This window comes from Saccharopolyspora thermophila (genome assembly GCF_014646075.1).
In the GTDB taxonomy this organism is placed as follows: domain Bacteria; phylum Actinomycetota; class Actinomycetes; order Mycobacteriales; family Pseudonocardiaceae; genus Saccharopolyspora; species Saccharopolyspora thermophila.
In genome coordinates this window covers 1-111,552 of the sequence record NZ_BMMT01000010.1, presented here as the reverse complement: position 1 = coordinate 111,552, position 111,552 = coordinate 1, and the positions used below count along the sequence as shown (strand labels likewise).

Below are 111,552 nucleotides of genomic sequence, written 5' to 3'. Positions count from 1 at the left end.
CGGTGATCGCCTCGTCGGTGGCGCGCCACCATTCGGCCGGGTCCTGTTCGGCCCATCCCTGCCGGAGGTTGATCATCGGGTAGTCGCGGCTCTGCTTGGCGATCACCTCGCCGGAGCCGTTGACGGCGATCACCTTGCAGGTGGAGGTGCCGAGGTCAATGCCGATCAGCATGGTGCTACGTCCTTTCGCGCCTCATTGCGCGCCGTGGCGAAGCCTGATGTGCTTGAGCTGCAGGTAGGATTCGAGACCTTCGTGGCCGTGTTCGGAGCCGAAACCGCTTTCCCGCCGGCCGCCGTAGGGGGCGTTGATGATTCCGGCGTCGACGTTGTTGACCGCGACGTTGCCGAAGTCGAGTTCGCGGGCGAGCGTGAACGTTTCGTGGGTGTCGTTGGTGTAGGCGTAGGCCGCCAGCCCGCCGGGTGCGGCGTTGGCCCGGGCGATGGCGTCGTCCAGATCGGTGAACTTCGCGACCCCGACGAGCGGACCGAAGGTCTCCTCGTGCATCACGAGCGCCTCGTCCGGCGCGTCGGCGACAACCGTCGGCCGCAGGAACAGCCCGGGAGCGAGCTCGTCGACGGGACCGCCGCCGGCGACGACGGACGCTCCGCGCTTGCGGGCGTCGGCGATGTGGTCGAGGGTGCGACGGTAGGTCTCGTCCATGGTCAGCGATCCGACGTCGGCGGAGGGAACTGCGATCCCGTCGGCGACGGTGAGCGCGTCGGCAGCCTTCGCCAAACCGGCGACGAACTCGTCGTAGACCGAGTCCTGCACGTAGATGCGATTGATCGCGATGCAGATCTGCCCGGCATTGCGGAACGAACGACGTGTCGCGCCCTGGACCGCCGCGGCGATATCCGAACGCGCGGTGACGATCATCGGGCAGCTGCCACCCAGTTCCAGCGACAGACCGGTGATCCCGTTGACCGAGCGGAAGATCGCCTGCCCGATGCGCATGGAGCCGGTGAATGCGACCTTCCTGATCGCCGGGTGCTCGACCAGAGCCTGCCCGGTGCTGCCGTCACCGTAGACGAAGTTGACCACACCGGCCGGGAAAACGGTGGCGATGCACTCGGAGAGGATCTGCGCGCATCCCGGCGTGTACTCGGACGGCTTGATGACGATGGTGCACCCGGCTGCTGTCGCACCGGCCAGCTTCCACCCGATCAGCTCGATGGGGTAGTTCCACGGCACGATGCCGGCGACCGGGCCGATGGGTTCCTTCTCCACGATGCTGGTGAACCCGGCGACGTCGTTGGGGATGGTGCGTCCGAACACCCGCTGCGCCTCTTCGGCGTAGTAGTGCAGCGCGGTGATGAACTTGCGCACCTCGCCCCGCGCCTCCTCCAGCGGTTTGCCCTGCTCGCGGGTGATGGCCGCGGCCATGTCGTCGATGCGGGGCGTACATGCCGCGGCGAGTTCGTGCAGGCACCGGGCGCGGTCGACCGGAAGGGTCCTGCGCCAGGTGCGGAAGGCGGCGACAGCCGATGCCACCGCCGCGTCGACGTCCGCCGTGGACGAGCGGGGGGCGATCGCGGCCAGCTCGGTGGTCGCGGGGTTGCGCCGCTCGATCGTGCCGTCGGAGGCGTCGTGCCAGGTTCCGCTGTGGAAGTTTTGGCAGGTGATCACGTGATTCTGAGACATCCGGTTCTGCTTTCGTGGTGCTGGCGCGAGAGCCGGCGTTGAACGCGGTGGAATGGGGGCGGGACGGCGTGCTTGGGGTCAGGGCGAAGCACGCGGCGTGCCCGCCGTGCGGGCCTGCTCACAGCGGCTTACGTGCCGCTGTTGACTTCATATGATGATCGGACGATAGTTCTCGCATGGCCTCGTCGCAACCCCCCAACGCAGCTGGATCGAGCACCGAGTTCCGCGCAGCGGCGCCGGACCGGCCACCGCGCCTGCCCGAGGTGGTAGCCGAGCGCCTGCAGCAGGACCTGCTGGCGCAGGACCTGCGTCCGGGGGACCGGCTGCCCACCGAATCCCAGCTCGTGGAGCGCTACGGGGTGAGCCGGACGGTGATCAGGGAGGCCGGCCGCATCCTCGAACAGCGCGGGCTGGTCGACATCCGGCCTGGTCGCGGGATGACGGTCGCCGCGCCGGACGGTTCGGCGATCGTCCAGCACTACTCGTTGATGCTGGGCATGAACGCGATGACGTTCCAGCAGTTGATGGAGACCCGGCTGATCATCGAGGTCGAGGTGGCCGCCCTGGCGGCATTGCGCCGCACGGATGAGGACCTGGCCGACATGCGCGCGTCACTGGAGCGCGCGCAGGCCCGCGCGGACGATTACCAGGTGTGCCTGGAGGAGGACATGCGGTTCCACGAGATCGTCACGCGTGCCAGCGGGAACCCGTTCTTCTCCTGGTTCATGGATCCCGTGAACACCTGCCTGCGTGAGTCCTACCAGGACTCCAGCGCCTATCTGGCGAGCTTGCCGCAGACCTTCGCCGAGCACCGGGCGATCCTCGATGCGATCGCTGCCGGTGATCCCGACGCGGCGCGGCGCAGCGCGCGGGAGCACCTGAACCGGGTGGTGTCGCAGCAGGACGCCCTGGTGTCGGGGCGAAAGCCGCGTTGACGACTCAGCTCGCCCGGCTGGCCCCGGTGTCGCCGGCGAGTAGCCGGTCGCTGTGCCGCATGATGCGCCGCAGGTGGTTCTCGGTGGCGAAGCGGGCGCGCGAGGGGTCCCCGGCGCTGATCGCCTCGGCGATCTCGATGTGCTCCTGCACGGTGTTGCACGCTTCGAAGGAGTAGCCGGGGCTCTTGCGGTAGGCGTCCCGCAGAAACCCGTTGATGGGGCGGATCATCAAGGAGAAGAACGGGTTGCCGCTGGCCTCGGCGATGATCTCGTGAAAGGCCAGGTCCGCGTCGAGGAACTCGCTGCGGTCGTCGACGGCCGCTGCCAGGCGCTGGTTGGCCTCGCGCATCGCAGTCAGGTGTTGCTCGGTCCGCCGTGCCGCAGCGAACACCGACATCTCCACCTCGAGCACCAGTCGGATCTCCTGGAGCTGGTCGAACGAGCCCTGGCTGAGGCGCAGCAGCAACGCGTACTGGTCGGCGATGAGCCGACCGTCGAACTCGGCGACGGTCATCCCACGGCCGGGCTTGACGGTGACCAGGCCACGCTGGACCAGAAGTCGAGCGGTCTCGCGCACCACGGTTCGGCTCACGTCGAACCGCTCGGCGAGTTCGGCTTCGGTGGGCAGCCGATCGCCCGGGGTGAGCTCGAGGATTTCTTCCTGCAGGGTGTCCGCGAGGACCTCCGGGAGGCGCTTGCGCGAGCCGATTCGGTCGGTCATGGCGAGATTGTATGACAAACACGTCCAAGCAGGTCGCAACGGCTGGTGTTCAGACCGTGAACTCCTGGGGTGCAGCCGGGTGAACAACTCTGGTGTAGGGCAGAACTCCGCTGCACTATGTGACGCAGGTTACAACAGGTTGACCGTAGATTTGTATGACGATAGGACATTGGATAGGTAACTCGCTGAAGTTCGTGCAGCGCTCTTCGTGCCCTCCAACTGCTGCTCCCTCATCCGTCGTGGCAGCGCTGCATCCATAGGAAGGCAAGCCCGTGAATCTCACCGCCCATGCCGACCTGGTCCCGCCCCAGGACGCCGGCCGTGCCACGCTGCTCGCCCGTGTCTTCGACCCGGACTGCGAAGGTCCGTGCGTGGTCGCCGTGCGGGGCCAGGCGGTGGTCGACCTGACCAACGTCGAACCGACGGTGTCCGGTCTGCTGGAACGGCCTGACGCCGTGGAGATCGTGCGCACCCATCCGGGCGGGCGCGTCTGGCAGTTGTCCGACCTGCTGCGGGCAACGCTCGCCCAGGACCGCAGCAATGCCCACTTCCTCGCTCCCGTTGACCTCCAAGTGGTCAAAGCAGCCGGGGTCACGTTCGTGCGCAGCATGCTCGAACGCGTCATCGAGGAGCGTGCCGACGGCGACCTGCACCGGGCAGAAGCGATCCGCAACAAGCTCGGCGACCTGGTCACGGGCCGGATCTCCCATGTGCGGCCCGGGACTGCCGAGGCCGAGCGGGTCAAGGAGGTGCTCGTCCAGGAAGGACTCTGGTCGCAGTATCTTGAGGTCGGCATCGGGCCCGACCCGGAGATCTTCACCAAGGCACCGGTGCTGTCCGCGGTCGGCACCGGCGCCGAGATCGGCGTGCTGGCCCGATCCACGTGGAACAATCCGGAACCCGAGCTGGTGCTCGCGGTGACCTCCCGCGGCGTTCCGGTGGCCGCAACGCTCGGCAACGACGTGAACCTCCGCGACTTCGAGGGGCGTAGTGCGCTGCTGCTGACCGAGGCGAAGGACAACAACGCCTCCTGTGCGATCGGGCCGTTCCTCCGCCTGTTCGACTCGGACTTCAGCCTCGACGACGCACGGAACCTGGAGGTCTCGCTGCAGATCACCGGTGCCGACGGATACCGCCTCGAAGGCGTCAACCCGGTCGGGGAGATCAGTCGCGATCTGCTGGACCTGGTGAACCACGCCTACGGCCGCCACCACCAGTACCCGGACGGGTTCGTGCTGTTCACCGGCACCATGTTCGCCCCGACCGAGGACCGGGATGAGCCCGGTCAGGGATTCACCCACAAGCAGGGGGACGTGGTGCGCATTTCGTCCCCGGCACTCGGATCGCTGATCAACGTGGTCAACTCCGCCGAGGACGCCCCGGACTGGGAGTTCGGGATCCGTGCGCTGATGGACAACCTCGCCGCACGCGGGCTTCTGGGCCGACGCGGTGCTGACGAGGCGGCGGAGGTGAGGCAATGACCCGCGTTGTCGTGACGGACCACGTGTTCGGTGGCGTCGAGCACGAAGCCGCCGTCGCACGACGCTTCAACGCGGAGTTCGCTGAGCTGCAGTGCAGGTCCGAAGAGGACACCGTGGCTGCGGTGACCGGTGCCAATGTCGTGTTCGTCAACTTCGCGCCCATCACCGCGCGAGTGCTTCGCGCGATGGCGCCGGGGGCAACGGTGATCCGCTACGGCATCGGGTACGACAACGTCGACGTGGTGGCGGCCCGGCAGCTGGGCATCTCGGTGGCCAACGTCCCCGACTACGGCACCGACACCGTCGCCGATCACAGCGTGGCGAGCCTGCTCGCCCTGTTACGCAAGCTGACGGCCTACGATCGGCGCGTGCGCGAAGACGGCTGGTGCGCACCGCGCGATCTCGGTTCCCTGCCGGGATTTTCCAGCACGACGGTGGGCCTGGTCGGCCTCGGCCGTATCGGTCTTGCGGTGTGCGAACGGCTGCGGCCCTTCGGTTTCCACGTGCTCGCGCACGACCCCTACGCCTCCCCCGTACTCGCGGCGGAGCACGGTGTCAGGCTGACCGGACTGGCGGAGTTGCTGGCTGAATCGCACGCGATCTCGCTGCACGCTCCGCTGACCCCCGGCACCAAGCATCTGCTCGACGAGCGTGCCTTCAGCCGGATCAGGCGCGGTGCCGTCGTCGTGAACACCTCGCGCGGCGGGCTCATCGACCACGACGCACTGGTGAACGCGATCGAATCGGGCCAGGTGTCCGCGGCGGCGTTGGACGTTTTCGACGGCGAACCGCTGGCCTCCGACTCGCGGCTGCGCGCCCTGCCGCAGGTGCTGCTCACCCCGCACACCGCGTTCTTCTCCGAAAGCTCCCTGGCGGCGCTGCAACGCCTGGCCGCGGAGGAAGCCGCCAGAGCCCTGGCGAAACAACCGCTGCGTTGCCCGATCAGCTGAACGGCACGAGAACAGGAAGCGCCATTGACCCAGGCATTCAACCCGCGCACCGGTGAACCCGTGGGACGCGAAGTCCCGGACAGTTCCGCCACCGAGGTGTCCGCGGCCATCGCCCGAGCACAGGACTGCGCGCAGTGGCTGGCGGATCTGCCGCACAACCGCCGCGCCGAGCTGTTACACGCATTGGCCACGGCGCTGCGCGACAATGAAACCTCACTCGTGGAACTCGCCGACGCCGAGACCGCGCTGGGGGACAGGCGTCTCACCGGTGAAATCGCCCGCTCCGCCGCGCAACTGGACATGTTCGCTGACGTGCTCGATGACGGTGCGTTCTGCGAGGCGGTCATCGACCACGCCGATCCCCAGGCGGTTCCACCGCACACCGACCTGCGTCGCATGCTCGTGCCGCTTGGGCCGGTCGCGGTGTTCGCGGCCAGCAACTTCCCGTTCGCCTTCTCCGTCGCCGGGGGTGACACCGCGAGCGCGCTGGCCGCCGGCTGCCCGGTCGTGGTCAAGGCGCATCCGAGCCACCCGAACCTTTCCGTGCGCACCGCAGAGCTGCTCTCCGCCACGCTGGAGAAGGTGGGGGCGCCCAGCGGCGTGCTCGAGATCGTGCACGGACATGAGGCGGGCACGCTCCTGGTCACGGACCCGAGGATCACCGCCGTCGGGTTCACCGGCTCGACCCGCGGCGGGCGAGCGTTGTTCGACCTGGCCTGTTCCCGCCCGGACCCGATTCCGTTCTACGGCGAGCTGGGCAGCATCAACCCGGTCGTGGTGACCGAAGCCGCGCTGTCGCGGCGTGCTGGTGAGATCGCCACCGGGCTGGTCGGCTCCTTCACCCTCGGGGCGGGGCAGTTCTGCACGAAACCCGGCGCGGTGTTCGTCCCGGCAGGCCAGGGCTTCGCCGACCGGGTCGTCGAGGCGGTCGGCGACACCGAGCCCGCGCCCCTGCTCAACGCCAAGATCCGCGACGGCTATCTCGCCGGGGTCACAGCGCTGGGGAGTGCCCCCGGAGTCAGGACGGTGCTTGCGCCCCGGACCGGTACCGGATACTCGGTGTACCCTGCGGTGTTCACGGTCGACGCGACGACGTTCGTGGAGCGGATCGACCTTCTCGCGGAGGAGTGCTTCGGGCCGAGCACCGTGATCGTCGAGTACTCCAGTGCCGAGGAGCTCGCCGGTGCGCTCGCCGCGCTGCCGGGCAGCCTGACCGCCAGTCTCCACGCGGAGCCCGTCGACCCACCAGCTGCCGAGCTGCTCGCAACCCTGCGGAAGAAGGTCGGCCGCGTGATCTTCAACGGCTGGCCGACCGGAGTCGCGGTCACGTGGTCCCAGCACCACGGCGGCCCATGGCCGTCGACCACGGTGCCGCTGCACACCTCGGTCGGGGCAACGGCCATCCGGCGCTTCATGCGGCCGGTGACCTTCCAGGACGTCCCCGACGGTCTACTGCCCGAAGCGCTCCGCGAGGACAACCCGCTGGGCATCCCGCGACGTGTCGATGGCGTCCTCCGCTGAGGCCACCCACAGCGATGCCCACCTGCCAGAGCAGGTGGGCATCGCTGTGGAGTTCTCCCGGTGGCGCAACCGGGCATCCGGTATCCCGGTTCACCCGACCAGGGTCTTCTTCAGCGCGGCCAGGCCGTCGGTGTAGATGCCGTGGAACAGGGCGATCACCTCGTCATCGCTTGTTCCAACCGGCGTGAAGGTGCCGGACCACTCCACGCGGCTCTGCGTGTCCGACACCTCGTGCACGGTGATGGTGGCGCGGTAGCCGGTGACAGGGAACGGAGCCTGGAGGATGGAGTAGGTGTAGGTGCGCGCGTCGTTGTCGAACGCTTCGAGACGCTCGACGATGACCTCGCCCTGCTCGTTGGTCAGGCTGCGGACGCGTCCGCCCTCGCTGAGCTCGCTGGTGGGGATGTAGGGCAGCCAGTCGGGCAACGAGCCGAAGCCCCCGATGAGCTGCCAGACGCGGTCTGCGGACACCGGGATGTCGATGGACGTGGTCGTCGATGCCATGGTTTTCCTCCTCGACAGGTGTAGGGATCAGGCGTGGGGAACCGGGGCGTCCGGCGCGGTCAGCCCTTCGGCGCGTAGAGCCGACCAGACGGCCGCCGGGACGGACTCGGTGAGCGCGGCGACGGCCGGGTGGGCTGGCAGGACGGTTCTGATGGACATGTGCAGATCCTTGCTTTTCGAGATTCGACGGAGAGTTTCTTCGTGCGCTGTCTGCGCGTTTCCGTCGGTTGACAGGTTCGGGAGTGTCGTCCTACATGGACTCGCTCCACGGGTCAGGCGCTTCGGTTGGTGAGCACCGGCTCGGGAGTGGAGGGGAAGTGCGGCAGCACTTCGTGTGCCAGTTCGTGGATCACCTCGTCGACCGGGCGATCCCCGGGGCGGAGGTTGAAGGAGACGTGCGCGACGCCGAGCTCCCCCATCGCGCGCAGCTGCTCGATGAGGGCCCGCCGGCCGGCCCGGATGCCCAGGCGGAGCGGGGTGGCGGGGGTGTCGGGTTCCGCGACGAGATCGAGCTGCATCGGAGTGAGATACGGCTTCGGGCTCGACGCGGTGAGTCGCTGCCATTCGCTGATCTTGATGCGCAGCGCGTCCAGCTGGCGCGGATAGTTCAGCGAGGCGTCCGCGTTCTCGGCGATCCACTCCATCGACTGCTGCGCGTGACCGGCGATGGCGATCGGAATGGTCGAACCGGTCGGCTTGGGCAGCACGTCGAGCTTGCGGTCGGCGGTCAACCCGTGCTCGGGGAGCTCGATTCCCTCGCCTGAGGAATGCCGTGCCCAGGCCGCGCGGAGGATCGTCACGCCCTCGCGGAAAGCGGCGCCGCGCGCGTGGAAGTCCAGGCCGAACAAGGGATATTCGACCGGACGGTCACCACTGGCCAGGCCGAGCACGAAACGTCCTCCGGACAACACGTCCACCGTGGCGGCGGCCTTGGCGACCAGCCAGGGTTGGCGCAGGGGCAGCACGACCGCACCGGTGCCGAGCACGGCGCGTTGGGTGATCGCCGCCAGGTGGCCAAGGTGCGTGAAGGTCTCGAAGACCGAACCCGCGTCGCCGAACTGAACCGGGTCGTAGAACGGAACGTCTCGGACCCACAGGGCGGCGAAGCCGAGGTCGTCCGCGAGCCTGGCCAGGCGGGCGTGTGCGGTGAGGTCGGGGACCCCGAAGGGGCGGCCGGCCGCCCGGTCGGCGCGCAGTCGGGTCTCGCCCCAGTCGTTGTCCAGCGGGAGCTCAAGACCGAGCGTCGGCAGACCGGTCGGGCTGACGAGGCGGTCCAGCGCGGTGCGTTCAAAAGGCATTGTGGTGGCGACCTTTCGAGGGCATGGCGAGGAGAGGTCGCACGGGTCGAGCGACCTCCACCCGTGCGACCTGCGGTCAGTTGAGGGTGTCGGGGTGGGGGCCGGTGCGCAGACCGCGGTCGAGCCCGGCGATCGCGTTCATCTCGTCGTCGGAGAGGGTGAAGTCGAAGACGTCGATGTTCTCGCGGATGCGGGACGGGGTGACCGACTTTGGGATCACGATGTTGCCCAGCTGCAGGTGCCAGCGGATGACCACCTGGGCGGGCGACTTGCCGTGCCGTTCGGCGATCTCGGTCACCGCCTGGTCGCGCAGCACCGCGCCCTGGGCCAGCGGGCTCCATGCCTCGGTTGCGATTCCGTGCTCGGCGTGCAGGGCGCGCAGCTCACGCTGCTGTAGACCGGGGTGCAGCTCGATCTGGTTGACCACCGGGACGAGCGAGCTGTTGTCAAGCAGGCGGCGCAGGTGCGCGGGCTGGAAGTTCGACACACCAGCGGCGCGGACCCGCCCGTCCTTCACCAGCTGCTCGATGGCCTTCCAGGTATCCAGGTACCGGTCGCGCGCCGGGGTGGGCCAGTGGATCAGGTACATGTCCACGTGGTCCAGCCCGAGCAGGTCCAGGCTGCGGTCGAATGCCTTGAGGGTCGTGTCGTAGCCCTGGTCCTCGTTCCACAGCTTCGTGGTGATGAACAGCTCGTCGCGGGCGATGCCCGACTCGGCGATGGCGCGGCCGACTCCGGCCTCGTTGCCGTAGATCGCGGCGGTGTCGATGGAGCGGTAACCGGCCTGCAGGGCAGCCGAGACCGCGGCGGTGGTCTCCGCGTCCGGCACCTGGAAGACACCGAAGCCGAGCTGCGGGATGGTGACGCCGTTGTTGAGTGTGATGGTGGGAACCATGATTCTCCTTGTGATCGTTGCGGATGGGGATTCCGGAGCGGGAGCTGGTCTCAGCGGGCAGGCTCCGGCTCGGCGTGCCTGGGTGCGGCGCCGGTGGCGGTGGCCCGGCTGCGGCGGTCGAGGTAGGCCGCGAGGAAGGACAGCAGCAGGGCGGTGCCGGCGAGGATGGCGCCGACCCAGTTGGGCGAGGTGTAGCCGAACCCGGCGTCGATGACGACACCGCCGAGCCAGGCGGCGAGAGCGTTACCGAGGTTGAAGGCGCCGATGTTGGCGGCGGAGGCCAGGGTCGGGGCGGCTGATGCCTGGTCGAGGATCCACTTCTGCAGCGGCGGCACGGTGGCGAAGCCCAGGGCGCCAATGGCGGTCAGGGTGATCGCGGAGAGGACCTGGCTGTGGGCGGTGACGGTGAACAGCAGCAGGACGGCTGCGAGGGCGGCGAGCGTGGTGAACAGCATGGGCATCAGGGCCTTGTCGGCGTACTTGCCGCCGAGCAGGTTGCCCAGGAACATCCCGATGCCGAACAGCACCAGCAGCCAGGTCACGCCGCTTTCGGGGAAGCCCGCAACGTCGGTCATCATCGGTGCGATGTAGGTGATCGCGGCGAACACGCCGCCGTAGCCCAGGACCGTCATCGCCATCGCGAGCCAGACCTGCACGTTGCGGAACGCGGTGAACTCGGTGCGGATCCTCGCGGCTTCGGGCCTGCCCTGCTCTGGGACGAGCATGGCGACACCGAGAAACCCGATCACGCCGAGCAGGGCGACGATGGTGAAGGTGACCCGCCAGCCGAAGGCCTGTCCGATGTAGGTGCCGCCGGGGACGCCGATGATGTTGGCGACGGTCAGGCCCATGAACATCAGCGAGATGGCCGAGGCTTTCTTCTCGGGGGTGACCAGGCTGGCGGCGACCACGGAGCCGATGCCGAAGAACGCGCCGTGGGCGAACGAGGTGATGATCCGCCCGATGAGCATGATGCTGAAGGTGGGGGCGGCGGCGGAGAGCGCGTTGCCCGCGATGAACACGCCCATCAGGAACAGCAGCATCTTCTTGCGGGACACCTTGGTGCCCAGGACGGTGAGGATCGGGGCGCCGATGAGAACGCCGAGTGCGTAGCCGGACACCAGCCACCCCGCGGTGGGGATGCTGACGCCGTACTCGCCGGCGACCTGGGGGAGCACGCCCATGATCACGAACTCGGTGGTGCCGATCCCGAGGGCGCCGATGGCAAGCGCCAGGAGCGCGAGGGGCATGTGCGAGCCTTCCTGTCTGACTGCGTCTGAGTCTTACAGGCGTCGACAATAGTTGCACACGCTAGTTAATTCAAATTTCGCGTAGTGTGACGTACGGGATAGTTGCACACGCCTCATATGTGTGCGTGCTTGTAGTATCGTCGTGGTAAGTCAACCGGCAGGGGGTGCCCGTGGGAATCACCGACGATGCCGTCGAGGTGCGCGCCCGCGGATGGCGCACGCTCGCCGCGTTGCATGGGATGCTCGACACCGCGCTGGAGAAGGCGCTCCAGGCCGACCATGACCTGTCGGTCGTTGAGTACATGGTTCTCGACGCGCTCAGCCGCCAGGACGGCTGGCACATGCGCATGCAGCAGCTCGCCCGTGCCACGGCGCTCAGCGGCAGTGCGACGACGCGACTGGTCAACCGGCTGGAGGATCGCGAGCTGCTGACCCGTGTTCTCTGCAAAGGGGACCGGCGAGGGATCTACACCGAGCTCACCGAGGCAGGCCGAGCTCTCCTGGAGCGAGCGCGTCCGACGTACGACGCGACGTTGGAAGCGGCACTCACCGCCGCGGGACGGACTCCGGAACTCGCGCCGCTGGTCGAGGCGCTGCACGGGCTGTCGCAGGCCCCACCGCTGCAACGCTGAGGTGCCGCCGGCCGGCGGGCGGGGCAGGACCCGCCGGCCGGCACGTGTCATGCGGATGTGGACTTCGCGCCCTGCACGATGTTGAGCGCTTCGATCAGGTGCCCGCGGAACCGCTCGTAGTTCTCGCTCATCGGGAAGTGCCCGATCTCCGGCATCTCGATGAAGGTACCGTTCTTGATCTGGGCGGCCGTTCGCGCGCTGTCGGCGGGCGTGGTGAGGTAGTCGTACTCACCGGTGAGCATCACGACAGGACACTGGTCGCCGTCGATCTCGCCGAGCTTGCCCCGCAGGTCGTGGTCGACCGAGTAGAAGTACAGGTCGCCCTTGAACGACTCGGATCCCTGCGAGTAGTAGAACCAGGTCTTCCAGCGGTCGGCCTCAGGTGACTGCGGTGCCATCAGGTCCCACACGCCGCTGGCGCAGACCTGCGCGGCGTTGGCGTGCGGGTGCTGCCACCAGTCGAGATAGAAGCCGGGGGAGTAGTCGGCGCCTTCGACCGAGAGCACACCGGCGAAGCGGTCCGGGCGCCGCAGCGCCAGCTGCAGCGCGATGTTGCCGCCGAACGACGAACCCATGAAGATCGGGTCCTCGAGTTCGAGGGCGTCGCACAGGGCGACGATGAAGTTGGCGTAGTGGTCGGCGGTGAGCCTGTACTCCTCCTTCCACCACTCGACGTTCTCCGGCGGGTCGGACTTGCCGTGGCGGGGCAGGTCGTAGGCGATCACGCGGTACTTGGCGGTGATCTCCTCGTCCTCCAGCAGGCCGCGCCACTGGTGGTTGTGGCAGCCCGCGGTGTGCTGGCAGACCAGCGGCTGCCCGGTGCCGTTCTCGAGGTAGAACACCTTGTACTTCAGGCCGTCCACCTCGATGGTGACGTAGTGGCCGGTCACAGGCGAAATGTTGCTCATGCCGATGTCCTTCCTCAGACGGGGGAGCCGATGGTGCGCAGCAGCTCGATCTGCCGGGTGATGCAGCGCAGGTTCTGCATGAGGACGAGGACATCGCCCTCCAGTTTCATGTCGCGCCGGAAGGTCGCCGACCAGATGCCGTGGCACATCGGCGGCGGCACCGGCTCGCCGAAGCCACGCCACGTCTCGACGCCCGCACGGATCGCGAACTGGTACGGCACCTCCAGCGGACCGGGATCGACAGCGACGTCCACGACGCGTCCGGACTCGACCTTCACCACGAACTGGTGCTCGGTGGCGTCGAGCAGGTACGAGCAGGTGAAGTACTTGCCGTGGGCCTGGATCTCCGGGTCGTTGTTGCTGGCGGAGGCGAACGCCTCGGCCCACGACGCCGCTGTCGATGGGGAGCGGGTAACCGCAGCCATCGTCGGCTCCTCTCTGAGCGGGAACAGATGCGACCGTCGTCACTGCGACGGCTACCGTTGATACGACTACGCAACGTGGCTGGGAGTCCAATACCTGTTGCCCACCGTTCGATAGCCCAGAAGAATTGGTCGCCTGCTCGGGCGGCACCTATCATCCCGGCGTGGCGGAACTTCCGGAGCTACGCGTGCTACGCTATTTTGTCGCCGTTGCCGAGGAGCTGCACTTCGGGCGGGCGGCCGCACGACTGCACATCAGTCAGCCGTCGCTGAGCGTGCAGATCCGAAAGTTGGAGCACATGCTCGGCGCCCGTCTGTTGGAGCGCACGAGTCGCAGCGTCGAGCTGACCCCGGCCGGCCTGGTGCTGCTCGCCGAGGCCCGCCGCCTGCTGGTCAGCGCCGAACGCCTCACGTTGGCCACCCGCGAGGCGGCCAACGGTCACCGGGGCTCGCTGATCGTCGGCTTCCAGAGCAACGCCGCCGCCGAGCTCACCCCGAAGATCCTCGCGGCGTTCCAGACCCGTTACCCGCACGTGCAGGTCGAAATGCGCTCGCACGACTTCAGCGACCCGTACGTGGGGCTGGCCAACGGCAGCGTCGACGTCGCCTTCGTCCGCCCACCCGTGCTCATGCAGAGCTGGCTTTCGGTGGAAACGCTCTTCGTCGAGCCGCGGGTGCTCGTCGCGTCGAGCGAGTCGCCGCTCGCCGAGTGCGAGAAGCTGACCGTTGAGGACGTGGTGCACGAGCCGTTCGTCGGCCGCCGGGCTCCCGAGTACTGGCGGGACTTCTGGCTCGCGTCGGAGTGCCGCGGCCCGTACCCGGTGCGTCTGGGCGCCGAGGTCACCAGCGTCGACGAGTGCTTCGAGGCCATCCTGTCCGGCCGTGGTGTCGCCTTCACGCAGGCGTCGACCCAGCGGTTCTACGGACGCCCTGGCCTGTCGTTCGTCCCGGTCGAAGACCTGCCGCCGTCCCCGCTGGCCATCGCGTGGCGCAACGACATGGACGCCCAACCCGTCCACGACTTCGTCGAGACCGCCCGCCTGCTGGCCAGTCTGGACATCGTCCCCTCGGCATCCCCGGCAGGCGTCGACCAGCTCCTCCGGGATACTCGGTCGCCGACGGGTAGTCACGCGTCCTAGCGGGGCGGTCTGGGGCAGCAGGTGCGCACCGGCTTCAGCTGTCGTTGAGCCCGCTCTGCGGTGGTGCATCTGCCGAGTATTGCGGACCTCACTATAGCCGCGTTTGCAAGTATCACGCGAATGCAACTATTGTTGACGCCCGTGAGGCGCTCGCGCAGTGCTGCTCTGCAGCTCCAAGGATGCTCGTTATGCCGCTCGCGCTGCTGGCCCTGGCCATCAGGGCATCTGGAATCGGCAGCACGGAATTCATGAGCATGCGGCTGCCACCCCAGGTCGGCGCGAGTCTCGGCGTGCCGATGGCCTCGACGGCCAACATCGGCGCCTCCAACCTGGGCAACGCCCTGGCCACGTGACGCGGTGGCCTGATGATCGCCGCCGGCCTCGGCTACCCCGCGCCCAACGCCGTCACAGCGCCGCTCCCGCCGCCGAGGGAGCTGTCCGCTCCGGAACCCCGTACGTGTCCCCTCCAGTACAAGGAGATTTCCCATGAATACCACCGCGGTGGCCCCGCTGACCGCTGCTGACGCGGAAGCCCTCATCCTCGCCGCGCGCCGCGCTGCGGACCAGGCGGGCGTCCCGGTCAGCATCAGCGTCCTCGACGCCGGCGGACACCTGCTGGCGTTCCGCCGTGATGAGCGCGCTCTGCTCATCTCCGGTGAAACCAGCACCGCCAAGGCGTACACCGCTCTGCAGCTGAACGCGCCGACGGCCGACCTGGCCGATCTGGTCAAGCCGGAGGGCCCCTTCCACTCCCTGCCCACCGCGTTGCACAAGCCGCTGCTGTTCATCGCCGGCGGTGTGCCGATCCACCGCGACGGACAGCTCATCGGCGCCCTCGGCATCGGTGGTGGCGCTCCCGAGCAGGACCACTCCTTCGCCCAGACCGCCCTCCAAGCTCTCTGATCGACCTCGTACCCGGGGCTGGGGTGGGTCGGCACCCACCGGCCACTCCCGCTCCGTTCTCCTGTCAGGCAGCAAAAAAAGAAAGGATCTCCGATGAAGGCGATCGTCCTCGACGAGTACGGCGGGCCGGACGCGCTCCGGCTGACCGACCTCCCGGAACCGAAGGTGGCGCCGGGCGAGGTGCTGATCCGGGTGAAGGCCGCCGGTGTCAACCCGGTGGACTGGAAGCTCGGGGAGGGAAACCTCGACGGCTTCATGGAAACCCACTTTCCGCTGATCCCGGGCTGGGACGTGGCCGGGGTGGTCGAGCGGGTGGGCTTCGACGTCACGGAGTACGCGCCCGGCGATGAGGTGTTCGGCTACATCCGCAAGGATGCCGTCCAGCTCGGTGGCTACGCCGAACTGGTCTCCGCGCACGTGCGCATGCTGGCCCGCAAGCCTGCCGCGCTGTCCTGGGAGCAGGCCGCGGGCGTTCCCCTCGCCGGGCTGACGGCCTACCAGGCGATCAAGCGGGTCGGCGTCGGCTCCGGCGACACCGTCCTGGTGCACGCCGCGGCGGGTGGCGTCGGCTCGTTCGGCGTCCAGATCGCCGTGGCACGTGGTGCCCGCGTGATCGGCACGGCGAGCGAGCGCAACCACGACTTCGTGCGGCAGCTGGGCGCGGAGCCGGTGACCTACGGCGCCGGGCTCGCCGACCGGGTGGCCGAGCTGGCCCCCGGAGGCATCGACGCAGCGCTGGACTTCGTCGGCGGAGACGCGGTGGAGGTGTCGCTGCGCGTCCTCGACAAGCCGGAACGGCTCGCCTCCATCGCCAACCCGGAGGCCGGGGCCAAGGGCGCCCACTACGTGTGGGTCCGCCCCAACTCGGCAGACCTCGCCGACCTCGCCGACCTGGCCGACCGCGGTGAGCTGACCGTGCACGTGGACAAGGTGCTCCCGCTCGAGGAAGCAGCCGAGGCATGGCGTCTGAGCCGCGGCGGGCACACCCGCGGCAAGCTCGTGCTCTCCGTGAGTTGAGGCACCGAAAGTGGTTTCTGCCACCGGAACCACGTGATCAGGCCGGTCGGACACGAGTCGTGTCAGCGCGGGCCGGTGGACGAGGTGGAACTCGCCCACCGGCCCGCGGCCTGGTCAGGGCAGGATCGAGTCGACGAAGCCGCCGCTTGTTTACACGGACTACTCCGCGCCGGTTGTGGCCGAGGCCAGCGGTGAGGCGAGGTAGCCGACCATGGTGGCGATCTCCACGGATTAACCCGTATTGACCGCCTCGGATGGGCCTGCGCGTCACGTATGGGCCCGGCCTGGCGTCGTTACTCTCTTCCTTGAACCCCGACGGCTCCTACCCCATACCGGAAGGCTGGTAACCAACGACGGATCTCGGGCTGCATGGCCAGCAGGTCACCACGCAGACCTTCGACTACACCGTGTCCTTCCAGACCAGCGGCGGGTACGAACTGCGCATCGAGAACGACTACACCCTCCACACGCCGCACGGCTCCTGGAACTTCTCCCCAGAACCGTCCAATGCGGACTCCCAGGAACTGGCAGCGTTGGCGGATCAACGCATCGAACACGCGGCTGTCTCCAGCGACGGCACGCTGACGGTGACGTTTGCCACCGGCAGCGAACTACACGTGCAGGCGAGCCCGTCCTATGAAGCCTGGACGGTCGCCGGACCTCGCGGAATGAAGGTGGTCTGCATGCCTGGCGGCGAACTCGCCACCTGGAAGGCCACCGACACCTGACTCGTCGAATCCCGATGAAACGGGGATTCAGTGGATCGTGCCGGTCTCGACTGCTGCGCTGCATCAGCCAGGCTTCCTCACAGCTCAGCAGGCAACTACGGGGTCTCCACGTTGAGATAGTCGACTGCCTTGTGCAGGTTGGCCAGGATAGTGTGAAAACTGCCCCTTCCGTTGTTAAGGGGCCGCATCCGGTCGTGTACGGTCGGCGGGCCATCAATACCGACCTGCACGCTGGATACACGCTGAGCTGCGAGTTCTCGGCAAGTTGCCTCATCCAGCAGAAACCCGTTGGTAATGATACTGGCGTCATAGCGCACTTCTGCCTCATCGCAGCGGAGGATGAAGGCGTCCGAAAGCTGGAGAAGTGATCCCTTTCCCACAAGAGGCTCTCCGCCGAACCATGTGACATCGAACGACTCGATATGCGGAAGCTGTGCGTCGAGAACCTTGAGGACGTGCGCCGCTACCTCGCGTCGAGTACTGAAGGATGCTTCTCCTCGAAGCAGTAGGGGCACGAAAAGTTGCATCCCAGGCTGGTCGCCACAGTCAGCGCGAAATGCCGGTTGGTGTTTCGGCGATGATCTCCTCCGTATTGGGAGAGGTCCTTGATCTGCCGGTCGCAATCCTCGGATTAATGAAGCCAGCTAGCGGACATGTCGTCCTCTATGATGTGCCAGCGAGACGAATCCAGTACAGAGAGCGAGTGGGACGTCTCAGAGCTGTCGCCGAGAAGTCTTCTGTTGCATGCGCCTCCCTCGAAGTGTGTGGCAATGCCTTCTGGTCTCCGGTCCGGACGCTAGCAGTGTTCCCGCGATCCGCGCGACAACGACAGGACGACCTCGCCGCATCGGTGGAACGGTGACGCGAACAAGGCATCGGTGACCGACGGTCAGCAAAGTCGCGCAGTTGAATCACTGTCGATGATTCACTGCACTAGCTTGACGCCCTGAGAACGTACTGGCAGCTCAACCCAGAGCCCTCTTCTCGCGAAGGACAGTCGTGACGCTGATCGACATCTTCAACGACCGCTACGAGCCCATCGGCACCGAGGACAAGAAGGAGGCCCACCGTCGAGGATCCTGGCATCGGACGTTCTCCGCGCTCGCCGTCCACCCGAGGAACCGGCTGGTCTTCCTGCAGAAGAAGGCCCCGGTCCGGTACTCCTTCGACAGGCCCGACAACGCCGACATCACCGTCGGCGGCCACTACCACGCCGGCGAATCGATCCCCGACGGCGTGCGCGAGGTCCACGAGGAAATCGGCCTGGAGACCTCCTACGCCGAGCTGCACTCCCTCGGCCTACGACAGACCGCGATCACCCTCGCCCCCGACTACATCGAACGCGAGTTCCAGCACTGGCACCTCCTGCCCCTCCAGGGCGACTTGGAGGACATCCCTTTCGCCGACGCGGAGGTCACCGGGCTCGTCGGTATCGACCTCGACGACGCGATCCGACTCGCCGAGGGCACCACCACGACGATCCCCGCCCGGTATGCCACTCGCACCGATTCGAACGTGTCGTATGCCGAAGGCAGGCTGACTCGCGACGAGCTCGTGCCGAACTACCTCGGCCTCGATCAGCTTTATCTGCGGCTGTTCGTCGCGGCTGACCGGTTCGGCGCTGGTCAGCGGCGCCACTTGTTCTGGTAACCCCTCTGGAGGAACCTGCGATGCGCATCGCGATCATGGTCGGCACGCGGCCGGAAGGTATCGAACTCACCACCACCGAACACGTTGATCTCGAACTGGTGGCGCAGGTCGGCCATCGAGGACTCCTCGAAGATGCCCTCGATGCCGTAGCCGGCGTTGGCCACGAGCATCTCGATCGGTTTCAACGCGGCTTCGGCGGTGCCCACAGTCGGCTCGATCCGGTCCTCGTCGGTCAGGTCGAGGATGAAGGCCCAGGCGGGTTCGGCGTCCAGGGACGGCTGCGTGCTGTGCGGCGGACTCGTGTCTCGGTGATGGGGTTGTCCGTACGAGGACCACCCACGCGAAGTCCGCGCGCACTCCGCCCGTTCGGCTCCTGCGTTCGCGGTCTGGCCGAAGAACACCCCTGGCGAACGTCTACCCGACGGCTTGGTCATCGACAAGCGGCACAGCCGCATCACGGTCTCCTGGCCCACGGCGGCGTCCGCCGAAGGCCAGAATTTTCCCGCGGGTCATCCCTCACGCTGCGCCTGATCGGCATCGACGACTTCCCGGTCACCGCCAAGCGGCAGGCTGCCCGAGACCTGACCGCCGCCGCTGCCGTCGGCGCCCTGCGCGTCGACGTCGCCCAGCGCTTCCCCCTGGAGCAGATCGCCGACTCCCACGAACGAGTCGTTGGCCGGGGGAGAGGACGCGTGCTGATACCATTCCGCGCTGAGTGAATTCTCCTGCTCCACAACAGAAGAGAGATGACCTCCATGAACGACACGCGCACAGCCGCCGAGGTTTTCGCAGACCACGGCAAGGCGTTCGCAGCCGAGGACCTCGACGCGCTGGTGGCGAACTTCGCCGACAATGCGGTGATCATCACTCCCGCCGGTGTGAAGCGCGGCAAGGAAGGCGCCCGCGAGAACTTCGTCTAGCTGTTCACCGACCTGCCGCAGGCGCAGTGGGACATGAAGATTACCGAACTCGCCGGTGACATCGTCTTCCTGGAGTGGGAAGCGACGTCGTCGAAGAACAAAGCCACGCACGGCGTCGACACCTTCGTCATCCGCGACGGGCTCATCCAGGCCCAGACCGTGCGCTACGACCTGACTCCCAAGCCCTGAGCTTCGGCAGCGATGCGGTTCGCAGTGCCGGGCCTGCGTCAGTGCGTCAGTACCTGGGCTGTCGTCCCCGTCAGCGGTGGTGTGCCCACAAGATCAACAAGATTCCCAAACCCACCAACAAGATCATCAAAAAGACCATCGGTGGATCGAGGCCTGCCCGCTTCCCTGATCGCCGACCAGACACGACTCGGCGTCATCGGCATGTCGATGTGCCGCACACCTGGGTGAGCGAGCGTGGCGACGACCGCGTTCTGCACTGCGGGAGTGGAACCGATCGTCCCCACTTCGCCAATTCCCTTGACCCCGAGCGAATTCACGTGGGCTCTCCCGTTTCTCCCGTGAATGTCATGTTCGTCCGGGGAGGTCCTCGCCGGGGGCCCGACGGGGTGGGCCTCGTCGGAGAACCCGCGGGTGGTCATGGTGCGGAGGTGGGCTTAGACGCCTGGGAGATCAAAGACGGGCTTTGAGCCCCCAGGCGTCGGCGAGCAGTTCGTAGGACCGGACGCGGTCGGCGTGGTCGTGGGTGACCGAGGTGATCACCAGTTCGTCAGCGCCGGTCACGTCGCGCAGTGTCGCCAACCCTCGCGCCACCTGCTGCGGGGTGCCGACGAACTGCGTGTCGACCCGGTCGGCGACCAGCTCGCGGGCCTGCTCGGTCCACGGGAACTCCGCCGCCTCGGCCGGGCTGGGGTACGGAATCGCGCCCGCGCCGCTGCGGATGCTGTGCACCCACGGCCCGTACGGCGCGGCGAGTTCCCGGGCCCGTTCCTCGGTGTCAGCTACCACCACGTCCGCCGACACCACCACGTGCGGCCGTGGCAGGCGCGCGGAGGGGGTGAACGCGCCGCGGTAGGCGGCCACGGTCTCCAGCACCGTGGACGGGCTGACGTGGTAGTTCGCCGCGAACGGCAGGCCCAGCGCCCCGGCGGTCGCCGCGCTCTGCCCGGCGCTGGACCCCAGCACCCACACGTCCAGGTCGGCGCCCTCCGCGGGGTTGGCGCGCAGCGGTTCGCCGTCGGCGGACTTGTACCCGCCCGCCAGGTACTGCAGGATCCGCTCCACCTGCCCGCGGTAGTCCAGTTCCTCAGCCGGGCTGCCCAGCAGCCGCTGCTGCTCCCGAATGCGGGACAGGAACCGCTCCGATCTGGCCAGGGCCCTGGGTTTTGGGATCAGCAGCCCGTCGACCACGCGGCCCGCCGGGGCCGGACCGCCGGACGGGTCGGCGTATTGGCGCACCAGGTCCCCGGTGCGGTCCGGCCCGGAGCGGCCGAGCCCCAGGTCCACCCGGCCGGGATGCAGCTGCGCGATGGTGCCGAACTGCTCGGCGACCACCAGCGGTGAGTGCTGGCCGAGCAGCACCGCGGCCGAACCGACACGGATCCGGCTGGTCGCCCCGGCGATCAGAGCGATCAGCACCGCCGGGGCCGCCGACGCCACCCCGGGCGTGAGGTGGTGCTCGGCCACCCAATAACGGTGGTAGCCGAGGCGTTCGGTGCGCTGCGCCAGGTCGATTGTGTTGCGCAGCGCGTCGGATGCGGTGCCGCCGGACACGATGGGGGAGAGGTCCAGGACCGACAGCGGAGTGGGTTGCTCGCTCATGACACCGCCTTCGTCGTGCGGGCACCGCGCAGCGGCGGCAGCCCGAGGTTCTCGCGCAACGTGGTTCCGGGGTAGTCAGTGCGGTAGACACCGCGCTCCTGCAGCAGCGGGACGACGGTGTCGGCGAACTCGTCGAGGCCGCCGGGGGTGAGGTGCGGGACGAGGATGAACCCGTCGCTGGCGTCGGCCTGCACGAACTCGTCCATGGCCGCCGCGACGGTGGCGGGGCTGCCGACGAACGACGGTCGCGCGGTGACCTCCATGATCAGTTCCCGGGTGGTGAGGCCGCGGGACTCGGCGAGCTCGCGCCACTGCCGCGCGACGGCGACCCGGTCCTTCAGGCTGCGGGTGCTGGCTCGGCCCTGGGTGATGGTGTTCGGCCCGGGCTCGGGGTCGAAGTCCGGCAGCGGCCCGTCCGGGTCGTGGCCGGACAGGTCCCGGTTCCACACCTGCTCCAGGAACGCGATCGCGGTCGGCCCGCTGACCTGCTGGCGGCGGATGTGGTCGGCGCGCTCGTGGGCCTCGGCGTCGGTGTCGCCGAGCACCACGGTGGTCGCCGGGAACACCAGCAGCTCGTCCCGGGAACGGCCGTGCCTGACGAGGCGGCGCTTGACGTCGGCGTAGAACTCCCGGCCCGCCTGCAGGGTGCCGTGCCTGGTGAAGATCGCGTCTGCTGCTGCGGCGGCGAACTCGCGGCCGGCGTCGGAGTCACCGGCCTGGAAGATCACCGGCCTGCCCTGCGGGCTGCGTGGCACGGTGAACCGGCCCGCGATGTCGAAGTGTGCGTCGCGGTGGGCGAACTCCCCGGCCCGCGGGTCGGTCAGGAACACCCCCGATTCCCGGTCCGCGACGATCTCGTCACCCCGCCAGGAGTCGAACAGCTCCCAGGCGGTGCGCAGGAACTGCTCGGCCCGCTCGTAGCGCTGCTCCTCCGGCAGGAAACCGCCGCGCCGGAAGTTCTCGCCGGTGAAGGCGTCCCAGGAGGTCACCACGTTCCAGGCGGCCCGCCCGCCGGAGAGGTGGTCGAGGCTGGCGAACTGGCGGGCCACCTCGTAGGGCTCGTTGAACGTCGAGTTGATCGTGCCCGCCAGGCCGAGGTGCTCGGTGACCCCCGCCAGCGCGGCGAGCACGGTGAAGGTGTCCGGGCGGCCCACCACGTCGAGGTCGTGGATCTTCCCGGCGTGCTCGCGCAGCCGCAGACCCTCGGCGAGGAACAGGAAATCGAACTTGGCGCGCTCGGCGGTGCGCGCCAGGTGCACGAACGAGGAGAACTCGATCTGGCTGCCCGAGCGCGGATCACTCCACACCGTGGTGTTGTTGACTCCGGGGAAGTGCGCGGCCAGGTGGATCTGCTTGGTCACCGGACACCTCCGACGGCGTAGCGGTTGGCGGGGCGCGGCAGGCCGAGCAGCCCCCGCAGGGTGGTGGCTTCGTAACCGGTGCGCAGCGCGCCGCGCCGGTGCAGCTCCGGCACCAGTCGGCGGGTGATGGCGGTCAGGTCGCGCGGGAGGGCGGCCGGTCGCAACCGGAACCCGGTCAGCCCGGCCGCGGCCCAGTCCAGCAGCAGGTCGGCGAGCTGCGCCGGGGTGCCGGTGAACACGCGGGCGTCGCTGGAGTGTTCGGCACCGTCAAGCTCGTCCAGCCGCGCCTTGCGATCCGCTGCGGCCGTGTCGTCCAGAAATACCACCAGGTCGGCGAAGATGTGCAGGAACTCCTCGCCGCGCCCGGCGTCGAGCTGCTCGGCGCGCAGGCGCTCGACGATCAGGCGGGCCTGCTCCACGTCATGCGGGGTGGTGAACACGACGTCGGCGGCGCGGGCGGCGAACCGATGCTCCACCGCGTCGGTGGCCAGCGCCGCCACCAGCGGCTGGCCCTGCGGCGGCCGCGGCGTGATGGACGGTCCCTTGACGCTGAACCATTTCCCGGTGAAGTCGATGTAGTGCAGCTTGTCGCGGTCGATGAACCGGCCGGTGGCCACATCGCGGATTTCCGCGTCGTCCTCCCAGGAATCCCACAACCGGCGCACGACCTCCACGTAATCGGCGGCCTCGGCGAACAGCTCCGTCGGGTCCGCCGGGACGTCGCGGCGGCCGAAGTGCGCGGCGACGTCGTGCCGCGACGCCACCTGTGGCTGCCACCCGGCGCGTCCGCTGCTGACGTAGTCGAGGCTGGCCACCGCCTTGGAGATGTGGAACGGCTCGGTGTGGGTGACCACGGCGGTGGGCACCAGCCCGATGCGCTCGGTGTGGGGAGCGACGCGGGCGGCCAGGACGCCCGCGTCGAGACGCCCGCGCACCTGGTCGGTGCGTTGGTCGGGGCCGTCGGGGCGGCTGGACTGCGGGCCGAGGGAGTCTTCGAAGGTGACGAAGTCCAGCAGCCCGCGTTCGGCCTCCTGGACCAGGTCGACCCAGTAGGCCGCGGTGAACAGCTCGCCGGGGCGAGCCAACGGGTCCCGCCAGGCTGCGGGGTGCCACCCTGCGCCGTCCAGCGCCACCGCGAGGTGCAGCTTCGATCGTGGTGCCATCTTGCAGGTTCCTTCCTGCGGGCGGGGGAACGCACCGTGGACACGACTGTCCACAGTGGTGAATCAAGGGGGGTTTGCCCGGTCGATGCGGCGCCGTCGGCGCGGCGTCCGGGCAGGGGAGGAATCAGCGGCGGGGACAGGCGGCGGCGACGACCCGGAGGAGGTCAACGTGGTCCCTGGTGACCAACCGCACCTGCTGCGCCATGAGATCAACGCTAGGAGCGCACCGCCGACAACGTCAACGAGTCCGCGCACCTGCCCACGATGTGGGCGCACCCCCGCCGAGCGGGAACACGACCGGAACTTGGGTGTGTGGCGTCGTCCCGTGAGTGCACTGACTGCGGGTTCAGCGCAGGCAAGCGCTACATCAGGCCGTCGACGGGATGAAGAGGCCCATGCCCAGGTATCGCTGGGCCTTACCGCAGAACCGGTAGGGGCAATCGCGTCGATCTTTGGAGCGCTGGTCAACGACCACACAAATCGCTAGCCCTGTCACCGGCTCCTAGAGCCGGTCCTCATCGAGGCAGCCCCGTCTTGGGGTGTCGGCGTCGTCGGCGGCCTGTCACCGGCTGTTCGAGCCGTGATCCGGTCAGGGACTCGATCTGAGTTTGGTGATGTCGCGAACCCTGCCGGCTCGTGACCCGGGTGAATCTTCCAGGTTTGCCGGATTGGGGTGTATGGCTGGGGTGGGGGGACGGGCACCGCCAGGGGGCGTCCGTGTGTGGGATCAGCGCAGGGTGATGGGGGCTTGGCTGGGGTCGGCGGGGAGGATCTGGCCGATCACGGGCGCGCCTGGGATCTCTCCGGCGACCAGGAGTCCGCCTGAGGTTTGGGCGTCCGCGAGTAGCAGCAGGTCCTCCTCCGCCGCCGGGCCCACGTCCAGGTGTGGGCGTACCCAGTCGAGGTTGCGGCGGGTGCCGCCGCTGACGAACCCGGCGCGTACCGCCTCTCGGGCTCCCTCCAGGTACGGTACGGCGGCGATCTCCACCTCGGCGGCCACCCCGGAGGCGCGGACCAGCTTGAACAGGTGTCCCAGCAGGCCGAAACCGGTGACGTCGGTCGCGCACACGGAACAGGCGCGCAGCGCGGCGAGCGCGGCGTCGCGGTTGAGCGTCGTCATCGCCGCCACCGCCTGCTCGAAGCGCTCCCCGGTGCTCTTGTGGCGGGTGTTGAGTACCCCGATGCCCAACGGCTTGGTCAACGACAGCGGCGTCCCCGGCCGCGCGGTGTCGTTGCGCAGCAGCCGGTCGGGGTCCACCAGCCCTGTAACGGCCAGGCCGTACTTGGGTTCGGGGTCGTCGACGCTGTGCCCGCCGCCGATGTGGCAGCCCGCCGCCGCGGCGGCCTCGCACCCGCCGCGCAGCACCTCGCCGGCCAGTTCGAACGGCAGCACGTCCCGCGGCCACCCCAACAGGTTCACCGCCAGGACCGGGGTGCCGCCCATCGCGTACACATCGGACAGCGCGTTGGTGGCGGCGATACGACCCCAGTCGTAGGGGTCGTCCACGACGGGAGTGAAGAAGTCGGTGGTGCCGATGATGCCGGTCCCGCCGTCGACGCGCACCACGGCTGCGTCGTCGCCGGTGTCGAGCCCGACCAGCAGCTCGGCGTGGGGCCGGTTCACCGCCGGGGCCAGCGTGCCGAGCACCGACTCCAGCTCACCGGGCGGGATCTTGCAGGCGCACCCGCTGCCGTGCGCGTACTGGGTGAGGCGGATCGTGCTGCTCATGGCCTCCCTCCCCGGTGCGGGGTCTGGCGGAGACGGACGGGAATCGAACCCGCCGCGCCGAGGTTCTCGGCGCCATCGGCTTTGAAGGCCGAGGGGGCCACCAGGCACCCGGACGTCTCCACCACGCACTGTAGTGGCGGCCCCGCCCGGGCACCCGCTGACGCGCCCGGTCCGTCCGCTGTGGACCGCGCAGCGGCCCGGGCGGGCGGTCGTAGGATGGCGGCGTGCCGTTCGCGACTTGTACCGACCAGGCCAAGATCTACTACGAGGTGCGGGGTGCCGGTGAACCGCTGGTGCTGCTCAGCGGCCAGGCCAACACCCACCACTGGTGGGACCGGGTGCACGCCGACTTCGCCGCCGTCCACCAGACGATCGTGCTCGACTACCTGGGCACCGGCCAGAGCGACAAGCCGGCCGACGCCGAGTACAGTGTCCGCCGCTTCGCCGGGGACGTGATCAGCATCCTCGACGAGCTGGGCATCGCCCGCGCCCACGTCTACGGCACCTCGATGGGCGGCAAGGTCGCGCAGTGGCTGGCCGTGGACCACCCGGACCGCGTCGGCGCGCTCGTGCTCGGTTGCACCTCCGTCGGCGGGGCGCACGGGCTGCAGGCTTCCCCCGAGATCACCCGGGCGCTCGCGCAGGCCGATCCGGAACGCGCCCGGCAGGTCCTGGTCGACCTGATGTACAGCCCGGAGTGGGTGCGCGCCAACCCCGGGCCGTACGGCACGCTCGGTGATCCGTCGATGCCCGTGCACGCCCGCCGCGGGCACCTTCGCGCCAGCAACGGTCACGACAGCTGGGCGGTGCTGGACCGCGTCACCGCGCCGACGCTGGTGCTGCACGGCACCGACGACGTGTTCAGCCCGGCGGACAACGCCGCGATCCTGGCGGGGCAGATCCCGGACGCCGAACTGCACTACCTCGACGGTGCTCGGCACGCGTACTTCGAGGAGCAGCGGGAGGAGGCGTCGGCGGTGGTGCTGCGCTTCCTGGCCGACCACCCCCTCCGCTAGCGCGGTCAGCCGCTGGCTGCGGTCGCGTTGGGGGCCTCCGGGATCGGCGGGGTGGCGACGATCCCGCCGGCGCCCAGCCGGACCTCGTGGACGCCGGGTGCGCCGGTCGGGCAGCAGCCCGGATCGCCCGGCTGGTAGCGCGGGAACGACAGCCGCACCACCTGCCCGTCCTGCCCGGTGATCTCGATGAGACCGGCGGCGACGGTGCCCGCCAGCCGGTTGCCGTCGAAGAAGAACACCTGCTGGCAGCGGCCGTTGGCGGTACCGGTGCAGATCGAGTGGATGGCCCGCAGCGGTCCGGCCAGCTCCGCCTCCGGCGGGGTGGGGGTGAAGCCCTCGCGTTCGACGAGGGCCAGGGCGGCGGCCAGGTCGAAGGGCTCCGGTGCCGGCGTCGTCGGCGCGGGCGCGGAGGCGGACGGGGGTGGGACGGGGACGACCGGTTCGGCGGACCCGCAGGCGGTCAGCAGCAGCGCCGCTGCCAGCGGCCCGGCGATCAGGTTGGACCGCAGAGACTTCCAGTAGTGGTGCACGCGGCTTCGACGGCCCGCGCGGCACGCCGGTTCCCGCGACCGCTCACCGCGGGCACGTTTCCGGCAGCCCGAACGAGGGGAACGCGCTGACGTCGAAGAACGCCACGGTGTGGCCGACCGCCGCCCCTTTTAGGTCCAGCACCTGCAGTTGGAACGGGCGGAACACGTCGTCGGCCCCGCGCATGTAGACCCCGAAGGCGACCTGCCCGTTGGCCCGCGCGGGCAGCAGGCGCATGTCGCCGGGCCCGGCCGGGCAGCGCAGGTCCACCAGTCGCCCGATCTCCTCGGCACCGCGCACCCAGTTGGTGAACGGCGGCATCTCCCACACCGCCTCGGCGGTGAACAACTGCACGATCGACGCGATGTCCTTGGCCTCGAACGCCGCCACGTAGCGGTCCAGCAGCTCGCGCTGCTCGCCGGTCAGCGGCTGGTAGCTGTCCTCCGCGGACGGGGAGACGCGGGCCAGCTGCGCGCGGGCCCGCTGCAGGACGCTGTTGACCGCGGCGGTGCTGGTGCCGAGCGTCTCGGCGACCTCGGCCGCTTTCCACTTCAACACGTCGCGGAGGATCAGCACGGCCCGCTGCCGCGGGGGCAGGTGCTGCAGCGCGGCCACGAACGCCAGCCGGGTGGTCTCGCGGGCCTCGACGATGGCAGCCGGATCGGCGCGGTCGTCGACGATCATCGTGTCCGGGATCGGCTCCAGCCACGGCACCTCGGACCGCTCCACCAGATCGTCGCCGACCGCGCTGCTCGGCCCGCCCAGCCCGGTTGGTAGCGGGCGCCGCCGCCGGTTCTCCAGTGCGGTCAGGCACGCGGTGGTGGCGATCTTGTGCAGCCAGGTCCGCAGCGACGACCGGCCCTCGAACCGGTCGTAGGCGCGCCAGGCCCGCAGGTAGGTCTCCTGCACCAGGTCTTCGGCGTCGTGCATCGAGCCGAGCATCCGGTAGCAGTGCGCCAGCAGCTCGCGGCGGAACGAGTCCGCCAGCCGGGGGAAGTCGTCGTCGACAGCGGTGGCGGACATGGTCGGGCCCCTCCTGCGGTGACAGGCCGGTCGCACCGGCGGATGGGCAGGACCGTAACCCACCGCACCGACAGGGGAGGCCGTCAGCAGCGACCCGCCCGCCAGTAACCCATGAACGCCACCGACTGCTTCGGAATGCCGTAGTCGCGGACCAGCAGCTGCCGCAGCTTCTTGATGACCCCGGCCTCGCCAGCCAGCCACCCGTAGAGACGGCTGGACGCGGTGTCGTCCTCGGGCACCTCCCACAGCGTGCCGCTGTCCACGTCGATGTCGTCGAGTTCGGCGGAACCGGGGCGGGACGGGGGCTGGTGCAGCTCGGCCAGCGCCGTGGCCAGGCCCTGTTCCAGCAGCGCGCCGTGCGGGGTGTCCGCGTGGCGCGCGAACCAGCGCACCTCCACGCCCTCCGGTGCCGCCCAGTCCTGCCGGTCGTGTTCCTCGGGGACCTCCAGGCAGACGATGCCGCGCGAGTCGGCGGGCAGCGCCTCGACGATCGCGGCGACCGCGGGCACCGCCGTCTCGTCCCCGGCCAGCACGAGCCGCTCGGCCGAGGGCGGCGGAGCCCACTCGCACCCCCACATGCGGCCGGTGCCCGGGCGGTCGGGGCCGAGCAGCCCCACCCGGTCGCCCGGCGCGGCCGCGGCCGCCCAGCTGGAGGCGGGGCCGCCGTGCCCGCCGGGGCCGCCGTGCAGCACGAAGTCGACGTCGAGTTCGGCGGCCTGCGGCCGGAAGGCCCGCACGGTGTAGGTGCGCAGGTGCGGGCGGATCTCCTCGGGCATGGCCAGCCACCGCTGGTACCAGTCGTCGCCGGTGGGGAAGTCGGCGAGCGTGCGGCCGGGGCACGGCAGCACGACCTTGATCCGTTGGTCGTGGCCGCCGGCGCCGAAGCCGCGCAGGCACTCGGCGGTGAAGGTGATCCGCACGAAGCTGGGGCCCAGGCGGCGCACCCGCAGCACCTCGACGGGGAACAGCTGGTAGTTCGGCTTCGCCGCGACCCGCTGCGTGGTGTGCGTGGCTGGCATCCAGACCTCCGAACCCTCCTGCTAGGTTAGCCTTGCCTTACAACATAGGGGAGGTTCGTGTGCGTCACAAGATCCGTGCCGCCGCTGCGCTGCTCGCCGCCGCGTCGCTGACGGCCTGCACCGCGCCCGGCGGGGGCGAGCAGCAGAACGGCGCCGGCTGGTCCTACACCGACGACCGCGGGATCACCGTCACCGCGCCCAAGCGCCCCGAGCGGATCGTCGCGCAGGTCTCGGCGGCCGCCGCGCTCAAGGACTTCGGTGTCAACCCGGTCGGCACCTTCGGCCCGCTGGTGCGCGACGACGGCTCCACCGAGCCGGAGGCGGGCAGCATCGACCCGCGGCAGGTGACCGACGTCACGGGCCTCGACTACGGCGAGATCAACCTGGAGCGCCTCACCGGGCTCGCCCCCGACCTGCTGGTCAGTGGCAAGTACGCGGAGTTCCCCGGCCTGTGGCACCTCACCGAGGAGAACGAGCGGCGGGTCAGGGAGATCGTGCCGACCGTCGGCGTGCAGCAGTCCGGGATCTCACTGCCGGAGGCCATCGCCAAGTACCAGGAACTGGCCCGGGCCCTCGGCGGCGACGTCGACTCGCCGCGGGTGAAGGCAGACAAGGACGCCTTCGACGCGGCCGCCCGCAGGCTGCGCGACATCGGCGCGCGCATGCGGGCCGAGGGCAGATCCATCCTCGCCGTGGGCGGCACCAAGGAGGAGTACTTCGTGGTCGTCCCCGAGCGCAACCCCGACCTCGACTACTACGTCAAGCAACTGGGCCTGCCGATCACGACGCCGAACAACCCCGACACCGCCGGCGGCGGCTACTTTGAGCGGCTGTCGTGGGAGCACGCCAACGCCTACCCCGGTGACATCCTGCTGTACGACACCCGGCCGGCCTCGATGCGGCCCGAGCAGATGAAGCAGAACCCGGTGTTCGCCGCTCACCCGGCCGCCGCCGCGAACCGCTTCGTGGAGTGGGACGCGGTCGCGCCGATGAGCTACGCCAGCTACGCCAGGATCATGACCAAGCTGGCCGACCAGCTCGAGGCCCAGCTGGCCCGCTGACCCTGCCGCGGAGCCCGGTGCGCACCGGGCTCCGCCGCGTCAGTGCCCGCGGAATGCCTGCACCAGCCACCATGAGCCTTCCGCCGAGGTCACCTTGGCGTCGATCAGCAGGGGAGCGCTGCGCGGCCCGGCCAGCCAGTCCCGCACCGCTTCCAGGTCCGCCTCGCCGCGCACCGTGATGCCGGTACAGCCGAACCCGCGCGCCGCGGCCGCCAGGTCGGTGTCCGGGAACCTTACGGTGCCCAGCGGGTGCCCGTCCGGGCCGAAGTGGTGCACCTCGGCGCCGTAGGCGTGGTCGTCGTAGACCACGATCACCAGGGGCAGGCCCAGCCGCACCGCGGTCTCCAGCTCGGAGATACCCATCAGCGCGCCGCCGTCGCCGAGCGCGGCGACCGGCAGCCGGTCCGGGCGGGCCAGCGCCGCCCCGATGGCCGTGGCCAGGCCCAGGCCGATCGACTGGAACGCCTGGGTGAAACAGAAGCCGTGGTGGTCGGGCACCCGCAGGAACGTGCTCGGGTAGCCCATGAAGTTCCCGGAGTCCACCGCCACCACGCGCTCGGTCGGCAGCATCCGGTCCAGCGCGGCGGTCAGCGTCCGCGGGTCGATCGTGTCCGAAGTGGACTCGTCCTGGTAGGGGATCTGGAGCCAGCTGCCCCCGCGCGCGATGCGTTCCCGGATCGACGCATCGCGGTACCCGGACAAGCGCTGCCCGGCGAGCTCCGCGCGCACCGCCTCGGCGGTGAGCGCCACGTCGCCGAGCACGCCAAGGTGCACCGGGCGGTGCGCGCCGATCGCGTCGCTGTCCAGGTCCACCTGCACCACGGTGCAGCCGGGGCCGACCAGCGCGCCGTGCCGTGTGGTCCACGTGTTCAGCGTCGCGCCCCAGCCGACGATCAGGTCCGCCCCGGAGATCAGCTCGGCGGCCAGCGGTGTCGCGAAACCGCCCGAGACGTCCAGCGACCACGGGTCATCGTGGAACAGGCCCCGCGCCACCGCCGAGGTTGCCAGCAGGGCCCCGCAGGTCTCCGCCAGCTCACGCAGCTCCGCGGCGGCGTGCCGCGCACCGCGCCCGGCGATGAACACCGGGCGTTCGGCGCGGCGGAGTTCGTCGGCCAGGGCGCGCACCCCGGCGGCCGACGGCGCCACCGGGTGCAGCGCCGGCAGCACCGGTGCGGGCAGGCCGCCGGGCAGCTCGGCGGCCTGCACGTCCAGCGGCAGGTTCAGCACGACGGTCCGCCGGTCCTCGCTGGCCAGCCGGAACGCCCGTACCACGTCGTCCACCGCGGTCGCCGCGCTGCGCACCCGCTCCGAGCGGGCGCCGACGGCAAGGGCCAGCGCGTCCTGGTCGATGCGGAAGTTCGACCGGATCGCCGTCGCCCCGGTCTCCGCGGCCAGCACGACCAGCGGCGTGCGGCTCTTGGCTGCTTCGGTGATGCCGGTCAGCGCGTTGGTCAGCCCGCAGCCCTGGTGCACCGACAGGACCCCGATGCGGCCGCTGGTGCGGGCATAGGCGTCGGCCATCGTGGCCGCCCCGCCCTCGTGGCGCGCGGCCACGAACCGGGCTCCGGCGGCCACCAGCGCGTTGGTGACGTGGAAGTTGCCGCTGCCGACCACCCCGAAGACGTGGTCGGCGCCCAGCGCGGCCAGCGTACGGCCGACGGCCTCGGCGACGTTCATGGCGCGCTCCTCGCTTCGGTGTCGTCAGTCCTGCTCGACCAGGGCGAGCACCCGGGTCGGGCTGCCCGAGCCGCCGACGATCGGCAGCGGCGCGGCGATCAGCACCGCCCCGGTGGTCGGCAGCAGCGCGAGGTTCTGCAACTGGGTCAGGCCGTACTTCCCGGCGCCCAGCAGCAGCGAGTGGCACGGGAACGGGGGCTCGAACGTCGGCGCCAGGCCGGCGTCGGTGCCGACCGTCTCCACCCCGATGCCCAGCAGCAGCGTCTCCTCGGCCAGCCACCGCGCGCACTCCGGGGAGATGCCGGGGGTGTGCGAGCCGGTCTCGTCGGCGTTGAGGAACGCCTCCTCGTCGCCGCTGCGGGCGTCCCATCCGGTGCGCAGCAGCAGCCAGCCGCCGTCGGGCAGCGGCCCATGGTTGCGCTCCCACTGGCGGACGTGGTCGACCTCCAACAGGAAGTCGGGGTTCTCGGCGGCCTGCGCGGAAAAGTCCAGCACCACCGCGGGCCCGACGAGCTGCTCGGGCGGCACCGAGGCGACGTCGAGGCCGTCGCGGCCGGTGATCCAGTGCACCGGGGCGTCGAAGTGGGTGCCGGTGTGCTCGCCGGTGTGGATGTTGTTCCAGTACCAGGCGGGTCCGCGTTCGTCGAAGCGGCTGATCTCCTCCAGGGAGAAGCCGATGGTGTTGGCGAACGGTTCCGGCAGCCGCAGCACGGGCACGTCCGGGGTCAGGCGCGCGGTGAGGTCGACGACGCGCACGCGCCCGGTGGACAGGGCCCGCAGGAGCTCGGGGAGCACAGCCACTTCCAGCCTCCCGGTGGTGGACGGTGGTCTGCGTGATCGTACCCCTGGTCCGCGGGCCCGCGTGCGTTTCCGGCTCCGCCGTGCCGGATTCGGCGCACCGCAGCTGCCACTGTGGACCAGGCGGTTCCTGCCGGCGTGGCGACCGTTGACTCAACGGTCCGGCCGCGGCATACAGCCCAGGTAGTTGGTCGTGGCCTGCTACGGCCGGTACGTGCGACGCCAGGGGCTGGCTGGCTTCATGCCGCAGACGACACGAACCCGGTGGTGCGCAAGCGGAAAACTCCAGCGCTACCGGCCGGGCGAGCGCGAGCCCAGCGCGGACTCGACGCGTGCCGCCGCCGTGACGACCAGCGCGCCGAAGCGCGCTCCCGGGCTCGGTTCCAGCCGCTGGATCGGCGCCGACAGGCACACCGCGGCGACGACGTCGCCGTGCAGGCGCACCGGTGCGCTCACCGAACCGACACCGGGTGCGCGCCCCTGCACCGACTCCACCCAGTCGTGACCATCCGGGTTGCGCGCGCCCAGCAGCACCTGCGCCGACGAACCGTGCGGCAACGGCAGCAGGCACCCCACCGGCTGGCTCGCCCGCAACTCCTGCGTGCATTCGACGCTCACCACGCACAACCGGTGGTCGGCGCGGCGAACCCACAACTGCACCGACTCGCCGGATTCCGCGCACAACTCCTCCAGCACCGGGCGCGCCGCCTCGGCCAGCGACGACGTGGCGAAGCGGGGGCCCAGGTGGAATGCCCCGTTCGCGTCGCGCCGCAGCAGGCCGTGCGCGAGCAGCGCGCCGGCCAACCGGTGCGTGGTTGACACCGAAAGACCCAACGTCCGCGCCAGCTCGCTGGTGCCCATCGGCGTGCTTTCCACGCAGTCCAGGATGGCCACCGACCGGTCCAGCACCCCGACACCCGTGGTGAACGACTCGGCCATGGCTAGCGCCGGACCCCGGCTGGAACCGCGCGCTGCGCGCCGCTCCGCGCGAACCGCGCCTTCTTTGCGGTCGGCACCATCACGGACTCGATCTGCGGCCTGTCGCGCAACGACACCTCGGTGATGCACACCAGATCAGACCACCCCCTTGGTCCGCAGCTCCTCGCCCGTGCGCGGGCGCGCCGCCCTGATGACGTCCGCACCGAACTCGGCCGGCACCCGACCCGCGGTCGCCGGCGGCGATGAAGGTGCCGAGCTTCACGACCCGCACCCCCGCCAGGGGGCCGTGCCCGGTGGGGCGTCATCCGATCTTCTCCACACTCTCGCAGGTCGATGCGACGTCCGTCTCCGCAGTCCCGCGTTTGCCACTATTCGGGAAACAGTTGCCTGTATTCGGCAGGGCAGCAACGTATCCGGGTGAACAAGCGGGAACAAGACTTGACGATCACCCTTCGCAGGGTAGAATTCGCCGGTCCGTCTTCGCCGTCGCGGCAGAGCACAACTCGACCCGCGGCCCGTTTCCGCTCGCCCGCAGTGGTGTCGGCGCCCGCCGACCCGACGAATCGGACCGGAGATGTCGGACGTCGTTGTCTTCGCCAACACCGCGATCACCATCGTCGGTGTCGTGGTGCTCATCCTCAGAGCCAAGATCACCCCGGCCATCGCGCTCGTGCTCGGCGCGATCTACCTGGGCCTCGTCTCCGGGCTCGGCCCGGAGCGGACCGTCAGGTCCATCACCACCGGCTTCGGCGACCTGATGACCGAGGTCGGCCTGCTCATCGCCTTCGGCGTGCTGCTGGGTTCGCTGATGGCCTCGCTCGGTGCCATCGAGAAGCTCGTCGACGTGCTGGTGCGCACCTTCGGGCCGCGGGCGCTGCCCTACACCTTCGGGTCCACTGTGGGCACCGTCCTGCAGTCCATCTTCGCCGACGTGCTGCTGGTGATCACCGCGCCGCTGGCCAGCCGCCTGTCCCGGCAGATCGGCCCGCACGGCGCGGCGCGGATGTGCGCGGCGATGGCGCTGGGCATCGAGGTCGGCCTGGTGTTCGTGGTGCCCGGGGTCGGGGCGGTCGCGCTGGCCGGGGTGCTGGACCTGCCGTTCGGCAGGATGTTCTTGTTCGGCGCCGTCACCGCCGTGTTCACCATCGTCACCACGCTGGCGCTGTTCACCGCGCTGGCCAGGCGGGGGTTCTGGAAGCCGGCACTGGACGAGACGGAGGAGGTGCCCGTCGCCGACGCCGCGCCCGAGTCCGACCGCCCGCTGCCGCCGCTGGGCCTGTCCCTCGCGCCGCTGGCGCTGGCGCTGCTGCTGATCGCCGCCGGCGCGATCGCGGAGATGTTCGGCGTGACCTCGCCGGTGGTCGCCTTCCTCGGCGACCCGGTGATCGCCCTGCTCATCGGCCTGGTCGGCGCGCTGGTCATCGCGCGCTGGACGCTGCCCGTCGAGCAGATCTCCGGGGCGCTCAAACGCGGATTCCACGAGAGCGGGCAGATCCTGATCCTGACCGGGGTCGGCGGTTCGCTGGCGCAGACGGTCACCGACGTCGGTCTCGGCGAGCTGCTCAAGGGCTACTTCTCCACCAGCACGGTGGTGCCGCTGCTGCTGGTGTGGGTGGTGGCGGCCGTGCTGCACATCGCGATCGGCTCGGTGACGCTGGCGTCGATCACGGCGGCGGGGGTGCTCGGCCCGGTGATGCCGACGCTGGGCATCGACCCGATCTTCGTCGCCCTGGCAGCGGGTGCGGGCTCGCTGTTCGTCATCCACGCCACCAGTAACACGTTCTGGCTCCTGCAGACGCTGCTGCCGCAGACGACGAGAGGCGCCCTGAAGTCGGTGACGTTCACGGTCTCGTGCGCCTCGGTCATCGCGATGGTCCCCATCCAGCTCATGGCCCTGGTGTTCTGAAAACCCCGGTCGGGTGCAGGGCGCCTGGTGCCCGAGCAGGCGAAGGTGCCCTGCGCCTGGTCGACGACCGCGGTGGGAAACCGGCCACTGTGGTCACCTGCGGTGCAGGGCGGTGCGCAGTTCTTCGGTGAGCGCCGTCGGGTTGTCGGCGCTCATCAGATGGCCGCACGCCGGGATCTCGCGGTACGCGGCGTTCGGGAGGGCTTCGAGCAGGATGTCCGCCGCCTTGCGGGGGCAGAGGGCATCATCGGCCGCGCCGATGACCGTCACCGGTTGCCTGACGTTGGCCAGCTCCGGGGTGAGGGGGTCGGCTCGGAGACCGGCCATGGCCGTTGCGGCGTTGGCGAATCCGCGGCCGTCGCCAACGGCTGCGATTCGTCGTTCGACCAGCGCGTCCACGTCGACGGCGGGATTGGTGACCATCGCCACGGTGTCCTCGCGCAGCGCGTCGCGCAGGTTGCCGGTGCGGGCCTGGTCGGCTCGCCTGCGGAAGAACTCGGCCGCCACCCGGCTCACCACCGACGAGGTGGCGATCGCCACCACACCGGTCACCAGGTCCGGGCGGGCCGCTGCGGCGGAGAGCACGACCGTGCCGCCGAGCGAGAAGCCGACGCACACCGCCGGCCCCGAAACCTCGGTGAGGAAGGCGATCAGGTCGTCGCGCAGCTGGCGCAGGGTTCCGTCGGCGTGGCCCAGCGTGGTCGCGCCGTGGCCGCGAACGTCGTAGGCGAACGTGCGGTACTCGGTGAGTTCCCGCTGCTGGCGCCGCCAACTCGTGTGATCCAGGCCGAGGCCGTGCACGAGGACCACGGCCGGACCGCTCCCGGCCGCGCGGTAGCGGACCTCGATGTCGTTCAGCGCGGCGGTGCCGGTCTCCACGTCATCAACTCCCGGTGTCGGTTGCCGCGCTCGATTCTGCGGCCCGCCACCGCGCCGGTCCAGTGCCCGGGTCGACCACGCTACTACCGCCCTCGACCGGTCAGGCAGCGGCGGGTTGTTGGTGGAGGAAGTCGAGGACGATGGCAGCGACCTCGGCGGGCTTTTCGAAGACCATGCCGTGGCTGGCGTCGAGCTCGCGGACCACCGCGGTCGGGTGCTGGGCGGTGAGGTCGGCGAGGTCGCGGCGCAGGCCCGCGTGCAGGGCCCGCATCAGGTCGTCGAACTGGGGCGGGAAACCGGCCAGGCGGGTGGCCAGGACGAGCAGGAACGGGCCCGGGACCTGCCGGAAGACCGGTAGCGCGTCGGCGAACTCCGGTGCGCCGTGCAGGAACTCCAGCACCGGGGCGCCCGGCCGCCGCCACGTCTGTCCGTTATGGACGATCAGGCTGCGTCGGGTGGACTCGACCCACAGCTGCGGGTCGATGCCCTGGTGCGCGGCGAAGGCCCGCTGCTGTTCCAGCAGGGCGGCGACCTGGTCGTCGTCCATCGGCTGGGCCGCGGCCGGGATCTGCACGGCGAAGACCTCGCGCAGCTGCGCCAACTGCTCCTCGACGCGGTCGCGGGGCAGGTCGGCGTAGTTGTCCGGGTGGGTGGCCGCGGCGCGGTGCCCGTCGAGGCTGATCGCGGCGGGGCAGTCCGGGTGCCGCACCGCCCACATCGCGGCGAGCATGCCGCCGAGCGAGTGGCCCACCACCGCCGGGCGGGGCAGGTCGAGCTGGTCGACCACGGCGTCGAGGTCGTCGAGCACCGCCGCCCAGCTCCACGGACCGTCGCCGGACAGCCCGTGCCCGCGCAGGTCGACGGCCAGCACGCGGTGGCGCTCGGTGAGCAGCGGCGCGAATCCCTCCCATGCCAGCAGGTTTCCGCCCGCGCCGTGCAGCAGCAGCACGGGTGGGCCGTCGCCGCCGTGGTCGCGGACGGCTATCTCGACGTCGGCGGATTTGACGAAGAGATCGGTCAACGGGAGCCTCCGGAGGTTCGTGCCAGGCGCGCGCGGATCGACGCGGTGGTCACCCCGCCGTCCGGGTGACGCGCGAGCTTGTTGCGGTTGACGAGGTCATGCACGCCCTGCCGGGTAATGCCGAGCATCGCTCCGGCGGTGGCGTAGGGGACGTGGTCGGTGCCGGGGTGTCCGACGCGGCGTGCGACGACCTGCCCCAGCGGCGTCCGCCACCACGTTTCGGGCGGGTTGAACGGGCCGTCGTCGGGGTAGAGCGCCGCCAGCAGGCGAGCGCACAAATGCACCGCGCGCTCGTCGTCGGGGCCGAGCAGCTGCGCTGCCCACTCGCCGACGGCCCGGTCGACGCGCCGCTGCAGGGTCGCGGTGGCCGCCTCGGATTCCAGCAGGATGGTCAGCGGGTCCAGCAGCCGGTTCGACACCAGTCGCCGCAGGTGTTCGGCCAACTCCTCGTGCTCGTCCGGCATGCCGCACCCTCCCGCGTCGACTACTTGACACAGGATAGCAAGTACTTGCCAACTGATGTCAAGTAGTCGGGTCGGCGTGGAAGCGGGCCGCCAGCTCGCTGCGGGAACGGATGCCGAGCTTGGCGTAGATGCGGGTCAGGTGGAACTGCACCGTCTTCACCGAGATGAACAGCTCCACCGCGACCTGCTTGTTCGTCATACCCGCCGCCACCAGCTTGGTCACCGCCTGCTCCTGCGGCGTCAGCTCGGTGAGGTCCAGCGCGGAACGCTTCGGGCGCAGCCCACCGGCCTTCAACTCCCGTTCGCAGCGCTCGACGTACGTGGTGGCGCCGAGGGCGGCGAAGCCGTCGCGGGCGCGCCGCAGTACGACATCGGCGTCCCGCCGCTTCCCGGCCCGGCGCAGCGTCTGCCCGTAGGCGAAGTGCACGCGGGCGCGTTCGTAGGGCAGCGGCAGCGTCCGCAGGTGCGCGAGCGCGGCCTCGAAGGACTCCTTGGCCGCGTCGAGATCGCCCTGCGCCGCACAGATCCGGCCCCGCACGTAACCCAGCCGAGCCCGGGTCGAGCGGTGCCCGCGGTCAGCGGCCAGGTCCTCGTGCGGGCGCAGGAACTCGTCGGCCTCGGCGACGCGGTTGGTCATCACCAGCGCGTTGCCGTACACGTCCTGCCACGGCCAGAAACCGGGTTCGTCGACGCCCTGCCGCGGCCACAGCTGCACCACCGGCTCCAGGGCACGCAGCACACCCTCGTAGTCGGACTGCGCCTCCGCGCACTGGGCGCGCGCCAGGCACGCGGGGATCAGCATGACCTCGTAGCTGTGCGCCGACGCCGACGCCTGCTGCAGATGCGCCTGCGCAGCCTCGAGATCTCCCCGCAGCGCGTTGATCTGGGCGCCCGTCCAGTGCACCAGCGGCCGGACCAGTTCCAGCCCGGTCTCGGCCAGCTGCACCGCCGCCCGGACCACGGTCTGCAGCGCCTCGTCCCACGAGCCGAGCGCGAACTCGGTGCGCGCCAACCACGCCTGCGCCCACAGCGAGATCCGGATCGACCCCATCCGGAACTGTGTGGGCACCGCGATCTCCAGCTCCCGCCGCGCGGTCTGCGGGTCGTCCAGCGCGAAGTCCAACCAGCCCTTGCCCATCTGCACCCGCTGCGACTGCGCGCCGCGGCTGACCCGCGCGACCACGTCCCGATAGGTCTCCCGGGCCTGCTCAATCCGTCCGGTCGCCGCCAGACCCAGCCCCATGATCGCCTCGGACTCCACCGCCGACGGATCCTGCGGATCGGCCAGCGCCACCGCCCGGCGGCCCCAGGCCACCAGATCCGGGCCGTGCCAGCGGCTCAGCGAGTGCAGCACCCGCCGCTGGCAGATCAGCGCCGCGACCTCCGGTTCGCCGCTCGGGCGGCACCGCTCCCACGCGCGGGTCAGCAGCAGCTCAGCCTCGGTCGGGCGGCCCCGCTGGATCGCCAGGTAGGCCAGCACCGCGTCGCGCAGCGGGCTGGTCGGCAGGCTCTCGATCTGCGCCGAGAACGCGCTCGCCCGCCCCAGGTCGCCCGCGCCGACCAGGGCGTCGACCGCCCGCACCAGCCGGCGCTCGCGGTCGGCGCGGTCCGGGCTGAGCCTGCTGGCGTCGATGAGTGCCCGCCCGGCCACGGCCCACGCGCCCAGCGCGGCCTGCTCGACGGCGAAGGCGTCGAGCTCGGCGGCCAACGCGGCGTCCGGTGCGGGCGTCCGCGCCACGAGGTGGTGCAGGCGGTCGGCCTCGTCCTCGGCGAACTCTGCGGCGTCGCCGTGCAACCGGTGCCGCACCAGCGGCGGCAGTCCGGTGTAGACCGCGGCGTGCACCAGCGGGTCCGGGAACGACAGCACCAACAGCCCGCGTCCCGGCACCGTGGCGACCAGACCGCGCTCGCACGCCTCGTGCAACGCGGTGACGGGATCCTCGATGCCCGCCAGACGCGCGGCCGCGGCCACCGGCACCGTGCGCCCCAGCACCGCGGCGGCCTCCACGAACGCCCGCGTGGTCGCGGCGCAGGACCGCAGCGCGCGCGACACCTCGTCGGCCACCGCCCGCGGGGCGGGCAGCACGGCGGTCCACTCCTGCCAGGTCTGCGCGGGCAGTTCGTCGAGCAAATCCCGCACGTGCCGCGGATTCCCACCGGTGTGCGCGGCGAGCTCGTGCGCGGTGGGTTCGCTCAGGTCCCGCCCGGCGTGCAGCATCGCCAGCGTGCGCACGTCAGCGGGCGTCAGCGGCCCGATGCGCACGACGGCGTTGCGCGGCACCGACACTGGCAGCTCGGGCTCGCGCGCCACCAGGACGATCAGCACCCGCTCCGACACCAGCCGCTGGTGGGTCGACACCAGTGCCTGCAGCGACTCGAGGTCCGCCCACTGCGCGTCGTCGACCACCACGAGCCCCGGACCTTCCGCGCACCAGGCCAGCAGCCCCGCCACGTCCCGCGGCAGCGGTGAGCCGCGCAGCAACTGGTCCACCACGCCCAGGGCCGTGCCGCGTTCCCACGGCAGCCCGCTGGCCCGCGCCACGCGCAGCTGCCCGCGCCGGGACAGGAAGTGCTCGACCGTGGTCGTCTTCCCGATCCCGGCCGGTCCGGTCACCAGCACCACGCCGGGGGCGCAGGCCAGCAGCCGCTCCAGGTCGGCCAACTCGCGCTGTCGGCCGACCAGCTCGGCGCGCTGCCCGGTCATCCGCCCAATCTAGCCGCGCCCGCCCGGCTCATCCGAGGTCACCGCCGGCCACCGGCAGCACCGTCCCGGTGATGTAGGACGCCTCGTCGGAGGCCAGGAACGCGATGGCCGCGGCCTGCTCGGCGAGCGTGCCGTAGCGCCGCATCAGCGACGAGCCGACGGTCTGCTCCACCACCTCCTCGTACCACCGCTTCTCCTGCTCGGTCTCGGCCGCCGGGCCGCGCGCGATGCGCCGCGGCGGCGCCTCGGTCCCGCCCGGCGCGGTCGCCACCACCCGGATGCCGTGCTGCGCGGTCTCCATCGCCAACGCGGCGGTCAGCGCGTTCACCCCGCCCTTGGCCGCCGAGTACGGAACCCGGTTGATGCCGCGGGTGGCCACCGAGGAGACGTTGACGATCGTGCCTCGACCCTGCTCGATCAGGTACGGCAGCACCGCCCGGCAGCCCCACAGCGTCGGCAGCAGTGACCGGCGCAGCTCGGCCTCCACCTGCTCCGGCGGGTAGTGCTGGTAGGGCTTGGCCCAGATCGTGCCGCCCACGGTGTTGACCAGCACGTCGATGCCGCCGTGCAACTCGTGGGCGGCGGCCATCGCCGCCTCGGCCCCGCTGAACCGCTCCAGGTCCGCGACCACGGCGTGCGCCTTGCGGCCGCCGGCGATCAGGCCCTCGGCGACCTCGTGCACCAGTTCGCTGCGGTCCACCAGCACCACTTCGCCCGACTCCGCGAACAGCCGCTCGGCCACGGCCCGGCCGATGCCCTGCGCCGCACCCGTGACGATCACCGCCTTCCCGGCGAAGCGCCCGCCGCTCACCGCCCCGCCTCCGCGGCGACGGTGAACTTCTCGGTGTAGAAGTTCGCCGGGTTCACGCCCGTGTCGCGCAGCTGCCCGCGCACCGCCTCGACCATGGCAGGGGGCCCGCACAGGTAGACGTCCACGTCGCCGTCATGCAGGTGCTGCGGACCGAGCAGGCTCGTCACGTAGCCCTTGTGCTCGGCCGTGCTGGCCGGATCGGCCACGCAGTGGTCGAAGGTGAACCGCGAGATCCGCTCGGCGTAGTCCCGCAGCCTGTCCAGCTCCACGAGGTCGGCGTCGGTGCTGACCCCGTACACCAGGTGCACCGGGTGGGCGACCTCCACCTCCGTCAGGCGCTCCAGCATGGACAACAGCGGCGCCAGCCCGGTGCCACCGGCCAGCAGCAGCGCGGGCCGGATCAGGTCGCGCAGGAAGAAGCTGCCCAGCGGCCCGGTGAACTCCACCCGGTCGCCGACCTCCGCCCGGTCCCGCAGGTACTGCGACATCACGCCGCCCTCGGTGAGCCGGACCAGGAACGACACGGCCTTGTCCGCTGGGCCGCTGCTGAAGGAGTACGAGCGGGTCGCGTCCGTCCCCGGCACCGCCACGTTGACGTACTGCCCGGGCAGGAACGCCAGCTGGTCGCGGTCGTCCAGCTCCACCGAGAACGCCACGGTGGTCGCCGACAGCCGCCGGAGTTCGCTGATCGAGCCGGTGTGCGCGGCCGCGCCGGTCTTGGCGAACTGCGAGGTGGCCGGGATCTCCAGCACCAGGTCGCTGTGCGGCACCATCTGGCACGGCAGCGCGTAGCCCGCGGCGGCCTCCTCGTCGGTGAGCGCGTCCTCGATGTAGTCGCCGCCGTCGTAGGTCCCGGACACGCACCGCGCCTTGCAGGTGCCGCACGCCCCGTCCCGGCAGTCCAGCGGGATGTTGATCCGCGACCGGTACGATGCCTCGGCCACCGTCTCCGTCGGACCGCAGGTGACGAACCGGGTCACGCCGTCCTCGAAGCTCAACGCCACTTGATAGCTCATCGCCACCCCCTCACACGTGGTAGATGTCCACGACGTGGTGGACGTAGTCGTTCTTCAGCACCACGCGCTTGCGGGTGATCAGCGGCCGCTCCCCGGAGAAGTCGATCGTGTAGAACGACGTGCCGAAGTAGGTGTCGACGTTGTGGTAGCGGTAGTAGAGCGTGAACCAGTTGAACCGCACGTCCACCACGCCGTCGCGCTGGTCGGTGATCTCGACGTTGGTGATGTTGTGCCCGGTGCGCGGCTCCGGGATGCTGGTGGCCGCTGACCGGTCGGTGCGGATGCGGAACACCCGGTCCTCCAGGCCACCGCGGTTGGCGTAGTAGATCAGCGAGATCTCGGTCTGCGGGTCGGTGGTCAGCTCGTCGTCGTCATCCCACGCGGGCATCCAGAACTCGACGTCCGGGTGGTAGCACTCCAGCCACTGCTCGAACTCGCGGTCATCGAGCAGGCGGGCCTCCCGGTACAGGAACTGCCGGACGTCCTCGGGGGTGACGGTTGTGATCGTCGCGGTCATCTCTGGCTCCTTTTAGGACTCGGCTTCGACGGCGGCGCGCATGGTCTCCAGCCAGTAGCCGTGCTGGATGGTGAACAGGCCCTCGTCCTCGGTGCGCACCCCGCTGGCGATCGGCGAGATACCCAGCCGCCTGGCCTCCTCGTCGGCGCCGTTGATCTGGTGCGCGGCGCCTCGGCTGAGGTCGTTCCACGGCGCGGCGGTCGCCGGGTAGGTGTTCTGGCAGGCCCGGAACTCCTCCAGGTCGTCCGGGGTGGCCATGCCGGTGGCGTTGAAGAAGTCCTCGTACTGCCGGATCCGGTTGGCGCGGGCCTCGGCGCTCTCGCCCTTGGGGGCGATGCAGTAGATCGTCACCTCGGTCTTGTCCACCGAGATCGGCCGGAAGTGCCGGATCTGCGAGCTGAACTGGTCCATCAGGTACACGTTCGGGTACAGGCACAGGTTGCGGGAGTAGCTGATCATCCAGTTCGCCCGGTCCTTGCCGAACCTCGCGACCAGCTCGTCGCGTTTCTCGTTCAGCGAGCGGTTGCTCGGGTCGGCCCACTCGGTCCACAGCAGCAGGTGCCCGTGCTCGAAGGAGTAGAAGCCGCCCCGCTGCCGCGACCAGCTGCCGGCATCCATGTTCTTGGTGGTGTTGCGGGACTCGCCGGAGGTGCGCCGCGCGGTGGTGGCCGCGTAGTTCCAGTGCGTGGCCGACACGTGGTAGCCGTCCGCGCCGTTCTCGGCCTGCAGCTTCCAGTTGCCGTCGTAGACGTAGGTGGACGCGCCGCGCAGCACCTCCAGCCCCTCGGGGGACTGGTCCACCACCATGTCGATGATCTTGATCGCCTCGCCGAGGTGCTCGGTCAGCGGCTTGACGTCGGGGTTGAGGCTGCCGAACAAGAACCCGCGGTAGCTGTCGAAGCGGGCCACCCGGGTCAGGTCGTGCGAGCCGTTGGTGTTGAACTGCTCAGGATAACCGGCGTCGCGCGGGTCCTTGACCTTCAGCAGCCGGCCGTCGTTGCTGAACGTCCAGCCGTGGAACGGGCAGGTCAGCGTGGTGCGGTTGTCGCGCTTGCGGCGGCACAGCATCGCGCCGCGGTGGCTGCAGGCGTTGATCAGCGCGTGCAGCTGACCCTTCCGGTCCCGGGTGATCACCACCGGCTGGCGGCCGATGTGGGTGGTGAAGTAGTCGCCCACCTCGGGGATCTGGCTCTCGTGCGCCAGGTAGATCCAGTTGCCCTCGAACAGGTATTTCATCTCCAGTTCGAACAGGTCCGGATCGGTGAAGATGCTGCGCTTGGCGCGGTGCACGCCCTGCTCACGGTTGTCGACGAGCGCGTCGTCGAGTGTCGCGCGGAGCCGGTCCAGCGTTTCGGACATGGGGCCTCCTGCTTCGGGCGGCGGGCGGCGGTGCCCGCCGGGGACGTCGGTGTCCGTGGTGCCGGCAACGCTGACACGTAGGTGGCCTGCGTCACGCCGGGCAAAACCCCAGTCCCGACCTGGGGCCCATTGATATCCGAGAAGTTCCAATCGAGTGGGAATGAGTATTTGTTGGAGCTGAATCGCCGACCTAGGCTCGGGTGCAGCGGACCTGGTCCGTGACTCAGGACACACCACTGACGCTGGTCGAAGGAGGTGCGCGGTGGAACTCAGGCACCTGCGGTACTTCGTCGCCGTCGCCGAGACCCGCCACTTCGGCCGCGCCGCCAAGCAGCTGAACATGGCGCAGCCCCCGCTGTCCCAGGCGATCCGGCAGCTGGAGGCCGAACTCGGCGCGGAGCTGTTCACCCGCACCACCCGGCAGGTCCAGCTGACCCCCGCCGGGGCGGCCTTCCGCGACGACGCGCTGCGCATCCTCAAGTCGCTCGACGACGCCGCCCGTCGGGTCCGGCGGGTGGCCGAGGGGTGCCACGGCGTGCTGCGCCTGGGTCTGACCGGCTCCGCGTCCTACCGGCACCTGCCCCGTCTCGCGCACATCGTGCAGCGCGAGCTGCCCGGGGTGGAGCTGGAGATCCATTCGGACATGCTCACCGCCGCGCAGGAGAAGGCGCTGCTGCAGAACAGCATCGATGTCGGGCTGCTGCGCCCGCCGACCCGCGAGGACGGCATCGTGCACCGCACCGTCGCCCGCGAACCGCTGGTGCTGGTGCTGCCCGTCGACCACCCGCTGGCCGGCGAACCCGAGGTCAGCATGGCGCGACTGCGCGGCGAGCGCTTCATCATGTACGCCGCCGCCCTGCGCTCGGTGGTCAACGACGCCGTGGTGCGCAGTTGCCTGGCGGCCGGGTTCTACCCGCAGTGCGCGCACGAGATCGGCGAGGCATCCATCCAGGTCGCGCTGGTCGCCGCCGGTCTCGGCGTGGCGCTCGCCCCCGCGTCGGTGCAGTCGATCCCGCTGGAGGGCGTGGTGTTCGCGGCCGTCCCGGACGCCGCGACCGTTGAGCTCGCGCTGGCCTGGCGGGCCGACGACGACTCCCCGCTGCTGCGCAACCTGCTCACCGCGCTGGCGGCCAACGACGTGTTCATCTCCCGAGACGACGAGGAAGTTCGTGAAGATCACGCAGGTTGAGGCGATCCCGTTCGCCATCCCGTACCGCAAACCGCTGCGCTTCGCCAGCGGCGAGGTGCACACCGCCGAGCACGTGCTCGTGCGGGTGCACACCGACGAGGGGATCGTCGGCGTCGCCGAGGCGCCCCCGCGGCCGTTCACCTACGGCGAGACACAGGAGTCCATCGTCGCGGCGATCCGCAAGCTGTTCGCGCCCGAGGTGGTGGGCACCTCGCCGCTGGAGCGCGAGGTGGTGCACGCCCGCCTGCGCCGCACGGTGGGCAACCCGACGGCCAAGGCGGCGCTGGACATGGCGCTGTGGGACGTCATCGGCAAGTCCTTCGGCGTGCCGGTCACCGACCTGCTCGGCGGCTACACCGACCGGATGCGGGTGTCGCACATGGTGGGGTTCGCCCCGCCGGAGCAGATGGTCGCCGAGGCCCAGCGGATGCGCGCCGAGCACGGCATCACCACCTTCAAGGTCAAGGTCGGCCGGCAGCCGTACACAGTGGACGTCGAGGCATGCCGGGCGCTGCGGGCCGGGCTCGGCGACGACGTGGAGCTCTACGTCGACGGCAACCGCGGGTGGAGCGCGTCGGACTCCGTCCGGGCGCTACGCGAGATGGCCGACCTCGGCCTCACCCTCGCCGAGGAGCTGTGCCCGGCCGACGACGTGCTGGGGCGGCGCTGGCTGGTGCAGCGCAGCGACATCCCGTTGGTGGCCGACGAGAGCGCCACCCGGCCCGCCGAGGTCACCCGCGAACTGCTCGCCGGGGCGGCCACCGCGATCAGCATCAAGACCGCCCGCACCGGGTTCACCACCTCCCAGCGCGTGCTGTTCCAGTGCGAGGGGATGGGCGTGGAGGTGGTGGTGGGCAACCAGATCGACGGCCAGATCGGCACACTGTGCAGCGTCGCCTTCGGCGCCGCCTACGAACTGACCTCGCGCCGCGCCGGGGAGCTGTCGAACTTCCTGGACATGAGCGACGACCTGCTCGCCGAACCCATCCGCATCACCGACGGCACCGTACAGGTCCGGCAGCAGCCGGGCATCGGCATCGACATCGACCCCGACAAGCTGGCGCGCTACCGCCAGGACACCTGACCCGTCAACAACGCAGCCCTGAGCGAAGGAGCACCGAGATGACCACCCACCTGTCCGAGCAGACCGCCACCGCCGCCGCGTCCGGCGCCGCGGCCACCCAGCGCTTCCAGCAGAAGAAGACCACCGCCAGCGCCGGCAAGGAACGCGTGGACACCCTGGCCACCGAGATCATCCAGGCCGTGCACGACGTGATCCGCCGGCACAAGGTCACCTACGAGGAGTACGACGCGTTCAAGGCGTGGCTGATCCAGGTCGGCCAGGACGGCGAGTGGCCGCTGTTCCTCGACGTGTGGATCGAGCACGTCGTCGAGGAGGTCGTCAACGAGAACCGCAACGGCTCCAAGGGAACCATCGAGGGGCCCTACTACGTGCCGGACGCGCCGGCGCTGCCCGCCGAGGCCACGCTGCCGATGCGCCCCGACGAACCGGGCACCCCGCTGCTGTTCCAGGGCCAGGTTCGCAGCGTCGCCGGGCAGGCGCTGGCCGGGGCGAAGGTGGAGATCTGGCACGCCGACGACCTCGGCTACTACTCCCAGTACGCACCGGGCCTGCCGGAGTGGAACCTGCGCGGCACCGTCATCGCCGACGAGCAGGGCCGGTTCTGGATCAACACCGTGCAGCCCGCCCCGTACCAGATCCCCACCGACGGCGCGTGCGGCAAGCTCATCGCCGCCGCGGGCTGGCACGCCTGGCGCCCGGCGCACCTGCACCTGAAGGTCTCCGCGCCCGGCCACCAGCTGCTCACCACGCAGCTGTACTTCAGGGGCGGCGACCACGTCGACACCGACATCGCCCAGGCCGTCAAGCCGGAACTCATCCTCGACCCGCGGCCGCGGGTCGACGGCCGGGGCAACGAGGTCACCTACGACTTCGTGCTCGACGAGGTCTGAACCCGCCGGTGCGACAACGTCGTCGAAAGGAACTGCCGTGCTGTTCGCGGTGAAGATGGAGGTCGACCTGCCCGCCGACATGGACCCGCAGGTGCGCGCCGACACGCTCGCGCGGGAGAAGGCGTACTCGCAGGAGTTGCAGCGGGCCGGGGAGTGGGTGCACATCTGGCGGTGTGTCGGGCAGTACTCGAACCTCAGCGTTTTCGACGTGGCCGACAACGCGCGGCTGCACGAGATCCTGTGGAACCTCCCGCTGTTTCCGTACATGACCATCGAGGTGACGCCGCTGACCCGGCACCCGTCCGACATCGCCGCGTCCTAGCGCCGGGCGGCGATGTCCGCGGCCGGTGGGTGGAGCCGAGGGGCTACCGGCCGCCGCGGATCTCCAGCGACGCCAGCAGCTGCGCCGTGGCCCTGGCCACCTCGTCCACGGCGCGGTCGAAGGCCGCGGCGTTGTGCGCGGCGGGCTGGCGGAAGCCGGAGATCTTGCGGACGTACTGCAATGCGGCCGCGCGGATGTCACCGTCGGTGACCTGCTCGGCGTAGGGCGGGCGGAGCGTCTTGATGCTGCGGCACATGCCCGCATTGTCCATGCCCGGAGTCCCTCCGCGCCGCGCTGCGGGTGACGACCCGGCCGTCTCGGTCGACGTCGTGGGCGCGGTGCCGCCGGATTGGCGGCGCCGCGCCTTCGCGGCTCCCCGCGCAGCGCCTGGCTGCCCCGGACGGGTGAACGCGGACGCTCGGCCCGGGGAGCCGCCGTCCCGCTGCCGGAGGAGCCGGTGAATGATGTCGACCATGGCTGAGGAGATGACCGATCGTACGGACACCGACGCGCAAACCCTGCTGACCCTGGAACTCGCCGGGGAGGCCGACCCCGAGTGCTGCGCCGAACTGCGCACCCCGGCCGCACCGGAACCGTTCGCCGGGGCGTGATCCCCGCTCGCCGGCACGAGCTGCGCAACCGCGGAGTTACGCTCGATGCGGCCACCGTCGTGGTCGCCGTGTTCCCGCACCCGCCAATGAGAGGATCGCCCGGCCGTGGAAGCTGATTCGACGCTGCCGATCTGCGTCACCTGTGGGATGCAGTACGCCCGGCCGCGACCGGACTGCCCGATCTGCGAGGACGAGCGGCAGTACGTGCCGCCCGGCGGCCAGCAGTGGACCGATCTCGTGGCGGTGCGCGCCGGGGAGCGCCGTGCCCTGATCCGCGAGCAGGGGCCGAGCGTGCTCGGCATCGGCTGCGAACCCAGGTTCGCCATCGGCCAGCGCGCTCTGCTGGTGCGCACCGAGGCGGGCAACCTGCTGTGGGACTGTCTGTCCTATCTGGACGACGAGATCATCCGCACCATCGAGGATCTCGGCGGCCTCATCGGCATCGCGATCAGCCATCCGCACTACTACACCACGATGGTGGAGTGGAGCCGGGCGTTCGACGTGCCGATCCACCTGCACGCCGCCGACCAGCAGTGGATCGGGCGGCCCGACCCGGCTGTGCAGCTGTGGGAGGGCGAGCGCAAGCAGCTCGCCCCCGGGCTGACGCTGCTCAACCTCGGTGTGCACTTCGCCGGCGGTACCGTGCTGCACTGGGACCACGGCGACGGCTCGCTGTTCACCGGCGACATCGTGCAGGTCATCCCGGACCGCACCCACGTCGGTTTCATGTACAGCTACCCGAACCTGATCCCGGAGCAGCCCGCCACGGTCCGTCGCGCGGCCGAGATCCTGGCCGGGCTCCGCTTCGACGCGCTCTACGGGGCGTGGTGGGATGCGGTGATCCCCACCGGCGCGCACGCCATCGTGCAACGCTCGGCGGCCCGCTACCTGCGGTACGTGCGCGACGAACCGCGCTCCTGACGGCGCTGGACGAGTGTCGGGGCAGCCGGTCTGTACAGGTGCGGTTCGATCGTGATAAAGACAGACAGACTCGTCCATCTCGTCGGAGAGGAGCACGTCGTGCCAAGCCGGCGGCGCGGCGCAGTCCGCGACCGGCCCCACGACCTGTCGGCAGCGGTGGCCCGGTGGCCAGGAGAGTGGTGAGTGCCATGACCATCACCGGACGGCCCTCGGACATCGAGGCCGACCTGCTGGACACCAGCCGCTGCGCGGTGCGGTTGGCCTGCGAGTGCTGCGAGAAGCGCGGGGACCTCGCGGTCGTCGCCAGCCACACCCCGCTGGGCGTGCTGTGCGTGACGCTGTGCCGGGCCTGCGGTCTCGCCGGCCGGCGGCCGCGCTGGTCGGGGCCGCGCGGCGCGGACCGGATCTACCAGCACTGCCAGCACCTGGGCATCGACCGCGCCCGGATGTCCACTTTGCTCGCCCAGCACCGGCATCTCGGGTTGCCCGAGGTCTGGCTGTCCTGACGCCTCGGATCTCCGCGCTCGGCTGCGCCGATGGTCACCCCGTGTGGGCGTCGTTTCGAAGGCGGGACGCTCAGACGTCGATCGTGACCGTGCAGCGCCAACCCCGCTCATCCCGTCCGATCCACAGCTCGTGCAGGGACACCGCCTTCGGCGTGGCGCCGGTGATGTCAACATCGTCCACTGTGGTCTCCGTCATCTCCAGCGCCACTCCCGTGCCGGTTGGGCGTACGGAGATCTCCACCGGGACGGCGCCTTCGGTGTCGAGCCGGTAGATAACCTCGTCCAGGACCGCGAGCAGCAGTTCCTCGTCGGTGCCGTCGAATTCGGTGGAGCGGGCACGTCCCGGTCCGCGTGCGGGTGTCCCGGCGAAACCGGCCACCAGCGCCCGGAGCGCCGCGGCCAGGCACTCCTCGCGTGTGCCGCCCCACGCCTCGAACCGGATGTCGGCGGTGTGCGGCAGGAACCGGAACCCGCTGGTCATCCCTTCACCACGCCCAACGGCACGAGCCGCGCCACCCGGCGGCACAGCCCGGCGCCCTCGGCCACCGCGACCACCTCGTCGACGTCCTTGTAGGCCGTCGGCGCCTCCTCGGCCAGCCCGCGCGCGGAACTGCCGCGCACCAGGATGCCGCCGCGCTCCAGATCGCGGCGCAGCGCCCGGGCGTCGACGGACTTCACCGCCTGGTGCCGGCTCTGCGTGCGGCCCGCGCCGTGGCAGGTGGAGAAGAACGCCTCGCCGCCGGGAATCCCGGTCAGCACGTAGGAGGCGGTGCCCATCGAACCGGGGATGAGCACCGGTTGCCCGGCGTTGCGCAGGCTTGGCGGCAGATCCGGGTGCCCCGGCGGCAGGGCGCGCGTGGCGCCCTTGCGGTGCACGCACAGAGTCAGCTGCCGGCCCGCCACCTCGTGCTGCTCGATCTTGGCCATGTTGTGCGAGATGTCGTAGACGAGTTCGAGCCCGTGGCCGGTGATCTCGCGCAGCACGTCGCTGGCGGCGACGCCGAGCACCTGGCGGTTGGCGCGGGCGTAGTTGGCGGCGGCGGCCATCGCGCCCAGGTAGGCGCGCCCGGCCCGGGAGTCCACCGGGGCGCAGGCCAGCTGCCGGTCCGGCACGGTCAGGCTGTGGTCGGCCATGGTGGCGTCCATGGCGCGCACGTGATCGGTGCAGATCTGGTGGCCCAGCCCGCGCGAGCCACAGTGGATCATCACGCACACCTGGTCGGGGTGCAGACCGAAGGTCTCGGCGACGTCGCGGTCGTAGATCTCGTCGACCGCCTGCACCTCCAGGAAGTGGTTGCCGGACCCGAGGCTGCCGACCTGGCCCAGCCCGCGCGCGGCGGCCCGGGCGCTGACCTGCCCGGGATCGGCGTTGTCAAGCGCGCCGCCGTCCTCGCAGCGCTCCAGGTCCCGCTGCGTGCCGCGCCCGCGGGCCACTGCGTAACGGGACCCTTCGAGCAGCACGTGCTCCAGGCCCGCACGCGGCAGCTGCCAGACCGCGCCGCGGCCCGGCCCGCGCGGGGTCGCGCGGCCGAGGCCGTCCATGATCCGCTCGCCAAACCGCCGGAAGTCCGCCCGGTCCAGGTCGGCGGCCAGCAGCCGGACCCCGCACGAGATGTCGAAGCCGACGCCACCGGGGGAGACCACACCGCCCCGCGCCACGTCGGTGGCCGCGACGCCGCCGATGGGGAACCCGTAGCCCCAGTGCATGTCCGGCATCGCGTAGGACGCGCCGACGATGCCGCGCAGCGTGGCGACGTTGACGACCTGCTCCAGCGCACCGTCGCCGGCTGACGGCAACAGCCGATGCGAGGCGAACACCACGCCGGGCACGCGCATGTCGCCGTGCCGATCGATCCGGAACCGGTACGGGGTTTCCTCGACGAGTTCCACGAGCCCTCCTCGCCAGAGCGCGCGCGGGATCTCCGACATCGCACGTGTCCAGCGCCGCCGCCCACCGCGATCCGAGTGCGTCCCAGGCTCGCAGTACCCACTGGCGCACCCGGTGACACTGGCCCCGGATAGGGTTGGTGCGTGGGCGAGGACAGGGCCGGGGAGCGGCGTTCGGCGGGGGTCGGCGTGCTGGATCGCGTGGTCGCGATCCTCGACGCCGTGGAGACCCTGCCGATGGGGGCCAGCGAACTCGCCCGCCACCTCGGGCTGTCGGTGCCCACCGCGTACCGGCTGGTCAGCGCGATGGTCGGGCACGGGTTGCTGCGCCGCGACAGCGACGGCCGCCTGCACATCGGGCTGCGGTTCGCCTCCACGGCGTTGGCGGCCGCGGCCACGCCGGTGCTGGCGGATCTGAGCCGCCGGACCGGCGAGACGGCCCAGGTGTGGGTGCGGCGCGGCGAGCACCGGCTCTGCCTGGCCTGCGTCGAATCCCCTTCCGAACTGCGGGCTTCGCTGCCGGTGGGCACGCTGCTGGCGTTGGCGGACGGGGGTTCCGCGGCGCAGGTGCTCACCGCGCCGCCGGACCCGGCACGCGGATGGGTGGAGAGTGTCTCGAAGCGCACGCCGGGGTTGTGCTCGGTGAGCGCGGGCGTGCACTACGGCTCCGAGGTCGTCGCGGCGGTGTGCCTGGCCGCGCCGGTCTCGCGGGTGAAGCCGGAGGGGCCCGGTGCCCAGTGGGGGGAACTGGTCACCGCGGCCGCGCTGCGGTTGGAAGAAGTCCTGCTGTACCGCTGATCCGCGCTCGGCGCGTCGCGTGGCGGTTTCGCCTCGAATCTTGCTTTCGGTGTGCCCAGGCCGTAGCGTGCTTCTCATTCGACGAGTATTGATTCTCATTATTCGATAAAAGGAGTCGGCCATGGTCGAATTTCCACCGCGGTCGGCAGGCGACGCCCCGCTGTGCGGCGTCCGCGTGCTCGAACTGGGCAACTTCATCGCCGCACCATTTGCCACGCGGCTGTTCGCCGACTTTGGTGCCGAGGTGATCAAGATCGAGAAGCCCGGAGTGGGCGACGAGCTGCGCGGCTGGCGGCGGCCGCGGGGCAGCACCTCGATGATGTTCCGGACGATGGCCCGCAACAAGAAGTCGGTCAGCCTCGACCTGCGCGCCGACGAGGGCCGCGCGCTCGCGCTGGAGCTGGTCCGCCGCTGCGACGTGGTGGTGGAGAACTTCCGGCCCGGCACCCTGGAGCGCTGGGGTCTGGGCCCCGAACGGCTCACCGAGGTCAACCCGGACGTCGTGCTGGTGCGGATCTCCGGCTACGGGCAGACGGGACCGCTGCGGGACCGGGCCGGGTTCGGCGGGGTGGCCGAAGCCTTCGGTGGGTTGCGCCATGTCACCGGCTACCCGGACCGCCCACCGGTGCGCCCGGCCGCTCCTGTCGGCGACGCGCTGGCCGGTCTCTACGGGGCCGTCGGCGCGCTGATGCTGTTGCTCGCCAAGGAGAAGGGCCGGGCACACGACGGGCCCCGGGTCGCTGACGTCGCGCTGTACGAGGCGGTGTTCATGGTGCTGGACTCGCTGATCCCGGACTACGACGCCTACGGCATGGTGCGTGAGCGGACCGCGGGCAACCTGCCCGGCGTGACGCCCAGCGGCGTGTACCCGACCGCCGACGACCGCTCGGTGATGATCGCGGGCAACTCCAGCGGCGCCTTCGAGCGGCTCATGACCGCCATCGGCCGCCCCGACCTGGCAGCGGACCCGACGCTCGCCGACGGCGACGCCCGCTACGCGCGCGAAGCCGAGCTCGACGCCGCGATCACCGCGTGGACCTCCCGCCACGAGGCCGCCGACGTCATCGCCGTGCTCGGCGCGGCCGGGGTCCCGGTCGGGCCGGTGCACGACGCGCGGGCGATCAGCGAGGACGAGCACTACCGGGCCCGCGGCATGCTGTGCCCGGTGCCGATCGCGGTCGACGGCGACCCGGAGGAGATCCGGCTGCCCGGCGTGGTGCCCCGGCTGCCCGGCGCGCCGGGCGCGGTGCGGTGGGCCGGGCCGGAACTCGGCGAGCACACCGACGAAGTGCTCGGCGGGCTGCTGGGCCTGTCCCCCGACGAGCTCGCCGACTACCGGGCCCGGAAGGTGGTGTGAGCATGGCCGTCACCATCACCGAGGTCGTGCTGCGCGACGGCCTGCAGGACGAACCGGTCGTCGTCGCCGTGGCCGACCGCGTCGCGATCGCGGAGGCTCTCGTCGCCGCCGGGCTGCGGGAGATCGAGGCGGGTTCGTTCGTCAACCCGCGCCGCGTGCCGCAGATGGCCGGCGCCGAGGAGCTGTTCCGGCAGCTGCCGAACCCGCGGACCGTGCGCTACAGCGCGCTCGCACTCAACGCCCGCGGTGTGGAACACGCGGTGGCCGCCGGGGTCAAGCAGGTCAACCTCGTCACCTCGGCCAGCCAGGGGCACAGCCGCGCCAACGCCGGACGCGGCGTCGAGGAAGCGCTGCGCGACCTCGAACCGGTCGTGGCGGCGCACCCGTCGGTGACGTTCACCGCAGGCATCTCCACGGCGTTCGTGTGTCCCTTCGACGGCGAGATCGCCCCGGAGGCACTGCTGGCGGTCGCCCGCCGGTTCGCCGAGCTGGGCATCACGCGCATCGGCCTGGCCGACACCCTCGGCACCGCCGAGCCCGAGCAGGTGGTGCGCTCACTCGGCGTCGTCCGGCACGAACTGCCCGACGTGGACTTCTCCCTGCACCTGCACAACGCCCACGGCCGCGCTCTGGACACAGTGGACGCCGCCGTCGAGCTGGGGGTGACCCGCTTCGACAGCGCCGCGGGCGGCTACGGCGGCTGCCCCTTCGCGCCCGGCGCCCACGGCAACATCGCCACCGAGGAGCTGGTGGCCCACCTGCACGCCCGCGGCGTGCCCACCGGCGTCGACGAGGACGCCCTCGCCGACGCCGTGACCACCGTGCGCGTCGCACTCGCCCGCGGCCGGTCGCTGTAGCCGAGCCGGTCCGGAAGAACCCCAAGGTCCCAACGTCAAAGGTGACGTGACCCGGATCGGGTCGCCGTGACCGGAACAGGTCGGCAATGATCCAAGCCCTGTCCCTGCTCGTGCTCGTCGCAGTCTTCGTCATCGCCACCACCACGCCGGTGAACATGGGCGTCCTCGCGTTCGTGGCGGCGTTCCTCGTCGGCGCCCTGTCCGGGATGAGCCTGGACGACGTGCTCGGCTCCTTCCCGGGCGACGTGTTCGTGCTCGTCGTGGGCATCACGCTGCTGTTCGGCGTGGCCCGCGTCAACGGCACCATCGACCTGGTGGTGGCCGCCTCGCTGCGGCTGGTCCGCGGTCGCCGCTGGGCGATCCCGTGGCTGATGTTCGCCCTGGCGGCGGTGCTGATGTCGCTGGGGTCGGTGCTGGCCGTTGGCATGCTGGCCCCGATCGCGATGCCGATCGCCGCGCGCTACCGGATCAACCCGCTGCTGATGGGCATGATGCTCAGCCACGGCGCGCTGTCCGCGGCGTTCTCGCCGATCACCGTCTACGGTGCGTTCACCTCTGGCATGGTGGCGCGGTCGGGCCTGGACGTCAGCCCACTGGTTCTGTTCGCCGTGCCGTTCGCGCTGAACGCCGGGTTCGCAGTGGTGCTGTTCCTCGTGCTGGGCCGGGATTTGCTGCGCCGTGGCGACGAGCAGGTCAGCGCGGTGGACGAGATCGAGACCGCGGGAGGGGGCGGGACCGCGACCCGCACCAGGACCGCGGTGCGCACCAGGGTCGGGGTGACGCCGCGCCGCCTGCTGACGCTCGGCGGCATGCTGGCGCTACTGGTCGTCACCGGCGTCTTCGGCGTCGACCCCGGGGTGACGGCGTTCGTGATCGGCACCGCGGTGCTGCTGGTCGCCCCGCACCGGCACCAGGATTCGATGCACGAGGTCGCCTGGTCGGCGGTGCTGCTGGTGTGCGGCATGCTCACCTACATGGCGGTGCTGAAGGAGAACGGCACCCTGGCGCTGCTCGGCGAGGGCGCTGCTGCGCTGGGTTCACCGCTGCTCGCGGCGCTGCTGCTGTGCTTCGCGGTGGCCGTGCTCTCGGCGTTCGGCTCGTCGATCGGCACGCTGGGCATCGCGCTGCCACTGGCCATCCCGCTGCTGGAGCTGGGCGGCATCGGCGCGGTGGGTTTCGTGGTGGCGCTGGGGTTCTGCTCCACGGTGGTGGACGTCAGCCCGTTCTCCACCAACGGCATCATCGTGCTCGCCCAGGCGCAGGTGCCGGACAGACAGTGGTTCCAGCGCAGGATGCTCGCCTACGGCGGACTGGTGGTGCTGGTGGCGCCGCTACTGGTGTGGTCGGCGGTGGTCGTGCCGACCTCGTTGTGACGAGCGAACCTTCGCCGCGTTCCCGTCACTGGGCAGCCGTCGCCATCGTGATGAGGCGGATGAGTGAGAGGAACGTGCGCGGCGCACCACATCGCCGTCCAGATCCGCCGCGTCCAGCGCTCACCGGAACGGTCGAATTCCTTTTCGTGACGGGTCGAACACAATGTGCCACATGCCCTGGCTGATGAGCGCGACCCGGTGGCCCCCCGTTCCCAGGTTCCACCCAGGTTGTGCTCGCGGCCCTCGCGCACTACCCGGCTAGCTTCCGGGAGCAGGTCCGGTACGGGCGGTGGGAGTGCGGATGAACGAGCTGGCGGTCGGGGACCAGGTGGTGTGCAGGATCGTCTGGCGCGACCACGTCGTCGGGCAGGCGGCCCGGTTCACCCTCGTCGGTGTCCTGTCGACCGCGCTGAACGCCGTGCTGTACGTCCTGCTGCGCGGCCTGTTCTCCGCAGGAGCGGCCAACGTCCTCGCGCTGGCGCTGTCGACCGCGGCCAGCAGCGTCGCCCAGCGGGTGGTGGTGTTCGCCGGGCGCGACGAGTACCCGGTGCGGATGCACCTGCAGACCCTGACGGTGTTCGCCTTCTACTGCGTCTCCAACAACCTGGCGCTGGGACTGCTGAGCGCGTTCGTAACCGACCCGACCAGCGTCGCCGAAGCGGCGGCGGTCGCCACGATGAGCGTGTTCGGCGGCGTCACGCGCTTTGTCGTGCTGCGGGTGTGGGTGTTCGGGCGCTCGACGCTTCAGCGCGCCAGCGCAGGATAGTGCGCAGCGTGCCCGGTGCCGCGGACTCCGTCGATGCTGACGCGAGATCGTCGGGTCGGCGAGCCGAGGCTGATCTGTCCACTGTGGCTGCTGCGTGCGGGACGGGCCGGGTCGGCCGTCGCGGCGGCGTGCAGCCCCGCATCGAAACCACCGGGTTCGGCGAGGCAGCACAAACAGGCCGCCACGGTTAACGCGAGGTGCTGCGGCATCCCCCCGGCGCGCAGGTGTAGGCGCCGTCCCGGCTGACGCCGTACGCGGTGCTCAGGCCCGGCACCCGGTCTGCACCCGCACCGCCTGGAAGCCGCGCGGCTCAGCCGGGCTCGCCGCGGCGCTTGCGGTGCGCCACCCACGCAAGGTCCACGGCCGCGATCACCGCGAGCACCACCAGCACCCAGCCCAGCCAGGCCAGTTCGGGCAGCGACAGGAACACCAGCGCCGCCGCCACCCCGCAGAACACCAGTCCGAACCCCGCCAGCCACAACCGCAGCGTCAACGCGCTGCGGGCGTAGGGCGCGCCGCCGTACCCGGCCAGCGGATCGTGGTACCCGGGCAGGCCCCGCTCGTAGTCCTCTCGTCTGCGCTTCGGCACGCCCTCCGGCTACCCGCAATGACCACCCGGCACGCTTCAGCGCCGCTCGTCACAGGTGCACGGGTCCTGACAGGCGTGGTTGAGGCCGGGCAGCGGGTAAGTGTGCACCTTCTTCGTCCGGTCGATCGTCAGCCAGGACAGCAGGGCCCCGGCCGCGCACAGCGCCGCCGAGATCAGCATCGCCCGCGCGAAACCGGGACCCAGCGGTTGGCCCGCGGCGGTGTGCTCGAGGCCGGCCACGACGGGCAGCACCGCGACCGCCAGCAGCCCGGCCAGGCGCGAAACCGCGTTGTTCACCCCGGACGCCACCCCGCCGTTGTCGGCGGTGACCGAGGCCAGCACCGCCGAGGTCAGCGGAGCGACCGTGACCGACAGGCCCAGGCCGAAGACCAGCACCCCGGGCAGCACACCGCCGGCATAGGTGCTGCCCGGCTGTGCCCACGTCAGCAGCACCAGCCCGACCGCGCACCCGATCGGCCCCACCGTCATCGGCACCCGCGGCCCGGTCCGCTGCGCCAGCGCGCCCACCCGTCCTGACAGCAGCAACATCACGATCGTCACCGGCAGCGTCGCGATCCCGGCCTCCAGCGCGCTGTACCCCATCGACTGCTGCAACTGCAGCGACAGCAGGAACAGGGCGCCGCTCAGCGCCGCGTACACGACGAAGGTCGTGAGATTGGCGCCGGTGAACTGCCTGGACCGGAACAACGACAGCGGCAGCAGCGGCTCCGGGACCCGGCGCTCGACGAGCGGGAAAGCCACCAGCGCCGCGACCCCCACCACCGCCGATGTCACGGTGAGCGCGCTCCAGCCCGCGGTCGGGGCCTCGATCAGCGCGTACACGGTGCCCGCCAGACCGACCGTCGCGGCGCTTGCCCCGAGCATGTCCACCCGGCCTGCCCGAGGGTTGCGGCTCTGCTGCACGTGGCGCAGCGCAAGCACCGCCGCCGCGGCGATGGGCACGTTGATGAAGAACACCCAGCGCCACGACACGGCGTCCACCAACCAGCCGCCGACGAACGGGCCGATCGCCGAGGACACGCCGGTCAGCCCGGCCCACCGGCCGACCGCCTCGCCGCGGTCGTCGTGCCGGATCGCGGAGTTGATCAGCGCCAGGCTGCCCGGCACCAGCAGTGCTCCGCCCACGCCCTGCAGCAGGCGCGCGACGATCAGCGCCTCGCCGGTCGGTGCCAGCCCGCAGCCCAGCGACGCCAGGGTGAACACGACCAGCCCGACGGCGAACACCCGGCGGCGGCCGTAGCGGTCCCCGAGCGCACCGCCCAGCAGCAGCAACGCCGACAGCGTGAGCAGGTAGGCATCCAGCACCCACTGCAGCACGCTGAGGTCCCCGCCGACGTCGCGGCCGATCGCCGGCAGCGCCACGTTGACCACCGACCCGTCCAGGAACGCCACTCCCGAGCCGAGGATGGTGGCGACCAGGACCCATCGCCCGGAATCGGAACGCAACGCGACAGCGGTCATCGCCCGAGCGTAAGACCCCGGTCCGGGCCCTGCCGCCGCTCAGGCGCCGGCGTGAACTCGATCGACAGGTGCTTGATGCCGTTGATGAAGTTCGACACCAGCCGCTCCACCCGACCGGTCACCCGCAGATCACGCATCCGCCACAGGGCCTCGCGGTAGAACGCCCGCAGCTGCAACCGCGCGAAGTGCGCGCCCAGGCACACGTGCGGACCGTTGCCGAAGGCCACGTGGTCGTTGGGCTGCCGCCGGATGTCGAAACGGTGCGGGTCGGGGAACCGCTGCTCGTCGAAGTGTGCCGAGCAGTGGAAGACCACGACCTTGTCCCCGGCCCGGATGCGCTGCCCGCCCAGTTCGGTGTCGACCGCGGCGGTGCGGCGGAAGCTCAGCACCGGCGGGTGGTAGCGCAGCGTCTCCTCCACGGCGGAGTCCAGCAGCTGCGGGTTCTGCAGCAGCAGCCGCAGCTGGTCGGGGTGTTCGGCGAACGCCAGCATCCCGCCCGGTAACGCGCTGCGCACGGTGTCGTTGCCCGCGATGGCCAGCAGGAAGAAGAACATCTCCAGCTCTGCGTCGGTGAGCGCGCGCCCGTCCACCTCCGCGGTGGCCAGCGCGGTCATCACGTCGTCGCCGGGGTTGCGGCGCTTGAACGCCGCGAGGTCCTGGGCGAAGGCGAACATGTCGGCCAGCATCGCGGGGGAGCGCGGGTTGACCGGCTGGCCGTCCGGGCCGCGGGTGACCTCCGCGTGCTCCGGGTCCTGGTAGCCGATGACCCGGTTGGTCCACTCCAGCAGCATCCCGCGGTCGGACTCCGGCACGCCCAGCAGGTCGGCGAGGTTGCGCAGCGGGTAGTCGTCGGTGACCTCGGTCGGCAGGTCGCAGGCCCCACGCGCCACGACCCGGTCGACCAGCAGCCGGGCCCGCGCGGCCACCGCGTCCCGGAACCGGTCGATGCGCCGTGGCGTGAACGCGCGGCTGACGATGCGGCGCAGCCGGCCGTGCTCCGGCGGGTCCATGTTGAGCATCATGCTGCGGATGAACGGCAGGTCCGCCGGGTCGGGGTCGCGGATCTGCGTGGCGCCCAGCCACGACGAGAACACCTCCGCCGACTTCAGCACCGCCACCACGTCGGCGTACCGCGTCACCGCCCAGAACCCGGGACCGGCGGGCCAGTCGCCCACCTCGTGCTCGTCCTGCCAGCTCACCGGCGCGTGCCGGCGCAGCCACGCGAAGTCCTCGTGCGGCACGCCGCCGGCGTACCTGCGGGGGTCGAACACGTCCGGGACGTGGGTGGGCGCTGCCATCGCGACTCCGTTCGCCAGGAGCGGTGCAGGCATACTCTGACCGCACAAGGCAGCTCCGTCAACGCCCGCCCCAACAGTCCACAGGAGAGCGACGGCGGGTGCTAGACCTGCGGGACGGCGAGGCCGTCGGCGGGTAGCTGCGAGGACGTGGCATCCGGGGCGTAGCGGCGCAACAGGTCCAGGCCCAGCTGGGCGCGTCGCACCCGCTCGCGGCCCAGCGCCACGGCGGTCGGCGTCAGGTGGGTTCCGCTGGGGTAGATGTTCGGGGCGTTGCGCAGCCCGAACTTGACATACACCGGGGCGGCGACCCGCACGATCTCGGCGATCTCGAAGTGGCGCACGAAACCGCCCATGTCATCGGGGGCCTCGACGTAGACGTCCAGCGGCAGGTCGGTGGCGGCGCGGATGGCCGCCAGCTGCGCGATGCTCAGGTCGGTGGGCACGTTGTAGGTGTCGGCGCCCAGGTCCTCGGCGATGCGCACCGACGCCGGGTTGGCCAGTCCCATTTGGACGCTGATCTTGAACTGCAGGTCCGGCGGGAGGTCGCCAGCGGCCCGCATCGCCGCGGCCACCTTGAGCACGCCGAGGTCGGTGATCAGCACGCTGCGGATGCCGGCATCGGCGGTGCGGCGGATGTCCTCCAGCACGTGCACCAGCTGCTCGGTGCCGCGGGCCTGGGCGGCCACCGGGCCGCCGGCCGAGGCGACCGCCATCGGGCTGGTGTCCCATCCGGCGACCGGGCGGGCGAACAAGCTCAGCTCGACCGAGCGGGCGGCCGCGGTGGTCGCCATGGCGCGCAACTCCTCGTCGGTGAGCAGCATGCCCCCGCTGCCCTGGGAGATGCGGTGCACCGGCACCTGCCGGGCGTCGGCTTCGGCCAGCACCGCGTCGAGCACCTCGGGGCCCTCGGTGCTGGGGATCTCCACCCGGTACTGGGCCCCGTCGGGGAATCGCTTGGTGCTGGTGGTGGGGATGTCCGCACCGGGCAGTCCCTGGGACCGCAGGAAGTCACGCGTCTGCTGCACCGACCACACTCCGTTCGATATTCCGAACAATGTTCGTCAAATCGTATGGTTGTCGGGAACGGCCGGTCAAGCGACCGGTATCAGATACGATGTTCGAAATATCGGTCAAACGGCGGACACGCCGTGCGTGACGAGGGAGGACACCGGCGGTGGCACGAGCGGTACCTGCCGTGGAACGGGCCTTCGACGTCCTGGAACTGTTCCTGGACACCCCGGAGCTGAGCGCCCCGGAGATCACCGCGCAGCTGGGGCTGCCCCGCACGACGGTCCACGAGCTGGTCGGCACCCTCGCTGACCGTGGCTACCTGATGCCGGCCGGGCGGGGCAGCAACCGGTACCGGCTCGGCGTGCGCGGCTTCCAGCTGGGCTCGGCCTATGCCGAGCGCCTCGACCTGACCCGCGAGGGCCAGCTGGTCGCCGAGGACGTCGCCGAGCGCTGCCAGGAGACGGTGCACGTCGGCGTGCGCGACGGCGTGGACGTGCTCTACGTGGTGAAGGTCGACAGCAGCCACCCGGTCCGGATGGTCTCGGCCGTCGGCCGCCGCCTGCCCGCGCACTGCACCGCGCTCGGCAAGGCGCTGCTGGCGTCGCTGTCGCGCAGCGAGCTCGACGAGCTCTACGGGAACCGTCGACTGGAGGCCATGACCGAGCGCAGCATCACCACCCGCAAGGCGCTGCGCAAGGAGCTCGACGCCGTCGCCAAGGACGGCGTGGCGGGCGAGTACTGCGAGTCCAACGAGGCGGTGGCGTGCGTGGCCGCGCCGGTGTACGACCGGGCCGACCAGGTGGTGGCCGCGATGAGCATCTCGGTGCCCATCCTGCGCTGGAACGACGAGACCGAAGCGGCGCTGCGCGACCTGGTCCGCGAGGGCGCGGGCACCCTCTCCGAGCGCCTGGGTTACATCGGAAGCCGCGCCTGAGAGGTGGCCTCCGAACTGCGGGCCTGGCGGCATCAGCGGCGCACGATCACCACCGGGCACTGGGCGTGCACGGCGCAGCGCTGGCTGACCGAGCCCAGCAGGGCGCCGTAGAAGCTGCCGTGGCCGCGGCTGCCGACCACCAGCAGGTCCGCGTCCGCCGCGGCGTCCAGCAGCGCCTGCGCCGCGTGACCGTGGGTCAGGTGGCGCTCGATCGGCGCGGGCGGCCCGGTCTCCCGCTCCACCTCGTCGACGGCGTCGTCGAGGCTCCGGCGCGCGGACTCCTCGAAGTCATCCGGCGGCAACGGACCGCCCTCCCAGCTGTAGAAGGCGGGGAACTCCCAGGCGCACACCGCGTGCACCACCGCCCCGGTGAGCGCCGCCTGCTGGAGCGCCCAACGCAGCGCGTTCCTGGACGACTCCGAGCCGTCCACCCCGACCACGATCTTGTGGTGGGCTCCGTTGCTCATCTGCTGGTCCCGGTCGCGCGGGCGCGTTCGACGAGCTCGTCGGAAAGCTCGTGCAGCCGCGCCCGCGCCGACTCGTCGTAGGCTTGATCCAGCGCACGGCAGGCACGCGTCCCATGGAAGTACTGACCGGTGACCTCGTCCAGTCCGGGATCGCAGACCAACGGGAACACCGCATCCACCCCTTCGGTCACGGTGCTCACCGGAGTCACGCCCGCCTCCCGGACCATCGCGGTGTTCATGTAGGTGGCCGGGTGCAGCGCGTTGACGGTCACCCCGGTGCCGCGCAGCTGCTCCGCCAGGTCGAAGGTGAACGCGATCTGCGCCAGCTTGCTCTGCGCGTAGGCGCGCGAGCCGGTGTAGCCCGAGGTCAGCATCGGATCGTCGAAGTCGATCGGATGCTGACCGGCGGAAGCCACGTTGACCACGCGGGCCGGGGCGGAGGCGATCAGCAGCGGGCGCAGCAGCCCGGTCAGGTGGTACCCCGCCAGATAGTTCACCGCGAAGCGCAGCTCGATGCCGTCGGCGCTGACCTCCCGCGCGCCGTCGGGCGGGCCCGAGCCGATCCCGGCGTTGTTGACCAGCGTGTCCAGGCGCGCACAGCGCTGCCGCACCTCCTCAGCCAACCGTTCGACCTGGCGCAACTCGGCCAGGTCGGCGACCAGCGCCACCACCCGGTCGTTGCCGGTCGCGGCGGTGATCTCGGCGCGCGCGGCGGCGGCGCGGTCCGCGTCGCGGCCGTGGACGAGCACGCGGCAGCCGGTCTCGGCGGCGCGCTGCGCGAGGGCCCGACCGAGACCGTTGGTCGCGCCGGTGATGAGGACGGTCCGTTCTGGGGCAGTGCGCACGGGGTGCTCCGGAATCTCGTCGGTGATGACGCCCAGTGTGCGGACAAGCGGGCTGGGATCGCATCCGAGCGTGCGTGTCGTGCCCGATCTCCCCCCGATCCAACTACCCCGGACAGCGGTGTTGCGCACGAATTTCGCCGAGATTTGACCGAAAACAATGGCCCGCAGTGTGCCGCCCTACCCGTGTGGGTGCTTGTCACTCACGGTAACGCGCGATACACCTGGTAATCGCGTGGTGAATGAAATCATCTGAGCCTACCGAAACTGCCGAGGGAGCGACCATGACATCCACCGAGGAGAGCTCCACCGGACGCTATCTGGTGCTGCTGGAAGACGACTCGACCATCATCGGCACCCGCGAACTGGCGCGGCTGACGGGCATCCGCTGCGCCAACACCGCCGACGCGGCCGGGGCGGCGCCAGGTGAGCTGTTCCGCTCGGCTGACGGCATCGTGCTGCACGACCTCGGCATCGCGTTGATCAGCGCCGGTCCGGACCAGGCGGCGGCGCTGGAGCGGGCGGTCCGCGAACCCGGCCCGATCGCGGCGTTCGAACCGGAGCGCCGCGTCTTCGCCATCGACGACGCCGAACCCACGCCCGACGGCGAGGTCACCTGGGGGCTCAAGGCCGTTCGCGCCGACCAGACGCAACTCACGGGCAAGGGCATCCGCGTCGCGGTCCTGGACACCGGTCTGGACCTCGAGCACCCGGACTTCGCCGACCGCGACATCGTCACCGGATCGTTCGTCGAGGGCCAGGACGTGCAGGACGGCCACGGCCACGGCACGCACGTCATCGGCACCTGCTGCGGGCCGCGCAGCTCGCAGAACGGGCCCGCCTACGGCATCGCCTCCGAAGCCAGCATCTACGCGGGCAAGGTCCTCGGCGACGACGGCTCGGGCAGCGACAGCGGCATCCTGTCGGGCATCCAGTGGGCGATCTCCAACGGCTGCGCCGTGGTGTCGATGTCGCTGGGTGCGCCCGCCGAGCCCGGCCAGCCCTACTCGGAGGCGTTCGAGCGGGTGGCGCGGCGCGCGATGGAACGCGGCACGCTGATCATCGCGGCGGCAGGCAACGAGAGCCAGCGCTCCGCGGGGGTGGTGGCGCCGGTCGGGCATCCCGCCAACTGCCCGTCCATCCTGGCCGTCGGCGCACTCGACCCGCAGCTGCAGATCGCTGACTTCTCCTCCGGAACGGTCGATGAGATCGGCCAGGTCGATCTGGTGGGACCGGGGGTGGACGTCTACTCGAGCTGGCCCGGGCCGGAGCGGTACCGCAAGCTCAGCGGGACCAGCATGGCCACCCCGCACGTCTCCGGCGTGGCCGCGCTGTACGCCCAGCAACACGCCGAGCGGGCCTGGGGCCTGTGGGCGCGCCTGTCGCAGACCGCGCGCCGACTGCCGCTGCCGTCCACCGACGTGGGGGCGGGTCTGGTCCAGGCCCCGTGAACCCGGTCGGAGGTCGCCGGGCGGTTACTTCTCGTCCTCGATGGCCTGTGCGGCGACCTTCGTGCAGTTGCCGAGGTCCTCGGCCGCTGCCGCGGCCTGGTCCAGGGCGATGTGCACCGCGGAGGGTTCGGCCTGGTTCGGCGTCGAGTACGCGTTCGCCAGCGTGTCGAGCTGGCGGGCGAGGCGGCTGCCGACCGCGGTGAGCAGCCGCAGGGCGTCGCGGGCGGTGGTCAGCTCCTCGGGGGACTCCGCCAGCCTGCGGGAGCTCTCCTCCAGCCGCCGCCCGGCCTGTGCGATGACTTCGGCGCTGGCGTGCAGATCCCGCCAACCCGGCATTCCGCTGTCCATCCGTCGCCCCCCACCAGCGCGGCGTCGTGCTGTCCGGCCAGTTCCACCCGCGTGCCTCCCCGGGCCGGCCGCGCTCGTGCCGACGTCGGTCGGCCGGGGCCGCAGCGCGCCATGAACTCGCTCTCCGTGACTACCCCGAGGCGCGGGAGGGCATTCGCGGATCGCGCGGATCAGCCGCGGGCCCGCAGCCGCGCCGCCGCCACGGCCGCGATCGCCGAGGCCGCCACGCTCGCCCGGCGCGTGCCGGAGACGGCCACCCGGCGCCGGAACACGTCGTATCCGGACTCCACGATCCGGTCGAGGATCTCCCCGTACAACGTGAACGCGGTCGCCACGCATGGTCGCGACCGCGGCGCGAGCAGCGCGATCCCGGGTTCCGCGGCGCGGTAGCGGGCGCGGGTGCGGGCCACCTGGTCGGCCAGCGCCCGGCGAACCGGTCGGTCCGCCCGGCCCCACCGCCGGCACCACGTCAGCCGCTCGCGGTCAACGCCGAACACCGCGAGCTCGTCCATCGGCAGGTAGACCCGGCCGCGGTCGAGGTCCTCGCCGATGTCCCGCAGGAAGTTCGTCAGCTGGAACGCCTCGCCGAGCGCCGCGGCGTACGGCGCGGCCTCGGCCACCGGACCCACCGTGCCCAGCACCGGCAGCACCTGCAGCCCGATCACCGCCGCCGACCCGTACACGTAGCCGTCCAGCGCAGCGCGCGTGGGGTAGTCGCGCACCGTGAGATCCATTCGCATCGAGGCCATGAAGTCGGTGAACAGTGCGGGGTCGATGCGGTGCCGGGACACCGCGTCGATCAGCGCGGCCAGGATCGGGTGATCGCTGCGGCCGGCGCGCAACCCGGCGCGCAGCGTGCGGTCCACCCGGTCCACGGCGAGCTGCCGGTCCGCCACCGTCCGCTGCTGGTCGGGATCGTCGACGATGTCGTCGACCCACCGCGCGAACCCGTACAGGGCGTGCACCGCGGGCCGCTGGGCAGGTGCCAGCAGCCGGGTCGCCAGGAAGTAGGTGCGACCGTGCCGGGCGTTGAGCAGTCGGCAGCGCCGGTACGCCGCGTGGTGCTCGGGCGGGACGCCCGCGGCATCGAGCTCGCGGCGCACGGCCGCCGGGGCCCAGGTGCCGGTGTCCATACCGGACATCACAGCACACGGAGTGCGCCGTCGTGCGCGTGGTGGCCGCCGCGGTGAACCCCGTCACGTGCGGGACCGCGGCGCCCGGACTTTCCGGCGCGATGCGCATCCTGGTCAGCGCAGGCCGCTTTCGACCATCGCCTCGTCGAGGCCGTCGAGCAACACGACACCGAGCGTGTTGGCCACCGAACCGGTCGCCAGTTCGGAGCGCAGCCGCATCGCGACCAGCCGCACCCGGCGCGGATCGGGCCGCTGCCGGCGGATCTCCTCGCACAGCAGGTGCGCGGTGCGTTCGATCTGAACGGTGTCGCCGTAGCGCGCATGCACCGTGGGCAGCGCCAGCAACACGACCTTGGCCACGCGGGCGAGTCCGGCGTAGCTCGGGCCGTCGTCGACCGGAGCGGGCTGCGGTGGCACGGTCGGCTCCGGTGGGGCCTGCTCCAGCACCGCGACCGAACGCGCCCACGAGTGGCGGTCACCGCCGTGCCGGCCGGCGCAGATCAGACCCGACCCGGTCAGCCCGGCGCGGGCGGGCGCGCCCTGCGGTCCGGTTCCGCTGGTGGCGATCAACTCCTGCTCGCGCAACGTCCGTACCACGTCGGCGACCTCCGCCCACGACGGTTCCAGCGCCGCGGCCTCGGCCGCCGGGCTGTCGAAGAAGTCGGCGACCTCCGGGCGGAAGCGGTGGTCCTCGTACAGGTAGCGGAGGAAGGCGCGTGCGATCGCCTCGAATCGGGACACGGTCGCCTCCAGAGCGTGCTCGGTTCCGTGCGGCGAGGGGGGAGCGGATCCGAGCACGCCACACCAGCGGCCATGCGGCCGCCAGTGCAGTCGCTTTCCCCAGTGCGGCCGGATCCGCCGCGCACCGCCCCGCGTACGTTCCCGGGGCGGTCATAAAGCAGCAGCGTAGGCGCACCGCCGGAGAGATCGCAGGGGCCTTTTGTCACCCACACGTCGGGAATCGGCAGCACAGTCCACAGTGGCTGACCACACCGACCACAGCAGTCACCCGAGCCGCAGCAGACGCGGCGCGGACCGCCGGTCGCGGCCCACAAACCGGTGCGAGGAATCCCTTTTCTCGCTCCGTACGTGGGCGCCCCACAACGCCGACGCGCTCGGGACGTGCCGGGACGAGCGCCATGACGCGGAAACCGGGAACTATTCGACGAGATCCCGGTCACGCTCGTGGCGCAGGCCGTCGAAGGCGATCTTGGTGACCGCGTCGGCGATCTGCTCGGCCCGCAGGCCGCGGCTTGGCCGGTACCACTCGATGATCGAGTTGACCATGCCGAACAGCAGCCGGCTGGTCAGCGCCGGATCCACGTCGGGGCGGATGCTGCCCTCGGCCTCGGCCTGCTCGACCAGCTCGCTGACGATCCGGTCGAACTCGCGCCGCCGGGCCAGCGCCTGCCGTTCGACCTTGGTGTTGCCACGCACCCGCAGCAGCAGCGTGACGAACGGCAGCTCGGCCACCAGCACCTCGACGCTGCGGCGCACCACATGCTCCAGCCGGTCGATGGCCCTGCCGGTTCGCGAGGCATCCTCCTCGATGACCGCGAACAGCGCGTCCAGCGCCCGGTTCACGCTCAGTCGTAGCAGTTCGTCCTTGCTGGAGACGTGGTAGTAGATCGCCGACTTGGTGATCCCCAGGCGCTGGGAGAGGTCCTCCATGCTGGTGCCCTCGTAGCCGCGCTCGTTGAACACCCGCACGGTGACGTCCAGCAGCCGCCCGAGGTCGTAGCCCGGTCGTCCGCGGCGGTTGGCCTTTCCGGCGTTGTCCGACATGGTTCGCAGTATTTCAGCCGGCTGATCGCGGTTTGCGCTGGTCCACGACGCGGCGCAGCTTGCCGACCGATCGCTCCAGGGTGTCCGGGTCCACCACGGCGACCTCGGTGCTGATGCCCACGCCTTCCTTGATGGCGCGGACCAGTTCGGCGCCCGCCGGTTCCCGGCGCTCCGCGGGGCAGTCGGTGCGCGCCTCGACCCGCACGGTCATCCGGTCCATCCGGCCCTCGCGGGTCAGCACCAGCTGGAAGTGCGGGGACAGCCCGTCGGTGCGCAGCACCAGCTCCTCGATCTGGGTGGGGTAGACGTTGACCCCGCGCAGGATGATCATGTCGTCGCTGCGGCCGGTGATCCGGGTCATCCGGCGCATCGGCCGCGCGGTGCCGGGCAGCAGCCGGGTCAGGTCGCGGGTGCGGTAGCGGATGATCGGCATCGCCTGCTTGGTCAGCGAGGTGAACACCAGCTCACCCTCGGTGCCGTCGGGCAGCACCTCGCCGGTGAACGGGTCGATCACCTCGGGGTAGAAGTGGTCCTCCCAGATGTGCAGGCCGTCCTTGGTCTCCACGCACTCGTTGGCCACGCCCGGGCCCATCACCTCCGACAGCCCGTAGATGTCGACCGCGTCGATGTCCAGGCGCTCCTCGATCTCCCGCCGCATCTGCTCGGTCCACGGCTCGGCGCCGAAGATCCCGATCCGCAGCGAGGTGCTGCGCGGGTCGATGCCCTGCCGCTCGAACTCGTCGATGAGGGTGAGCATGTAGGACGGGGTGACCATGATGATCTCGGGCCGGAAGTCCTGGATGATCTGTACCTGCCGGGCGGTCGTGCCGCCGGAGGCCGGGACCACCGTGCACCCGAGCCGTTCGGCGCCGTAGTGCGCGCCCAGCCCGCCGGTGAACAGCCCGTAGCCGTAGGAGATGTGCACCTTGTGGCCCGGCCGCCCGCCTGCGGCGCGGATCGAGCGCGCCACCACGTCGGCCCACACCGACAGGTCCTGCTCGGTGTAGCCGACCACGGTCGGCTTGCCCGTGGTGCCGCTGGAGGCGTGCACCCGGCGCACCTGGTCCATCGGCACGGCGAACATGCCGAACGGGTAGTTCTCCCGCAGGTCCTGCTTGGTGGTGTGCGGGAACTTCGCCAGGTCGGCCAGGCTCCGGCAGTCGTCCGGGTGCACCCCGGCCTCGTCGAACATGCGCCGGTACAGCGGCACGTTGTCGTAGGCGTGCCGCAGCGACCACCGCAGGCGTTCCAGCTGGACCGCGGCGAGTTCGGCGGCGGAGTAGCGCTCGGCAGGGTCGAGCTCGGCCGGGGCGGGCGCGGTACCCAGTCGGCGCGGCGGGGTCGTCGTCCCCGGGGTCCCTGTCATGGTCTGACTCCCTCGACGGTGAGCGATCGGCTGTGGCCCCGGAACTCGGCGATCAGGTCGTCACCGCGGTGTACCGAGACGTCGTAGATGCCGCTGCGCCCGAACCTGGTCCGCTCCACGGCACTGGCGATCAGCAGGTCGCCGCGCCGCGCGGGGCGGACGAAGGTGATGTCGGCGCGGGCCGCGACGGTGGTGGGGCCGTGGCTGTTGCAGGCGCAGGCGAAGGCGGTGTCGGCGAGCAGGAAGATGTATCCGCCGTGGGCGGTGCCGTGGCCGTTGACCATCGCCTCGGTGATCCGCATCCGGGCGCGGGCCAGGCCGGGTCCGGTCTCGACGAGCTCGATGCCGAGGGCCTGCGAGGCGCGGTCGCCGTCGAACATCTCCTGCGCCGGGTTGCGCGCCGTGGCGCCGGGTTCCTGCACTGGTCCCACCCTCCGACTGAACGAATAGTCGGTAATTAATACCGCCGGTCCGGACGCTGTCAAGAGTGGCTGTTGCTGGTGTGGTTGCTTGTTCGGTCAAGCCGGAATTCGCTGGTTCGGGTGGTGCCGGGAGCAGGCCGGCGGTGCTATTTTCCGAATGAACGGTCAGTTAAAGAATTCAGCTGGAGGAGGTCGGGGTGCATGGCTGCCCTGCACAGCTACGTCAACGGTGACTGGCACGTCCCATCGGACGGAGGGATGCCGGTGCACGACGCGGTCACCGGAGAGGAGGTCGCGCGCATCTCCTCGGCCGGAATCGACATGGCTGCGGTACTCGACCACGGCCGCCGCCGGGGCGGTCCGGCGTTGGCGGAGCTGACCTTCCACCAGCGCGCCGCGCTGCTCAAGAGCCTCGCGTCGTACCTGCGGGAGCACCGCGAGGAGCTCTACGCGCTGTCGGCGCGCACCGGCGCGACGCTCGGCGACTCCACCTTCGACGTCGACGGCGGCATCGGCGTGCTGTTCAGCTACTCCAGCAAGGGCCGACGGGAACTGCCCAACGACACGGTGTACGTGGAAGGACCCGTCGAGCCGCTGGGCAAGGGCGGCACCTTCGTCGGCCAGCACGTCTGCACCCCGCTTCGGGGCGTGGCGGTGCAGATCAACGCCTTCAACTTCCCGGTGTGGGGGCCGCTGGAGAAGTTCGCCCCCGCCTTCCTGGCTGGGGTGCCCAGCGTGATCAAACCGGCCACCCAGACTGCCTACCTCACCCACCGGCTGGTGGAGCTGATGGTGTCCTCGGGCCTGTTGCCGGAGGGCTCGGTGCAGCTGATCTGCGGCGGCGTGGGCGACCTGTTCGACCACCTCACCGACCAGGACCTGGTGTCGTTCACCGGCTCGGCGGCCACCGGCCAGCGGCTGCGCACGCACCCGGTGGTGGCGGCGAACTCGGTGCGGTTCACCGTCGAGGCGGACTCGTTGAACTGCTCGATCCTCGGACCGGACACCGAGCCCGGCAGCGCGGAGTTCGACCTGTTCGTCAAGCAGCTGGTCACCGAGATGACGGTGAAGGCGGGACAGAAGTGCACGGCCATCCGGCGTGCTCTGGTCCCGGCGAACCGGATCGACGACGTGGTGGCCGCGGCCACGGCTCGGCTGGCGAAGGTCGTTGTCGGCAACCCGGCCTCGCCGGAGGTCCGGATGGGCGCGCTGGCCAGCCTGGAGCAGCGCGAGGAGGTGCGCCGGTCGCTGAAGGCGCTGCTGGAGGCCGGAACCCTGGTGTACGGCGATCCGGAGCGGGTCGAGGTGGTCGACGCCGACCCGGAGCGCGGGGCGTTCCTGTCGCCGCTGTTGCTGCGCTGCGACGACCCGGACCAGCCGCAGCCGCACGAGGTCGAGGCATTCGGTCCGGTCAGCACCGTGCTGCCGTACCAGACCACCGCCCAGGCCGTCGACCTGGCACGGCGTGGCCGGGGTAGCCTGGCTGGTTCGGTGGTCACCGCCGACACGGACTTCGCCCGTGAGGTCGTGCTGGGCGCGGCGTCGCGGCACGGCCGGATGCTGGTGCTCAACCGGCACAACGCGCAGGAGAACACCGGTCACGGCTCGCCGCTGCCGGCGCTGGTCCACGGTGGACCCGGCCGCGCGGGCGGCGGTGAGGAAATGGGCGGCGTACGTGGCGTGCTGCACCACATGCAGCGCACCGCGGTGCAGGCCGATCCGGCGGTGCTCTCGGCGATCACCGGCCAGTGGGTCACCGGGGCCCCGCGCAACACCGGCGACCAGCACCCGTTCCGCAAGTACCTCGAGGAGCTGCGCGTCGGCGACACGGTCGTCGCGGGTCCGCGCCGGGTGACGATGGAGGACATCGAGCACTTCGCGGAGTTCACCGGCGACACCTTCTACGCCCACACCGACGAGGAAGCCGCCCGGGCCAACCCGTTCTTCGACGGCCGCGTCGCGCACGGCTACCTGGTGGTGTCCTTCGCCGCCGGGCTGTTCGTCGACCCGGACCCGGGCCCGGTGCTGGCCAACTACGGGCTGGAGAACCTGCGGTTCCTCACACCGACCTATCCCGGTGACGAGATCACCGTGACGATGACCGCCAAGCAGATCACGCCGCGGGTCGGCGCCGAGCACGGCGAAGTCCGCTGGGACGTGGACGTGACCAACCAGGACGGTGCCTCGGTGGCCAAGTACGACGTGCTCACGCTCGTGGCCAAGCGGCCCGGGGAGCAGGGGTGACCATGACGACGACGATCGACCGGCTCGACGAGGCCGGGCTGCAGCGGCACTTCGACGAACGAATCGCACACGACCAGCGCATCGAGCCGCGGGACTGGATGCCCGAGGGCTACCGCAGGACGCTGGTGCGGCAGATCGCCCAGCACGCGCACTCCGAGATCATCGGCATGCAGCCGGAGGGCAACTGGCTCACCCGCGCGCCGAGCCTGCGCCGCAAGGCGATCCTGCTCGCCAAGGTCCAGGACGAGGCCGGGCACGGGCTCTACCTGTACTCGGCGGCCGAAACGCTGGGCGTGGACCGCGCGGAGCTGACCGACAGGCTCATCCAGCGCCGGCAGAAGTACTCGTCGATCTTCAACTATCCGACGCTGACCTTCGCCGACATCGGCGTGATCGGCTGGCTGGTGGACGGCGCGGCGATCTGCAACCAGGTGCCGCTGTGCCGTAGCTCCTTCGGGCCGTACGCGCGGGCGATGGTGCGCATCTGCAAGGAGGAGTCGTTCCACCAGCGGCAGGGCTACGAGCTGCTGATGACGATGATGCGCGGCACCGCACAGCAGCGGGAGATGGTGCAGGACGCCACCAATCGTTGGTGGTGGCCGTCGCTGATGATGTTCGGCCCGCCCGACAGTGACTCGCCCAACACCCAGCAGTCCATGGCGTGGCGGATCAAGCGGCACACCAACGACGAGCTGCGGCAGAAGTTCGTCGACATGACCGTGCCGCAGGCCGAGGCACTCGGGGTCACGCTGCCCGATCCGCAGCTGCGGTGGAACGCCGAGCGCGGCCACTACGACTTCGGCGAACCGGACTGGTCGGAGCTCAAGCGTGTGATCTCCGGTGACGGGCCGTGCAACGAACAGCGGCTGGCCCGCCGGCGGGCCGCGCACGAGGAGGGGCAGTGGGTGCGCGACGCGGCAGCCGCCCACGCCGCCAAGCAGGCCGCACGCGAGGAGGCCGCGCGATGAGTTCGGACACCGAGGCGGGCGCGCCGCGCGCTTCGTGGCCGCTGTTCGAGGTCTTCGTGCGCGGCAAGCGAGGGCTCAACCACGTACACGTGGGCTCGTTGCACGCCGCGGACGAGGAGATGGCACTGCACAACGCCCGCAACCTCTACACCCGGCGCAACGAGGGCGTGAGCATCTGGGTGGTGCGGGCGGACGCGATCACCGCGTCCAGCCCGGACGAGAAGGACCCGTTCTTCGCGCCCAGCGGAGACAAGGTGTACCGCCATCCCACGTTCTACCGCATCCCCGACAACGTCCCGCACATGTGAGGTCGGCCTGATGTCGTTCGACAACGCCTACGAGGCGCTGACCGTCGCCGAGGGCGGCGAGGCCCGGTGGGCCTTCGGCACCGGATTCGACGACCCGCTGTCCGGTGTGGACACCACGCTGCCGGACGGCGTCGACGGCGCCGAACTCGGCCGGTACTGCCTGATGCTCGGCGACGACGCGCTGATCAGCTCGCAGCGGCTGATCGAGTGGATCACCCGCGCCCCCGAGCTGGAGGAGGAGCTGGCGCTGGCCAACATCGCGCTGGACCTGCTCGGCCAGGCGCGGCTGCTGCTGACCCGCGCCGGGCAGGCCGACGGCACCGGCCGCGACGAGGACGAGCTGGCCTACTTCCGCGACGAGCGGGAGTTCCGCAACGTGCGGCTGGCGGAGGTACCCAACGGCGACTTCGCGCACACCGTCGCCCGGCTGCTGGTGCTGTCCACCTGGCGGCTGGCGGTGTTCGACCGGCTCGCCGGTTCCCGCGACCCGGTGCTGGCGGCGATCGCTGCCAAGGGCGTCAAGGAGCTGACCTACCACCGCGAGTACGCCGCGCGGTGGGTGGTACGGCTCGGCGACGGCACCGAGATCTCGCACGCTCGGGCGCAGCAGGGCCTCGAGGACGTCTGGCCGCTGGTCGACGAGCTCTTCGCCACCCACGACGTGGAGCGGCGGATGGTCGAGGCGGGAGTCGGCGCGGACCCCGCCACGGTGCGCGCCGAGTTCGACGAGGTACTCGACCAGGTGCTGGCAGCTGCCACGTTGCGGCGGCCGGACGTGCCCCCGCTGGCGGCGGTGGCCGGCCGGACCGGTCGGGACGGGATCCACACCGAGCACCTGGGCTACCTGCTCGCCGAGATGCAGAGCCTGGCGCGAGCGCACCCGGAGGCGACGTGGTGACCAGCACGCAACCGGACCTGGCGCACGCCCGCGCGGTCGCCGAGTCGGTCACCGACCCGGAACTGCCGGTGCTGACCCTGGCCGACCTCGGCGTCCTGCGGGAGGTGGAGCTCACCGGCACCGGCGCGGTGGTCGTGTCGATCACCCCAACGTACTCGGGGTGCCCGGCGATGCGCGAGATGCGCGCCGACCTCACCCGTCGGCTGCGCGAGGCCGGGTTTACCGACGTCGAGGTGCGCACCGTGCTGGATCCGCCATGGACCACCGACTGGATCAGCGAGTCGGGGCGGCGCAAGCTGGCCGCGTACGGCGTCGCACCGCCCGGTCCGGCCCCGAAGTACGGTGCCGGACCGGTGCCGTTGACGCTCGGCCCGCCGCGCGCCGCGGTCCGCTGCCCGCAGTGCGGTTCCCCTGACACCGAGCAGGTCTCGCAGTTCGGCTCGACCGCCTGCAAGGCGCTGCGGCGGTGCCGCGCGTGCCATGAACCCTTCGAGCACATCAAGGAGATCTGACGTGGTTGGTTCCGCCCCCGCCGGAGCACCCACCGCCCCGGTGCGCCGCCGCACCGGCTTCCAGCCGCTGCGGGTCAGCCGCGTGGAGCGGTTGTGTGACGATGCGGTCGCGGTGAGCTTCGAGGTACCACCGGAGCTGGCCGCGGAGTTCGCCTTCCGCCCGGGCCAGTCGTTGACGTTGCGGCGCCGGGTCGACGGCCGCGAGGAACGCCGGTCATACTCGATCTGCGCGCCGGTCGGTGCCCCGCCCCGCATCGGGGTGCGGCTGGTGCCCGGCGGCTTGTTCTCCTCCTGGCTGGTGCACGAGGTGCGGCCCGGCGACGAGATCGAGGTGATGCCGCCGACCGGCACGTTCACCCCGGACCTCACCGCGGACGAGCGGCACGTGTGCGTCGCCGCCGGATCGGGGATCACCCCGGTGCTGTCGATCGCGGCCTCGGTGCTGCGCGAGACGGACGCGACGGTCACGCTGCTGTACGGCAACCGGCGCAGCGACACGGTGATGTTCGCCGACGAACTGGCCGACCTCAAGGACCGCTACCCGTCGCGCCTGGAGCTGGTGCACGTGCTCTCCCGGGAACCACGGGAGTCGGAGCTGTTCACTGGTCGGCTGGACGCGGCCAAACTGCGCGCCCTGCTGTCCACAGTGATCGATGCGGGGGCGGTGGACCAGTGGTGGCTGTGCGGGCCGTACGGCATGGTCCGCGATGCCCAACAGGTGCTGCTCGACACCGACGTGCCCGGCGACCGCGTGCACCAGGAGCTGTTCTACGTCGAGGACGTGCCGCCGGAACCGGTGCGCCACGAGGAACCGGCGCTGGAGGGGTCGACCAGCGACGTGACGGTGGTGCTCGACGGTCGATCGACGCAGATGACGCTGCCGCGCGATATCCCGGTCCTCGACGCCGCCCAGCGCGTCCGCCAGGACCTGCCGTTCGCCTGCAAGGGCGGGGTCTGCGGCACGTGCCGCGCCAAGGTCACCTGCGGCGAGGTCCGGATGCGCCGGAACTTCGCCCTGGAGGAGTCCGAGGTGGCCGACGGTTTCGTGCTGACCTGCCAGGCCCTGCCGGTGTCCGACAGCGTCACCGTCGACTTCGACGCCTGACGGCGCACCGCCCCGGCGTCTCCGGCCCCGTCTGATCAGGTTCGCGCAGGCCAGCCGCATGTGCTGGCGTCGTTCGGAGGGGAGCCGGAAGATCAGCAACGCCGAGCAGGGTGGCGCCACCTGTGCCGTGACGTCGGCGGCTCAGGAGACCTTGCGGGAACGGCGGCGCCGGGTGGGCTCCGCGCCCGCCGCGGCGACCGCCTCCTCGAGTTCGGCCCGCTTCATCTTCGAGCGGCCCTTGATGCCCATTTCCTTGGCGCGCTCGTCGAGCTCGGCCTTGCTCAGCTCCGACAGATCCGGCGCGGCCCGCTTGTCGGCGCGGCCCTTGCGGGCCTGGTCGACGCTGCGGCGCAGCGCCTCGGTCAGGTCGATGACGTCGGTCGGCTTCGGCGGTGCCTCCGCCGCCCGGACCTCGCCGCCACGCGCCTTCTCCGCCAGCAGCTCCTCGACCTTCGCCGTGTAGGTGTCCTCGTACTCCTCGGGCTCCCACGGGCCGCTCATGGATTCGATGATCGTGGTGGCCATCTGCAGTTCCCGGTCCGAGGGCATGGCCTGCTCGCCCGCGTCGCCCACCAGGTCGGCGGGGTCGCGGATCTCGTCGGCGAAGTACAGCGTGTTCAACGCCAGCACGTCGCGGTCGGCGCGCACTGCGGTGAGGTACTGCTTGCCGCGCAGCACGAACGTCGCGATGCCCGCCTGACCGGTTTCGCGCATCGCGTGCCGCAGCAGGTTGTACGGCCGGAAGTGCTCCTTGCTGTTGGGCGCCAGCCAGTAGGTCTTCTGGAAGTACACCGGGTCGATCTCACCGAGGTCGACGAAGGTCGTGATGTCGATGGTGCGGGAGCGCCCGGGCGCGATCGTGTCCAGTTCGGACTGCTCGACGGTGATCACTCCGCCGTCGTACTCGCGGCCCTTGACGATATCGTTGAAGTCGACTTCCTCACCGGTGCGCTCGTTGACCCGCTTGTAGCGGATCCGGTCACTCGTCCCGCGCTGGTACTGGTGGAACTGGACGGTGTGGTCCTCGGTCGCGGCGTAGAGCCCGACAGGGATGGTCACCAGCCCGAAGTTGATCGAACCGGTCCAGATCTTCCGCGGCATGGTCGCCTCCCATCGCCCCCGGCGCGACGAGCGCCAACCTCACCATGCGGGGCGGCCCGCACGATCGCAGCACTCCCGCTCAGCGCCGCGACGCCGAGTCGCCCTCGGGGTATCCCGGGTTTGGGGGAGGAGAAACCAGCCGGTGCCGGCCGTCGGGAAGCAACCGGGTGCGGCCGCGTTCGGCGAGCCGCTCCAGCAGTGGCACCGCGACGCGCCGCGAGGTGCCCAGCGCCTGCCTGGCCTGGCTCAGCGTGAACGGCTCCGGAAGCCGGGCGAGCCGCTCCAGCGCGGTGCGCTCGGCGTCGGGTAGCAGCACCAGTCCTGGTGCCAGCCGGAGTAGCGCCCCGGCGCGGGCGGCGGCGGCCAGTTCCTTGTCGCCGATGCCGAGTTCGGCGAGGAAGCCGGCGGTGGGGGCCTGGAACGGCTGTTCGGTCAGCGCCCGCTGGATCTCCCGCACAGCGCGCTGCACCCGCGGCGGCAGCGGTGTGCTGCCGCGCCGCAGGCGGCCTTCGCCCAGCGCGAGTCCGGCGGCCCGCGCGACGTCGCCCACCAGCGCCGGGTCCGGTAGGTCGAGGTGGCGGCGCGCGGCTTCGGCGGGCATGCCATCGTCGAGCGGGTGCGTCCGGAGGTGCTGCGCGAACAGGTCCGCGAGCCGCCTGCCGAGCTCCGCGCGGTGCTCTTCGGACAGCAGCCACGGGCCCGGTCCGGGCGGTTCGGCGCCCATGGCGCGCAGGTCTTCGGCGCGGACCAGCCCGCGTCGGCGGAGTTCGGCGGTGCCGTCCGGGCTTCCGTCCATCGTGGCCAGTTCGGCGGCGCGTGCCCGCGCGGCGCCGCGCCTGGCCAGTGCGGGCGGCCGGACGTCGAGCACGACGGAGCCGCCGCGGATGCACCGGCCGCCCGGTTCCCGTAGGAGCGCGCGGTCGCCGATCCGCAGCGGCAGCTGGGTGCGCAGCGCGAGCCGGGCGGTGTCGCGTCCGAGCGGGCGCACACGCGCGCTGACCGCCGCGGCACCGATGTGCAGCATGACCTCGCGCGGCAGGTCCCCCACAGCGCAGCCGTGGACCCGCACGTCGAGCAGGTCGGTGCTCAGCCAGCGGTCCGGGGTCAGCAGGGCGTGGCCGCGCCGCACCTGGTCGACAGCGACGCCGCGGAGATTTACCGCCACCCGCGCCACGGCTTCAACCCGTTGCACGGCGACCCCCAGCGCCTGTACGCCGCGGACGGTGGCCTGCACACCGCCGGGATGCAGCAGCAGCCGGTCACCGGTGCCCAGCGTGCCCGCGGGCAGCGTGCCGGTGACGACTGTTCCAGCGCCGCGGATGGTGAACGCGCGGTCGATCCACAGCCGCACGTCGGCGTCCCGGTCCGGCGCGGGCAGCCGGTGCACCAGAGCGTCGATCTCGTCACGCAACCGCCCAACCCCGGACCCGGTCGCGCCGCTGACGTGCACTTCCGGGATATCCGCGAGCGGGGTGCCGGTCAGCCGCTCGCGGGCCTGCTCGGCGGCCGGCGCAGGGTCGGCCAGGTCGCAGCGCGTGATGGCGAGCAGGCCGTGGCGCACCCCGAGTGCGGTCAGGGCGTCGAGGTGCTCCTGCGACTGCGGCATCCAGCCCTCGTCAGCGGCCACCACGAACAGCACCGCCGGGACCGGACCGACCCCGGCGAGCATGTTGGGCACGAACCGCTCGTGACCGGGCACGTCGACGAACGCCGCCGTGCACCCGTCGGGCAGCCGGGTCCAGGCGAAGCCGAGGTCGATGGTCAGGCCGCGGCGGCGTTCCTCGGCCCAGCGGTCCGGTTCCATCCCGGTGAGCCGGCGGACGAGGGTGGACTTACCGTGATCGACATGCCCGGCGGTGGCGATGACGTGCATCAGCTCGCCGCCAGCACTGCTCGGCGCAACTCGTCGTCACACTCCGCAGGGACCGCGGCCAGGTCCAGCAGGCACCAACCCTGGTCGAGCCGCGCGATGACCGGGGGCTTTCCCTCGCGCAGCGGCTTGGCGAACCGCTCGGGTAGCGCGACCGCCGCGCTGGGCAGCGTCACGCCGGGAGCGCCACCGCCACCGACGGTGGCGTCGCTGAGCTGCGAACAAGCCGGGACACCCGCGGCGGTGAGCGCTTCGGCGAGGAGCTCGGCACGGCGCAGCAGTTGCGCGGGGTCCTGGCGTAGTGCGTTGTCGGTCAGCGTGCTCGGGCCGCGTAGCGTCGCCTCCAGCGCGGCGAGGGTGAGCTTGTCGACACGCAGTGCGCGGGCCAGGGGGTGCTGCCGCAGCTGCTGCACGAGATCGGCGCGGCCCAGCAGGAGCCCGGCCTGCGGACCGCCGAGCAGCTTGTCGCCGCTGGCGATCACCAGGTCGGCGCCGTCGCGCAGCGCGGTCGTGGCGTCGGGTTCCCTCGGCAGCACCGGATGCGGGTGCAGCAGCCCGGACCCGATGTCGACGACCACCGGGACGTCGAGGTCGCGCAGCGCGGCGACCGGCACGTCGGCGGTGAAGCCGCTGATCACGAAGTTCGACGGGTGCACCTTCAGGACGAAACCGGTGTCCGGGCCGAGCGCCGCGCGGTAGTCGTCGAGCCGAACCCGGTTGGTGGTGCCGATCTCGCGTAGCCGCGCCCCGGTGGCGGTGAGCAGGTCGGGGATGCGGAAACCGGCGCCGATCTCGACCATCTCGCCGCGAGCCAGGACGATCTCGCGGTCCTGTGCGAGCGCGGTCGCGGCCAGTGCCAGCACGGCAGCACCGTTGTTGACCACGTGCGCGGCCTCAGCACGCGGCACCGAGTCCAGTAGCGCTGAGATCGCGGCCGCGCCGCGCGGACCGCGTCGACCGGTGTGCAGGTCGAGCTCGACGTTCGTGGTTCCGGCAGCCTCCTGCACGGCCTGCACGGCTGCCGCCGACAGCGGCGCCCGGCCGAGGTTGGTGTGCAGCAGGACGCCGGTCGCGTTGAGCACGCGCCGGATGCTCGACGCGGATTTCGGGAGCGCGGCCAGCGCTTCCGCCGTGACGTCAGCCGGGCTGATCTCGCCCGCGCGAGCGCGTTCCTGCGCGGCGTGCACCGCCTCCTTGACCAGCCGACGGCCCAGTCGCTGCACGGCGGCGGCCACGGCGGGTTCGGCGAGGACGCGGTCGGTGCCGGGTACTCGCTGCCGAGGGTCGGCCATGGCCCGCACTATAGGTCTCCGGCCGCCGCGGGGCTCGCGGATGCCGCGACCGGTGAGGTGCCCCGCGGCCGCGAGGAGCGCGGGGCATCTCACCGGTCGGAGACCGCGGAGTCAGTCCTCGTCGGAGCTGTTCGACGGGCTGGCGGACTCCTGGTCCTCGTCCGGGGACGACTGGCTCGGGCTCGACTCGTCGGAGTTGGCGTTGGACTCGGGCTGGCCCTGCACGCCGCCGAACTGCTCATTGAACTGCTCGCCGAGCTGGTCCAGTCCGGGAATCTGGAAGCTGTCGCTGCCGGACTCCTGGCCGGGCAGCGTCAGGTTCGGCATGCCCTCCTCATCGTCGGCGAAGGCCGCGGCCCCGCCCGACAGCACGATCCCGGCAGCGGCCAGCCCGGCCAGTGCGACACGACGCATACGCATTGTCATTTCCTCCGTGAGGTTCGGGAATTTCGTGGCCCAGATGCGCTGGACCTGGATCAGGAGTACCGGACGCATTTGCGAGATGCCGGGTGGGTGGTCGGATCGGTTGACACCCGGAGGTAGCCCCGGCGTTGTTCGGGGCGGCCCGATCGGGGCACCGCCGATGAATGTGATCATCATGATCGAATTTGTCATCTTCGCTGGTCACGTGGCTTCTGTTGGGATCATCGGGCGGCGGTGAAGTCGGCGGGCGCTCACTCTTCTCGTTTTTGTCGCGGCTGCTCACCTGGTCGCGGGACAAACGGGTGCGGAGGTGGAACTCGGCCGAGATCGGCGCATTCGCCGGGAAATGCCGCATCGCGTCATCGCGGCGCGGCCCATCCGCTTTGCTTCGCATTCCGCTGGGCAATGAAATCGGGGGCTCCCGCAATGCTTCTGCCGAATTCCGCTATGCCGTACGGCGCAGGCACCGGACTTCCAGGACAATCCGACTGTGTCAATAAAGGTTGACAACGTCTGTGCTCTCCCGGGGGATGACGCGGGAAGCGGGAGCGAACAGGTGGTCGACACCGGTAACGGGGCTGCGGGGCGCCGTGCCGGACCACGGCGGCCCCGCGACGCGAACGGCTGTCCCGGCCGGGGCGCGGCGGTCCAGGCTCCGCGTGAAGCCGATCTTGGGAGGGTGGATGGACGACACCGCCGGTCTGGTGGAGATCACCTCGGAGGCCGAACTGCGCGAGCTGGTGGGGCAGCCGCTGCCGCGGGTCTGGCAGAAGGAGCGGACCGAACTGCACGAGCTGGACCGCCAGTGGCTGGCGGCCTCGCCGTTCTACCGGTCGCCACCTCGGCGGCCGACGGCACCTGCGACGTCTCGCCCAAGGGCGACCCGGCGGGGTTGGCCCTCGTCCTCGACGAGCGCACCATCGAGATCCCGGAGCGCCCGGGCAACCGGCGGGTGGACGGCTACCGCAACGTGCTGTCGAACCCGCACGTCGGCCTGATCTTCTTCCTCCCGGGCCGGGGCGACACGTTGCGCATCAACGGCCGCGCCCGCCTGGTGCGGGAGGCACCGTTCTTCGACCGGATGGTGGTTAAGGGAAACCGGCCGGTGCTGGCGATGGTGGTGGAGGTCGAGCAGGTCTTCCACCACTGCGCCAAGGCGTTCCTGCGGTCGCGCCTGTGGGAGCCGGAGACGTGGCAGCCGGACGCGGTACCGTCCCGGCCGCGGATCGCCAAAGCACTGGAGCGTCCCGAGGATTCCCTGGCGGAGCTGGAGCACTACTACGGCGACCAGTACGCCAACCACCTGTACTGAACGGCGGTGCCATCGGCGAACCCGCCGATCTGTGACGCACGACACTTCCGCTGGGCCAGTAGGGCGGCTTCCGCGCGGTGTCGGATCGACTTCCGGGGAGAACGTCCTCGGCCCACCGGGACTTTGGACCCTGCGTCGGCCACTTTATTCCCGTTGCGGTACCCGAAAACAGCCGGCCGGTGGTCGTCGAACCCGAAAACGCCGCGACGACCGGGAATTCCCGCGTTCGGGGTGCTGTTGACGGAGGCGGACGTCGGCGCGAGCGCCGCATTTCCCCGCCGCTGACGAGGAATCAGGGCTCGTACTGGTGCCCGCCGTCGGAAGGAAAATGTCATGCGCACAACTGTCCGAGCGCTGGTCGGCCTGGCGCTTGCCGCGTCCGCGGCATCGGGAGCCGTCGGTACCGCCACCGCTGCCACCGTCAACTCGTCGAGCATCCCAGTACCGCACGCGGTCCAGCCCCATGCCCACCCCGGCGTTATCGCGGTGCAGAAGGACGACGACCACCACGCAGGTGACAAGAAGAACGACCACAAGGCCGGGGACCGGGACAACCACCCCGATTCCCGGAGCAAGGGCGGGAACGGGAAGGTCGGGTAACGTCGAGGATCTCCGTCAACCTCCCGGTACTCCGGACCACCGCGCTCCGGGGCGCGAACCAGATCAGGTCCGATGTGGATGATGCGGTAGGTGAACTCCTCGGCCGGTGCGGAACGGCCGTCGTGCGGTGCGTCGGGGTGGCACGCCATCACCATGCCCGCGGCGGAATCGCCACGTACACGCGCGCAACGCCGTGGACACGGTCGGCAACGGGTTCAGACTCCCTCCCTGAGCAGGTCGGCGGCCTCCGCGAGGCCGCCCGCGGTGCCCGCGAGGACCTCGGTCAGAACCGTCCGCAACGGTGTGCCGTCCTCGCGGAGCAGCCACGCGTGCATGGCCGCGCCGAAGCAGCTCATCAGCGCCATCGACCAGGCCACCGCGCGTGGATCCGCTGCGGGCGTGCCCATCCGCTTGGCGATCAGGTTCGCCACGTCCCGCACCCAGCGCTGGCGGATCAGGTGCTGCTCGTACTCGGCGGTGTTCTGCAGACTGCTGAGCAGTTCGGCCCGCATCAGGTGCTGCTCGCGGTCGGCCTCGATGCGGTCGGCGGCTTCCAGCAGCGCCGCCGCCAGCGACCGCATCGGGTGCTCGTCGGCGGGCCGGGTCGCCAGCACCTCGCGCATCCGCGCGGTCTCGTGCTCCGGATCACCGAAGAGCACGGCGTCCTTGCTGGGGAAGTGCCGGAAGAACGTGCGCGGCGCGATGTCGGCCGCCTCGGCGATCTGCTCCACCGTGGTGTGGGCGAAACCCTGTTCGGCGAACAGCCTGAGCGCCGCGGCCTCGATCGCCGCCCGCGTGCGCAGCGTCCGCCGGCGTCGGCGGTCCTGGGGTGGGGGAGCGGAGCCGTGACCCGAGACGGCCGTCATACCTGCCAGGTTCGTCCCAGGTCAGCGCGGGGTCAAGCGTGCTCGGCGTCATGCGCGACACAAGTCAGTGCGGACATAACCGGACCTGGCTGCCGAGCACCCGCCGCTGAAGTTGCCGCCAGCCGTCGGCAGGTTTTTCCTGGAACCTGAACGGCAACAGGAGTGCTGATGGTCGAGTGGCTGCGCTGGCCGGTGCTACGCCAGCTGACCGGGACCGACCCCCTGGGCAGGGGGACGGCGGCCCGGTCGCGGCGCACCGACGAGAGCCGCGCGCGAACCGAGGACGCCGACTCGGTGGTCCGCTCGGTGTGCCCGTACTGCGCGGTGGGCTGTGGCCAGAAGGTCTTCGTCCAAAACGGCGCGGTCACCCAGATCGAGGGCGACCCGGACTCGCCGATCAGCCGCGGCCGGTTGTGCCCCAAGGGCTCGGCCAGCCGCGAGCTGGTGACCTCGCCGCTGCGCCAGACCAAGGTCCGCTACCGCCGCCCGCACGGCACCGAGTGGGAGGACCTCGACCTCGACACCGCGCTGGACATGATCGCCGACCGGGTGCTGGCCACCCGCAACGCCACCTGGCAGGACACCGACGCCGACGGCAGGCCGCTACGGCGCACCACGGGCATCGCGAGCCTCGGAGGAGCGACCCTCGACAACGAGGAGAACTACCTCATGAAGAAGCTCTACACCGCCCTGGGCGCCATCCAGGTGGAGAACCAGGCCCGTATTTGACACTCCTCCACGGTGCCCGGTCTGGGCACCTCCTTCGGGCGCGGCGGCGCCACGACCTTCCAGCAGGACCTCGCCAACGCGGACTGCATCCTCATCCAGGGCTCCAACATGGCCGAGGCCCACCCGGTGGGGTTCCAGTGGGTCGTCGAGGCCAAGCGGCGTGGCGCCACGATCATCCACGTCGACCCGCGGTTCACCCGCACCTCGGCGCTGGCGCACCGGCACGTGCCGCTGCGCGCGGGCAGCGACATCGCCTTCCTCGGCGGGCTGATCAATTACGTGCTCAGCACCGGGTCGTACTTCCACGACTACGTGGTGCACTACACCAACGCGTCCATGATCGTGGGCGAGGACTTCCGCGACACCGAGGACCTGGCCGGGGTGTTCTCCGGGTTCGACCCCGAGGTCGGCGGCTACGACACCGAGACCTGGCAGTACGAGGGCGGTGCCGTCGTGCCGTCGGTGGGCGGACACGGCCCGGAGGTGCCGAGCACACCACACGGCAGGGAGCGCGAGACCAGCCGCCCGGAGCGCACCGGCTCGGGCGGGCCGGTCTACGGGGGCCGCCCCGAGTCCGATCCCACGCTGCACCACCCGCGCTGTGTGTTCCAGCTGCTCAAGCGGCACTTCGCCCGCTACACGCCGGAACTGGTGGAGCAGGTCTGCGGGATCTCCCGGGAGGAGTTCCGGTGGGTCGCCGAGCAGTTGGTGGCCAACTCCGGGCGGGACCGCACCACGGCGATCGCCTACTCGGTGGGCTGGACCCAGCACACGGTCGGCGTGCAGTACATCCGCGCCGCGTCGATCCTGCAGCTGCTGCTGGGCAACATCGGACGCCCCGGCGGCGGCATCCTGGCGCTGCGCGGGCACGCCAGCATCCAGGGTTCCACCGACATCCCGACGCTGTTCAACCTGCTGCCCGGCTACATCCCCATGCCGCACGCGCACACCGACGTCGACCTGGAGACCTTCGTCGCCCCGGACGAGCAGGCGCGCGGCTACTGGGCCGGGATGCGCAGCTATCTGGTGAGCCTGCTCAAGGCGTGGTGGGGCGAGCACGCCACCGCCGAGAACGACTTCTGCTTCGATTGGTTGCCCCGGCTCACCGGCGACCACGGCACCTTCCAGACCGCCATCGAGCAGATCGAGGGCCGGTGCCGGGGCTACTTCGTCGTCGGCGAGAACCCCGCGGTCGGCACCGCCAACGCCCGCCAGCAGCGGCTGGGCCTGACCAACCTGGACTGGCTGGTGGTGCGCGACCTGAACCTGGTGGAGACGGCGACGTTCTGGAAGGACGGCCCGGAGATCCAGACCGGGGAGATGCGCACCGAGGACATCGGCACCGAGGTGTTCTTCCTGCCCGCCGCCGCCCACACCGAGAAGGACGGCACGTTCACCAACACCCAGCGGTTGCTGCAGTGGCACCACAAGGCCGTGGAGCCGCGCGGCGACCAGCGCAGCGATCTGTGGTTCTTCTACCACCTGGGCCGCCGGTTGCGGGAGAAGCTGCGCGCGGCCGGTCCGACGGAGCGGGACCGCGCGCTGCTGGAGCTGACCTGGGACTACCCGACCGAGGGTGATCTGGAGGAGCCGAGTGCGGCGGCCGTGCTGCGGGAGATCAACGGCTTCGACGCCGAGGGCCGGGCGCTGTCGTCCTACACCCAACTGCGCCCCGACGGCTCCACCCGCTGCGGGTGCTGGATCTACTGCGGCGTCTTCGCCGACGACGTCAACCAGGCGGCCCGCCGCAAACCCGCCGCCGAGCAGACCTGGGTGGCCCCGGAGTGGGGCTGGGCGTGGCCGGCCAACCGGCGGGTGCTCTACAACCGGGCCTCCGCCGACCCCGACGGCCGCCCGTGGAGCGAGCGCAAGGCCTACGTCTGGTGGGACGAGCGGCGCGGCGAGTGGACCGGCCACGACGTGCCTGACTTCGACAGGGGCAAGCGCCCCGACTACGTGCCCGAACCCGGCACCACCGGACCGGCGGGCATCGCGGGCACCGACCCGTTCATCATGCAGAGCGACGGGCGTGGCTGGCTCTACGTCCCTGCCGGGCTGGTCGACGGCCCGCTGCCCGCGCACTACGAACCGCAGGAATCGCCCCTGGAGAACCGGGTGCACCCGCGACAGCAGCGCAACCCGGCTCGGCAGGTGGCCTCCCGGCCGGAGAACCGTTACCAGCCCAGCGGCGGCGAACCCGGCAGCGAGGTGTACCCGTACGTGTTCACCACGTTCCGGCTCACCGAGCACCACACCGCCGGGGGCATGAGCCGGTGGCTGGCGCACCTGGCGGAGCTGGCCCCGGCGATGTTCCTGGAGGTCTCGCCGGAACTGGCCGCCGAACGCGGCTTGCGGCACCTGGGCTGGGCCACCGTGATCACCGCGCGCGCCGCGATCGAGGGCCGGGTGCTGGTGACCTCCCGGATGCGGCCGTTGCGGCTGGGCGGGCGCACCGTGCACCAGATCGGCATCCCGTGGCACTGGGGTCCGAACGGGCTGACCACCGGGGACGCCGCCAACGAACTGGTCAACGTGGCGCTGGACCCGAACGTGCACATCATGGAGACCAAGGCGGGCAGCTGTGACATCCGGCCCGGGCGCCGCCCGCGCGGTGCGGACCTGCCGCGGCTGGTTGCCGAGTACCGCGAGCGCGCGGGGATCACCGAACGCACCGGCATGGAGTACGCCGACGATCCGCGACGCGGAGGAGGGTGAACCGTGACGCAGCACCGGTTGAGCGGTCCGCTGGCCGACCCGGCGGCGGAGGCGGGTTACCCGCCGGAGCACCCGGAGCGGGTCGGATTCTTCACCGACACCAGCGTGTGCATCGGCTGCAAGGCATGCGAGGTGGCCTGCAAGGAGTGGAACCTGCTGCCCGAGGACGGCCTGGACCTCACCGGCATGTCCTACGACAACACCGCGGACCTCGGCGCCACGACCTGGCGGCACGTGGCCTTCGTGGAGCAGCGCGGGTCCACCGCGGATCTCGGCATGCCCACGATGGGCGAGGACCAGGTGCGCTGGCTGATGTCCTCCGACGTCTGCAAGCACTGCACGCACGCCGCGTGCCTGGATGTCTGCCCGACCGGCGCGCTGATCCGCACCGAGTACGGCACCGTCCTGGTGCAGGACGACGTGTGCAACGGCTGCGGCTACTGCGTGCCCGCCTGCCCCTACGGGGTGATCGACGTCCGGCCGGACACCGGCGTCGCGGCCAAGTGCACGATGTGCCAGGACCGGCTGGGCGCCGGGTTGATGCCCGCCTGCGCGACCGCCTGCCCGACGGAGTCCATCCAGTACGGGCCGCTGGAGGAGTTGCGCCGCCGCGCCGAGCTGCGCGTGGACGAGCTGCACGAGCAGGGCGTCACCAGCGCCCGGCTGTACGGGCACGATCCGGCCGACGGCGTGGGCGGGGACGGCGCGTTCTTCCTGCTGCTGGACGAACCGGAGGTCTACGGGCTGCCGCCGGAGCCGGTGGTGACGACCCGGGACCTGCCGTCGATGTGGCGGCACGCCGCGGGCGCCGCGCTGGCCGCGGCGGCGGTGGTCGCCGGGTGCTTCGTCGGGGGCAGGCGGTGACGCGGGGCGAGCGGGGCGCGGAGTTCCGCTCCTACTACGACCGGCCGGTGATCAAGCCACCGGTGTGGAAGGTGCCGGACGTTCCGGCCTACCTCTACCTCGGCGGCATGGCCGGGGCGTCGTCGACGATGGCGCTGTGCGCCGACCTCACCGGCCGCGCCCGGCTGGCCCGCGCCGGGCGCGCGGCCGCCGCGACCGGGACCACCGCCAGCGTCGCAGCCCTGGTCCATGATCTCGGGCGACCGGCCCGGTTTGTGAACATGCTGCGGATGCTCAAGCCGACCTCGCCGCTGAGCGTCGGCTCGTGGATCCTCGCCCCGTTCTCCGCGCTGTCCGCCGCGGGCGCGGTCAGCGACCTGACCGGCCTGCTGCCGCGGTGGGGCCGGGCCGCGAGCACGACTGCCGGGGTGGTCGCTCCGGCCGTGATGACCTACACCGCGGTCCTGCTGGCCGACACGGCGGTGCCGGGCTGGCACGAGGTCTACCGCGAGCTGCCGTACGTGTTCGCCGGAAGCGCGGTGGCCAGCGGGGCAGCGGTTGGCCTGCTGGCCGCCCCCGGAGACGAGGGACCGGCCTGCCGGATGGCCGTCGCCGGTGTGGCGCTGGAGTTCGGGGCGTTCGAGCGGATGCGGCGGCGCGCCGGGATGGTCGGCGAGGTCTACGAGCAGGGGCGCGTCGGTGCGGTACTGCGCGCGGCAAAGGTGCTCAACGGCCTGGGCGCGGGTGCGGCGCTGTTCGCGCGGCACAGCAGGGCCGCCGCCATCGCCGCGGGGGCGTGCCTGACCGCGGCAGCGGTGGCGACGCGCTACGGGATCTTCGAGGCCGGTCGCGTGTCGGCCCGCGACCCGCGCTACACCGTGGTGCCGCAGCGGCAGCGCGCTGACCAGGTCATCAGCTGACCGGATATTTCAGGAATGTTCGTCGTTTCAGTGTTGATTGAAATCGATTTCGTTCGAGCGGCGGTTGACGGGGTGGGGGTGCGGACTGTCCGCAATCGAGTTAGGTTAGGCTTCGTTAAAGCGTTGATCCTCGTGTTCGCACCGACCACCCGGAGCTGCCGCATGACGATCCTGACCCCGCCGCGATCCGATGTGGTCACCTCGCCGTTCCGCCTGTTCCGCATCGAGGTCGCCCGGGTGCACCGGCTGAGCCGCCACGTCGCGCGGATCACCTTCACCGGTCCCGAGTTGTCCGCGATGACCAGCGGCGGGCTCGACCAGCGGGTCAAGATGATCTTCCCGTTGCCCGGGCAGCGGGAACCACTCGTGCCGACGGGGGAGCGGCCGTACCAGGCCCTGCGCGAGCTGCCACCGGACATCCGCCCGAAGCTGCGCAGCTACACCGTCCGCGCGCACCGGCCGGAACTCGCCGAGTTCGATGTGGACTTCGTGCTGCACGGCGGCACCGGACCGGCCTCGGCGTTCGCCGGTCGGGCCCGGCCAGGGGACCGGTTGCTCGTGTACGCGCCCAACGCCGAGCACCCGCACGGCGTGCGGTGCTCCGGTGTGGAGTACCGGTTGGACGCGCTGCGCGGTCGCACGCTGCTCGTCGGTGACGAGACCGCGCTCCCCGCGATCGGCGGCATCCTCGCGGCGCTGCCGGGCGGCGTGCAGGCGAAGGTCTACGTCGAAATCCCCGACGTCGCCGACGCGCAGCACCTCGCCAGTACCGCCGACGTGCAGGTGCACTGGCTGCCGCGCCGCGCGCGGCGGCCGGGGGCGGCGCTGGTGGAGGCTGTCCGCTCCGCACCGTTGCCGGGAGGCGAGTGGTACGCGTGGGTGGCCGGGGAGGCAGCCATGGTGACCACCGTCCGGCGGCACCTGCTCCGGGAGCGCGGTTTCCACCGCGACGCGGTCACGTTCATGGGTTACTGGCGCTACGGCAGGTCCGAGGACGAGCCCCGCCACCCCGATCCGGAACAGGACTGATCGAACCGGCGTCGCAGTTGGGCCAATCCACCTGGGCCGCCTACGGCGGCATCCGGTAGCGTGCCTCTTTCCGCCGAAACTCCTCGCGTCCGGCGGGTCATTTCAGCTTGCGGCGACGCAGATCGGTCCGGATGTCCCAGATGGTCCAGCCGATACCACCGAGGGCCAGACCGGTCATCAGGATCAGCACGAGAGCTTCGGTCACGGCGGGCTCCCTTCGCGTGGTGGGACACCAGCGGGACCCCTCCGAGCCTAACCAGCACATTGGTGATCTCCGAACGTGTTCCCACCTTCGTCCCTGAACGAGTGAGACCCGTGGCGCGGACTGCCCGGTGACGACGGCGGAATCGCTGGCACGAAGCCGAAACACCGCGACACCGCGCAGGATTCGCCGCGACCGATCGAGCGCGTTTGGTGATCGCGCCCCGCTCCCAGCGGAGCAACCACGCCCGCTGGAGTGACGCACGGGCATGTCGTGACCGGGAAAAGCCGCTCCGGCGCGGACCATTGCCGTGATCGCCCCGAACCGCCGAAAGGGGGGCACGAGCACGATGTCTCTCGCCCAGCACGCGGCCGCCGCCAGCCTGACCGCCCTGCACGGTTGGGTGGGTCCCGCGACGATCGCCGCCGGTGTCCTGCTGTTGATCGTCGCGCTGATTCGTCGCACCCGGGCGACACTGGCCAGGAAGCGACGGGCGGCGCGACCCGAAGCGGCCGAGTGGTGGTGACGCGCCGCCCCCGCTGACCTGGTGCCCCGCCGCGCGCGGCCACCAAGGGGGGAGGGACGCATGACCGACACCACTCGGGAAACCCGCCGCACCGCGATCGACGGCGCACCGGCAGCGCGAACCGGCCAGCGCTGGCGAGTCATCCCCGCGCCGACGCCGCCACCGACACGGACCGCTCGCCGCCTGGACCTGCGCACCACGGTCGCGGTCGACCTCGGTCGCCTGGCCGCGACCCTGTCGCGGCTGCTGGGCCTGGGCAGCGGCGGGATGATCGGCGGTCGGCTCGCGTTGACGCTACAGCCGCAGGCGCTGCGCCGGCTGGCGATCGGTCGGCGAGTCGTGATGGTCACCGGAACGAACGGCAAGACCACCACCACGCAGATGGTGGCCGAGGCGCTGCGGTCGCAGGCCCCGGCGGTCAGCAACGCCACCGGCGCGAACATGCTTGACGGCCACGTCGCGGCGCTGATGACCCAGCCCGACGCGCCGTTCGCGGCGCTGGAGGTCGACGAACTGCACCTGGCGCGGGTCACCGCGGAGTTCGAACCGGCCGTGATCCTGCTGCTCAACCTCAGCCGAGACCAGCTCGACCGCGTCGGGGAGATCCGCACGGTGGCGGCCAGCCTGCGGCGCGCGCTGGCGCAGGCGCCCGGGGCCCACGTGATCGCCAACCGCGACGACCCCAACATCGTCTTCGCCGCCGCCGACCACCCGTCGGTCACCTGGATCTCCGGCGGCGTGCGCTGGAAGAACGACGCGCTGAACTGCCCGAACTGCGGCGCGTTCCTCGGCGACACCGACGACGACTGGCGGTGCTCCTGCGGGCTGGCCCGCCCCGCCGCGGACTGGACGGTCACCGCGACCGGCGTGCTGGCCGCCGACGGTACGCACCACCAACTCAGGCTGTCGCTGCCCGGGCACGTCAACCGCGTCAACGCCACGTTCGCCCTGGCAGCAGCGTTGCGGCTCGGCTGCGGGCTCGATCCCGCGCTGGCGCGCATCGGCCGCATCAGGCAGACCGCGGGCCGCTACGACACGGTCCGGCTGGCCGGCCGCCAGGTCCGCCTGCTGCTGGCCAAGAACCCGGCCAGCTGGTTGGAGATGCTCGACCTGGTGTCCGGCAACGGCCGCCGGCTAGTGCTGTCGGTCAACAGCCGGGAGGCCGACGGCTACGACGTGTCCTGGTTGTGGGACGTCGACTTCGAGGTGCTGCGCGACCGGTGGGTGCAGGTCGCCGGGGACCGTGCACTGGACCTGGCCGTGCGGTTGCGCTACGCGGGCGTGCCCGTCGAGGTCGTGTCCAGTGTGGAGGACGCGGTCGCGGCCGCACCGGACGGCGTGCCCGACGTGATCGCCAACTACACGGCGTTCCGCGACCTGGTGACCCGGAGCCGGCGATGAGTCGCGAGCAGGTCCGCATCGCCCTGGTGCTGCCCGACCTGCTGGGCACCTACGGCGACCGCGGCAACGTCATCGTGCTGGCACAGCGGTTGGCGTGGCGCGGTATCGGCAGCGAGACCGTGACCGTGCTGTCCTCGGCCGAGGCCGTGCCGGAGTCCTGCGACCTGTACGTGATCGGCGGGGGAGAGGACGTCGCGCAGGTCGCGGCGGTGCGGTTCCTGCACCGCGGCCCCGGCCTGCGGAGGGCGGTCGAGCGCGGTGCCCCGGTGCTGGGCATCTGCGGCGGCCTGCAGGTGCTGGGCATCAGCTTCGTGACCGGCGACGGCGTCCGCCACGACGGGCTCGGGCTGGTCGACGCGGTCACCGAACCGGGCAGCGGCCGGGCGATCGGCGAGGTCACGACCCGGTCCACCGTGGGCGGTGTCGGTCTGCTGACGGGGTTCGAGAACCACCTGGGCCGCACCCGGGTCGGCCCGGACTCGCAGCCGCTCGGCCGGGTGGTGCGCGGCATCGGCAACGGCCACGACGACGCGGAAGGTGTCGTGCGGGGCCACGTGGTGTGCACCTACCTGCACGGCCCGGTGCTGGCACGCAACCCGAAGCTGGCCGACCTGCTGCTGGAGTGGGCGATCGGCGAGCCGCTGGAGCCGCTGCCGGACCCGCCGGAGCTGAGCGCGTTGCGCGCCGAACGCACCCGGGTGCACGCCCGCAACCGCAAGTGACCTTCAGCGGCGTCGCACGATCCGCGCCATCCGCAGCAGCGCGGGTTCCAGCTCGGGTGCGCGGACGAGCGCGAGCACGCCGAAGCTGACGACCAGCACCACGATCCCGTGCACGCCCAGCGAGATCCACGCGCCCGCCAGGGGGTCGAACGGCCCGAACGCGCCGCGCAGCGCCCCCACCGCCGCCACCGAGCAACCACAGCCCAGCAGCGTGGCCGTCAGTGTGCGCAGGATGCCACCGAGGGTGTGCCAGCTGCGCAGCCGGCCGACGCGCCAGCGCAGCCAGAGCTGGCCGACCACGGCTCCGACCACGAAGCTCAGCGACATCGCCGCGGTCACCCCGATGACCAGATCGCGCGGGTCCAGCACCGCGAGCGCGACGTAGCACAGCGCGCTGCGCACGGCGACCATGACCAGGTTGATCCAGGTGGGCGTGCGCGCGTCCGTCAGCGCGTAGAACGCCCGCAGCTGCAGCATCGTGATGGCGAAGGGCACCACGCCCACCGCGGCGGCGGCCAGCGCCCAGCCGAGCCGGTCGGCCGCGGCGACGTCGCTGGCGCCGATCGAGAAGAACGCCACCCCGATCGGCGACCCGGCCACCACCAGCAGTCCGCTGACCGGCAGCAGCAGCACCGCGCTCATCCGGGTGCCCAGTGAGAGGTCGGCGACGAACCGGGGCGCGTCGCCGACCGCGGCGGCGCGGCTGATCCGCGGCATCAGCGCGGTCAGCAGCGACACCCCGAGCACGCCGTAGGGCACCTGGGACAGCAGCCACGCGTAGGTGAAGGTTGCCACGCTGCCGGCGGTGCCCTGCCCGGCGACGCGGATGATCACCACCATCCCCACCTGGCTGAGCACCGTGTACAGCACGACCCACCCGGCCAGGCCGCCGAACTCCGACAACCTGCGGTCCCAGCCCCACCGCCAGCGGAACCGGAACCCGGTGCGGCGCAGCGACACCGCCATGATCGCGGCCTGTGCGGCGATGCCCAGCGCGGTGCCGACGCCCAGCACGAGCAACTTCGGCTCCCCCATGCGCACCGGGTCGGTGGAGATCTCCCCGGGCACCAGGGCGTAGCCGGCCACCGCGACGATGACGACCAGGTTGTTGACCACGGGTGCCCACGCGGGGCTGGCGAACACGCCGCGCACGTTCAGCACCGCCTGCAGCAGCGCGGAAAGCCCGTAGCAGACGATCCCGGGCAGCATCAGGTAGGCAAACGCGGTGGTCAGTGCCGCGTTGGCCCGGGTGTCGGGCCCGAGGTAGAGGTGGGTGAGCAGGGGAGCGGCGGCCACCGCGACTGTGGTGGCCACGACCAGCAGCGCCACCCCCATGGTGATCATCCACTGCGCGTAGGACTCGCCCTGCCGCTCGCCCTCCTGCTGCGCCCGCACCAGCAGGGGCACGGCGATGCTGGTCAGCACCCCGCCGAGCAGCAGCTCGTTGACCACGGTCGGCAGCGTGTTGGCCACCGTGTACGAGTCGTTGACCACGCCCAGCCCGAGCACCGCCACCAGCAGCACCTTCGCCAGCAGGCCGCTGACCCGGCTCACGGCCGTGGCCACCGCCATCGCGCTGCTGGCGCGGGCCAGCGAGGTGCCGCGCACCCCGGGTTCCGCCTGGTCGACCACGTTCCTCCTCCGGTTCGATCAACGCATCTGCGCCGACCGTGCCACGGATGAGCCGAACCCGCGCGACGTCGCGACCCGATGCGTGGCAACCTGATCCGAAGCAGGGGAGCGGGGAGGTGCGCGGTGATCGTGCTCGGTGCGCTGCTGGTGGTGGCCGGGGTGGTCGTGGCCGTGGTGACCGGCGGCGAGGTCACCGGAGGGTGGTTGCTGCCGGTGGGTCTGATCGCGGCGGGCATCGGGACGCTGCTGGCCGGGGCCGTGGCGGCGGTCCGGCGCCGGATCCCGCCGCGGGCCGCGGTCCGCGCGCACCGGGCCGCACCGGTGGGCGGCCCGGTGCGGCGCGTCCGTGCCGTGCCCGCGATGCTCGCGTCGGCCGCGCGCGGGCGCAATCCCGCGCTGCCGCGCTACCAGCTGGCGCTGTGGCTGCTGGCGGTGGTGTACCTGGTGTCGCCGGTCGACTTCATCCCGGAGTTCCTGCCGCTGCTGGGCATCGGTGACGACATCGGCGTGGGCACCTGGTTGCTGACCAGCCTGTACGCCGAGGCGGGCAACCACCTCGCCGCCGAGCAGCGACGCCGCGAGGTGGACGCGGGCTAGTCAGCTCGCGCTCGGCACCGGTTCGACGGCGCGGCGGCGGCCGAGCAGCGCGTGGTCGATCGACCAGCGGCCGCCGTTGAAGCCCAGCGCCAGCGCCGCGACGCCGATGGCCAGCGGGAGCTCGAAGCCCATGGGGGCGAACAGGCCGTGGGGCAGGTGCACCAGCACGACCGCCCCTCCCATGGCGACGGCGACCAGCAACCCGACCAGCGGCAGTAGGAACCCCAGGATCATCAGCGCCCCGCCGATGAGCTCCACCAGCGCTACGTACCACGCGCTGACCGCCGGAAGCGGGATACCGAACTGGGCGAAGCCCTGGACGACTCCGCCCATCCCGATGTCGACGACCTTCTGCCACCCGTGCGCGAACAGGATGATCCCGATGCCGAGGCGGCCGACGAAGGCGAACAGATCGCGCAGGACGTTCATGGCTGACTCCCGTGTCCGCGTGCGGTAACCACCAGTGTGGTGGCCGTCCGCGCGGCCGTCATCCCGAAGCGAAAGCCTGCTGGACGCCCCCTCCCGCGGTGACCTGAGTTCAGCCCTTGAGCAGCTGCCGGGCCATGACCATGCGCTGGATCTGGTTGGTGCCCTCGTAGATCTGGGTGATCTTGGCGTCGCGCATCATCCGCTCGACAGGAAAGTCGCGGGTGTAGCCCGCACCGCCGAACAGCTGCACCGCATCGGTGGTGACCTCCATGGCCACGTCGGAGGCGAAGCACTTCGCCGCAGCGGAGATGAACCCCAGGTTCGGCTCGCCGCGTTCGGCGCGGGCCGCGGCGAGGTAGACCAGGTTCCGGGCGGCCTCGATCTTCATCGCCATGTCGGCGAGCATGAACTGCACGCCCTGGAAGTCGGCGATGGCCGTGCCGAACTGCTTGCGCTCCTTGACATAGGCCAGTGCGGCGTCCAGCGCGCCCTGCGCGATGCCGACGGCCTGCGCGCCGATGGTCGGCCGGGTGTGGTCGAGGGTGCGCAGCGCCGTCTTGAAGCCGGTGCCGGGTTCACCGATGATGCGGTCGGCCGGAATGGTGCAGTCCTCGAAGTACAGCTCGACGGTCGGGGAGCCCTTGATGCCGAGCTTCTTCTCCTTGGGGCCGACCACGAACCCGGGGTCGTCGGCGTGTACCACGAAGGCGCTGATGCCGTTGGCGCCCTTGTCCGGGTCGGTGACCGCCATGACGGTGTACCACGTCGACTCGCCGCCGTTGGTGATCCAGCACTTGCTGCCGTTGAGCACCCAGTGGTCGCCATCCAGCCGCGCCCGGGTCTTCATCGACGCCGCGTCCGAACCGGCCTCCCGCTCGGAGAGGGCGTAGGACGCGGTGGCCTCGCCGGCGGCGATCGAGGGCAGCACGAGCTTCTTCAGTTCCTCGGAGCCGGACAGCAGGATCGGCATGGTGCCGAGCTTGTTCACCGCCGGAATCAGTGACGAGGACGCGCAGACGCGGGCGACCTCCTCGATCACGATGCAGGTGGCCACCGAGTCGGCGCCCTGCCCGTCGTAGGCTTCCGGTACGTGCACCGCGGCGAAGCCGGCCCTGGCCAGGGCCTGCAACGCCTCCCGCGGGTAGCGCTCCTGCTCGTCGACCTCGGCGGCGTGCGGCGCGATCTCCTTCTCGGCCAGCGCGCGCACCGCCTCGCGCAGCGCTTCGTGCTCCTCGGCCAGCTGGTAGGTGCCGAAGTTCGGGTCCACCGGATGCCTCCTCGTTCCCGCCGGGTCGGATCGTTCGTCGTCCGCGACCGCGGACCTCCCCGTGTGCGGCCCATCGTAACGGCACTGAGTGCCATCGACAATCGTCTTCGGTGCTATATTCCGGCCATGTCCGAGTCGCCCAAGCCCCGTTCCGGCCGCACCGCGCACGGCCGCCGCCGGGTGCGCAGCGCCCTCGCGCTGGCCGCCATGGAGCTGTTCGCCGCGCAGGGTTTCGAGGCGACCACTGTGGATCAGATCGCTGACGCGGCGGGGGTGGGGCGGCGCACCTTCTTCCGGTACTTCCGCTCCAAGGAGGACGTCGTGTTCCCCGGGCACGACGAGCGCCTCGCGGAGGTGAAGGAGCACCTGGAGGCCGCCGACCGGAGCGCCGATCCGTTGCGGGTGCTGGCCGAGACCGCCGAGTTCGTCCTGGACATGTACCTGGCCGAACCGGAGGTTTCGCTGAAGCGGTTCGAGCTGACCCGCCAGGTTTCCGCCCTGCGCGACAAGGAGATCGCCAGCATCGACCGCTACCAGCGGGTCTTCGCCCGGTACCTGCGCGACCGCTGTGCCGGTGAGCCGTCGGGGGAGCTGCGTGCCGCGGTGGCGGCCGCGGCGGTGGTGGCCACGCACAACCACGTGCTGCGCCAGTGGCTGCGCAGTGGGGGAGAGCTGGACGCCAGGGCGGAGCTGCGCAGGGCCCTGGAGCAGGTGACGGCCGCGTTGGCGGGGCAGTGGTGCGCGGCCGAACCGGAGAGTGTGGTGGTGGGCGCGGTGGTGCGCACGAGCGCACCCGCGGGTGTGGTGCTCAAGCAGGTCGAGGACGCTCTGCGGGACCTGCCGCGCTGATGCAGCGGCACTCAGTGCCGATCAATGGCGTCCGCGTCGGGTTTTTTGATTACTATTGTTTCAGTGTGGATTAAAAGTAATCCTACGCCTCGGCAACACATCGAAAATCAGGATGCGTGACGAGGACTTCCTCCGGTAGAAGTCTCGGATACCGCCGGTCGCCGTCGCGCAGACGTCGCCCGCCCCGACAGCAAGGACATCCCGTGACCGACTGGATCACCACCGCCATCGACTCCCGCCTGCTGCGCGGAGCCATCGACGTGGAGCCAACCGCGCGCGGCGTGCTACCGCACCGGCTGCCCGCCTGGGCGCGGAAGCAGTTCCCGGACGAGTACCTGGGCATGATGGAGTCCCAGCCCTCCGGGGTGCGGCTGGCGTTCCGCACCTCGGCCACCGCCATCGAGCTGGACGTACTCCGCACGAAGACCGTCTACCAGGGCGCCCCGACGCCGCCGGACGGCGCGTACGACCTGCTGGTCGACGGCCGCCGGGCGGGCCGGGCCGCCGCGACCGGCGGCAACGTCCGCACCGTCGACATGATCACCCGGTGCGCGGTCACCCGGCCCGGCCCGCCCGGTACGGTCCGGTTCGCCGACCTGCCACCCGGGGGGAAGGACGTCGAGATCTGGCTGCCGTACGCGGAGATCACCGAGTTGATCGCCCTACGCACCGACGCGCCGGTCGAAGCGGCGCCGGACCACGGCCGCCGGGTGTGGCTGCACCACGGCAGTTCGATCAGCCACGGCTCCCGCGCCGACAGCCCGACCGGGACGTGGCCGGCGCTGGCGGCTGTCCGCAGTGGCGTGGAGCTGATCAACCTCGGGTTCGGTGGCAACGCCCTGCTCGACCCGTTCGTCGCGCGAACCATGCGGGACACTCCCGCCGACCTGATCAGCGTCAAGATCGGCATCAACCTGGTCGGCTCTGACCTGATGCGGCTGCGCGCTTTCGGCCCGGCCGTGCACGGCTTCCTCGACACCGTCCGCGACGGGCATCCCACGACGCCGCTGCTGGTTGTCTCGCCCGTCCTGTGCCCCATCTTCGAGGACACCCCGGGGCCGGGGGCACCGGACCTCGACGGCGGGCGGGTGCGGTTCCGGGCGACCGGTGATCCGGCGGAGCGCTCCAGCGGGAAGCTGACGCTCACCGCCATTCGCGAGGAGCTCTCCCGCATCGTGGAACAGCGGGCGGTGGACGACCCGGACCTGCACTACCTCGACGGCCGTTCGCTCTACGGCGAGTCGGATTTCGCCGAGCTGCCGCTGCCCGACGGGATCCACCCGGACGCCGTCGGGCAGTGCCGCATCGGGGAACGCTTCGCGCAGCTCGCCTTCGGCGGCGCCTTCGCCGGGGCGTCGTCCCGGTAGCAGTCGAGCTGCGCGCACTGGCGAAGCGGTTGCCTGCCGCGAGTCGTCGGCGGTTCGGCGACGTCGACGAGGTTCCCGCATCCCGGGTCAGGTCGTGAGCTCGCGGACCCGCCGGATGACCGGGGCGAAGGTGTCCATGTAGGGGCCATGCACCGTGTAGTGCGTGAAGCCGTAGCGCTCCCGGTTGCGTAGCACCTGGTCGGCCAGTTCGTCGACGCTGCCGATGAGTGCGAACGGCGTGTCGAGGAGTTCGTCGACGCTCATCGCGGACCCGAACCGGGCCACTGCCTGCTCTGCGGCCGCGCGGCGGTCGTCGGTCACCACGACCAGCTGGGTCAGCACGTGCCACTCCAGCTGGTCAGCGCGGTCGCCGGCCTGGTCGCGGACGTAGCGGATCCGGTCGTCGGCCTCCTCGGCGGTGCCGATGCGCATCGTGCCCGGGGGAGCGCCCTTGATCTGGTAGGCCCCGGCGATGCCGACGATGTCGGCGGTTTCGGCGGCGATCCGCAGGATCCGGTCCCCGGTGCCGCCGACGAGCAGCGGTGGCCCGTAGCCGCCGAAACCGCGACGTTGCACCGGTCGCAGGACGGGGATGCCGAAGGCATCCCGCAGCGCGGCCTGCTGCTCGTAGCCGTCGGCGGCGAACAGGCGGGTGAGCTCGTCGATCGTGTCGCGCAGCCGTTGCGCCCGTGCGCCGAACGGTTTCCAGGGGATGCGGGCCTCGTCGTACTCCCACTTCATGTGACCGGCGCCGAGGCCGACCTCCAGGCGGCCACCGGTGAGCACGTCGGCGGTGGCGATCTCGCGGGCGAGCAGGGCCGGGTTCCAGAAGGGCGTGTTGAGCACGAGGGTGCCGACGCGGAGCCGCTCGGTGGCGTTGGCGGCGGCGACCAGGGCTGGGAACGGGGCAGGGAGGCCGAGGTGGTCGGCGGCGAGGACCGCGTCGTAGCCGTGCTGTTCGGCGCGGCGGCAGGTCTCGGCGAAGGACGAGTCCACACCGACGATGGTGTAGGAGAAGCGGAAATCCCTCATGCGATCACGGTGCCGCGGGACGGGGTCGGGGTGCCAGCGCATCAGCCCACGGTGAACGGACCACTCAGGTCATTGGCATCTATTATTTCAGTGTTGAGTGAAGCCGCGTACTTGGTGGGGTATCCATCCGCAAAACAGATTCGATCACGAAAGAGGCTCCGACGGGTCAAGTGGCCAGCCCGGCGCCGCGGCTGCGCCGCGGCGCCGGGCTGCGGTCGGCCATCGGCGCGGTCAGTCGTAGCCGCGGATGACGTGGCTTTCGTCGAAGTCGTCGAAGTCCTCGGGGTCCGGGGTGGTAGGGGGCTGTTCGGTGCGGTCCTGGGTGGGGATGTCGATCGCATGGGGAACGAGGGAGCTGATTCGCTGCTGCGGGACCGTGAAGTGCTCGGAAAGCGTCATGATCTGCTCCTCCTGGGGCGGGGATTGCCTGATAGTGCTTCGGTGTGACGCTGATCGCATGGGAGCACACCGGTTCCGCGGGCCAGAATCGCCCGGTTGAGCAGGCGGAACTTCGGAGTGCAATTGCTTCTATTGCTTCAGTGTCAACTGAAATTCAATACTCACCACACCACTGAAGCACATAACCCACGGAAATCCGCTCAGGACGCCGGTGTCAGGCGCCGACCGGTGCGAGGGCCCATGTAGCGGCCGGCGTCGACGACGGTGCGTCCGGCCTGGCACACCCAGGCAATGCCGATGGGCGGCCGCAGCGGGTCCTGGTAGTCGCCGACGTCGATAACCGCGTCCGGGTCGATCGCCACCAGGTCGGCGACCAGGCCGGGCGCGATGCGGCCACGGTCGGGGACGCCGAAGATCCGCGCGGGCAGGTCGGTCATGCGGCGGACCGCCTCGGGCAGGGACAGCAGTCGCAGTTCCCGGCAGTAGCGGCCGAGAACGCGGGGGAAGGTGCCGGTGAGCCGCGGGTGGGGTTTTCCGCCGGTGCCCGGGGGCAGGCCGTCGGAGCCGATCGCGGTGCGCGGGTCGGCCATGGCGAGCCGGAGGTCGTCCTCGTGCATCGAGAAGCTGATCATCGAGGCACGCAGCCGTTCGTCCGCCAGGATGTCGATCAGTTCGTCGACAGGGGCGCGGCCGTTGGCTTGGGCGAGTTCGGCGAGGGTGCGTCCTTCGTGGCGGTGGCTGGCGGTGCTGGCGATGAGGATGCGGTCCCAGCGGGTGTTGTCGAGGGCTTCGGCGAGTTCGGTGCGGTGGCTGGTCAGGCGGGTCAGGATCTCGTCGGTGGTGCCGACGAGGTAGCTGCTGGGCAGGGTGGCGGTGAGCATCGTGGAGGAGGCGGTGTAGGGGTAGACGTCCTGGGTGACGTCGTGGCCGTCGTCGAGCGCCTGGTGGATGCGGTCCAGCGCGGTGCTCATCCGTCCCCAGTTGTGTGGCTGGGTGACCTTGAGGTGGGACAGGTGGGTGCGGCCGGCGGTGGCGCCGATGCGGAGTGCTTCGTCGATGGCGTCGAGCAGGTGGTCGCCTTCGTCGCGTAGGTGTGTGACGTAGCGGCCGGTGCCACCGAGGACTTCGGCGAGGGCGAGGAGTTCGTCGGTGGTCGAGTACACCGCGGGTGGGTAGATCAGTCCGGTCGACAGGCCGAACGCGCCGGCTGCCATGCCTTCTTCGAGTGCGGTGCGCATGGTGCGCAGGGCGTCGTCGTCGGGTGCGGCGTCGGTCATGCCGGTGGCGGCGATGCGCAGGGTGCCGTGGCCGATGAGGGGGCACTGGTTGGTGACGTAACCGGCGGCGTCGGTGGTGGCGAAGAGGTCGTGGACGCTGTTCCAGGTGGCGTCGAGGGGTGGGAAGAGACGTTGCAGGAAGGTGTCGAGGGTGTCGGCGTGAGTGGTGCTGCGGGGTGCGAGGCTGAAGCCGCAGTTGCCGACGATCTCGGTGGTGACGCCCTGGAGAATCTTGGTGGTGTCGTCGGTGGGGAGCAGGGGTGCGTTGTCGGCGTGGGAGTGGGCGTCGATGAAGCCGGGGGCGAGGACGAGTCCGGTGAGGTCGCGGTGGGGTGCGTCGGTGGTGAGGGTGCCGGGTGGTTCGACAGCGGTGATGCGGTCGCCGGTGAGCAGGACGTCGGCGGGGCGCAGGGGTGTGCCGGTGCCGTCGGCGAGGAGTGCCCCGGTGAGCAGTTCGGTGCTGGTCATCGGTGGTGTCCTCCCCGGGGTGCCGGTGGACGCCGATCCCGCGGAGCTGGCGGGGTGGGTCCACAGCGGATCGCTGGTGCGGTCGCGTGGGGTGGTGGAAGTCGAGGTTCGGGACGCGTGCGTGGTTGTCGCGGGTGCTGTGCGGTGCCCGCGGTGGGGTGGCGGTGCGGTGGGGCCGCATCGCCGGGGGTGGCGGTGGGTCAGGTCAGCAGGCCGGGGACGCCGGGGGTGGTGCGGCGTCGGCGGAGCCAGACCTTGCGTGTCCCGTCGGAGTAGAGCAGCACTCGGGACAGTTCCCAGCCAGAGAATTCGGCGTGGATGGCGAGTTGGGTCGCTGCGCTCCACCGGGTGATTCCGGGTGGGAGGCGCAGCGGCCGGTACTCCCAGTCCTGGTCGCTGTCGAGTCCTTCCGTGTGGGTGTTCATGGTTTCACCACCTGGTATCCGGCGCCGTTGGCGGAGGCGATGTAGAGGGTGCCGGTGTCGGGGTCGACTGCGATGGAGTTGGGTTGGCTGATGGTGGGCAGCCGGTGGGTTTCGGTGGGTTCTCCTCCGGCGATGTCGTAGCCGACGAGTTCGTTGGTCGCGGTGAGGGTGACCCAGGCGAGGTTGCGGGTGGGGTCGTAGGCGATGGCGTAGGGGGCTCCGGGGACGGGGTAGCGCTGTTTCATGATCAGCGGTCCGGCGGAGAAGGCGAGGTATTCCTGGCCGCGGGTGTCGATGGTGAGGATGCGGCCGTAGCGGTCGGTGGTGGCGTTGGTGGCGCCTTCGCCGGCGCGGAGTCCGGCGCCTTTGTCGCCGGTGGTGGGGTTGATGGGGGTGATGGCGGTGGTGAGGCGGTCGAGGATGTGGAGGTGGCCGCCAGCGGTGAGCAGTTGCGCGGGGCCCTTGAGTCCGGTGGTGGTGGCGGTGGGAGTGCCGTCGGTGAGGATGGTGACGCTGGCGGGGTTGCGTAGGGCGACGGCGGTGCGGTGGGGGTCGAGGTCGAGGGCGTCGACGGGGCCGCCGGTGACGGGGGTGGTATGGGTGGTGGCGGTGCGCAGGTCGATGCGGGTGATCTGGTTGCTGTCGGGCAGGGCGGCGAGGGCTCGGCCTGCTTCGGCGCGGAGTGCGGCGGGTGGGCTGGGCAGGTCGATGCTGCGTTGGGCGCCGGTGGTGGTGTCGATGAGCAGGAGGGTGCGGCCGGTGGCGAGCGCGAGGGTGTGGGTGTCGCGGTCGTAGGCGGTGAGTTGCACCGGAGGTGCTGGGTGGACGGTGCCGACGGGTGGGGTGGTGGTGGGGGGTGAGGTGGCGGGGGTGGCGGCGGTGAGGGTGTCGGTCACCTGGAGGGGGTCGCTGGTGGTGTCGATGCCGCAGCCGGTGAGTAGCAGGGCGGCGGACAGGTAGGTGGTGACCAGACGACGCAACGAGTGCCTCCTCGGTGTTGCTCGCCCGCGGGTGCGGGTGCTCCCTTCCAGCATCCCTGATTGGCGGTGGGTGGGTTTTTGAGGGTGCCACGTGGTGTGGGGTGCGGGAATGGGTTGGGGTGGGGTTTCCTCCGATGGGCGTCAGGGCTGGGTGGGGTTGCGTTCGGGGTAGCTGCGTTGGGGGGCGCTGATGTCGTCGAGGGCGGCGCGGATGGCGGGTGGCAGGGTGAGGTCTTCGGTGGCGAGGGCGGTTTTGAGTTGGGTGGTGGTGCGGGCGCCGACGACGGGGGCGGTGACGCCGGGGCGGTCGCGGACCCAGGCGAGGGCGACGTGGGCGGGGGTGGTGCCGAGGCCGTCGGCTGCGGTGAGGACGGCGTGGACGATGCGGGCGGCGCGTTCGGTGCGGTGATGTTCGACGTAGCTGGCGTAGTGGTGGGTGGCGCCGCGGGAGTCGGGTGGGGTGGCGTTGCGGTATTTGCCGGTGAGGACGCCGCGGCCGAGGGGGGCCCAGGCGAGGATGCCGAGGCCGTGGTGGTGGGCGGCGGGGGTGACTTCGCGTTCGATGCCGCGTTCGAGTAGGGAGTATTCGACCTGGGTGGAGATCAGGGGGGTGCGGGTGGGGTGGGCGTTTTGGTGGGTGGCGGCGGTGGCGAGTTGCCAACCGGAGTAGTTGGAGATGCCGGCGTAGCGGACTTTGCCGGTGGTGACGGCGGTGTCGAGGGCGGCGAGTGTTTCGTCGAGGGGGACGGTGGGGTCCCAGGCGTGGAGTTGCCAGAGGTCGATGTGGTCGACGCGCAGTCGGCGGAGGGAGCCGTCGAGGGCGGTGAGCAGGGCGCCGCGGGAGGCGCCGCCGCCGAAGGGGCCGGGGGTGCGGCGGGCGACGGCTTTGGTGGCCAGGATGATGTCGTTGCGGGGGATGTGGGTGGTGAGTAGGTCGCCGAGGATTTGTTCGCTGTGGCCGTCCTGGTAGACGTCGGCGGTGTCGACGAGGGTGCCGCCGGCTTCGTGGAAGGTGGTCAGCTGGTGGGCGGCTTCGTCGGCGTCGGTGTCCAGTCCCCAGGTCATGGTGCCCAGGGCGAGGCGGGAGACGCGGAGGCCGCTGCGGCCGAGCTGTCGGTGTTCCACGGTGGCTGAGGGTATTCGTTGTGGCGGGTGCGGCTGGTGAGGTGGGCACGGCGGGTCTGGGGTGTTGCGGATCACAGCTGCCGGGTTGGGTGGTGGCGGTGGTTGCGCTGGGTGATCGGATGGTGGCTGACCTGCGGTGATGCGGGTCGGCGGGGCGGGCGTGTCACTGGCGGGAGGGATGCTGCAAGATCTGTGGCTACCGGCCGTGGGCCTGGGTGCACAGTTTTTCGTGATCGTGCTGGAGTGGATTTCGTTGTCGTGGTTGCAGGCCATGGTGTTGGCCGTGGTCCAGGGGCTCACCGAGTTCCTTCCGATTTCGTCGTCGGGGCATCTGAGCATCGTGTCGAAGTTGTTCTTCGGCGATGATGCGGGCGCGTCGTTCACCGCGGTGACGCAGATCGGGACCGAGCTGGCGGTGTTGATCTACTTCGCGGGGGACATCGGTCGGCTGGTGGCGGTGTGGTTCCGCGGGTTGTTTGACGCGCGGGTGCGGCGGACGCAGGATTACCGGCTGGCGTGGTATGTGATCGTGGGCAGTCTGCCGATCGGGGTTCTGGGGTTGTTGTTCCAGGACTACATCCGCTCGACGTTGCGGAGTCTGTGGATCACGGGTGCGACGTTGATCGTGTTCGGTGTGCTGATGGGGTTGGCCGAGCGGTTCGGTCGGCAGCTTCGGGGGCAGGACCGGTTGCGGTTGCGGGACGGTGTGTTGATGGGGTTCGCGCAGTCGTTGGCGTTGATTCCGGGTGTGTCGCGGTCGGGTGGCACGATCACGGCGGGTCTGGCGTTGGGGTTGGACCGGCCGACGGCGGTGCGGTTTTCGTTCCTGCTGGCGATTCCGGCGGTGTTCGCGGCGGGTGTGTCGGAGATTCCGCACGTGTTCGAGCCGAGCCCGTACGGGTTGCAGCCGACGGTTGCGCAGATGGTGGTGGCCACGGTGGTGGCCGGGGTGATCGGGTATGCGGTGATCGCGTGGTTGTTGCGGTTCGTGCAGCGGCACAGCGTGTACTTGTTCGTGTGGTACCGGATCGTGCTGGGTGTGCTGCTGTTTGCGTTGCTGGGGTTCGGGGTCGTGCAGCCCTGAGGTGGTGACCGGCGGTTTCGCGGCCCGTGCCCGGATGGGTGCGGGCCGTGTTCTCGTTGTGGCGGGGGTGGGCCTACCCTCGGCGGACGTGGCGACTCTCATCCTGTTGCGGCATGCGCGGTCGGCGGCCAATGGTGCCGGGACGTTGGCGGGGCGGACTGCTGGTGTGGGGTTGGACGATGCGGGGGCGGCGCAGGCGGCTGGGCTGCCGGAGCGGTTGGCGGGGGTTCCGGTGGAGCGGATCGTGGTGTCGCCGTTGCAGCGGTGCCGGGAGACCGTGGCGGGGTTGGCGCGGGTGCGCGGGTTGACGCCGGTGGTGGAGGAGGCGTTGACCGAGGTGGATTACGGGGAGTGGACCGGCCGCAAGCTCAGCGAGCTGGTGGAGGAGCCGTTGTGGAAGGTGGTGCAGCAGCACCCGTCGGCGGTGGTGTTTCCCGGTGGTGAGGGGTTGGCGCAGGTGCAGGCGCGGGCGGTGGCGGCGGTGCGGGCGGTGGACCGGTCGTTGCCGGTGGATGCGGTGTGGGTGGCCTGCACGCACGGGGATGTGATCAAGTCGGTGCTGGCGGACGCGTTGGGGCTGCATCTGGATGCGTTCCAGCGGATTGTGGTGGATCCGTGTTCGGTGAGCGTGGTGCGTTACACCGAGACGCGGCCGTTTGTGCTGCGGGTCAATGACACGGGTGGGGATGTGTCGGGGTTGTTGCCGCCGCGGGAGGCGGCGTCGGATGCCGTGGTGGGTGGTTCGACGGGTTCGGGTGGGGCCTGAGCCGGTTTTCGTGGTGGATGGCCCTGGCTGGGGGCGGTTGCTCAGTTGCGGAGTTCGACGATGTGGCGGGGGCTGGCGGCGGGCAGCAGGTGTTGGGTGCCGCCGGCGTAGCGGACGAGGACCTGCTGGTGGTGGGCGGGGGTGACCTGGTCGACGATGCCGACCGGGCCGATCGGGCCGTAAAGGCGGACGGCTTCGCCGGGCAGTAGTTCGGCGGCGGGGGCGCGGCCGAGGTTGCGGGCGGCGGAGGCGGGCCGGATCCACCGGATTGTGGCGTACCAGGTGGTGAAGGTGGCGGCGGGCAGGGCGAGCGTCAGCCAGGTGGCGAGGTCGATCAGCGCCAGGCCGAGTGCGGCGCCGGTGAGCAGGGCCCACACGCCGGAGCTGATGGGCCAGGGGCCGAGTTGCAGCCAGCCGGTGGTGCGGATGGTGCCGTCGGGTTGGCTGCCGCGGGCGGGTGGCTGGGGGTCGAGGTCGTCGTCGAGGTCGATGCTGTGGCGGGTGTCGTCGGCGGCGAGCTTGCCGAGGGGTTCGCGGGCGAGGTCGGCGCGGGTGCGGGCGGGCAGTTCGACGGTGTCGTCAGTCAGCGGCGGGGTCTCGGGCTGTGGTGGTGTGGTGGTGGTCAGCGGCTGGTCCGGTTGGGTGGGGTGGGGGGTGAGCAGGGCGCGCAGCATGCGGACCTCCATGCTGCGGCGGTGTCCGCAGTGTGGGCAGGTCATGGCCACGCCGGTGGGGGCGTCGGGGTCGTTGGTGGTGGTCAGTGGGCCGTGCCCGTGGGGGCAGCGGGGCGCGTGGGGGCCGGTTTCCAGCAGGCGCAGGGCGCTGGCGTGGTGCCGGTCGGTGGCGTGGGCGTCGTCGTCAGGTCGGTTCACCATTGCGTGGTCCACCTCAGCTTGCCGTTGTCGTCGGGTGCGCAGGTCGCTGCGGCGCCTTCCTGGGTGCGGGCGAGGTCGCCTTCGCGTTGGCAGGGCTGTCCTTCGGTGACCACGGGGACCCGGTCGTCGTGGGGGGCGCGGTGGGGACGGTCGTCGTCATCGTCGTCGGGGGTGGTGGTTCGGGTCGGTCGGATGGTGGTCGTGGCGGTGGTGCGGGCGGGGCTGGGGGTGTCCGTGGGGGTGATTGTCGTCGTGGTGGTGGGCGTCGGGGTGCTGCTGCTCGTGGCGCGTGGGGATGGGGTGGTGGTCGTGGTTTCCGATGCCGATGCGGGTGGGGGTGTGGTGGTGGGTGCCAGGTACGCGGGGGAGGGGGCGGGTGGTGGGGGCGCGAGGCTGGTGGTGTGGTCGGTGGGCACGGCGCTGAAGGCTGCCGCGCCGGTGGCGGTCAGCAGGGCGGCTGCGGGCAGCAGGCGTGCGGCGAGGGGGCTTTTCCACCACCAGCGGAGCAGCAGGGCGGGGCGTTCGGCAGGCAAGTTGAGAACTCCGTTCGTGTGTGCCGTGTGCTGTGCGTTTCCCCGACCCAGCTGGCGAATCGTAGCGAATTTCGTCATGGAACTGTGTCGTGGCGGTGGTCGCGCGGGGGTGTTGTCGGTGGTTTTTCGCCAGCGCAGCACGCGGTGCCGCGGGTTGTGTGATCTCCGTCGCAGGGTGTGGTTGTGGTGGTGGCGGCGACGGGAAACGCATGCGCGGACACGTGGAGTGCGCGTCGTGTTCCTCGGTTGTGGACAGTCCACAGTGGACGTCGAAGCGCTGCGCGCCGTGGCGCTGGGGAGTGTGGGTGTCAGGCGGTGAGGCGTTGCCTGTCGGCCTGGGCGGCGGCGACTTCGGCGCGCAGCTGGTCCAGGGACACTCCGAGCGCGTCGGCCACGGCGGCGACGGTGAAGAACGCCGGGGTGGGGATGCGGCCTTTTTCGATCTTGCGGAGGGTCTCGGTGGAGATGCCCGAGGCTGCGGCGATCTCGACCATGCTGCGCTCGCCCCGGGCGCGTCGCAGCGCCTGGCCGAGCAGTTCGCCCCGTTGCCGTTCCTGGTCGTTCAGCGGCACACGCACCATGACCGTGATAGTAATATCGGTATAGTTATTGGGTCCACTGGTATGGGGAGACACGCGTGATCGAACTCAAGACCGCCACCGAGATCGCCGCGCTGCGCGAAGCGGGCCGCATCGTCGCCCAGGCGCTGCACGCCGCGCGCAAGCACGCCGCCCCCGGGGTGCGGCTTGTCGAACTCGACGAGGTGGCCCGCGCCGTGATCACCGACGCCGGCGCCCGACCGGTGTTCGAGGGCTACCAGCCCTCCTGGGCGCCCGGCCCGTTCCCCGGCGCCATCTGCGCGTCGGTCAACGACGCCGTCGTCCACGGCATCCCCGGCCGCCGCGCACTCGTCGACGGCGACCTGGTCAGCATCGACTGCGGCGCGCGGCTGGATGGCTGGGTCGGTGATGCGGCCATCACCTTCAGCGTCGGCGTCCCCAGCGCCGAGGACGAGCAGCTGACCGCCACCGCCGCCCAGGCCCTGGCCGACGGCATCGCCGCGGCCCGCCCCGGCGGCCGCATCGGCGACATCGCCCGCGCCATCGGCGTCCTCGGCCGCAGCGCCGGCTACGGCATCCCGCGCGCGCTGGGCGGGCATGGCGTCGGCCGCGACATGCACGAAGCGCCGTTCGTGCCCAACGACGGGCCCGCCGGGCGCGGCGCTCCGCTGCGGCCCGGCCTGGTACTGGCCATCGAGCCGATGTTTCTGGCCGGTGGCCGCGACGACGTGCGCACCGGGCCCGACGGCTGGACGGTGCACACCGCCGACGGCAGCCGCGCCGCCCACGTCGAGCACACCATCGCCATCACCGCCGACGGCCCCCAGGTGCTCACCGAACTGTGAACCGCGGGTGGATCCGGTTCGTCCGCCCGCGGACCGAACCGAACGGGGCTTGGGACTGCATGATCGACACCACACCCGGGCATAGCCGCGGGGCCGGGATAATGGGCGGCGCACGCCAGCTTCGCGCCGTCCGAGGAAGTGATGAAAAAACACTTCGCCTTCGTCAGCATGCCCGCCGCCGGCCACGTCAACCCCACCCTGCCGCTGGTGGAGGAACTGCTGCGCCGCGGCCACCGCGTCAGCTACGCCGTCGGCCGCGACATGGTGCCCGCGGTGGCCGCCACCGGCGCCGACGTCGTGCCGCTGCCCACCGAAATACCGCCGATGCCGCCCAACGCCGGGTTCTCCCCGCAACGCATCGAGACGATGATGCGGTTCTTCGCCGACGACCTGCGCACCTGCCTGCCGCTTCTGCGGCAGCATTTCCGCGACGCCGCACCAGATGCGGTGTGCTTCGACGTGATGACCGTGCTCGGCCGCATGCTGGCCGAACTGCTCGCCGTGCCGGAAATCGCATTGGTGCCCAGTTTCGCCAGCCACGAGCAGTTCTCGCTGCGCGACGTCATCGCCCCGCGGATGCACCTGCCCACCGAGCCGTTCACCGCCATGGCCGAACGCATCCAGCAGGTCGCCGACGAGTTCGGCGTGCGGGCCGACAACCCGTTCACCGCGCGCCCGGCCGCGCTGAACCTGGTGTTCCTGCCGCGGGAGTTCCAGCTGGCCGGCGACACCTTCGACGAGCGGTTCCGTTTCCTCGGGCCGCTGCTGGGCCAGCGCGCCGACCAGCACTGGCAGCCCCGCGACCCGCACGCCCCGCTGCTGCTGGTGTCGCTGGGCACCGCGTTCAACAACCGCCCGGACTTCTACCGGATGTGCCTGGCGGCCTTCGCCGACGAACCCTGGCAGGTGGCGATGTCGATCGGGCGGGCCGTCGACGTGGCCGAACTCGGCCCGATCCCGGACAACTTCGAGGTCGCCGCGTCCCTGCCGCAACCGGCGGTGCTGCGCCACGCCACCGCGTTTTTGTCGCACACCGGCATGAACTCCACTATGGAGTCGCTGGCGCTGGGGGTGCCGCTGATCGCCGTGCCGCAGATGCCCGAACAGGCCGCCAACGCCGCGCGGGTGGCCGAACTCGGCCTCGGCCGCCACCTCGACCCGGACACCCTGACCGCCGATCAGCTGCGTGCCGCGGTTGCCGATGTCGCCGCTGATGCGGGCATCCGCGCGAACCTCGAGCGCATGCGGCGGGTCATCGGCGAGTGCGGTGGCGCGGTCGCCGGGGCCGACGCCCTGGAGGCGCACCTGTCCTAGGGGTCAGCGCGCCCGGGTGGCCACCGGGACGGCCAGCACGGCCAGCACCACCGCGACACCGAACACGGCCAGGTAGGCCGACGCGGGGGAGACCGCCAGCACCGCGGCGAACAGTGTGCCGGTGACCGCCAGCACCGCGGTGGTGAACAACGACTCGCTCAACTGCAGCGCCGAGCTGTTTGCCCCCTGCTCGTGCGGCTCGGACAGGCGCAACGTCAACGTCGACAGCACCGGGTGCACCAGGCCCATGCCCACCGCCATCGCCGCCAGCCCGGCGATGCACACCGCCAGGGGCACCAGCGCGGACACCGACGCGGTCACCGCGGCAGAGCCCGCCACCAGCAGCGCCGCGGCCACCACCGGCACGCGCTGCTGCGCCGGGATGCGGGCCTGTGCCCACGACCCGGCCATCCAGCCGACGGCGCTGGTGGCCAGCACCAGTCCGGCCGCGGTGGGCGACAGGCCGCGCTCGTGCGACAACAACAGCGGGATGAACACCTCCACCGCCGAGAACGCCGCTCCCGCCACTCCCCGCAGGGCCACCGCGCTGGCCAGACCCGGCCGTGCCCGCAGCGTGCCGGCGGGCAGCAGCCGCGGCGCGAAGACCACCAGCGCCGCCAGACCCGCGGTCATCAGCACCACCGCCAGCGCACCGGACTGCTGGCCGCCGGAGTGCAGCAGCAGCGCCCCCACCGCGGCCCCCACCGCCCACAGTGGACGCCCCCGGGGCGCCGGCTGATGACCGCGCGGCCGCGACAGGCCCCGCAGGCTCGGGTTGACCAGCGCGAACGCCGGGACCGTCAGCGCCGCGGTCGCCCAAAACACCCACCGCCAACCGGCCTGCTCCACCAGCAGTCCGGCCAGCAGCGGCCCGGCGATCGACGGCAGCAGCCACGCCCCGGCCAGCAACCCGAAAAACCGCGCCTGTAGCCCCTGCGGCAACCGGTGACCGACCACGACATACAGCGCCACCGAGATCAACCCGCCGCCCAGGCCCTGCACCACACGGCCGAGTACCAGCAGCCACATCTGGGGGGGTGTTCCTATGGTTTTGTCAAGCGGCGGCTGGGGGTGCCGGGGGTTGGGTTGTGGGGCGGGTTGGCTGGTAGAGGGTCTTGTTGCGGAGCATGGCGAACAGGACGTCGCAGCGTCGGCGGG

The 111,552-nt window shown here is 71.0% G+C and carries 115 protein-coding genes, 1 tRNA gene and 2 pseudogenes (1 of these 118 only partly in view); 52 read left to right on the top strand and 66 right to left on the bottom strand.

Going from position 1 to position 111,552, the window contains the following annotated elements:
• Positions 1–172: the 5' portion of a xylulokinase gene (gene xylB, locus IEY17_RS15400; RefSeq protein ID WP_188988257.1), read on the bottom strand. 1,337 nt of this gene lie to the left of the window's left edge; only the first 172 of its 1,509 coding nucleotides appear in the window; the start codon lies at positions 170–172; its stop codon lies off the left edge, out of view.
• A 21-nt stretch (positions 173–193) separates the two neighbouring features.
• Positions 194–1,642: an aldehyde dehydrogenase family protein gene (locus IEY17_RS15395; RefSeq protein ID WP_188988255.1), complete on the bottom strand. Its 1,449-nt coding sequence runs from the start codon at positions 1,640–1,642 to the stop codon at positions 194–196.
• A 176-nt stretch (positions 1,643–1,818) separates the two neighbouring features.
• Between IEY17_RS15395 and IEY17_RS15390 the strand changes: the two genes are divergently transcribed.
• Positions 1,819–2,577, top strand: a complete 759-nt coding sequence (locus tag IEY17_RS15390) for a FadR/GntR family transcriptional regulator (protein WP_188988253.1) — start codon at positions 1,819–1,821, stop codon at positions 2,575–2,577.
• 4 nt (positions 2,578–2,581) lie between these two features.
• On the opposite strand, the gene IEY17_RS15385 is transcribed toward IEY17_RS15390, so the two are convergent.
• Positions 2,582–3,298 carry a FadR/GntR family transcriptional regulator gene (locus tag IEY17_RS15385; protein WP_188988251.1) on the bottom strand — a complete coding sequence of 239 codons (717 nt, stop codon included), beginning with the start codon at positions 3,296–3,298 and terminating at the stop codon, positions 2,582–2,584.
• 272 nt (positions 3,299–3,570) lie between these two features.
• Here IEY17_RS15385 and IEY17_RS15380 point away from each other — a divergent pair, with 272 nt between their 5' ends.
• From IEY17_RS15380 to IEY17_RS15370, 3 genes are read left to right on the top strand one after another with little or no spacing between them, the layout of a single operon-like run.
• Positions 3,571–4,779 carry a fumarylacetoacetate hydrolase family protein gene (locus IEY17_RS15380; protein ID WP_188988249.1) on the top strand — a complete coding sequence of 403 codons (1,209 nt, stop codon included), beginning with the start codon at positions 3,571–3,573 and terminating at the stop codon, positions 4,777–4,779.
• Positions 4,776–5,729 carry a C-terminal binding protein gene (locus tag IEY17_RS15375; RefSeq protein ID WP_188988247.1) on the top strand — a complete coding sequence of 318 codons (954 nt, stop codon included), beginning with the start codon at positions 4,776–4,778 and terminating at the stop codon, positions 5,727–5,729. The genes IEY17_RS15380 and IEY17_RS15375 overlap by 4 nt, the downstream gene beginning before the upstream one ends.
• A 24-nt stretch (positions 5,730–5,753) precedes the next feature.
• A complete protein-coding gene (locus IEY17_RS15370; RefSeq protein WP_188988245.1) occupies positions 5,754–7,250 on the top strand; it encodes an aldehyde dehydrogenase (NADP(+)) in 1,497 nt (498 codons plus the stop codon).
• Positions 7,251–7,340: 90 nt separating this feature from the next.
• On the opposite strand, the gene IEY17_RS15365 is transcribed toward IEY17_RS15370, so the two are convergent.
• The 5 genes from IEY17_RS15365 to IEY17_RS15350 all read right to left on the bottom strand — a co-directional run bounded on the left by IEY17_RS15365 (position 7,341) and on the right by IEY17_RS15350 (position 11,197).
• Positions 7,341–7,754 carry an SRPBCC family protein gene (locus IEY17_RS15365; RefSeq protein WP_188988243.1) on the bottom strand — a complete coding sequence of 138 codons (414 nt, stop codon included), beginning with the start codon at positions 7,752–7,754 and terminating at the stop codon, positions 7,341–7,343.
• A 27-nt stretch (positions 7,755–7,781) separates the two neighbouring features.
• Positions 7,782–7,913, bottom strand: coding sequence for a hypothetical protein (locus IEY17_RS25835; RefSeq protein WP_268240354.1), 132 nt, complete (start codon positions 7,911–7,913; stop codon positions 7,782–7,784).
• A 113-nt stretch (positions 7,914–8,026) separates the two neighbouring features.
• A complete protein-coding gene (locus IEY17_RS15360) occupies positions 8,027–9,052 on the bottom strand; it encodes a TIGR03571 family LLM class oxidoreductase (RefSeq protein WP_188988242.1) in 1,026 nt (341 codons plus the stop codon).
• Between the two features lie 76 nt (positions 9,053–9,128).
• Complete coding sequence (locus tag IEY17_RS15355) at positions 9,129–9,947, bottom strand: aldo/keto reductase (RefSeq protein ID WP_188988240.1); 819 nt, start codon at positions 9,945–9,947, stop codon at positions 9,129–9,131.
• A gap of 50 nt (positions 9,948–9,997) precedes the next feature.
• Positions 9,998–11,197 (bottom strand): MFS transporter, encoded by a 1,200-nt coding sequence (locus tag IEY17_RS15350; RefSeq protein ID WP_188988238.1) that lies wholly within the window; start codon positions 11,195–11,197, stop codon positions 9,998–10,000.
• A gap of 170 nt (positions 11,198–11,367) precedes the next feature.
• Between IEY17_RS15350 and IEY17_RS15345 the strand changes: the two genes are divergently transcribed.
• Complete coding sequence (locus IEY17_RS15345; protein ID WP_188988236.1) at positions 11,368–11,829, top strand: MarR family winged helix-turn-helix transcriptional regulator; 462 nt, start codon at positions 11,368–11,370, stop codon at positions 11,827–11,829.
• 47 nt (positions 11,830–11,876) lie between these two features.
• Here IEY17_RS15345 and IEY17_RS15340 read toward each other — a convergent pair whose 3' ends face one another.
• Complete coding sequence (locus tag IEY17_RS15340) at positions 11,877–12,737, bottom strand: alpha/beta fold hydrolase (protein ID WP_188988234.1); 861 nt, start codon at positions 12,735–12,737, stop codon at positions 11,877–11,879.
• A gap of 14 nt (positions 12,738–12,751) precedes the next feature.
• Entirely contained in the window at positions 12,752–13,162 is a 411-nt protein-coding gene (locus IEY17_RS15335) for a hypothetical protein (protein ID WP_188988232.1), read from the bottom strand.
• Between the two features lie 161 nt (positions 13,163–13,323).
• On the opposite strand from IEY17_RS15335, the gene IEY17_RS15330 reads away from it, so the two are divergent.
• The 5 genes from IEY17_RS15330 (at position 13,324) to IEY17_RS15310 (ending at position 16,946) form a co-directional block, all read left to right on the top strand.
• The gene (locus tag IEY17_RS15330) at positions 13,324–14,298 is read left to right on the top strand and encodes a LysR family transcriptional regulator (protein ID WP_188988230.1); all 975 of its coding nucleotides are present in this window, start codon (positions 13,324–13,326) and stop codon (positions 14,296–14,298) included.
• Positions 14,299–14,477: 179 nt separating this feature from the next.
• The gene (locus tag IEY17_RS15325; RefSeq protein ID WP_188988227.1) at positions 14,478–14,651 is read left to right on the top strand and encodes a hypothetical protein; all 174 of its coding nucleotides are present in this window, start codon (positions 14,478–14,480) and stop codon (positions 14,649–14,651) included.
• A 133-nt stretch (positions 14,652–14,784) separates the two neighbouring features.
• Positions 14,785–15,201, top strand: a complete 417-nt coding sequence (locus tag IEY17_RS15320) for a GlcG/HbpS family heme-binding protein (protein WP_188988225.1) — start codon at positions 14,785–14,787, stop codon at positions 15,199–15,201.
• 93 nt (positions 15,202–15,294) lie between these two features.
• Positions 15,295–16,218 carry an NADP-dependent oxidoreductase gene (locus IEY17_RS15315; protein WP_188988223.1) on the top strand — a complete coding sequence of 308 codons (924 nt, stop codon included), beginning with the start codon at positions 15,295–15,297 and terminating at the stop codon, positions 16,216–16,218.
• 365 nt (positions 16,219–16,583) lie between these two features.
• Positions 16,584–16,946, top strand: coding sequence for a DUF6188 family protein (locus IEY17_RS15310; RefSeq protein ID WP_268240360.1), 363 nt, complete (start codon positions 16,584–16,586; stop codon positions 16,944–16,946).
• A gap of 95 nt (positions 16,947–17,041) precedes the next feature.
• Here IEY17_RS15310 and IEY17_RS15305 read toward each other — a convergent pair whose 3' ends face one another.
• The gene (locus IEY17_RS15305) at positions 17,042–17,473 is read right to left on the bottom strand and encodes a radical SAM protein (RefSeq protein WP_188988220.1); all 432 of its coding nucleotides are present in this window, start codon (positions 17,471–17,473) and stop codon (positions 17,042–17,044) included.
• Positions 17,474–17,945: 472 nt separating this feature from the next.
• Between IEY17_RS15305 and IEY17_RS15300 the strand changes: the two genes are divergently transcribed.
• Positions 17,946–18,596, top strand: coding sequence for an NUDIX hydrolase (locus tag IEY17_RS15300; RefSeq protein WP_188988218.1), 651 nt, complete (start codon positions 17,946–17,948; stop codon positions 18,594–18,596).
• On the opposite strand, the gene IEY17_RS15295 is transcribed toward IEY17_RS15300, so the two are convergent.
• Together IEY17_RS15295 and IEY17_RS15290 are read right to left on the bottom strand one after the other, a co-directional pair.
• Positions 18,572–19,069, bottom strand: a complete 498-nt coding sequence (locus tag IEY17_RS15295; protein ID WP_229680187.1) for an SDR family NAD(P)-dependent oxidoreductase — start codon at positions 19,067–19,069, stop codon at positions 18,572–18,574. The genes IEY17_RS15300 and IEY17_RS15295 overlap by 25 nt on opposite strands.
• Before the next feature lie 36 nt (positions 19,070–19,105).
• Positions 19,106–19,330 carry a hypothetical protein gene (locus tag IEY17_RS15290; RefSeq protein WP_188988216.1) on the bottom strand — a complete coding sequence of 75 codons (225 nt, stop codon included), beginning with the start codon at positions 19,328–19,330 and terminating at the stop codon, positions 19,106–19,108.
• A gap of 21 nt (positions 19,331–19,351) precedes the next feature.
• On the opposite strand from IEY17_RS15290, the gene IEY17_RS25460 reads away from it, so the two are divergent.
• A complete protein-coding gene (locus tag IEY17_RS25460) occupies positions 19,352–19,516 on the top strand; it encodes a nuclear transport factor 2-like protein (protein ID WP_229680186.1) in 165 nt (54 codons plus the stop codon).
• Between the two features lie 33 nt (positions 19,517–19,549).
• Positions 19,550–19,705: a hypothetical protein gene (locus tag IEY17_RS25455; protein WP_229680185.1), complete on the top strand. Its 156-nt coding sequence runs from the start codon at positions 19,550–19,552 to the stop codon at positions 19,703–19,705.
• A 38-nt stretch (positions 19,706–19,743) separates the two neighbouring features.
• Here the strand turns inward: IEY17_RS25455 and IEY17_RS15280 are convergent.
• The 6 genes and pseudogenes from IEY17_RS15280 to IEY17_RS15255 all read right to left on the bottom strand — a co-directional run.
• Positions 19,744–20,022: pseudogene (locus IEY17_RS15280) on the bottom strand (hypothetical protein); the annotation flags it as partial.
• Between the two features lie 133 nt (positions 20,023–20,155).
• Positions 20,156–21,304: an LLM class flavin-dependent oxidoreductase gene (locus tag IEY17_RS15275; RefSeq protein WP_188988214.1), complete on the bottom strand. Its 1,149-nt coding sequence runs from the start codon at positions 21,302–21,304 to the stop codon at positions 20,156–20,158.
• Positions 21,301–22,665 (bottom strand): NtaA/DmoA family FMN-dependent monooxygenase, encoded by a 1,365-nt coding sequence (locus tag IEY17_RS15270; protein ID WP_188988212.1) that lies wholly within the window; start codon positions 22,663–22,665, stop codon positions 21,301–21,303. Before IEY17_RS15270 ends, IEY17_RS15275 begins: the two co-directional genes overlap by 4 nt.
• A complete protein-coding gene (locus IEY17_RS15265; protein WP_188988210.1) occupies positions 22,662–23,828 on the bottom strand; it encodes an LLM class flavin-dependent oxidoreductase in 1,167 nt (388 codons plus the stop codon). The genes IEY17_RS15270 and IEY17_RS15265 overlap by 4 nt, the downstream gene beginning before the upstream one ends.
• A gap of 727 nt (positions 23,829–24,555) precedes the next feature.
• A complete protein-coding gene (gene selD, locus IEY17_RS15260; RefSeq protein WP_188988208.1) occupies positions 24,556–25,557 on the bottom strand; it encodes a selenide, water dikinase SelD in 1,002 nt (333 codons plus the stop codon).
• 24 nt (positions 25,558–25,581) lie between these two features.
• A tRNA-Sec gene (locus IEY17_RS15255) sits at positions 25,582–25,677 on the bottom strand.
• A gap of 104 nt (positions 25,678–25,781) precedes the next feature.
• Between IEY17_RS15255 and IEY17_RS15250 the strand changes: the two genes are divergently transcribed.
• Entirely contained in the window at positions 25,782–26,573 is a 792-nt protein-coding gene (locus IEY17_RS15250; protein ID WP_188988206.1) for an alpha/beta fold hydrolase, read from the top strand.
• Positions 26,574–26,578: 5 nt separating this feature from the next.
• Here IEY17_RS15250 and IEY17_RS15245 read toward each other — a convergent pair whose 3' ends face one another.
• The 3 genes from IEY17_RS15245 to IEY17_RS15235 all read right to left on the bottom strand — a co-directional run bounded on the left by IEY17_RS15245 (position 26,579) and on the right by IEY17_RS15235 (position 29,143).
• Complete coding sequence (locus IEY17_RS15245; protein ID WP_229680184.1) at positions 26,579–27,103, bottom strand: LppP/LprE family lipoprotein; 525 nt, start codon at positions 27,101–27,103, stop codon at positions 26,579–26,581.
• A 43-nt stretch (positions 27,104–27,146) separates the two neighbouring features.
• Entirely contained in the window at positions 27,147–28,124 is a 978-nt protein-coding gene (locus IEY17_RS15240) for a sigma-70 family RNA polymerase sigma factor (RefSeq protein WP_188988204.1), read from the bottom strand.
• 83 nt (positions 28,125–28,207) lie between these two features.
• On the bottom strand, positions 28,208–29,143 hold the full coding sequence (locus IEY17_RS15235; RefSeq protein WP_188988202.1) for a siderophore-interacting protein: 936 nt from the start codon (positions 29,141–29,143) through the stop codon (positions 28,208–28,210).
• 59 nt (positions 29,144–29,202) lie between these two features.
• Here IEY17_RS15235 and IEY17_RS15230 point away from each other — a divergent pair, with 59 nt between their 5' ends.
• Positions 29,203–30,204 carry an ABC transporter substrate-binding protein gene (locus tag IEY17_RS15230; protein ID WP_188988200.1) on the top strand — a complete coding sequence of 334 codons (1,002 nt, stop codon included), beginning with the start codon at positions 29,203–29,205 and terminating at the stop codon, positions 30,202–30,204.
• Between the two features lie 39 nt (positions 30,205–30,243).
• Here IEY17_RS15230 and IEY17_RS15225 read toward each other — a convergent pair whose 3' ends face one another.
• The 3 genes from IEY17_RS15225 to IEY17_RS15215 form a co-directional block, all read right to left on the bottom strand.
• The gene (locus IEY17_RS15225) at positions 30,244–31,881 is read right to left on the bottom strand and encodes a thiamine pyrophosphate-binding protein (RefSeq protein ID WP_188988198.1); all 1,638 of its coding nucleotides are present in this window, start codon (positions 31,879–31,881) and stop codon (positions 30,244–30,246) included.
• 24 nt (positions 31,882–31,905) lie between these two features.
• Entirely contained in the window at positions 31,906–32,682 is a 777-nt protein-coding gene (locus tag IEY17_RS15220) for a cyclase family protein (protein ID WP_188988196.1), read from the bottom strand.
• Between the two features lie 288 nt (positions 32,683–32,970).
• Complete coding sequence (locus tag IEY17_RS15215) at positions 32,971–33,618, bottom strand: IclR family transcriptional regulator (RefSeq protein ID WP_188988194.1); 648 nt, start codon at positions 33,616–33,618, stop codon at positions 32,971–32,973.
• A gap of 574 nt (positions 33,619–34,192) precedes the next feature.
• On the opposite strand from IEY17_RS15215, the gene IEY17_RS15210 reads away from it, so the two are divergent.
• Entirely contained in the window at positions 34,193–35,524 is a 1,332-nt protein-coding gene (locus IEY17_RS15210) for a GntP family permease (protein ID WP_188988192.1), read from the top strand.
• Between the two features lie 93 nt (positions 35,525–35,617).
• Here the strand turns inward: IEY17_RS15210 and IEY17_RS15205 are convergent, their stop codons facing one another.
• The 8 genes from IEY17_RS15205 to benA all read right to left on the bottom strand — a co-directional run bounded on the left by IEY17_RS15205 (position 35,618) and on the right by benA (position 44,295).
• Entirely contained in the window at positions 35,618–36,403 is a 786-nt protein-coding gene (locus IEY17_RS15205; protein WP_188988190.1) for an alpha/beta fold hydrolase, read from the bottom strand.
• Positions 36,404–36,503: 100 nt separating this feature from the next.
• Complete coding sequence (locus tag IEY17_RS15200) at positions 36,504–37,424, bottom strand: alpha/beta fold hydrolase (protein WP_188988188.1); 921 nt, start codon at positions 37,422–37,424, stop codon at positions 36,504–36,506.
• Positions 37,421–37,888, bottom strand: coding sequence for an acyl-CoA-like ligand-binding transcription factor (locus tag IEY17_RS15195; RefSeq protein ID WP_188988185.1), 468 nt, complete (start codon positions 37,886–37,888; stop codon positions 37,421–37,423). Before IEY17_RS15195 ends, IEY17_RS15200 begins: the two co-directional genes overlap by 4 nt.
• Before the next feature lie 58 nt (positions 37,889–37,946).
• Positions 37,947–40,592, bottom strand: a complete 2,646-nt coding sequence (locus IEY17_RS15190; protein WP_188988183.1) for a helix-turn-helix transcriptional regulator — start codon at positions 40,590–40,592, stop codon at positions 37,947–37,949.
• A gap of 28 nt (positions 40,593–40,620) precedes the next feature.
• A complete protein-coding gene (locus IEY17_RS15185) occupies positions 40,621–41,403 on the bottom strand; it encodes a 1,6-dihydroxycyclohexa-2,4-diene-1-carboxylate dehydrogenase (protein WP_188988181.1) in 783 nt (260 codons plus the stop codon).
• Positions 41,400–42,419, bottom strand: a complete 1,020-nt coding sequence (benC, locus tag IEY17_RS15180) for a benzoate 1,2-dioxygenase electron transfer component BenC (protein WP_188988179.1) — start codon at positions 42,417–42,419, stop codon at positions 41,400–41,402. Before benC ends, IEY17_RS15185 begins: the two co-directional genes overlap by 4 nt.
• A gap of 10 nt (positions 42,420–42,429) precedes the next feature.
• Positions 42,430–42,936: a benzoate 1,2-dioxygenase small subunit gene (gene benB / locus IEY17_RS15175; RefSeq protein ID WP_188988177.1), complete on the bottom strand. Its 507-nt coding sequence runs from the start codon at positions 42,934–42,936 to the stop codon at positions 42,430–42,432.
• Positions 42,937–42,948: 12 nt separating this feature from the next.
• Positions 42,949–44,295: a benzoate 1,2-dioxygenase large subunit gene (gene benA / locus IEY17_RS15170; RefSeq protein WP_188988175.1), complete on the bottom strand. Its 1,347-nt coding sequence runs from the start codon at positions 44,293–44,295 to the stop codon at positions 42,949–42,951.
• Between the two features lie 262 nt (positions 44,296–44,557).
• Here benA and IEY17_RS15165 point away from each other — a divergent pair, with 262 nt between their 5' ends.
• Genes IEY17_RS15165 through catC form a run of 4 tightly spaced genes read left to right on the top strand, consistent with a single transcriptional unit; the run spans position 44,558 to position 47,780 of the window.
• Complete coding sequence (locus IEY17_RS15165) at positions 44,558–45,484, top strand: LysR substrate-binding domain-containing protein (RefSeq protein WP_188988173.1); 927 nt, start codon at positions 44,558–44,560, stop codon at positions 45,482–45,484.
• Complete coding sequence (locus tag IEY17_RS15160) at positions 45,465–46,568, top strand: mandelate racemase/muconate lactonizing enzyme family protein (protein WP_188988171.1); 1,104 nt, start codon at positions 45,465–45,467, stop codon at positions 46,566–46,568. The genes IEY17_RS15165 and IEY17_RS15160 overlap by 20 nt, the downstream gene beginning before the upstream one ends.
• A gap of 38 nt (positions 46,569–46,606) precedes the next feature.
• Positions 46,607–47,458 (top strand): catechol 1,2-dioxygenase, encoded by an 852-nt coding sequence (catA, locus tag IEY17_RS15155; protein WP_188988169.1) that lies wholly within the window; start codon positions 46,607–46,609, stop codon positions 47,456–47,458.
• Between the two features lie 37 nt (positions 47,459–47,495).
• A complete protein-coding gene (gene catC, locus IEY17_RS15150) occupies positions 47,496–47,780 on the top strand; it encodes a muconolactone Delta-isomerase (RefSeq protein WP_229680183.1) in 285 nt (94 codons plus the stop codon).
• Positions 47,781–47,823: 43 nt separating this feature from the next.
• Here catC and IEY17_RS15145 read toward each other — a convergent pair whose 3' ends face one another.
• Positions 47,824–48,036: a DUF2277 domain-containing protein gene (locus IEY17_RS15145; RefSeq protein ID WP_188988167.1), complete on the bottom strand. Its 213-nt coding sequence runs from the start codon at positions 48,034–48,036 to the stop codon at positions 47,824–47,826.
• Between the two features lie 229 nt (positions 48,037–48,265).
• On the opposite strand from IEY17_RS15145, the gene IEY17_RS25830 reads away from it, so the two are divergent.
• The 3 genes from IEY17_RS25830 (at position 48,266) to IEY17_RS15135 (ending at position 49,818) form a co-directional block, all read left to right on the top strand.
• Positions 48,266–48,391, top strand: coding sequence for a hypothetical protein (locus tag IEY17_RS25830; RefSeq protein ID WP_268240352.1), 126 nt, complete (start codon positions 48,266–48,268; stop codon positions 48,389–48,391).
• Positions 48,392–48,538: 147 nt separating this feature from the next.
• A complete protein-coding gene (locus IEY17_RS15140; RefSeq protein WP_188988381.1) occupies positions 48,539–49,312 on the top strand; it encodes an MBL fold metallo-hydrolase in 774 nt (257 codons plus the stop codon).
• A 188-nt stretch (positions 49,313–49,500) separates the two neighbouring features.
• Complete coding sequence (locus tag IEY17_RS15135) at positions 49,501–49,818, top strand: hypothetical protein (protein ID WP_188988165.1); 318 nt, start codon at positions 49,501–49,503, stop codon at positions 49,816–49,818.
• A 70-nt stretch (positions 49,819–49,888) separates the two neighbouring features.
• On the opposite strand, the gene IEY17_RS15130 is transcribed toward IEY17_RS15135, so the two are convergent.
• Both IEY17_RS15130 and IEY17_RS15125 read right to left on the bottom strand, forming a co-directional pair.
• Positions 49,889–50,299, bottom strand: coding sequence for an archease (locus tag IEY17_RS15130; protein ID WP_188988163.1), 411 nt, complete (start codon positions 50,297–50,299; stop codon positions 49,889–49,891).
• On the bottom strand, positions 50,296–51,708 hold the full coding sequence (locus tag IEY17_RS15125; RefSeq protein ID WP_188988161.1) for an RtcB family protein: 1,413 nt from the start codon (positions 51,706–51,708) through the stop codon (positions 50,296–50,298). Before IEY17_RS15125 ends, IEY17_RS15130 begins: the two co-directional genes overlap by 4 nt.
• Positions 51,709–51,849: 141 nt before the next feature.
• On the opposite strand from IEY17_RS15125, the gene IEY17_RS15120 reads away from it, so the two are divergent.
• The 5 genes from IEY17_RS15120 (at position 51,850) to IEY17_RS15100 (ending at position 56,856) form a co-directional block, all read left to right on the top strand.
• Complete coding sequence (locus IEY17_RS15120; protein WP_229680182.1) at positions 51,850–52,503, top strand: IclR family transcriptional regulator; 654 nt, start codon at positions 51,850–51,852, stop codon at positions 52,501–52,503.
• Positions 52,504–52,624: 121 nt separating this feature from the next.
• The gene (locus IEY17_RS15115; RefSeq protein WP_188988159.1) at positions 52,625–53,860 is read left to right on the top strand and encodes a CaiB/BaiF CoA transferase family protein; all 1,236 of its coding nucleotides are present in this window, start codon (positions 52,625–52,627) and stop codon (positions 53,858–53,860) included.
• A gap of 2 nt (positions 53,861–53,862) precedes the next feature.
• A complete protein-coding gene (locus tag IEY17_RS15110) occupies positions 53,863–54,717 on the top strand; it encodes a hydroxymethylglutaryl-CoA lyase (protein ID WP_188988157.1) in 855 nt (284 codons plus the stop codon).
• Positions 54,718–54,803: 86 nt separating this feature from the next.
• Positions 54,804–56,090 (top strand): SLC13 family permease, encoded by a 1,287-nt coding sequence (locus IEY17_RS15105; protein ID WP_188988155.1) that lies wholly within the window; start codon positions 54,804–54,806, stop codon positions 56,088–56,090.
• 301 nt (positions 56,091–56,391) lie between these two features.
• Positions 56,392–56,856, top strand: coding sequence for a GtrA family protein (locus IEY17_RS15100; RefSeq protein WP_188988153.1), 465 nt, complete (start codon positions 56,392–56,394; stop codon positions 56,854–56,856).
• 310 nt (positions 56,857–57,166) lie between these two features.
• On the opposite strand, the gene IEY17_RS15095 is transcribed toward IEY17_RS15100, so the two are convergent.
• The 4 genes from IEY17_RS15095 to IEY17_RS15080 all read right to left on the bottom strand — a co-directional run bounded on the left by IEY17_RS15095 (position 57,167) and on the right by IEY17_RS15080 (position 61,250).
• Positions 57,167–57,445, bottom strand: coding sequence for a DUF6343 family protein (locus IEY17_RS15095; RefSeq protein ID WP_188988151.1), 279 nt, complete (start codon positions 57,443–57,445; stop codon positions 57,167–57,169).
• A gap of 36 nt (positions 57,446–57,481) precedes the next feature.
• On the bottom strand, positions 57,482–58,927 hold the full coding sequence (locus IEY17_RS15090; RefSeq protein ID WP_188988149.1) for an MFS transporter: 1,446 nt from the start codon (positions 58,925–58,927) through the stop codon (positions 57,482–57,484).
• Entirely contained in the window at positions 58,924–60,225 is a 1,302-nt protein-coding gene (locus tag IEY17_RS15085) for a cytochrome P450 (RefSeq protein ID WP_188988147.1), read from the bottom strand. The genes IEY17_RS15090 and IEY17_RS15085 overlap by 4 nt, the downstream gene beginning before the upstream one ends.
• Before the next feature lie 101 nt (positions 60,226–60,326).
• Positions 60,327–61,250, bottom strand: a complete 924-nt coding sequence (locus IEY17_RS15080; protein WP_188988145.1) for a U32 family peptidase — start codon at positions 61,248–61,250, stop codon at positions 60,327–60,329.
• A gap of 149 nt (positions 61,251–61,399) precedes the next feature.
• Here IEY17_RS15080 and IEY17_RS15075 point away from each other — a divergent pair, with 149 nt between their 5' ends.
• Positions 61,400–62,170, top strand: a complete 771-nt coding sequence (locus IEY17_RS15075) for an IclR family transcriptional regulator (RefSeq protein ID WP_188988143.1) — start codon at positions 61,400–61,402, stop codon at positions 62,168–62,170.
• A gap of 32 nt (positions 62,171–62,202) precedes the next feature.
• On the opposite strand, the gene IEY17_RS15070 is transcribed toward IEY17_RS15075, so the two are convergent.
• Together IEY17_RS15070 and IEY17_RS15065 are read right to left on the bottom strand one after the other, a co-directional pair.
• Positions 62,203–62,637 (bottom strand): universal stress protein, encoded by a 435-nt coding sequence (locus tag IEY17_RS15070; RefSeq protein ID WP_188988141.1) that lies wholly within the window; start codon positions 62,635–62,637, stop codon positions 62,203–62,205.
• Entirely contained in the window at positions 62,634–63,482 is an 849-nt protein-coding gene (locus IEY17_RS15065) for an SDR family NAD(P)-dependent oxidoreductase (protein WP_188988139.1), read from the bottom strand. Before IEY17_RS15065 ends, IEY17_RS15070 begins: the two co-directional genes overlap by 4 nt.
• Positions 63,483–63,763: 281 nt before the next feature.
• Between IEY17_RS15065 and IEY17_RS15060 the strand changes: the two genes are divergently transcribed.
• Positions 63,764–64,930, top strand: coding sequence for a S8 family peptidase (locus tag IEY17_RS15060; RefSeq protein WP_188988137.1), 1,167 nt, complete (start codon positions 63,764–63,766; stop codon positions 64,928–64,930).
• Positions 64,931–64,954: 24 nt separating this feature from the next.
• Here the strand turns inward: IEY17_RS15060 and IEY17_RS15055 are convergent, their stop codons facing one another.
• From IEY17_RS15055 to paaI, 6 genes are all read right to left on the bottom strand, one after another.
• A complete protein-coding gene (locus IEY17_RS15055; protein ID WP_229680181.1) occupies positions 64,955–65,266 on the bottom strand; it encodes a hypothetical protein in 312 nt (103 codons plus the stop codon).
• A gap of 182 nt (positions 65,267–65,448) precedes the next feature.
• The gene (locus IEY17_RS15050) at positions 65,449–66,411 is read right to left on the bottom strand and encodes a phytoene/squalene synthase family protein (protein WP_188988133.1); all 963 of its coding nucleotides are present in this window, start codon (positions 66,409–66,411) and stop codon (positions 65,449–65,451) included.
• A gap of 114 nt (positions 66,412–66,525) precedes the next feature.
• On the bottom strand, positions 66,526–67,152 hold the full coding sequence (locus IEY17_RS15045) for a hypothetical protein (protein ID WP_188988131.1): 627 nt from the start codon (positions 67,150–67,152) through the stop codon (positions 66,526–66,528).
• 417 nt (positions 67,153–67,569) lie between these two features.
• Entirely contained in the window at positions 67,570–68,196 is a 627-nt protein-coding gene (locus IEY17_RS15040) for a TetR/AcrR family transcriptional regulator (protein ID WP_188988129.1), read from the bottom strand.
• A 13-nt stretch (positions 68,197–68,209) separates the two neighbouring features.
• Entirely contained in the window at positions 68,210–69,562 is a 1,353-nt protein-coding gene (gene paaK / locus IEY17_RS15035) for a phenylacetate--CoA ligase PaaK (protein ID WP_188988127.1), read from the bottom strand.
• Positions 69,559–69,942 (bottom strand): hydroxyphenylacetyl-CoA thioesterase PaaI, encoded by a 384-nt coding sequence (paaI, locus tag IEY17_RS15030; RefSeq protein WP_188988377.1) that lies wholly within the window; start codon positions 69,940–69,942, stop codon positions 69,559–69,561. Before paaI ends, paaK begins: the two co-directional genes overlap by 4 nt.
• A 243-nt stretch (positions 69,943–70,185) precedes the next feature.
• Here paaI and paaZ point away from each other — a divergent pair, with 243 nt between their 5' ends.
• Genes paaZ through paaE form a run of 6 tightly spaced genes read left to right on the top strand, consistent with a single transcriptional unit; the run spans position 70,186 to position 76,019 of the window.
• Positions 70,186–72,228 carry a phenylacetic acid degradation bifunctional protein PaaZ gene (paaZ, locus tag IEY17_RS15025; protein ID WP_188988125.1) on the top strand — a complete coding sequence of 681 codons (2,043 nt, stop codon included), beginning with the start codon at positions 70,186–70,188 and terminating at the stop codon, positions 72,226–72,228.
• 2 nt (positions 72,229–72,230) lie between these two features.
• Positions 72,231–73,196, top strand: a complete 966-nt coding sequence (paaA, locus tag IEY17_RS15020) for a 1,2-phenylacetyl-CoA epoxidase subunit PaaA (protein ID WP_188988123.1) — start codon at positions 72,231–72,233, stop codon at positions 73,194–73,196.
• Positions 73,193–73,504 (top strand): 1,2-phenylacetyl-CoA epoxidase subunit PaaB, encoded by a 312-nt coding sequence (gene paaB, locus IEY17_RS15015; RefSeq protein WP_188988121.1) that lies wholly within the window; start codon positions 73,193–73,195, stop codon positions 73,502–73,504. Before paaA ends, paaB begins: the two co-directional genes overlap by 4 nt.
• Before the next feature lie 10 nt (positions 73,505–73,514).
• Positions 73,515–74,402 (top strand): 1,2-phenylacetyl-CoA epoxidase subunit PaaC, encoded by an 888-nt coding sequence (gene paaC / locus IEY17_RS15010; protein ID WP_188988119.1) that lies wholly within the window; start codon positions 73,515–73,517, stop codon positions 74,400–74,402.
• Positions 74,396–74,914 carry a 1,2-phenylacetyl-CoA epoxidase subunit PaaD gene (paaD, locus tag IEY17_RS15005; RefSeq protein WP_188988117.1) on the top strand — a complete coding sequence of 173 codons (519 nt, stop codon included), beginning with the start codon at positions 74,396–74,398 and terminating at the stop codon, positions 74,912–74,914. The genes paaC and paaD overlap by 7 nt, the downstream gene beginning before the upstream one ends.
• Positions 74,915–74,954: 40 nt before the next feature.
• Positions 74,955–76,019 (top strand): 1,2-phenylacetyl-CoA epoxidase subunit PaaE, encoded by a 1,065-nt coding sequence (paaE, locus tag IEY17_RS15000; protein WP_229680206.1) that lies wholly within the window; start codon positions 74,955–74,957, stop codon positions 76,017–76,019.
• A 141-nt stretch (positions 76,020–76,160) separates the two neighbouring features.
• Here paaE and ku read toward each other — a convergent pair whose 3' ends face one another.
• The 4 genes from ku to IEY17_RS14980 all read right to left on the bottom strand — a co-directional run bounded on the left by ku (position 76,161) and on the right by IEY17_RS14980 (position 80,702).
• A complete protein-coding gene (gene ku / locus IEY17_RS14995) occupies positions 76,161–77,120 on the bottom strand; it encodes a non-homologous end joining protein Ku (RefSeq protein ID WP_188988113.1) in 960 nt (319 codons plus the stop codon).
• A 79-nt stretch (positions 77,121–77,199) separates the two neighbouring features.
• Positions 77,200–78,993: a selenocysteine-specific translation elongation factor gene (selB, locus tag IEY17_RS14990; protein ID WP_188988111.1), complete on the bottom strand. Its 1,794-nt coding sequence runs from the start codon at positions 78,991–78,993 to the stop codon at positions 77,200–77,202.
• Entirely contained in the window at positions 78,993–80,282 is a 1,290-nt protein-coding gene (gene selA / locus IEY17_RS14985) for an L-seryl-tRNA(Sec) selenium transferase (protein WP_188988110.1), read from the bottom strand. The genes selB and selA overlap by 1 nt, the downstream gene beginning before the upstream one ends.
• A gap of 111 nt (positions 80,283–80,393) precedes the next feature.
• The gene (locus IEY17_RS14980) at positions 80,394–80,702 is read right to left on the bottom strand and encodes a hypothetical protein (RefSeq protein ID WP_188988108.1); all 309 of its coding nucleotides are present in this window, start codon (positions 80,700–80,702) and stop codon (positions 80,394–80,396) included.
• 686 nt (positions 80,703–81,388) lie between these two features.
• Here IEY17_RS14980 and IEY17_RS14975 point away from each other — a divergent pair.
• Both IEY17_RS14975 and IEY17_RS14970 read left to right on the top strand, forming a co-directional pair.
• A pseudogene (locus IEY17_RS14975) lies at positions 81,389–82,017 on the top strand (pyridoxamine 5'-phosphate oxidase family protein).
• Between the two features lie 333 nt (positions 82,018–82,350).
• Positions 82,351–82,617, top strand: coding sequence for a hypothetical protein (locus tag IEY17_RS14970; protein ID WP_188988106.1), 267 nt, complete (start codon positions 82,351–82,353; stop codon positions 82,615–82,617).
• Between the two features lie 215 nt (positions 82,618–82,832).
• Here the strand turns inward: IEY17_RS14970 and IEY17_RS14965 are convergent, their stop codons facing one another.
• Positions 82,833–83,483 (bottom strand): TetR/AcrR family transcriptional regulator, encoded by a 651-nt coding sequence (locus tag IEY17_RS14965; RefSeq protein WP_188988104.1) that lies wholly within the window; start codon positions 83,481–83,483, stop codon positions 82,833–82,835.
• Between the two features lie 168 nt (positions 83,484–83,651).
• On the opposite strand from IEY17_RS14965, the gene fdh reads away from it, so the two are divergent.
• The 7 genes from fdh to IEY17_RS14930 all read left to right on the top strand — a co-directional run bounded on the left by fdh (position 83,652) and on the right by IEY17_RS14930 (position 92,570).
• A complete protein-coding gene (gene fdh / locus IEY17_RS14960) occupies positions 83,652–86,927 on the top strand; it encodes a formate dehydrogenase (RefSeq protein ID WP_188988102.1) in 3,276 nt (1,091 codons plus the stop codon).
• Positions 86,928–86,930: 3 nt separating this feature from the next.
• Entirely contained in the window at positions 86,931–87,791 is an 861-nt protein-coding gene (locus IEY17_RS14955) for a 4Fe-4S dicluster domain-containing protein (protein ID WP_188988100.1), read from the top strand.
• Positions 87,788–88,690, top strand: coding sequence for an NrfD/PsrC family molybdoenzyme membrane anchor subunit (nrfD, locus tag IEY17_RS14950; protein ID WP_188988098.1), 903 nt, complete (start codon positions 87,788–87,790; stop codon positions 88,688–88,690). Before IEY17_RS14955 ends, nrfD begins: the two co-directional genes overlap by 4 nt.
• Positions 88,691–88,852: 162 nt before the next feature.
• On the top strand, positions 88,853–89,719 hold the full coding sequence (locus tag IEY17_RS14945) for a siderophore-interacting protein (protein ID WP_188988096.1): 867 nt from the start codon (positions 88,853–88,855) through the stop codon (positions 89,717–89,719).
• Positions 89,720–90,270: 551 nt separating this feature from the next.
• The gene (locus IEY17_RS14940; protein WP_188988094.1) at positions 90,271–90,447 is read left to right on the top strand and encodes a hypothetical protein; all 177 of its coding nucleotides are present in this window, start codon (positions 90,271–90,273) and stop codon (positions 90,445–90,447) included.
• A 60-nt stretch (positions 90,448–90,507) separates the two neighbouring features.
• Entirely contained in the window at positions 90,508–91,848 is a 1,341-nt protein-coding gene (locus IEY17_RS14935) for a Mur ligase family protein (protein WP_188988092.1), read from the top strand.
• Positions 91,845–92,570, top strand: coding sequence for a type 1 glutamine amidotransferase (locus IEY17_RS14930; RefSeq protein WP_188988090.1), 726 nt, complete (start codon positions 91,845–91,847; stop codon positions 92,568–92,570). The genes IEY17_RS14935 and IEY17_RS14930 overlap by 4 nt, the downstream gene beginning before the upstream one ends.
• Positions 92,571–92,573: 3 nt before the next feature.
• Here the strand turns inward: IEY17_RS14930 and murJ are convergent, their stop codons facing one another.
• Positions 92,574–94,202, bottom strand: coding sequence for a murein biosynthesis integral membrane protein MurJ (gene murJ / locus IEY17_RS14925; RefSeq protein WP_188988088.1), 1,629 nt, complete (start codon positions 94,200–94,202; stop codon positions 92,574–92,576).
• Positions 94,203–94,325: 123 nt separating this feature from the next.
• Between murJ and IEY17_RS14920 the strand changes: the two genes are divergently transcribed.
• Positions 94,326–94,799, top strand: a complete 474-nt coding sequence (locus IEY17_RS14920) for a YkvA family protein (RefSeq protein WP_188988086.1) — start codon at positions 94,326–94,328, stop codon at positions 94,797–94,799.
• On the opposite strand, the gene IEY17_RS14915 is transcribed toward IEY17_RS14920, so the two are convergent.
• Both IEY17_RS14915 and IEY17_RS14910 read right to left on the bottom strand, forming a co-directional pair.
• Entirely contained in the window at positions 94,800–95,228 is a 429-nt protein-coding gene (locus IEY17_RS14915) for a DoxX family protein (RefSeq protein ID WP_188988084.1), read from the bottom strand. It lies immediately after the preceding gene.
• A gap of 109 nt (positions 95,229–95,337) precedes the next feature.
• Complete coding sequence (locus IEY17_RS14910; RefSeq protein ID WP_188988082.1) at positions 95,338–96,495, bottom strand: acyl-CoA dehydrogenase; 1,158 nt, start codon at positions 96,493–96,495, stop codon at positions 95,338–95,340.
• 126 nt (positions 96,496–96,621) lie between these two features.
• On the opposite strand from IEY17_RS14910, the gene IEY17_RS14905 reads away from it, so the two are divergent.
• Positions 96,622–97,344 (top strand): TetR family transcriptional regulator, encoded by a 723-nt coding sequence (locus tag IEY17_RS14905; RefSeq protein WP_188988080.1) that lies wholly within the window; start codon positions 96,622–96,624, stop codon positions 97,342–97,344.
• A 203-nt stretch (positions 97,345–97,547) separates the two neighbouring features.
• Positions 97,548–98,711 carry an SGNH/GDSL hydrolase family protein gene (locus IEY17_RS14900; protein ID WP_188988078.1) on the top strand — a complete coding sequence of 388 codons (1,164 nt, stop codon included), beginning with the start codon at positions 97,548–97,550 and terminating at the stop codon, positions 98,709–98,711.
• 87 nt (positions 98,712–98,798) lie between these two features.
• Here the strand turns inward: IEY17_RS14900 and IEY17_RS14895 are convergent, their stop codons facing one another.
• The 6 genes from IEY17_RS14895 to IEY17_RS14870 all read right to left on the bottom strand — a co-directional run bounded on the left by IEY17_RS14895 (position 98,799) and on the right by IEY17_RS14870 (position 104,417).
• Positions 98,799–99,743 (bottom strand): TIGR03621 family F420-dependent LLM class oxidoreductase, encoded by a 945-nt coding sequence (locus IEY17_RS14895; RefSeq protein WP_188988076.1) that lies wholly within the window; start codon positions 99,741–99,743, stop codon positions 98,799–98,801.
• A gap of 231 nt (positions 99,744–99,974) precedes the next feature.
• Positions 99,975–100,142, bottom strand: a complete 168-nt coding sequence (locus IEY17_RS14890; protein ID WP_188988074.1) for a hypothetical protein — start codon at positions 100,140–100,142, stop codon at positions 99,975–99,977.
• Between the two features lie 200 nt (positions 100,143–100,342).
• Positions 100,343–101,887: an N-acyl-D-amino-acid deacylase family protein gene (locus IEY17_RS14885; RefSeq protein ID WP_188988072.1), complete on the bottom strand. Its 1,545-nt coding sequence runs from the start codon at positions 101,885–101,887 to the stop codon at positions 100,343–100,345.
• A gap of 200 nt (positions 101,888–102,087) precedes the next feature.
• A complete protein-coding gene (locus IEY17_RS14880; RefSeq protein WP_188988070.1) occupies positions 102,088–102,312 on the bottom strand; it encodes a DUF5703 family protein in 225 nt (74 codons plus the stop codon).
• Positions 102,309–103,292 (bottom strand): YncE family protein, encoded by a 984-nt coding sequence (locus IEY17_RS14875; protein WP_188988068.1) that lies wholly within the window; start codon positions 103,290–103,292, stop codon positions 102,309–102,311. Before IEY17_RS14875 ends, IEY17_RS14880 begins: the two co-directional genes overlap by 4 nt.
• Before the next feature lie 141 nt (positions 103,293–103,433).
• Positions 103,434–104,417, bottom strand: a complete 984-nt coding sequence (locus IEY17_RS14870) for an aldo/keto reductase (protein ID WP_188988066.1) — start codon at positions 104,415–104,417, stop codon at positions 103,434–103,436.
• A 253-nt stretch (positions 104,418–104,670) separates the two neighbouring features.
• Here IEY17_RS14870 and IEY17_RS14865 point away from each other — a divergent pair, with 253 nt between their 5' ends.
• Together IEY17_RS14865 and IEY17_RS14860 are read left to right on the top strand one after the other, a co-directional pair.
• Positions 104,671–105,501, top strand: coding sequence for an undecaprenyl-diphosphate phosphatase (locus IEY17_RS14865; protein WP_268240359.1), 831 nt, complete (start codon positions 104,671–104,673; stop codon positions 105,499–105,501).
• 88 nt (positions 105,502–105,589) lie between these two features.
• Positions 105,590–106,267, top strand: a complete 678-nt coding sequence (locus tag IEY17_RS14860) for an MSMEG_4193 family putative phosphomutase (RefSeq protein WP_188988064.1) — start codon at positions 105,590–105,592, stop codon at positions 106,265–106,267.
• 41 nt (positions 106,268–106,308) lie between these two features.
• On the opposite strand, the gene IEY17_RS14855 is transcribed toward IEY17_RS14860, so the two are convergent.
• From IEY17_RS14855 to IEY17_RS14845, 3 genes are all read right to left on the bottom strand, one after another.
• Complete coding sequence (locus IEY17_RS14855) at positions 106,309–107,142, bottom strand: hypothetical protein (protein ID WP_188988062.1); 834 nt, start codon at positions 107,140–107,142, stop codon at positions 106,309–106,311.
• Positions 107,136–107,675: a hypothetical protein gene (locus IEY17_RS14850; protein ID WP_188988060.1), complete on the bottom strand. Its 540-nt coding sequence runs from the start codon at positions 107,673–107,675 to the stop codon at positions 107,136–107,138. Before IEY17_RS14850 ends, IEY17_RS14855 begins: the two co-directional genes overlap by 7 nt.
• 308 nt (positions 107,676–107,983) lie before the next feature.
• Complete coding sequence (locus tag IEY17_RS14845) at positions 107,984–108,256, bottom strand: helix-turn-helix domain-containing protein (RefSeq protein WP_188988058.1); 273 nt, start codon at positions 108,254–108,256, stop codon at positions 107,984–107,986.
• 56 nt (positions 108,257–108,312) lie between these two features.
• On the opposite strand from IEY17_RS14845, the gene map reads away from it, so the two are divergent.
• Complete coding sequence (gene map / locus IEY17_RS14840) at positions 108,313–109,080, top strand: type I methionyl aminopeptidase (protein ID WP_188988056.1); 768 nt, start codon at positions 108,313–108,315, stop codon at positions 109,078–109,080.
• A 141-nt stretch (positions 109,081–109,221) separates the two neighbouring features.
• Positions 109,222–110,394 carry a macrolide family glycosyltransferase gene (locus IEY17_RS14835; RefSeq protein WP_188988053.1) on the top strand — a complete coding sequence of 391 codons (1,173 nt, stop codon included), beginning with the start codon at positions 109,222–109,224 and terminating at the stop codon, positions 110,392–110,394.
• Positions 110,395–110,397: 3 nt separating this feature from the next.
• On the opposite strand, the gene IEY17_RS14830 is transcribed toward IEY17_RS14835, so the two are convergent.
• Positions 110,398–111,423 carry an MFS transporter gene (locus tag IEY17_RS14830; RefSeq protein WP_188988051.1) on the bottom strand — a complete coding sequence of 342 codons (1,026 nt, stop codon included), beginning with the start codon at positions 111,421–111,423 and terminating at the stop codon, positions 110,398–110,400.
• Positions 111,424–111,552: the final 129 nt, after the last annotated feature.

Coding starts and splice junctions, on each gene's coding strand:
- IEY17_RS15325 (WP_188988227.1), top strand. CDS start 14,478: ATGCTCGTTATGCCGCTCGCGCTGCTGGCCCTGGCCATCAGGGCATCT.
- ku (WP_188988113.1), bottom strand. CDS start 77,120: ATGCCGCGGAAGATCTGGACCGGTTCGATCAACTTCGGGCTGGTGACC.
- IEY17_RS15130 (WP_188988163.1), bottom strand. CDS start 50,299: ATGACCAGCGGGTTCCGGTTCCTGCCGCACACCGCCGACATCCGGTTC.
- catA (WP_188988169.1), top strand. CDS start 46,607: ATGACCACCCACCTGTCCGAGCAGACCGCCACCGCCGCCGCGTCCGGC.
- paaA (WP_188988123.1), top strand. CDS start 72,231: ATGACGACGACGATCGACCGGCTCGACGAGGCCGGGCTGCAGCGGCAC.
- IEY17_RS14855 (WP_188988062.1), bottom strand. CDS start 107,142: ATGGTGAACCGACCTGACGACGACGCCCACGCCACCGACCGGCACCAC.
- IEY17_RS15320 (WP_188988225.1), top strand. CDS start 14,785: ATGAATACCACCGCGGTGGCCCCGCTGACCGCTGCTGACGCGGAAGCC.
- IEY17_RS15335 (WP_188988232.1), bottom strand. CDS start 13,162: ATGGCTGCGGTTACCCGCTCCCCATCGACAGCGGCGTCGTGGGCCGAG.
- IEY17_RS15135 (WP_188988165.1), top strand. CDS start 49,501: ATGACCATCACCGGACGGCCCTCGGACATCGAGGCCGACCTGCTGGAC.
- IEY17_RS15070 (WP_188988141.1), bottom strand. CDS start 62,637: ATGAGCAACGGAGCCCACCACAAGATCGTGGTCGGGGTGGACGGCTCG.
- IEY17_RS15190 (WP_188988183.1), bottom strand. CDS start 40,592: ATGACCGGGCAGCGCGCCGAGCTGGTCGGCCGACAGCGCGAGTTGGCC.
- IEY17_RS15060 (WP_188988137.1), top strand. CDS start 63,764: ATGACATCCACCGAGGAGAGCTCCACCGGACGCTATCTGGTGCTGCTG.
- IEY17_RS15350 (WP_188988238.1), bottom strand. CDS start 11,197: ATGCCCCTCGCGCTCCTGGCGCTTGCCATCGGCGCCCTCGGGATCGGC.
- IEY17_RS15040 (WP_188988129.1), bottom strand. CDS start 68,196: ATGTCGGACAACGCCGGAAAGGCCAACCGCCGCGGACGACCGGGCTAC.
- IEY17_RS15235 (WP_188988202.1), bottom strand. CDS start 29,143: ATGCCAGCCACGCACACCACGCAGCGGGTCGCGGCGAAGCCGAACTAC.
- paaB (WP_188988121.1), top strand. CDS start 73,193: ATGAGTTCGGACACCGAGGCGGGCGCGCCGCGCGCTTCGTGGCCGCTG.
- IEY17_RS25455 (WP_229680185.1), top strand. CDS start 19,550: ATGAAGATTACCGAACTCGCCGGTGACATCGTCTTCCTGGAGTGGGAA.
- IEY17_RS15265 (WP_188988210.1), bottom strand. CDS start 23,828: ATGGCACCACGATCGAAGCTGCACCTCGCGGTGGCGCTGGACGGCGCA.
- IEY17_RS14905 (WP_188988080.1), top strand. CDS start 96,622: ATGTCCGAGTCGCCCAAGCCCCGTTCCGGCCGCACCGCGCACGGCCGC.
- IEY17_RS25835 (WP_268240354.1), bottom strand. CDS start 7,913: ATGTCCATCAGAACCGTCCTGCCAGCCCACCCGGCCGTCGCCGCGCTC.
- IEY17_RS15145 (WP_188988167.1), bottom strand. CDS start 48,036: ATGTGCCGCAGCATCAAGACGCTCCGCCCGCCCTACGCCGAGCAGGTC.
- paaI (WP_188988377.1), bottom strand. CDS start 69,942: ATGTTCGACGGCGACCGCGCCTCGCAGGCCCTCGGCATCGAGCTCGTC.
- IEY17_RS14895 (WP_188988076.1), bottom strand. CDS start 99,743: ATGAGGGATTTCCGCTTCTCCTACACCATCGTCGGTGTGGACTCGTCC.
- IEY17_RS14980 (WP_188988108.1), bottom strand. CDS start 80,702: ATGCGTATGCGTCGTGTCGCACTGGCCGGGCTGGCCGCTGCCGGGATC.
- IEY17_RS15225 (WP_188988198.1), bottom strand. CDS start 31,881: ATGAACGTCGCCGAGGCCGTCGGCCGTACGCTGGCCGCGCTGGGCGCC.
- IEY17_RS14965 (WP_188988104.1), bottom strand. CDS start 83,483: ATGACGGCCGTCTCGGGTCACGGCTCCGCTCCCCCACCCCAGGACCGC.
- IEY17_RS14885 (WP_188988072.1), bottom strand. CDS start 101,887: ATGACCAGCACCGAACTGCTCACCGGGGCACTCCTCGCCGACGGCACC.
- IEY17_RS15055 (WP_229680181.1), bottom strand. CDS start 65,266: ATGCCGGGTTGGCGGGATCTGCACGCCAGCGCCGAAGTCATCGCACAG.
- selA (WP_188988110.1), bottom strand. CDS start 80,282: ATGGCCGACCCTCGGCAGCGAGTACCCGGCACCGACCGCGTCCTCGCC.
- IEY17_RS14915 (WP_188988084.1), bottom strand. CDS start 95,228: ATGAACGTCCTGCGCGATCTGTTCGCCTTCGTCGGCCGCCTCGGCATC.
- IEY17_RS15390 (WP_188988253.1), top strand. CDS start 1,819: ATGGCCTCGTCGCAACCCCCCAACGCAGCTGGATCGAGCACCGAGTTC.
- paaC (WP_188988119.1), top strand. CDS start 73,515: ATGTCGTTCGACAACGCCTACGAGGCGCTGACCGTCGCCGAGGGCGGC.
- IEY17_RS14890 (WP_188988074.1), bottom strand. CDS start 100,142: ATGACGCTTTCCGAGCACTTCACGGTCCCGCAGCAGCGAATCAGCTCC.
- IEY17_RS14930 (WP_188988090.1), top strand. CDS start 91,845: ATGAGTCGCGAGCAGGTCCGCATCGCCCTGGTGCTGCCCGACCTGCTG.
- IEY17_RS15395 (WP_188988255.1), bottom strand. CDS start 1,642: ATGTCTCAGAATCACGTGATCACCTGCCAAAACTTCCACAGCGGAACC.
- IEY17_RS15315 (WP_188988223.1), top strand. CDS start 15,295: ATGAAGGCGATCGTCCTCGACGAGTACGGCGGGCCGGACGCGCTCCGG.
- IEY17_RS14835 (WP_188988053.1), top strand. CDS start 109,222: ATGAAAAAACACTTCGCCTTCGTCAGCATGCCCGCCGCCGGCCACGTC.
- IEY17_RS25830 (WP_268240352.1), top strand. CDS start 48,266: ATGACCGATCGTACGGACACCGACGCGCAAACCCTGCTGACCCTGGAA.
- IEY17_RS14935 (WP_188988092.1), top strand. CDS start 90,508: ATGACCGACACCACTCGGGAAACCCGCCGCACCGCGATCGACGGCGCA.
- paaK (WP_188988127.1), bottom strand. CDS start 69,562: ATGACAGGGACCCCGGGGACGACGACCCCGCCGCGCCGACTGGGTACC.
- IEY17_RS15050 (WP_188988133.1), bottom strand. CDS start 66,411: ATGGACACCGGCACCTGGGCCCCGGCGGCCGTGCGCCGCGAGCTCGAT.
- IEY17_RS15110 (WP_188988157.1), top strand. CDS start 53,863: ATGGCCGTCACCATCACCGAGGTCGTGCTGCGCGACGGCCTGCAGGAC.
- IEY17_RS14940 (WP_188988094.1), top strand. CDS start 90,271: ATGTCTCTCGCCCAGCACGCGGCCGCCGCCAGCCTGACCGCCCTGCAC.
- IEY17_RS15275 (WP_188988214.1), bottom strand. CDS start 21,304: ATGAGCGAGCAACCCACTCCGCTGTCGGTCCTGGACCTCTCCCCCATC.
- IEY17_RS15210 (WP_188988192.1), top strand. CDS start 34,193: ATGTCGGACGTCGTTGTCTTCGCCAACACCGCGATCACCATCGTCGGT.
- IEY17_RS15140 (WP_188988381.1), top strand. CDS start 48,539: ATGCAGTACGCCCGGCCGCGACCGGACTGCCCGATCTGCGAGGACGAG.
- benC (WP_188988179.1), bottom strand. CDS start 42,419: ATGAGCTATCAAGTGGCGTTGAGCTTCGAGGACGGCGTGACCCGGTTC.
- IEY17_RS15240 (WP_188988204.1), bottom strand. CDS start 28,124: ATGTCCGCCACCGCTGTCGACGACGACTTCCCCCGGCTGGCGGACTCG.
- IEY17_RS15085 (WP_188988147.1), bottom strand. CDS start 60,225: ATGGCAGCGCCCACCCACGTCCCGGACGTGTTCGACCCCCGCAGGTAC.
- selD (WP_188988208.1), bottom strand. CDS start 25,557: ATGAGCAGCACGATCCGCCTCACCCAGTACGCGCACGGCAGCGGGTGC.
- IEY17_RS15385 (WP_188988251.1), bottom strand. CDS start 3,298: ATGACCGACCGAATCGGCTCGCGCAAGCGCCTCCCGGAGGTCCTCGCG.
- IEY17_RS25460 (WP_229680186.1), top strand. CDS start 19,352: ATGAACGACACGCGCACAGCCGCCGAGGTTTTCGCAGACCACGGCAAG.
- IEY17_RS15195 (WP_188988185.1), bottom strand. CDS start 37,888: ATGCCGGACGAGCACGAGGAGTTGGCCGAACACCTGCGGCGACTGGTG.
- IEY17_RS15360 (WP_188988242.1), bottom strand. CDS start 9,052: ATGCCTTTTGAACGCACCGCGCTGGACCGCCTCGTCAGCCCGACCGGT.
- IEY17_RS15355 (WP_188988240.1), bottom strand. CDS start 9,947: ATGGTTCCCACCATCACACTCAACAACGGCGTCACCATCCCGCAGCTC.
- IEY17_RS15340 (WP_188988234.1), bottom strand. CDS start 12,737: ATGAGCAACATTTCGCCTGTGACCGGCCACTACGTCACCATCGAGGTG.
- IEY17_RS15305 (WP_188988220.1), bottom strand. CDS start 17,473: ATGCAACTTTTCGTGCCCCTACTGCTTCGAGGAGAAGCATCCTTCAGT.
- selB (WP_188988111.1), bottom strand. CDS start 78,993: ATGCACGTCATCGCCACCGCCGGGCATGTCGATCACGGTAAGTCCACC.
- IEY17_RS15105 (WP_188988155.1), top strand. CDS start 54,804: ATGATCCAAGCCCTGTCCCTGCTCGTGCTCGTCGCAGTCTTCGTCATC.
- IEY17_RS14845 (WP_188988058.1), bottom strand. CDS start 108,256: ATGGTGCGTGTGCCGCTGAACGACCAGGAACGGCAACGGGGCGAACTG.
- IEY17_RS14970 (WP_188988106.1), top strand. CDS start 82,351: ATGCGCACAACTGTCCGAGCGCTGGTCGGCCTGGCGCTTGCCGCGTCC.
- IEY17_RS15215 (WP_188988194.1), bottom strand. CDS start 33,618: ATGGCCGAGTCGTTCACCACGGGTGTCGGGGTGCTGGACCGGTCGGTG.
- paaZ (WP_188988125.1), top strand. CDS start 70,186: ATGGCTGCCCTGCACAGCTACGTCAACGGTGACTGGCACGTCCCATCG.
- IEY17_RS15100 (WP_188988153.1), top strand. CDS start 56,392: ATGAACGAGCTGGCGGTCGGGGACCAGGTGGTGTGCAGGATCGTCTGG.
- IEY17_RS14880 (WP_188988070.1), bottom strand. CDS start 102,312: ATGAACACCCACACGGAAGGACTCGACAGCGACCAGGACTGGGAGTAC.
- IEY17_RS14830 (WP_188988051.1), bottom strand. CDS start 111,423: ATGTGGCTGCTGGTACTCGGCCGTGTGGTGCAGGGCCTGGGCGGCGGG.
- benB (WP_188988177.1), bottom strand. CDS start 42,936: ATGACCGCGACGATCACAACCGTCACCCCCGAGGACGTCCGGCAGTTC.
- IEY17_RS15090 (WP_188988149.1), bottom strand. CDS start 58,927: ATGACCGCTGTCGCGTTGCGTTCCGATTCCGGGCGATGGGTCCTGGTC.
- IEY17_RS14945 (WP_188988096.1), top strand. CDS start 88,853: ATGACGATCCTGACCCCGCCGCGATCCGATGTGGTCACCTCGCCGTTC.
- IEY17_RS15115 (WP_188988159.1), top strand. CDS start 52,625: ATGGTCGAATTTCCACCGCGGTCGGCAGGCGACGCCCCGCTGTGCGGC.
- IEY17_RS15365 (WP_188988243.1), bottom strand. CDS start 7,754: ATGGCATCGACGACCACGTCCATCGACATCCCGGTGTCCGCAGACCGC.
- benA (WP_188988175.1), bottom strand. CDS start 44,295: ATGTCCGAAACGCTGGACCGGCTCCGCGCGACACTCGACGACGCGCTC.
- IEY17_RS15375 (WP_188988247.1), top strand. CDS start 4,776: ATGACCCGCGTTGTCGTGACGGACCACGTGTTCGGTGGCGTCGAGCAC.